Source organism: Anoxybacillus sp. J5B_2022 (genome assembly GCF_026847645.1).
Lineage (GTDB): Bacteria > Bacillota > Bacilli > Bacillales > Anoxybacillaceae > Anoxybacteroides.
The window spans coordinates 1-115,343 of record NZ_JAPSMC010000002.1; the positions used below are offsets into that span (position 1 = coordinate 1).

Annotated in this window: 103 protein-coding genes and 2 pseudogenes (1 of these 105 running past the window's edge); 90 read left to right on the top strand and 15 right to left on the bottom strand. The window is 43.7% G+C overall.

What is annotated here, in order from left to right:
- The 35 genes and pseudogenes from M4I42_RS00730 to M4I42_RS00900 form a co-directional block, all read left to right on the top strand.
- On the top strand, positions 1-223 hold a 223-nt coding region (locus M4I42_RS00730), incomplete at its 5' end, for a DUF3243 domain-containing protein (RefSeq protein ID WP_268850360.1).
- A gap of 134 nt (positions 224-357) precedes the next feature.
- Positions 358-1,149: a DUF3388 domain-containing protein gene (locus tag M4I42_RS00735; protein WP_268850361.1), complete on the top strand. Its 792-nt coding sequence runs from the start codon at positions 358-360 to the stop codon at positions 1,147-1,149.
- A 23-nt stretch (positions 1,150-1,172) separates the two neighbouring features.
- Positions 1,173-2,039, top strand: coding sequence for a helix-turn-helix domain-containing protein (locus M4I42_RS00740; RefSeq protein WP_268850362.1), 867 nt, complete (start codon positions 1,173-1,175; stop codon positions 2,037-2,039).
- A 17-nt stretch (positions 2,040-2,056) separates the two neighbouring features.
- Positions 2,057-2,671, top strand: a complete 615-nt coding sequence (pgsA, locus tag M4I42_RS00745) for a CDP-diacylglycerol--glycerol-3-phosphate 3-phosphatidyltransferase (protein WP_268850363.1) — start codon at positions 2,057-2,059, stop codon at positions 2,669-2,671.
- Between the two features lie 21 nt (positions 2,672-2,692).
- Positions 2,693-3,937, top strand: a complete 1,245-nt coding sequence (locus M4I42_RS00750) for a competence/damage-inducible protein A (protein WP_268850452.1) — start codon at positions 2,693-2,695, stop codon at positions 3,935-3,937.
- Positions 3,938-4,069: 132 nt separating this feature from the next.
- Positions 4,070-5,119 carry a recombinase RecA gene (gene recA / locus M4I42_RS00755; RefSeq protein ID WP_268850364.1) on the top strand — a complete coding sequence of 350 codons (1,050 nt, stop codon included), beginning with the start codon at positions 4,070-4,072 and terminating at the stop codon, positions 5,117-5,119.
- Between the two features lie 324 nt (positions 5,120-5,443).
- On the top strand, positions 5,444-7,003 hold the full coding sequence (gene rny / locus M4I42_RS00760) for a ribonuclease Y (protein ID WP_268850365.1): 1,560 nt from the start codon (positions 5,444-5,446) through the stop codon (positions 7,001-7,003).
- A gap of 84 nt (positions 7,004-7,087) precedes the next feature.
- Entirely contained in the window at positions 7,088-7,882 is a 795-nt protein-coding gene (locus M4I42_RS00765; protein ID WP_268850366.1) for a TIGR00282 family metallophosphoesterase, read from the top strand.
- A gap of 114 nt (positions 7,883-7,996) precedes the next feature.
- Positions 7,997-8,257, top strand: a complete 261-nt coding sequence (gene spoVS, locus M4I42_RS00770; protein WP_027408762.1) for a stage V sporulation protein SpoVS — start codon at positions 7,997-7,999, stop codon at positions 8,255-8,257.
- A gap of 74 nt (positions 8,258-8,331) precedes the next feature.
- Positions 8,332-9,249: a dipeptidase gene (locus M4I42_RS00775; protein WP_268850367.1), complete on the top strand. Its 918-nt coding sequence runs from the start codon at positions 8,332-8,334 to the stop codon at positions 9,247-9,249.
- 198 nt (positions 9,250-9,447) lie between these two features.
- A complete protein-coding gene (locus M4I42_RS00780) occupies positions 9,448-11,184 on the top strand; it encodes a 2-oxoacid:acceptor oxidoreductase subunit alpha (RefSeq protein ID WP_268850368.1) in 1,737 nt (578 codons plus the stop codon).
- Positions 11,185-11,186: 2 nt separating this feature from the next.
- Positions 11,187-12,053, top strand: a complete 867-nt coding sequence (locus M4I42_RS00785) for a 2-oxoacid:ferredoxin oxidoreductase subunit beta (protein ID WP_268850369.1) — start codon at positions 11,187-11,189, stop codon at positions 12,051-12,053.
- Between the two features lie 172 nt (positions 12,054-12,225).
- The gene (miaB, locus tag M4I42_RS00790) at positions 12,226-13,797 is read left to right on the top strand and encodes a tRNA (N6-isopentenyl adenosine(37)-C2)-methylthiotransferase MiaB (RefSeq protein ID WP_268850370.1); all 1,572 of its coding nucleotides are present in this window, start codon (positions 12,226-12,228) and stop codon (positions 13,795-13,797) included.
- A gap of 1 nt (position 13,798) precedes the next feature.
- Positions 13,799-14,233, top strand: a complete 435-nt coding sequence (locus M4I42_RS00795; RefSeq protein ID WP_268850371.1) for a RicAFT regulatory complex protein RicA family protein — start codon at positions 13,799-13,801, stop codon at positions 14,231-14,233.
- A gap of 334 nt (positions 14,234-14,567) precedes the next feature.
- A complete protein-coding gene (locus M4I42_RS00800; protein ID WP_268850372.1) occupies positions 14,568-15,110 on the top strand; it encodes an outer spore coat protein CotE in 543 nt (180 codons plus the stop codon).
- A gap of 90 nt (positions 15,111-15,200) precedes the next feature.
- Positions 15,201-17,786 (top strand): DNA mismatch repair protein MutS, encoded by a 2,586-nt coding sequence (gene mutS, locus M4I42_RS00805; RefSeq protein ID WP_268850373.1) that lies wholly within the window; start codon positions 15,201-15,203, stop codon positions 17,784-17,786.
- A gap of 12 nt (positions 17,787-17,798) precedes the next feature.
- Positions 17,799-19,631 (top strand): DNA mismatch repair endonuclease MutL, encoded by a 1,833-nt coding sequence (gene mutL / locus M4I42_RS00810; protein ID WP_268850374.1) that lies wholly within the window; start codon positions 17,799-17,801, stop codon positions 19,629-19,631.
- 181 nt (positions 19,632-19,812) lie between these two features.
- Complete coding sequence (locus M4I42_RS00815; protein WP_268850375.1) at positions 19,813-21,144, top strand: MDR family MFS transporter; 1,332 nt, start codon at positions 19,813-19,815, stop codon at positions 21,142-21,144.
- 99 nt (positions 21,145-21,243) lie between these two features.
- A pseudogene (locus tag M4I42_RS00820) lies at positions 21,244-22,949 on the top strand (methyl-accepting chemotaxis protein).
- Positions 22,950-23,067: 118 nt separating this feature from the next.
- A complete protein-coding gene (gene miaA, locus M4I42_RS00825; RefSeq protein WP_268850376.1) occupies positions 23,068-24,015 on the top strand; it encodes a tRNA (adenosine(37)-N6)-dimethylallyltransferase MiaA in 948 nt (315 codons plus the stop codon).
- Positions 24,016-24,047: 32 nt separating this feature from the next.
- Positions 24,048-24,272: an RNA chaperone Hfq gene (hfq, locus tag M4I42_RS00830; protein WP_183251478.1), complete on the top strand. Its 225-nt coding sequence runs from the start codon at positions 24,048-24,050 to the stop codon at positions 24,270-24,272.
- A gap of 454 nt (positions 24,273-24,726) precedes the next feature.
- Positions 24,727-25,659: a stage V sporulation protein K gene (spoVK, locus tag M4I42_RS00835; protein WP_268850377.1), complete on the top strand. Its 933-nt coding sequence runs from the start codon at positions 24,727-24,729 to the stop codon at positions 25,657-25,659.
- Between the two features lie 137 nt (positions 25,660-25,796).
- The gene (locus M4I42_RS00840; protein WP_268850378.1) at positions 25,797-27,356 is read left to right on the top strand and encodes a fatty acid--CoA ligase; all 1,560 of its coding nucleotides are present in this window, start codon (positions 25,797-25,799) and stop codon (positions 27,354-27,356) included.
- Positions 27,357-27,368: 12 nt separating this feature from the next.
- On the top strand, positions 27,369-28,517 hold the full coding sequence (locus M4I42_RS00845; RefSeq protein ID WP_268850379.1) for an acyl-CoA dehydrogenase family protein: 1,149 nt from the start codon (positions 27,369-27,371) through the stop codon (positions 28,515-28,517).
- A 15-nt stretch (positions 28,518-28,532) separates the two neighbouring features.
- On the top strand, positions 28,533-29,636 hold the full coding sequence (locus M4I42_RS00850) for a CaiB/BaiF CoA transferase family protein (protein ID WP_268850380.1): 1,104 nt from the start codon (positions 28,533-28,535) through the stop codon (positions 29,634-29,636).
- Positions 29,599-31,206 carry a long-chain fatty acid--CoA ligase gene (locus tag M4I42_RS00855; protein WP_268850381.1) on the top strand — a complete coding sequence of 536 codons (1,608 nt, stop codon included), beginning with the start codon at positions 29,599-29,601 and terminating at the stop codon, positions 31,204-31,206. Before M4I42_RS00850 ends, M4I42_RS00855 begins: the two co-directional genes overlap by 38 nt.
- Positions 31,207-31,218: 12 nt before the next feature.
- Positions 31,219-32,067 carry a 3-hydroxyacyl-CoA dehydrogenase family protein gene (locus M4I42_RS00860; RefSeq protein WP_268850382.1) on the top strand — a complete coding sequence of 283 codons (849 nt, stop codon included), beginning with the start codon at positions 31,219-31,221 and terminating at the stop codon, positions 32,065-32,067.
- 14 nt (positions 32,068-32,081) lie between these two features.
- Complete coding sequence (locus M4I42_RS00865) at positions 32,082-33,254, top strand: thiolase family protein (protein ID WP_268850383.1); 1,173 nt, start codon at positions 32,082-32,084, stop codon at positions 33,252-33,254.
- Between the two features lie 162 nt (positions 33,255-33,416).
- The gene (locus M4I42_RS00870) at positions 33,417-34,001 is read left to right on the top strand and encodes a TetR/AcrR family transcriptional regulator (RefSeq protein ID WP_268850384.1); all 585 of its coding nucleotides are present in this window, start codon (positions 33,417-33,419) and stop codon (positions 33,999-34,001) included.
- 67 nt (positions 34,002-34,068) lie between these two features.
- Complete coding sequence (gene ribB / locus M4I42_RS00875; protein ID WP_328284572.1) at positions 34,069-34,716, top strand: 3,4-dihydroxy-2-butanone-4-phosphate synthase; 648 nt, start codon at positions 34,069-34,071, stop codon at positions 34,714-34,716.
- 30 nt (positions 34,717-34,746) lie between these two features.
- Complete coding sequence (locus M4I42_RS00880) at positions 34,747-36,015, top strand: 1-acyl-sn-glycerol-3-phosphate acyltransferase (protein ID WP_268850385.1); 1,269 nt, start codon at positions 34,747-34,749, stop codon at positions 36,013-36,015.
- Positions 35,988-38,240 carry an MMPL family transporter gene (locus tag M4I42_RS00885; RefSeq protein ID WP_268850386.1) on the top strand — a complete coding sequence of 751 codons (2,253 nt, stop codon included), beginning with the start codon at positions 35,988-35,990 and terminating at the stop codon, positions 38,238-38,240. The genes M4I42_RS00880 and M4I42_RS00885 overlap by 28 nt, the downstream gene beginning before the upstream one ends.
- Positions 38,237-38,854 (top strand): hypothetical protein, encoded by a 618-nt coding sequence (locus M4I42_RS00890; RefSeq protein WP_268850387.1) that lies wholly within the window; start codon positions 38,237-38,239, stop codon positions 38,852-38,854. Before M4I42_RS00885 ends, M4I42_RS00890 begins: the two co-directional genes overlap by 4 nt.
- Positions 38,854-39,597, top strand: coding sequence for a 3-oxoacyl-ACP reductase family protein (locus tag M4I42_RS00895; RefSeq protein ID WP_268850388.1), 744 nt, complete (start codon positions 38,854-38,856; stop codon positions 39,595-39,597). Before M4I42_RS00890 ends, M4I42_RS00895 begins: the two co-directional genes overlap by 1 nt.
- Positions 39,598-39,611: 14 nt before the next feature.
- A complete protein-coding gene (locus tag M4I42_RS00900; RefSeq protein ID WP_268850389.1) occupies positions 39,612-40,196 on the top strand; it encodes a class I SAM-dependent methyltransferase in 585 nt (194 codons plus the stop codon).
- Positions 40,197-40,262: 66 nt separating this feature from the next.
- Here the strand turns inward: M4I42_RS00900 and M4I42_RS00905 are convergent, their stop codons facing one another.
- Positions 40,263-40,871: a trimeric intracellular cation channel family protein gene (locus tag M4I42_RS00905; protein WP_268850390.1), complete on the bottom strand. Its 609-nt coding sequence runs from the start codon at positions 40,869-40,871 to the stop codon at positions 40,263-40,265.
- A gap of 149 nt (positions 40,872-41,020) precedes the next feature.
- Here M4I42_RS00905 and hflX point away from each other — a divergent pair, with 149 nt between their 5' ends.
- The 4 genes from hflX (at position 41,021) to glnA (ending at position 45,421) form a co-directional block, all read left to right on the top strand.
- Entirely contained in the window at positions 41,021-42,271 is a 1,251-nt protein-coding gene (gene hflX / locus M4I42_RS00910) for a GTPase HflX (RefSeq protein ID WP_268850391.1), read from the top strand.
- Positions 42,272-42,284: 13 nt separating this feature from the next.
- Complete coding sequence (locus M4I42_RS00915; RefSeq protein WP_268850392.1) at positions 42,285-43,553, top strand: methionine gamma-lyase family protein; 1,269 nt, start codon at positions 42,285-42,287, stop codon at positions 43,551-43,553.
- A 78-nt stretch (positions 43,554-43,631) separates the two neighbouring features.
- Positions 43,632-44,033, top strand: coding sequence for a MerR family transcriptional regulator (locus M4I42_RS00920; protein WP_066324064.1), 402 nt, complete (start codon positions 43,632-43,634; stop codon positions 44,031-44,033).
- 53 nt (positions 44,034-44,086) lie between these two features.
- Positions 44,087-45,421 (top strand): type I glutamate--ammonia ligase, encoded by a 1,335-nt coding sequence (gene glnA / locus M4I42_RS00925; RefSeq protein ID WP_268850393.1) that lies wholly within the window; start codon positions 44,087-44,089, stop codon positions 45,419-45,421.
- Between the two features lie 233 nt (positions 45,422-45,654).
- On the opposite strand, the gene lexA is transcribed toward glnA, so the two are convergent.
- Entirely contained in the window at positions 45,655-46,278 is a 624-nt protein-coding gene (lexA, locus tag M4I42_RS00930; RefSeq protein WP_268850394.1) for a transcriptional repressor LexA, read from the bottom strand.
- Between the two features lie 154 nt (positions 46,279-46,432).
- Here lexA and yneA point away from each other — a divergent pair, with 154 nt between their 5' ends.
- The 8 genes and pseudogenes from yneA to M4I42_RS00970 all read left to right on the top strand — a co-directional run bounded on the left by yneA (position 46,433) and on the right by M4I42_RS00970 (position 54,639).
- Complete coding sequence (gene yneA, locus M4I42_RS00935) at positions 46,433-46,732, top strand: cell division suppressor protein YneA (RefSeq protein ID WP_268850395.1); 300 nt, start codon at positions 46,433-46,435, stop codon at positions 46,730-46,732.
- Between the two features lie 16 nt (positions 46,733-46,748).
- On the top strand, positions 46,749-47,393 hold the full coding sequence (locus M4I42_RS00940; RefSeq protein ID WP_268850396.1) for a YneB family resolvase-like protein: 645 nt from the start codon (positions 46,749-46,751) through the stop codon (positions 47,391-47,393).
- A 66-nt stretch (positions 47,394-47,459) separates the two neighbouring features.
- Entirely contained in the window at positions 47,460-47,690 is a 231-nt protein-coding gene (locus M4I42_RS00945; RefSeq protein ID WP_268850453.1) for a DUF896 domain-containing protein, read from the top strand.
- Positions 47,691-47,814: 124 nt separating this feature from the next.
- Positions 47,815-49,821 carry a transketolase gene (gene tkt, locus M4I42_RS00950; RefSeq protein ID WP_268850397.1) on the top strand — a complete coding sequence of 669 codons (2,007 nt, stop codon included), beginning with the start codon at positions 47,815-47,817 and terminating at the stop codon, positions 49,819-49,821.
- Positions 49,822-50,248: 427 nt separating this feature from the next.
- On the top strand, positions 50,249-50,689 hold the full coding sequence (sirA, locus tag M4I42_RS00955; RefSeq protein WP_268850398.1) for a sporulation inhibitor of replication protein SirA: 441 nt from the start codon (positions 50,249-50,251) through the stop codon (positions 50,687-50,689).
- A gap of 86 nt (positions 50,690-50,775) precedes the next feature.
- A complete protein-coding gene (locus M4I42_RS00960; RefSeq protein WP_268850399.1) occupies positions 50,776-50,988 on the top strand; it encodes a YneF family protein in 213 nt (70 codons plus the stop codon).
- A 120-nt stretch (positions 50,989-51,108) separates the two neighbouring features.
- Positions 51,109-52,875: an ABC transporter transmembrane domain-containing protein gene (locus tag M4I42_RS00965; protein ID WP_268850400.1), complete on the top strand. Its 1,767-nt coding sequence runs from the start codon at positions 51,109-51,111 to the stop codon at positions 52,873-52,875.
- Positions 52,860-54,639: pseudogene (locus tag M4I42_RS00970) on the top strand (ABC transporter ATP-binding protein). Before M4I42_RS00965 ends, M4I42_RS00970 begins: the two are co-directional and overlap by 16 nt.
- 84 nt (positions 54,640-54,723) lie before the next feature.
- Here M4I42_RS00970 and M4I42_RS00975 read toward each other — a convergent pair.
- The gene (locus M4I42_RS00975) at positions 54,724-54,903 is read right to left on the bottom strand and encodes an aspartyl-phosphate phosphatase Spo0E family protein (RefSeq protein ID WP_268850401.1); all 180 of its coding nucleotides are present in this window, start codon (positions 54,901-54,903) and stop codon (positions 54,724-54,726) included.
- A 196-nt stretch (positions 54,904-55,099) separates the two neighbouring features.
- Between M4I42_RS00975 and M4I42_RS00980 the strand changes: the two genes are divergently transcribed.
- From M4I42_RS00980 to M4I42_RS00990, 3 genes are all read left to right on the top strand, one after another.
- Entirely contained in the window at positions 55,100-55,807 is a 708-nt protein-coding gene (locus M4I42_RS00980; RefSeq protein WP_268850402.1) for a cytochrome c biogenesis CcdA family protein, read from the top strand.
- 128 nt (positions 55,808-55,935) lie between these two features.
- Entirely contained in the window at positions 55,936-56,295 is a 360-nt protein-coding gene (locus tag M4I42_RS00985) for a response regulator (protein WP_328284573.1), read from the top strand.
- Between the two features lie 64 nt (positions 56,296-56,359).
- The gene (locus tag M4I42_RS00990; protein WP_268850403.1) at positions 56,360-56,842 is read left to right on the top strand and encodes a CcdC family protein; all 483 of its coding nucleotides are present in this window, start codon (positions 56,360-56,362) and stop codon (positions 56,840-56,842) included.
- 32 nt (positions 56,843-56,874) lie between these two features.
- Here M4I42_RS00990 and M4I42_RS00995 read toward each other — a convergent pair whose 3' ends face one another.
- Positions 56,875-57,303 (bottom strand): DUF2621 domain-containing protein, encoded by a 429-nt coding sequence (locus tag M4I42_RS00995; RefSeq protein ID WP_268850404.1) that lies wholly within the window; start codon positions 57,301-57,303, stop codon positions 56,875-56,877.
- A 256-nt stretch (positions 57,304-57,559) separates the two neighbouring features.
- Between M4I42_RS00995 and M4I42_RS01000 the strand changes: the two genes are divergently transcribed.
- From M4I42_RS01000 to M4I42_RS01010, 3 genes are all read left to right on the top strand, one after another.
- A complete protein-coding gene (locus M4I42_RS01000; RefSeq protein WP_268850405.1) occupies positions 57,560-58,207 on the top strand; it encodes a cell wall hydrolase in 648 nt (215 codons plus the stop codon).
- A gap of 155 nt (positions 58,208-58,362) precedes the next feature.
- The gene (tnpA, locus tag M4I42_RS01005; protein WP_268850406.1) at positions 58,363-58,764 is read left to right on the top strand and encodes an IS200/IS605 family transposase; all 402 of its coding nucleotides are present in this window, start codon (positions 58,363-58,365) and stop codon (positions 58,762-58,764) included.
- A gap of 16 nt (positions 58,765-58,780) precedes the next feature.
- Positions 58,781-60,238 (top strand): transposase, encoded by a 1,458-nt coding sequence (locus tag M4I42_RS01010; protein WP_268850407.1) that lies wholly within the window; start codon positions 58,781-58,783, stop codon positions 60,236-60,238.
- Between the two features lie 156 nt (positions 60,239-60,394).
- Here the strand turns inward: M4I42_RS01010 and M4I42_RS01015 are convergent, their stop codons facing one another.
- Complete coding sequence (locus M4I42_RS01015; protein ID WP_268850408.1) at positions 60,395-60,535, bottom strand: small acid-soluble spore protein P; 141 nt, start codon at positions 60,533-60,535, stop codon at positions 60,395-60,397.
- A 114-nt stretch (positions 60,536-60,649) separates the two neighbouring features.
- Here M4I42_RS01015 and M4I42_RS01020 point away from each other — a divergent pair, with 114 nt between their 5' ends.
- Positions 60,650-60,910, top strand: coding sequence for a hypothetical protein (locus M4I42_RS01020; RefSeq protein ID WP_268850409.1), 261 nt, complete (start codon positions 60,650-60,652; stop codon positions 60,908-60,910).
- A gap of 71 nt (positions 60,911-60,981) precedes the next feature.
- Here the strand turns inward: M4I42_RS01020 and sspO are convergent, their stop codons facing one another.
- Entirely contained in the window at positions 60,982-61,131 is a 150-nt protein-coding gene (gene sspO, locus M4I42_RS01025) for a small acid-soluble spore protein O (RefSeq protein ID WP_017434996.1), read from the bottom strand.
- A 202-nt stretch (positions 61,132-61,333) separates the two neighbouring features.
- On the opposite strand from sspO, the gene acnA reads away from it, so the two are divergent.
- Complete coding sequence (gene acnA / locus M4I42_RS01030; RefSeq protein ID WP_268850410.1) at positions 61,334-64,045, top strand: aconitate hydratase AcnA; 2,712 nt, start codon at positions 61,334-61,336, stop codon at positions 64,043-64,045.
- Between the two features lie 53 nt (positions 64,046-64,098).
- Here acnA and sspL read toward each other — a convergent pair whose 3' ends face one another.
- A complete protein-coding gene (sspL, locus tag M4I42_RS01035; protein ID WP_183184458.1) occupies positions 64,099-64,233 on the bottom strand; it encodes a small, acid-soluble spore protein L in 135 nt (44 codons plus the stop codon).
- Between the two features lie 71 nt (positions 64,234-64,304).
- Between sspL and M4I42_RS01040 the strand changes: the two genes are divergently transcribed.
- Both M4I42_RS01040 and M4I42_RS01045 read left to right on the top strand, forming a co-directional pair.
- Entirely contained in the window at positions 64,305-64,796 is a 492-nt protein-coding gene (locus M4I42_RS01040; protein WP_268850411.1) for a divergent PAP2 family protein, read from the top strand.
- A 30-nt stretch (positions 64,797-64,826) separates the two neighbouring features.
- Positions 64,827-65,102 carry a DUF6123 family protein gene (locus M4I42_RS01045; RefSeq protein WP_268850412.1) on the top strand — a complete coding sequence of 92 codons (276 nt, stop codon included), beginning with the start codon at positions 64,827-64,829 and terminating at the stop codon, positions 65,100-65,102.
- Between the two features lie 28 nt (positions 65,103-65,130).
- Here M4I42_RS01045 and M4I42_RS01050 read toward each other — a convergent pair whose 3' ends face one another.
- A complete protein-coding gene (locus M4I42_RS01050; RefSeq protein ID WP_268850413.1) occupies positions 65,131-66,054 on the bottom strand; it encodes a DMT family transporter in 924 nt (307 codons plus the stop codon).
- Positions 66,055-66,254: 200 nt separating this feature from the next.
- Between M4I42_RS01050 and M4I42_RS01055 the strand changes: the two genes are divergently transcribed.
- On the top strand, positions 66,255-66,935 hold the full coding sequence (locus M4I42_RS01055) for a ribonuclease H family protein (RefSeq protein ID WP_268850414.1): 681 nt from the start codon (positions 66,255-66,257) through the stop codon (positions 66,933-66,935).
- Entirely contained in the window at positions 66,928-67,140 is a 213-nt protein-coding gene (locus M4I42_RS01060) for a zinc-finger domain-containing protein (RefSeq protein ID WP_268850415.1), read from the top strand. The genes M4I42_RS01055 and M4I42_RS01060 overlap by 8 nt, the downstream gene beginning before the upstream one ends.
- A 42-nt stretch (positions 67,141-67,182) precedes the next feature.
- Here M4I42_RS01060 and M4I42_RS01065 read toward each other — a convergent pair whose 3' ends face one another.
- Both M4I42_RS01065 and cspD read right to left on the bottom strand, forming a co-directional pair.
- Positions 67,183-67,443, bottom strand: coding sequence for a DUF2564 family protein (locus M4I42_RS01065; protein WP_268850416.1), 261 nt, complete (start codon positions 67,441-67,443; stop codon positions 67,183-67,185).
- A 248-nt stretch (positions 67,444-67,691) separates the two neighbouring features.
- Positions 67,692-67,892 carry a cold-shock protein CspD gene (gene cspD, locus M4I42_RS01070; protein WP_027408825.1) on the bottom strand — a complete coding sequence of 67 codons (201 nt, stop codon included), beginning with the start codon at positions 67,890-67,892 and terminating at the stop codon, positions 67,692-67,694.
- Positions 67,893-68,214: 322 nt separating this feature from the next.
- Between cspD and M4I42_RS01075 the strand changes: the two genes are divergently transcribed.
- The 4 genes from M4I42_RS01075 to glpK all read left to right on the top strand — a co-directional run bounded on the left by M4I42_RS01075 (position 68,215) and on the right by glpK (position 71,558).
- Positions 68,215-68,466, top strand: a complete 252-nt coding sequence (locus tag M4I42_RS01075; RefSeq protein ID WP_268850417.1) for a hypothetical protein — start codon at positions 68,215-68,217, stop codon at positions 68,464-68,466.
- Positions 68,467-68,656: 190 nt separating this feature from the next.
- Complete coding sequence (locus tag M4I42_RS01080; RefSeq protein WP_268850455.1) at positions 68,657-69,067, top strand: sporulation protein; 411 nt, start codon at positions 68,657-68,659, stop codon at positions 69,065-69,067.
- 159 nt (positions 69,068-69,226) lie between these two features.
- Positions 69,227-70,048: an MIP/aquaporin family protein gene (locus M4I42_RS01085; RefSeq protein WP_268850418.1), complete on the top strand. Its 822-nt coding sequence runs from the start codon at positions 69,227-69,229 to the stop codon at positions 70,046-70,048.
- A 19-nt stretch (positions 70,049-70,067) separates the two neighbouring features.
- Entirely contained in the window at positions 70,068-71,558 is a 1,491-nt protein-coding gene (gene glpK / locus M4I42_RS01090; protein WP_268850419.1) for a glycerol kinase GlpK, read from the top strand.
- A 31-nt stretch (positions 71,559-71,589) separates the two neighbouring features.
- On the opposite strand, the gene M4I42_RS01095 is transcribed toward glpK, so the two are convergent.
- Complete coding sequence (locus M4I42_RS01095) at positions 71,590-74,100, bottom strand: sensor domain-containing protein (RefSeq protein ID WP_268850420.1); 2,511 nt, start codon at positions 74,098-74,100, stop codon at positions 71,590-71,592.
- Between the two features lie 382 nt (positions 74,101-74,482).
- Here M4I42_RS01095 and M4I42_RS01100 point away from each other — a divergent pair, with 382 nt between their 5' ends.
- The 16 genes from M4I42_RS01100 (at position 74,483) to M4I42_RS01175 (ending at position 94,692) form a co-directional block, all read left to right on the top strand.
- Positions 74,483-75,469: a sugar-binding protein gene (locus tag M4I42_RS01100; protein WP_268850421.1), complete on the top strand. Its 987-nt coding sequence runs from the start codon at positions 74,483-74,485 to the stop codon at positions 75,467-75,469.
- Positions 75,466-76,902, top strand: a complete 1,437-nt coding sequence (locus M4I42_RS01105; RefSeq protein WP_268850422.1) for a sensor histidine kinase — start codon at positions 75,466-75,468, stop codon at positions 76,900-76,902. The genes M4I42_RS01100 and M4I42_RS01105 overlap by 4 nt, the downstream gene beginning before the upstream one ends.
- A complete protein-coding gene (locus M4I42_RS01110; RefSeq protein WP_268850423.1) occupies positions 76,895-78,136 on the top strand; it encodes a response regulator in 1,242 nt (413 codons plus the stop codon). Before M4I42_RS01105 ends, M4I42_RS01110 begins: the two co-directional genes overlap by 8 nt.
- A 174-nt stretch (positions 78,137-78,310) precedes the next feature.
- Positions 78,311-79,393 carry a D-xylose ABC transporter substrate-binding protein gene (xylF, locus tag M4I42_RS01115; protein ID WP_268850424.1) on the top strand — a complete coding sequence of 361 codons (1,083 nt, stop codon included), beginning with the start codon at positions 78,311-78,313 and terminating at the stop codon, positions 79,391-79,393.
- A gap of 66 nt (positions 79,394-79,459) precedes the next feature.
- Positions 79,460-80,968 carry a xylose ABC transporter ATP-binding protein gene (locus tag M4I42_RS01120; protein ID WP_268850425.1) on the top strand — a complete coding sequence of 503 codons (1,509 nt, stop codon included), beginning with the start codon at positions 79,460-79,462 and terminating at the stop codon, positions 80,966-80,968.
- Positions 80,969-80,970: 2 nt separating this feature from the next.
- Entirely contained in the window at positions 80,971-82,137 is a 1,167-nt protein-coding gene (locus M4I42_RS01125) for a sugar ABC transporter permease (RefSeq protein ID WP_268850426.1), read from the top strand.
- Positions 82,138-82,299: 162 nt separating this feature from the next.
- The gene (locus tag M4I42_RS01130) at positions 82,300-84,405 is read left to right on the top strand and encodes a methyl-accepting chemotaxis protein (protein WP_268850427.1); all 2,106 of its coding nucleotides are present in this window, start codon (positions 82,300-82,302) and stop codon (positions 84,403-84,405) included.
- A gap of 193 nt (positions 84,406-84,598) precedes the next feature.
- Entirely contained in the window at positions 84,599-85,603 is a 1,005-nt protein-coding gene (locus M4I42_RS01135; RefSeq protein WP_268850428.1) for an ABC transporter ATP-binding protein, read from the top strand.
- The gene (locus M4I42_RS01140) at positions 85,600-86,526 is read left to right on the top strand and encodes an ABC transporter ATP-binding protein (protein WP_268850429.1); all 927 of its coding nucleotides are present in this window, start codon (positions 85,600-85,602) and stop codon (positions 86,524-86,526) included. Before M4I42_RS01135 ends, M4I42_RS01140 begins: the two co-directional genes overlap by 4 nt.
- Before the next feature lie 17 nt (positions 86,527-86,543).
- A complete protein-coding gene (gene opp4B / locus M4I42_RS01145; protein WP_268850430.1) occupies positions 86,544-87,512 on the top strand; it encodes an oligopeptide ABC transporter permease in 969 nt (322 codons plus the stop codon).
- Positions 87,513-87,528: 16 nt separating this feature from the next.
- A complete protein-coding gene (locus M4I42_RS01150; RefSeq protein WP_268850431.1) occupies positions 87,529-88,398 on the top strand; it encodes an ABC transporter permease in 870 nt (289 codons plus the stop codon).
- Positions 88,399-88,413: 15 nt separating this feature from the next.
- Positions 88,414-90,192 (top strand): oligopeptide ABC transporter substrate-binding protein, encoded by a 1,779-nt coding sequence (opp4A, locus tag M4I42_RS01155; RefSeq protein ID WP_442864058.1) that lies wholly within the window; start codon positions 88,414-88,416, stop codon positions 90,190-90,192.
- 91 nt (positions 90,193-90,283) lie between these two features.
- Positions 90,284-90,772 (top strand): PaaI family thioesterase, encoded by a 489-nt coding sequence (locus M4I42_RS01160; protein WP_268850433.1) that lies wholly within the window; start codon positions 90,284-90,286, stop codon positions 90,770-90,772.
- 97 nt (positions 90,773-90,869) lie between these two features.
- Positions 90,870-92,129 (top strand): PucR family transcriptional regulator, encoded by a 1,260-nt coding sequence (locus M4I42_RS01165; protein WP_268850434.1) that lies wholly within the window; start codon positions 90,870-90,872, stop codon positions 92,127-92,129.
- Between the two features lie 89 nt (positions 92,130-92,218).
- The gene (gene pruA / locus M4I42_RS01170) at positions 92,219-93,766 is read left to right on the top strand and encodes an L-glutamate gamma-semialdehyde dehydrogenase (RefSeq protein WP_268850435.1); all 1,548 of its coding nucleotides are present in this window, start codon (positions 92,219-92,221) and stop codon (positions 93,764-93,766) included.
- Positions 93,767-93,777: 11 nt separating this feature from the next.
- On the top strand, positions 93,778-94,692 hold the full coding sequence (locus M4I42_RS01175) for a proline dehydrogenase (RefSeq protein ID WP_268850436.1): 915 nt from the start codon (positions 93,778-93,780) through the stop codon (positions 94,690-94,692).
- A 265-nt stretch (positions 94,693-94,957) separates the two neighbouring features.
- On the opposite strand, the gene M4I42_RS01180 is transcribed toward M4I42_RS01175, so the two are convergent.
- A complete protein-coding gene (locus tag M4I42_RS01180) occupies positions 94,958-96,310 on the bottom strand; it encodes a M23 family metallopeptidase (protein WP_268850437.1) in 1,353 nt (450 codons plus the stop codon).
- Positions 96,311-96,752: 442 nt separating this feature from the next.
- Positions 96,753-97,148 (bottom strand): large conductance mechanosensitive channel protein MscL, encoded by a 396-nt coding sequence (gene mscL / locus M4I42_RS01185; RefSeq protein ID WP_268850438.1) that lies wholly within the window; start codon positions 97,146-97,148, stop codon positions 96,753-96,755.
- 266 nt (positions 97,149-97,414) lie between these two features.
- On the opposite strand from mscL, the gene hyi reads away from it, so the two are divergent.
- Complete coding sequence (gene hyi / locus M4I42_RS01190) at positions 97,415-98,209, top strand: hydroxypyruvate isomerase (RefSeq protein ID WP_268850456.1); 795 nt, start codon at positions 97,415-97,417, stop codon at positions 98,207-98,209.
- A 21-nt stretch (positions 98,210-98,230) separates the two neighbouring features.
- Positions 98,231-99,124, top strand: a complete 894-nt coding sequence (locus tag M4I42_RS01195; protein WP_268850439.1) for an NAD(P)-dependent oxidoreductase — start codon at positions 98,231-98,233, stop codon at positions 99,122-99,124.
- A gap of 328 nt (positions 99,125-99,452) precedes the next feature.
- On the opposite strand, the gene M4I42_RS01200 is transcribed toward M4I42_RS01195, so the two are convergent.
- A complete protein-coding gene (locus tag M4I42_RS01200) occupies positions 99,453-99,866 on the bottom strand; it encodes a zinc-ribbon domain-containing protein (protein ID WP_268850440.1) in 414 nt (137 codons plus the stop codon).
- A 205-nt stretch (positions 99,867-100,071) separates the two neighbouring features.
- Here M4I42_RS01200 and M4I42_RS01205 point away from each other — a divergent pair, with 205 nt between their 5' ends.
- The 8 genes from M4I42_RS01205 to M4I42_RS01240 all read left to right on the top strand — a co-directional run bounded on the left by M4I42_RS01205 (position 100,072) and on the right by M4I42_RS01240 (position 113,311).
- Positions 100,072-100,734: a DUF975 family protein gene (locus M4I42_RS01205; RefSeq protein WP_268850441.1), complete on the top strand. Its 663-nt coding sequence runs from the start codon at positions 100,072-100,074 to the stop codon at positions 100,732-100,734.
- 349 nt (positions 100,735-101,083) lie between these two features.
- Complete coding sequence (locus M4I42_RS01210; protein ID WP_268850442.1) at positions 101,084-102,589, top strand: malate:quinone oxidoreductase; 1,506 nt, start codon at positions 101,084-101,086, stop codon at positions 102,587-102,589.
- Positions 102,590-102,664: 75 nt separating this feature from the next.
- On the top strand, positions 102,665-102,844 hold the full coding sequence (locus tag M4I42_RS01215; protein WP_183184489.1) for a hypothetical protein: 180 nt from the start codon (positions 102,665-102,667) through the stop codon (positions 102,842-102,844).
- A 444-nt stretch (positions 102,845-103,288) separates the two neighbouring features.
- Positions 103,289-104,143, top strand: coding sequence for an Rpn family recombination-promoting nuclease/putative transposase (locus tag M4I42_RS01220; RefSeq protein ID WP_268850443.1), 855 nt, complete (start codon positions 103,289-103,291; stop codon positions 104,141-104,143).
- 369 nt (positions 104,144-104,512) lie between these two features.
- Positions 104,513-107,746, top strand: a complete 3,234-nt coding sequence (locus M4I42_RS01225) for a helicase-related protein (protein ID WP_268850444.1) — start codon at positions 104,513-104,515, stop codon at positions 107,744-107,746.
- A gap of 5 nt (positions 107,747-107,751) precedes the next feature.
- The gene (locus M4I42_RS01230; RefSeq protein WP_268850445.1) at positions 107,752-108,513 is read left to right on the top strand and encodes a DUF4391 domain-containing protein; all 762 of its coding nucleotides are present in this window, start codon (positions 107,752-107,754) and stop codon (positions 108,511-108,513) included.
- A 13-nt stretch (positions 108,514-108,526) separates the two neighbouring features.
- Positions 108,527-110,353, top strand: coding sequence for a site-specific DNA-methyltransferase (locus M4I42_RS01235; protein ID WP_268850446.1), 1,827 nt, complete (start codon positions 108,527-108,529; stop codon positions 110,351-110,353).
- Between the two features lie 3 nt (positions 110,354-110,356).
- Entirely contained in the window at positions 110,357-113,311 is a 2,955-nt protein-coding gene (locus M4I42_RS01240) for a type III restriction-modification system endonuclease (RefSeq protein ID WP_268850447.1), read from the top strand.
- Positions 113,312-113,560: 249 nt separating this feature from the next.
- Here M4I42_RS01240 and M4I42_RS01245 read toward each other — a convergent pair whose 3' ends face one another.
- Complete coding sequence (locus M4I42_RS01245; RefSeq protein ID WP_268850448.1) at positions 113,561-114,676, bottom strand: IS4 family transposase; 1,116 nt, start codon at positions 114,674-114,676, stop codon at positions 113,561-113,563.
- Between the two features lie 303 nt (positions 114,677-114,979).
- Between M4I42_RS01245 and msrB the strand changes: the two genes are divergently transcribed.
- Positions 114,980-115,343, top strand: the beginning of a protein-coding gene (msrB, locus tag M4I42_RS01250; RefSeq protein WP_066250282.1) for a peptide-methionine (R)-S-oxide reductase MsrB. The gene runs 608 nt beyond the window's last position; 364 of the gene's 972 nt are visible here — the first part of the coding sequence; the start codon lies at positions 114,980-114,982; its stop codon lies off the right edge, out of view.

Here is a 115,343-nt window from a genome sequence, read left to right on the forward strand (position 1 = left end):
ATGGAAAGATTTTTTAGGCGATCGTCTTCAGCAGGCGAAACAGCAAGGGTTGAACCAAGAAGTGATTTCCGATGTTGCTTACCAAATCGGTGATTATTTAGCGAAACAAGTTGATCCGAAAACTCCTGAAGAACGCTTGCTTTCCGACTTATGGAGCGTGGCTGATGAACGAGAACAACACGCCATTGCCAATATGATGGTGAAATTAGTCCAACAAAAATAAGAGAGGAATGTTCCTCTCTTTTTTCATTGCCAATAAACGTTCATTCCCTTTTCTGTTGCGTTCCCTATTGATATTATAGTAGTATGAACTTATCATATGATACGTGTCTCCTTAAGTGTAAGGGAGGGAGTAGGATGGGGAAGCAAGAGTGGTATTTAGAATATGAAATCCACATTAATCGCCCAGGATTGTTAGGCGATATTTCGTCGCTTTTAGGGATGCTGTCGATTAACATCGTGACCATCAACGGCGTTCATGACTCCCGCCGAGGTATGCTGTTGCGTTGCGACAATAACGAACAAATTGAGCGGCTTGCATCGATTTTGCGAACAATGGATAATATAACCATTACGAAGCTAAGACAACCGAAGCTGCTGGACCGCTTAGCCGTACGGCACGGTCGTTATATTCAGCGCGATGCCGACGACAAGAAGACGTTTCGTTTTGTCCGTGATGAACTTGGTCTTTTAGTCGATTTTATGGCAGAGATTTTCAAGCAGGAAGGTCATAAGCTCATCGGTATTCGCGGTATGCCTCGCGTCGGAAAAACAGAGTCGATTGTGGCCGCCAGTGTTTGTGCGAATAAACGGTGGCTATTCGTTTCTTCGACGCTCATTAAGCAAACGGTTCGCAGCCAACTCATTGAAGATGAATATAGCGAAAATAACATTTTTATTATCGACGGAATTGTATCGACACGCCGCGCCAATGAAAGGCATTGGCAACTCATTCGCGAGCTGATGCGCCTAGAAGCAACAAAGGTGGTAGAGCATCCGGATATTTTCGTGCGCCATACGGAATATACGCTTGATGATTTTGACTATATTATCGAGTTGCGCAATGACCCATCGGAAGAAATTACATACGATGTCGTTGATCAACAATCGTTGTTTTCGCACGACGGATTTTCGGAGTTTGATTTTTAACAAAAAGGTGGAAGGTGTTATCGTTGACAGAGCTAGGGAAACGATTAAAAGAGGCGAGAGAAGCGAAAAAGATGAGTTTGGACGAACTGCAACAGATCACCAAAATTCAGAAACGCTATTTAATCGGCATCGAAGAAGGCAACTATCCAATTATGCCGGGTAATTTTTATGTGCGAGCGTTTATTAAGCAATACGCCGAAGCGGTTGGGCTAGATGCGGAGGAAATTTTCCACGAATACGAGCATGAGATTCCACGAGCGCAGCATGAAGAGTTGCCGGAACAGCTTTCCCGCGTCAAAAGTCGAAAGCAAATTTCGACGAAATACGACAAATGGCTCGCTTTACTACCAAAGGTGCTTATGGCGGCCATTGTTATCGGAGCGGCCGTCATGGTTTGGGTGTTTTTACAAAATCGTAGTTCGAACGAACAGTCACAATCACAGCCGACCAACCGAGCGACGGAAGTAGAGCAGTCGAAAAATTCTCCGCTTGAGAAGGCGACAGAAAAGCAAAAACAAAAGAAAGAAAAGGAAAAACAGCAAGAAGAAAGCAAGACGAACGAATCGGCTGCTACTACTTTCACGGTGAAAGAAACGAAAGGAAATACGGCGACAATTGAAGTCATTGCTAGCCAATTCCAACTGGAGCTTACATCAAAAGGAGCTTCATGGGTCGAAGTATTTAACGGAAAAGGTCATTCGTTTTTTAAAGGCACGTTAAAAAATGGACAAACACAGTCGTTTGATTTAACATCGGAAACGGAAGTGTTTGTGAAAATCGGACGGACATTGGATGTTGAAATGAAAGTGAACGGTCAGCCGTTTACGTACCCGATCGATCCGAGTAAAGTAGTGTACCAAAAACTGAAGTTTATCGTGAAAAAGTCGTAAGTCATCTATTTATTTAGATGACTTTTACATGTTTGACAGCGGAGGTATTAAGAGTGAATTTACCAAATAAAATTACAGTAGCGCGTATTATGCTCATTCCTCTTTTTTTAATTGTGATGGTTATCCCGTTTGATTGGGGGACGGTAAAAATGGGAACGGAGTCGATCCCTGTCTCCCATCTTGCCGGTGCGGCCATTTTTATTATTGCGTCCGCAACCGACTGGATTGACGGATATTATGCACGGAAATATCAGTTAGTGACGAATTTAGGAAAGTTTTTAGATCCGCTCGCCGATAAATTGCTCGTATCGGCGGCGTTGATTGTGCTTGTTGATTTGCACTACGCCCCGGCGTGGATGGTCATTGTCATTATTAGCCGTGAGTTTGCGGTGACAGGGCTTCGCCTTGTGTTAGCAGGAGAAGGAGAAGTAGTAGCTGCAAACATGCTCGGCAAAATTAAAACGTGGACGCAAATTGTCGCGATTTCCGCGCTGTTGCTTCACAACTGGCCGTTTGCCTTCCTCTCTTTCCCGTTTGCTGATTTAGCGCTATGGGTAGCGGTCATTTTTACGATTTGGTCTGGATGGGATTATTTTGCGAAGAACAAACACGCCTTTTTGCATTCAAAATAAACGGGGAAGGGGATGGATGGCGTGAATGCGGAATTGATCGCGGTCGGCTCAGAATTGTTGCTTGGACAAATCGCGAATACAAACGCGCAATTTTTATCGCAACAATTAGCAGAATTAGGGATTAACGTCTATTTCCATACGGTTGTTGGCGACAACGTACAGCGTTTAGAACAGGCGGTGAAAATCGCGCAAACCCGGGCGGATTTGATTATTTTTACCGGCGGGCTCGGACCAACGAAAGATGACGTGACGAAAGAAACAATTGCGCGTTTATTACAGCGAGAACTTGTGTTAGATGAAGAGGCACTTCGCTCGATTGAAGCGTACTACGCTCGCACTAAGCGGACGATGACGGAAAACAATAAAAAACAAGCGCTCGTGTTAAACGGCTCGGTCGTATTGAAAAACGAATACGGAATGGCTCCGGGGATGGCTTTGACGGTTGATGGTATGACGTATATGCTTTTGCCGGGGCCGCCAAAAGAAATGAAGCCGATGTTTATCCGATATGGCCGTCCGTTTTTACTCGGAAAGCTGCACCAGCATGAACGCATCGAATCGAGGGTGCTGCGCTTTTTTGGCATCGGGGAATCGCAGTTGGAAACGGAAATAGAAGACTTAATCGAGAACCAGTCTAATCCGACGATTGCGCCGCTAGCCGGTGATGGGGAAGTAACGTTGCGCCTCACAGCGAAACACGCTTCCGTCACGGAGGCAAAAAAGCTGTTGGATGAAACGGAGCGAGCGATTGCCGGACGCGTCGGTCAATATTTATATGGGTATAATGAGGATACGCTATTTATGAAAGTGATGGAACAGCTGCAAAAACAAGGAAAAACGATTGCCGCTGCAGAAAGTTTAACAGGCGGTCGTTTCACTGCTGAATTGACGGCAATCCCAGGTGCGTCGCAAACGGTGAAAGGCGGCGTTGTTTGCTATACGAACGAAGTAAAAGAACGGGTGTTGTCTATTCCATCTGCTTTGCTCGAAACGGACGGTGCGGTCAGCGAACAATGCGCAAAACTTCTTGCGGAACATGTACGCACATTATGCCAAGCGGATATCGGCATTAGTTTCACGGGGGTAGCAGGACCGGATCCGCTCGAAGGGAAACGAGCTGGAACGGTGTATATTGGCGTGGCGCTCGCTGGACAGGAAACGGAAGTGCACGCACTGACGCTTGCCGGCGACCGAGAAACGATTCGCACACGCACCATCAAATATGGCTGTTTTGCGGTGTTAAAACAATTGGCAGCTGCCTTATAGGCAGCTGTTTTTTCTTTTCTATTTTTCCAGTAAAAACAAATAAAATATCGAATGGATGTTCGATATTTTTCTTGGCAAAGCTATGAAAAAGCGATATAGTATTAGATAGTAACCGATAAGGAGGAATGAGAAATGAATCAAGATCGCCAAGCGGCCTTAGAACAGGCGCTGAAGCAAATTGAGAAACAGTTTGGTAAAGGCTCTATTATGAAATTGGGGGAGCAGACAGACCGGCAAATTTCGACGGTATCGAGCGGCTCGCTTGCGCTTGATATCGCCTTAGGCGTGGGAGGATATCCGCGCGGACGAATCGTTGAAATTTACGGGCCAGAATCTTCTGGTAAAACGACCGTTGCTCTTCATGCCATCGCAGAAGTGCAAAAACAAGGCGGTCAAGCAGCATTCATCGACGCAGAGCATGCCCTTGATCCAATTTATGCCAAAAACTTAGGCGTCAATATTGACGAGTTGCTACTTTCCCAGCCGGACACGGGTGAGCAGGCGCTCGAGATTGCAGAAGCGCTTGTAAGAAGCGGCGCGGTGGATATTATTGTCATTGACTCGGTGGCGGCGCTTGTTCCGAAAGCGGAAATCGAAGGGGATATGGGCGACTCCCATGTCGGTTTGCAGGCGCGTTTAATGTCGCAAGCGTTGCGCAAACTATCCGGCGCGATCAACAAATCAAAAACAATCGCTATCTTTATAAATCAAATAAGGGAAAAAGTGGGGGTTATGTTTGGGAACCCCGAGACGACACCTGGGGGAAGAGCGCTCAAATTTTACGCCTCTGTTCGTTTAGAAGTGCGCCGTGCCGAGCAAATTAAGCAAGGAAATGATATGGTTGGGAACAAAACGAAAATTAAAGTCGTGAAAAACAAAGTCGCTCCTCCATTTAAAACCGCCGATGTCGATATTATGTATGGTGAAGGAATTTCGCGCGAAGGTGAAATTATTGATATGGGTTCTGAACTCGACATCATCCAAAAGAGCGGCTCATGGTATTCATATAAAGATGAGCGTCTTGGCCAAGGGCGCGAAAATGCGAAACAGTTTTTAAAAGAAAACCCGCAAATCGCCGAGGAAATTGCGAAAGAAATTCGCGATCATTATGGTGTAGACGCAGCACGTGCAGCAAGCGCAGCAAACGACCAACAAGACGAACTCGACTTTTTCGAAGAATAAAGAAAAGGAGAACAGACCGCAAAAAACGTGGTCTGTTCTTATTTTTTCAACATTCTGCCATATTGTAATGCTTATTATCTTGACAATAAATGTTACCACCTTTAAAATGAACATGTATATTTTACAAAAAGTGAAGGTCCGGGCTTCATTGTTAAGATGAAGCAGGTTGAATCGGGCGTACGGAGCGGGAGCGCTTGTTGTTTTTGATGAACGTCTTGACGCCATCAGCAAAAACAAAAGCCTTTGCGCTGTATGTGGAAATGGTAACGATTGCCGACATTCATGGAGCAACAAACAAGTTTATAGCAAGAGGAGGTGAAAAGGATGGGTGTAAATATAGTCATCTCCGCTTTGCTTAGTCTAGTCGTCGGTGCAGTTGTTGGCTTTTTTGTTCGTAAATCGATTGCAGAAGCGAAAATTGGCGGCGCTCAAACGGCGGCGAACCAAATTCTTGAAGAAGCGAAACGTGAAGCAGACGCACTAAAAAAAGAAGCGCTTCTTGAGGCGAAAGATGAGATTCATAAACTTCGTACAGAAGCAGAGCGCGATATCCGCGACCGTCGTAGTGAATTACAAAAACAGGAAAATCGGTTATTGCAAAAAGAAGAGAATCTCGACCGAAAAGACGAAGCGTTGAATAAACGCGAGGCGCTTTTAGAGAAAAAGGAAGAAACTCTTAACAAAAGACAACAGCATATTGAAGAGATGGAAAGCAAAGTGGAAGAGCTCGTTCAAAAAGAACAAGCGGAACTAGAGCGCATTTCTAGTCTAACGCGCGAAGAGGCACGCCAAATTATTTTGGAACGTGTGGAAAAAGAGCTTTCGCATGAAATTGCTGTCATGATTAAAGAAGCGGAAACACGTGCGAAAGAAGAGGCAGATAAAAAGGCGAAAGAAATTTTATCGTTGGCGATCCAACGGTGTGCGGCTGACCATGTGGCGGAAACGACCGTATCGGTTGTCAACTTGCCGAACGATGAAATGAAAGGCCGCATCATTGGCCGTGAAGGTCGAAACATTCGGACGCTAGAAACATTAACGGGCATCGACTTAATTATCGATGATACACCGGAAGCGGTTATTTTATCCGGCTTTGATCCAATTCGCCGCGAAACAGCTAGACTTGCTTTAGATAAACTTGTTCAAGATGGACGCATTCATCCGGCACGAATCGAAGAGATGGTGGAAAAAGCAAGACGGGAAGTAGATGAGCACATTCGCGAAGTCGGAGAGCAGACGACGTTTGAAGTAGGTGTGCATGGGCTACATCCGGATTTAATTAAAATTTTAGGGCGTTTGAAATTCCGGACAAGCTACGGGCAGAACGTGCTGAAACACTCGATGGAAGTCGCTTTCCTTGCCGGACTAATGGCCGCAGAACTCGGCGAAGATGAAATGCTCGCAAGACGGGCAGGTCTTCTTCATGACATCGGCAAAGCGATCGACCATGAGGTGGAAGGTAGCCACGTAGAAATCGGAGTGGAGCTAGCAACGAAATATAGAGAACATCCGGTTGTCATCAACAGCATCGCTTCCCATCATGGCGATACAGAGCCAACATCGATTATTGCTGTGCTTGTTGCGGCAGCAGATGCTTTGTCAGCTGCAAGACCTGGAGCAAGAAGCGAAACGTTGGAAAACTATATTCGCCGTCTCGAAAAGCTTGAAGAAATTGCCGAATCGTATGAAGGAGTCGAAAAATCATACGCGATTCAAGCAGGCCGTGAAGTGCGCATCATCGTAAAACCGGATGCGATTGACGATCTCGAAGCGCACCGATTAGCGCGCGACATTCGCAAACGAATCGAAGAAGAACTCGATTACCCAGGGCATATAAAAATTACCGTGATTCGCGAAACACGAGCGGTGGAATATGCAAAATAAAGTGGCAGCATTGCCACTTTATTTTTTTTAGATTTTGTGCCAAACTTGAACTAGCGAAACTTTATGGTTAGAAAGGGTTATTCAATGAAATTGCTATTTATCGGAGATGTCGTCGGAGCTCCAGGACGAAAGATGGTTGAGCAATATCTCCCAAAATTAAAAGCGAAACATAAGCCGCACGTCATCATTATTAATGGGGAAAATGCTGCAGGCGGAAAAGGGATTACGGGAAAAATATACCGTAGCTTTCTTGAGCAAGGAGCGCATGTTGTCACTTTAGGAAATCATGCGTGGGACAACCGCGACATTTTTGAGTTTATCGATGAAGCGAAAGCGTTAGTTCGTCCAGCGAACTTCCCAATAGGAACGCCGGGAAAAGGAATGGTGTATGTGGCGACTGAGCAAGGAGAAGTGGCAGTGATTAATTTACAAGGGCGGACGTTTTTACCGTCGATTGATTGTCCGTTCCGCAAAGCAGATGAACTGATCGCAGAAGCGGTACAACGCACGCCGGTTATTTTTGTTGATTTTCACGCGGAAGCGACAAGTGAAAAACAAGCGATGGGCTGGTATTTAGATGGGCGTGTTTCCGCTGTGATCGGGACGCATACGCACGTCCAAACTGCGGACGCCCGCATTTTACCGAAAGGAACGGCCTATATGACAGATGTCGGCATGACAGGTCCGTACGATGGCATTTTAGGCGTCGATCGAGAAGCAGTATTGCGAAAATTTTTAACATCGCTTCCCGTCCGATTTGAAGTGACAGAAGGAAGAAGCCAATTAAGCGCCGTTTTCATTGAAATAGATGCAAAAACAGGAAAAGCCAAAAAAATGGAGCGAATTTTGATTAACGATGACCATCCTTATTTCGAATAGTTCGCTTTTTAAGAATTTTTGAAAAATATTTTTTCGCCTAGCAGGAATACTTGGCAAAACAGTGAATATAGTAACATTGAACTCATCATTGCAGAAATTAAGGAGGAACCAGGAATGGAAATATTAAAAGTTTCAGCAAAATCGAACCCGAACTCTGTAGCTGGTGCACTTGCTGGAGTGTTGCGCGAACGTGGAGCTGCCGAAATCCAAGCGATTGGCGCAGGTGCATTAAACCAAGCCGTTAAGGCCGTAGCGATCGCACGAGGATTTGTGGCACCGAGCGGAGTAGACCTTATTTGTATTCCTGCATTTACAGATATCATTATCGATGGCGAAGAGCGGACAGCCATTAAATTGATTGTCGAGCCTCGCTGATTCATTCACCGATAGCATAACCTGTTTGTCTTTTCAAACAGGTTATTTTATTTTAATAGATAGAGGTGTTCAGCATGATTTTTGACGCACATTGTGATGCATTGATGAAACTATGGAAAAATCGTTCTCTTTCGTTTGCAGATAGTCAAGAGCTTCACGTGACGTTCCAGTCATTAGCAAAAACAAAAAGCAAAGTACAATGTTTTGCTATTTATATCCCGGAATATATCCCGGAAGAAGCGCGCTTTACGGTAGCGCTAGAAATGGTTGATTTGTTTTTTGAGCACATCATCGGCCGTTTTCCAACGATCAAATTCGTCCAGACGAAAGCAGACATCGATGCGTTAGCGGACGATGAAATCGGAGCGATGTTAACGCTAGAAGGATGTGAAGCGATCGGAACGAACCTCGTTAAATTGAAAACGTTGCTAAGGCTTGGTGTCATGTCAGTAGGATTAACATGGAATTGGGCAAATGCTGTTGCCGACGGAGCGTGGGAAGATCGCGGCGCCGGCTTAACTCGTTTTGGAAAACAAGTCATTGCCCAATTAAACGAGGCAAAGCGTTGGACGGACGTTTCTCATTTATCAGAAAAAGCGTTTTGGGATGCGGTCGAAATCGCGGAATTTCCGATCGCTTCCCACTCGAACGCCTACGCTTTGTGCCCGCATCCGCGCAATTTACGCGACGAGCAAATTCGCGCGTTAATTCAGAAAAACGGCATGATTGGCATTACGTTCGTTCCGTATTTTTTGACGACGAAACAAGCATCGATTTCTGATGTGCTCCGCCATTTAGACCATGTTTGTTCGCTTGGAGGCGAACAACACGTCGGCTTCGGCTCTGATTTTGATGGCATCGATGAAACGACGATCGGATTAGAAAACAGCCGTGGCTATGAACAGCTCATGAACGAGCTGCAAAAGCGGTACACGGCGACAGCGGTTGAACGCTTTCTCTTCCGCAATTTTTATGAGCATTTACCACAATAAATGAAAATGATCATTTTTTACGAAAGGGTTGCATTTTTTTTCCGATAGGTCTAGAATGGAATCGTTTAGTATATTCCCATATGCTAAAATTTTTGCACAAATCACAGGTTGAAATTCTAGTGATTTTGTCGGAAAAGTGTTACACTTATAATCGTAAACTATATGCGATAATCGATGGAATTTAAAGGGGTGTAAGAAATGATTAGTCAACTTTCATGGAAAGTTGGAGGACAACAAGGGGAAGGTATCGAAAGTACCGGAGAAATATTCTCCATTGCTTTGAACCGCTTAGGTTACTATTTGTATGGATACCGCCATTTCTCTTCCCGTATTAAAGGCGGCCATACGAACAACAAAATTCGCGTCAGCACAACGCAAGTTCGGTCGGTTGCGGACGATCTTGATATATTAGTAGCTTTCGACCAAGAGACGATTGACTTCAACTTTCACGAGCTTCGCGACGGTGGGATCGTCCTTGCGGATGCGAAGTTTAATCCGACGATTCCGGAAGGTTCAAATATTACTTTGTATGCGGTTCCATTTACGGATATTGCAACAAATTTAGGAACGTCGCTCATGAAAAACATGGTAGCTGTCGGTGCTTCTAGTGCGGTGCTTGACATTGACATTGACGTCTATCAAGAAGTAGTGGAGGAAATTTTCGGTCGCAAAGGGCAACAAGTTGTGGAGAAAAACATGGAAGCGCTTCGAGCAGGCGCTCAATTTATGAAAGAACAGCTTGGCGATAATATCCAAATGATGAAGCTGGAAAAAGCGGACGGGAAGAAGCGCATGTTCATGATCGGAAACGATGCGATCGCGCTTGGCGCGCTTGCTGGCGGCGCTCGTTTCATGGCTGCGTACCCGATTACTCCAGCATCCGAAATTATGGAATATTTAATTAAAAAACTTCCATCATTAGGCGGTGCCGTCATTCAAACAGAAGACGAAATCGCAGCTTGTACGATGGCGATCGGTGCGAACTATGCAGGGGTGCGCACATTAACTGCGTCCGCTGGACCAGGGCTTTCACTCATGATGGAAGCAATCGGTCTTGCCGGCATGACGGAAACGCCGGTTGTCATTGTTGATACGCAACGCGGTGGCCCAAGTACAGGATTACCGACAAAGCAAGAACAGTCCGACTTAATGGCGATGATTTACGGCACGCACGGCGAAATCCCGAAAATTGTGATCGCGCCAAGCACAGTGCAAGAAGCGTTTTATGATACAGTCGAAGCGTTTAACTTAGCGGAAGAATATCAATGTCCGGTCATCGTTTTATCGGACTTGCAGCTTTCGCTCGGAAAGCAAACGGTCGAACCGCTTGAATACGACAAAATCGAGATTCGCCGCGGCAAATTAGTGACTGGCGAACTTCCAGAGCTCCCAGGTAAAGAGAACTTCAAACGTTACGAAGTGACAGAAGACGGCATTTCGCCGCGTGTGCTTCCAGGAACGCCAAACGGCATTCACCACGTAACAGGGGTCGAACATGCGGAAACAGGAAAACCGTCCGAAGTCGCAGCAAACCGCATCGCGCAAATGGACAAACGTTTACGGAAATTGAAACATTTGAAATTTAATACGCCGGTTCATAAACAAGTCAAACACGAAGAAGCAGACGTATTGCTCGTCGGTTTTAATTCGACGCGTGGGGCGATCGAAGAAGCGATGGAACGCCTTGAGCTAGATGGTTTCAAAGTGAACCATGCGCACGTTCGTCTCGTTCATCCGTTCCCGACGGACGAAGTATTACCGCTTGTACAAGCGGCGAAAAAAGTCATCGTCGTGGAGCATAACGCAACAGGCCAATTAGCTAGCTTGTTAAAAATGAATGTCGGACACGCAGACAAAATTGTAAGCGTCTTAAAATACGACGGCAACCCGTTCTTGCCGAACGAAGTTTATACAAAATGCAAGGAGTTGTTATAATCATGGCGACGTTTAAGGAGTTTCGTAATGACGTGAAACCGAACTGGTGTCCAGGTTGCGGTGACTTCTCGGTACAAGCAGCGATTCAGCGGGCCGCGGCAAATGTCGGTTTAGAGCCACATCAGCTAGCGGTCATTTCCGGTATCGGCTGTTCCGGACGAATTTCTGGCTACATTCATTCTTACGGCTTCCACGGCATTCACGGCCGGGCATTGCCAATTGCACAAGGGGTAAAAATGGCGAACCGCGACTTAACAGTGATTGCCGCAGGCGGTGACGGCGACGGATTTGCGATTGGGATGGGCCATACAATCCATGCGATCCGCCGCAACATTGACATTACGTATATCGTCATGGATAACCAAATTTACGGATTAACGAAAGGTCAAACATCACCGCGAAGCGATGTCGGCTTTAAAACAAAAAGCACACCGCAAGGGTCAGTAGAACCAGCTCTTTCCATCATGGAAATGGCGCTCAGCGCAGGCGCAACCTTTGTGGCGCAAAGCTTCTCAAGCGATTTAAAAGAATTGACTCAGCTCATTGAAGAAGGTATTAAACATAAAGGCTTTTCTTTAATTAACGTATTCAGCCCTTGCGTCACGTACAACAAAGTGAACACATATGACTGGTTCAAAGAACACTTAGTCAGCTTGAGCACGATCGAAGGCTATGATCCATCCAATCGTGACATGGCGATGCAAACATTGATGAAACATAAAGGGCTTGTGACAGGGCTTATTTACCAAAACAAAGAACAAAAATCGTATCAAGATCTTATCCATGGCTACAGCGAAACACCGCTTGCCCATGCAGATTTGCAATTAAGCAAAGAAAAATTCGATCAGCTTGTTGCCGAATTTATGTAATGGAAAAACTTACTCCTAGACGGGCATTGCCCGTCTAGGAGTTTTTTGTTATCATAAACTGTTCGGGGATAACCTTGAATAACAATTTTATGAACGCTATTGTTTCACGTGCTCACAAATTATATACTATGATAGTGTGCAATGCGTTTGAAAAGATAGAAAGGAGATTGTTATGAACGAAAAACAACGACTAGAACAAACAGGACACATTCAAACAACGGATCATCCAACGGACAAAAAATCCGCCTTGGATGTATTAAAGCAAAAGACGAGTAAAGATTATGAGAAATACTTTTCGACCGTGTTTATTCCGCCGAGCTTAAAAGACGCGAAAAAACGCGGAAAAGAAGAAGTCAAGTATCATAAAGACTTTACGATTCCGGAAGAGTTTCGCGGCATGGGGAACGGACGCAAGTTTTACATCCGCACGTACGGTTGCCAAATGAACGAACATGACACAGAAGTCATGGCCGGCATCTTTATGGCGCTTGGATACGAACCGACGGATCGACCGGAACAGGCGAACGTCATTTTGTTGAACACATGTGCCATCCGTGAAAATGCGGAAAATAAAGTATTTGGTGAAATCGGGCATTTAAAGCCGCTCAAACAAAACAACCCAGACTTGCTTCTCGGTGTGTGCGGCTGTATGTCGCAAGAAGAATCGGTTGTCAATAAAATTTTGAAGCAATACCAATACGTCGATATGATTTTTGGCACACACAACATTCATCGTTTGCCGTATATTTTAAAAGAAGCGTATATGTCGAAAGAAATGGTCGTCGAAGTATGGTCAAAAGAAGGCGACGTCATCGAAAACCTTCCAAAAGTGCGCAAAGGCAACATTAAAGCATGGGTCAATATTATGTACGGCTGCGACAAGTTTTGTACGTACTGCATCGTGCCGTATACGCGCGGAAAAGAACGGAGCCGCCGTCCGGAAGACATCATTCAAGAAGTGCGTCATTTAGCAGCGCAAGGCTATAAAGAAATTACGCTCCTTGGCCAAAACGTGAACGCTTACGGAAAAGATTTTACCGACATGAAATACGGCCTGGGCGATTTAATGGACGAACTTCGCAAAATTGACGTGGCGCGCATCCGCTTTACGACAAGCCATCCGCGCGATTTCGATGACCGTTTAATTGAAGTGCTTGCGAAAGGCGGCAACTTAGTCGAACATATTCATCTACCGGTTCAATCCGGAAGCACTGAAGTATTAAAAATGATGGCGCGCAAATATACGCGTGAACAATATTTAGAGCTTGTCCGCAAAATTAAGGCGGCGATTCCGGATGTTTCGTTAACAACGGACATTATCGTCGGCTTCCCGAACGAAACGGAAGAACAATTTGAAGAAACGTTGTCGCTTTACCGCGAAGTCGAATTTGATTCGGCGTATACGTTTATTTATTCGCCACGCGAAGGAACGCCGGCAGCGAAAATGGAAGATAACGTACCGATGGAAGTGAAAAAAGAACGATTGCAGCGGTTAAATGCGCTCGTCAATGAAATTTCTGCGAAAAAATTGAAGGAATATGAAGGCAAGATTGTCGAAGTATTAGTAGAAGGCGAAAGCAAAAACAATCCGGATGTCCTTGCCGGCTATACGCGCAAAAATAAGCTTGTCAACTTCACCGGTCCGAAATCGGCGATCGGCAAGCTCGTGAAAGTGCGCATTACAGAAGCGAAAACATGGACATTAAACGGAGAAATGGTAGAAGAAGCGGTCGAGGTGAACTAAAATGGCAAAGTACACAAGAGATGAAATTTTAGCACAGGCGAAAGAATTGGCGAAAATGATCGCCGAAACGGAAGAAGTCGATTTTTTCAAACGCGCGGAAGAAAAGATCAACCAAAACGAAAAAGTGCGTGCCATGATTCAACAAATTAAATCGCTACAAAAGCAAGCGGTCAACTTGCAACATTACGGTAAACATGAAGCGTTGAAAAAAGTAGAAGCGGAAATTGATGCGATTTACGAACAGCTTTCGCAAATTCCGATCGTCGATGAATTTCAACAATCGCAAACGGAAGTGAACGATCTTTTGCAATTAGTCGCTTCGACGATTTCAAAAACCGTCACCGATGAAATTATTACGTCGACTGGCGGCGATTTGTTGCGCGGCGAAACGGGTGCGCAAATCAAAAACGACCACGGGTGCGGTTGTCATCATTAATGAAAGACGCCTTCTTAAGGGCGTCTTTTCATTTGCCAGCCGGGGCTGGACAGTTGCCTCCGCTTTTCTTTGTCTAGCTGCGAACTAACATCCTCCTCCGCTTTTGCTTTCTCCGTCGACGTGCGAGGCACGTCTCGTCGAAAGCTTTCGCTTCCGTCGGATGTTTCCTTGGCTTTCGTCAAGGACCGTTCTCCGCTTTTCGAAAAAATAGGCACATATTCGGGCAAACCCGCATACAATGAACTATACGGATTTATTTATAAAATTTATGTGCACATTAGGCGCAGTGATGCATAGGATGAAATGAAGATCCATTGGAGGAGGGTTTGCTCGCATGTCTGAATACAGAGAGATTATTACAAAAGCAGTGGTGGCCAAAGGGCGCAAATTCGTGCAATCAACACATACCATTACCGCGCCGAATCGTCCGTCAAGCATTTTAGGCTGCTGGATTATTAACCATCGCTATGATGCGAAAAAGCGCGGTCGTACGATCGAAATTCACGGGCATTATGACGTGAACGTCTGGTATTCGTATCATAACAATACGAAGACCGAAGTGGTCAGCGAAACGGTTTCGTATACGGCGGTCGTGCGGTTAAAATATCGCGATGACGAAAATGTTGTTAGCGATGATCATGACATTTTCGTTCGCGTCATCCAGCAACCAAATTGTTTAGAGTGTACGATCGCGTCAAGCGGTAATAAAATTGTTGTACAAGTCGAAAAAGAGTTTGCGGCCGAAGTCATTGGCGAAACGAAAGTATGGGTAGCCATTCATCCAGACGGCCGCGATGAAGAAGACGATTTTGACTACGATGTGGACGAAGAGCTAGAAAATTTAACTCCGGACTTGCTTCTCGGAGACGATGATTAACTAGGAAGCTTCTTTCCTAGTTTTTTCTTTTGTTGCTTGCTATAATAAAAAGGCGAAAGTGAAAAGCAAGGGAAGAGTTGGAGGAGAAAAATGGCTACGTATACGCCAATGATTCAACAATATTTAGACATTAAGGCACAATATCCAGATGCCTTTTTATTTTTTCGCCTCGGCGATTTTTATGAGATGTTTTTTGATGATGCGGTAAAAGCAGCGCACGAACTAGAAATTACGTTGACAAGCCGCGATGGTGGTACCGACGAGCGCATCCCGATGTGTGGCGTTCCGTATCATTCTGCGCAAGGATATATTGAACAGTTGATTCAAAAAGGATATAAAGTCGCGATTTGCGAACAAGTCGAAGATCCGAAAACGGCCAAAGGGGTCGTACGCCGCGAAGTCGTTCAGCTCATCACGCCAGGAACGGTGATGGAAGGGAAGCAGTTGTCGGAAAAAGAAAATAACTATTTAGCAACGGTGACAGCGTTTGCCGACGGTACATACGGATTTGCCTATGCTGACTTATCCACTGGAGAAAGCCGGCTGACGTTGCTTGCTTCATTCGAAGAGGTGTTGAATGAGCTATATGCGATCGGGGCGCGCGAAGTCGTCGTTGCTTCCAATTTTTCTGATGAGATGTGCGAAAAATTAAAAGAACGGTATGATGTAACGATTTCGTATGAAGATGACGTCGCACTGACAGGCTTCCCACACGAAGTCGTTCGTTCATTAAGCGAAGAAAAATGGCAAGTGACATTTGCTCGTTTATTCAACTATTTAGTCAAAACGCAAAAGCGGAGCCTCGACCATTTGCAGCCGGTGCAAGTGTACGAAATCGCTCAATATATGAAAATGGACGTTTATTCGAAACGAAATCTTGAATTGACAGAAACGATTCGTACAAAAGGACGAAAAGGTTCGCTTTTATGGCTGCTTGATGAAACGATGACGGCGATGGGTGGCCGTTTATTAAAGCAATGGATCGACCGGCCGTTGCTACACCGTGAGAAAATCGAGCGGCGTTTGAATATGGTGGAAACGTTGCTAGAGTATTATTTTGAGCGGCAAGAATTGCGTGATTTGCTTCGCGATGTGTATGATTTAGAGCGGCTAGCCGGCCGCGTGGCGTTTGGCAATGTCAACGCCCGCGATTTAATCCAGTTGAAAAAATCGCTCAAACAAGTGCCGGACATTCAAACGCTTGTTGAAAAACTTGACAACGACGATGCGAAAGAGCTTGCTCGCAGCATTGACGCTTGCAGCGAATTAGTCGACCTTTTAGAAAAAGCGATTCAAGACAATCCGCCGCTTTCTGTGAAAGAAGGAGGGATCATTAAAGACGGCTATCATGAAATGCTCGATCGCTTTCGTGATGCAAGCCGCAACGGAAAAACATGGATTGCCCAGCTTGAAAGCAAAGAACGGGAATTGACGGGAATTAAATCGTTGAAAATCGGCTATAACCGCGTATTTGGTTACTATATTGAAGTGACGAAAGCGAACCTTCATTTATTGCCGGAAGGGCGCTACGAACGAAAACAGACGCTTGCCAATGCGGAGCGGTTTATTACGCAAGAACTAAAAGAAAAAGAAGCGCTTATTTTAGAAGCAGAAGAAAAAAGCATGGAATTAGAGTATCAGCTTTTTGTTTCCATTCGCGAACAAGTCAAACAGTTTATCCCTCGCTTGCAAAAATTAGCGAAAATCATTAGCCAGCTTGATGTGCTGCAATGTTTTGCGACAGTGAGTGAAGAAAACCGCTATACAAAGCCGCGTTTTTCTAATACTCGCGAATTAGTGGTGAAAAACGGACGCCATCCGGTCGTCGAAAAAGTGCTCGGAGCACAAATATATGTGCCAAACGACTGTTTCATGAACGAAGAACGAGAAATATTGCTCATTACTGGACCGAATATGTCCGGGAAAAGCACGTATATGCGCCAAATTGCGCTAACCGCTATTTTAGCGCAAATCGGCTGTTTCGTTCCGGCCGACGAAGCAGTATTGCCGATTTTTGATCAAGTGTTTACCCGCATCGGCGCAGCGGATGATTTAGTGTCCGGCCAAAGCACGTTTATGGTGGAAATGTTAGAAGCGCGCAACGCGATCGTTCATGCGACATCTCGCAGTCTTATTTTATTTGATGAAATCGGGCGCGGCACGTCCACGTACGACGGCATGGCGTTAGCACAAGCGATGATTGAATACATTCATGATAAAATCGGCGCAAAAACGCTATTCAGCACGCATTACCACGAACTGACCGTGCTCGAGCAGTCGCTTTGGAAATTGAAAAATGTTCATGTGAGCGCTGTGGAAGAAAACGGGAAAGTTGTCTTTCTACATAAAATCGAGGACGGACCAGCGGACGAAAGCTACGGCATTCACGTCGCAGAATTAGCAGAGTTGCCGCCAGAATTAATCGAACGGGCGAAGAAAATTTTAGCGGAATTGGAGCAACAACCGGTACGAGCATATAAGCCGGCTGAACGTGAGCTCACCCAAGAGCCGTTTGAGCAGTTAAGCATGTTTATTGAAGAACCGAAGCCGAAAGAACCATCGATTTCAAAAAAAGAGAAGCGAGCGCTTCAAGCGCTTCAGTCGCTCAACTTACTAGAAATGACACCGCTGCAGGCACTAAATCAATTATACGAAATTCAAAAGCTACTGAAGTAAGGAGGCGGGGCTGTGGGGAAAATTCGTAAACTCGATGATCATCTATCGAATAAAATTGCGGCGGGAGAAGTCGTCGAGCGTCCTGCCTCGGTTGTAAAGGAGCTTGTCGAAAATGCAATTGACGCCAACAGTACGGTCATTGAATTGGAACTCGAAGAAGCAGGCCTTGCGAAAATCCGCATCATCGATAATGGCGATGGAATGGAAGAGGAAGATTGTCTTTTAGCGTTTGAGCGCCATGCGACAAGCAAAATTAAAGATGAACATGATTTATTCCGGATTCGCACGCTCGGATTTCGTGGCGAGGCGCTGCCGAGCATCGCCTCCGTAGCTGAAGTGGAAATGAAAACGAGCACAGGCAACGGACCAGGAACGCTCGTGTTGTTAAAAGGTGGTCAACTCGTAAAGCACGAGCGGACAAGCAGTCGGAAAGGAACCGAAATTACCGTCGCTAATCTTTTTTTCAATACGCCGGCGCGCTTGAAATATATGAAAACCGTTCATACGGAACTTGGTCACGTCACCGATGTCGTCAACCGGTTGGCGCTAGCCCATCCTCATATTTCGTTCCGTTTGCGCCATCACGGCAAAGCGCTTCTTTATACGAACGGAAACGGCGATGTGCGGCACGTATTGTCCGCTATTTATGGGGTCGAGGTGGCGAAAAAAATGATCCCAATTCAAGCGGAGTCGCTTGATTTTATTGTAAAAGGCTACATTTCGTTGCCTGAGGTGACGCGCGCTTCGCGAAATTATATGTCGACGATCGTCAACGGCCGCTACGTGCGGAATATGCCGTTAATGAAAGCGATCGAATCAGGGTATCATACCCTTTTGCCGATCGGCCGCTATCCGATCGTGCTGCTTTCGGTCGAGATGGATCCGATTTTAGTGGATGTTAACGTTCACCCGGCAAAACTAGAAGTGCGTTTCAGTAAAGAAGCGGAATTGAACGAATTGGTTGAAACCGCGATTCGTCAGGCGTTCCAATCAAGAACGCTCATTCCAGAAATGACGGTCAAGCGGCCGGAAAAGCCGAAAACAGAGCAACGAGTGTTTTCGTTTGAGCATGTTGCCAAAGAACCGGCGGCAGCCCCGGTTGTGCGACAGGTGGCGATCGCGGAAAAGGAAAAGCCATTGAATCCATCATTTTTGAAGGAAGAAATCGATGTCCGAACAGAGGAATCGTTGGACAATGAAGACGTGCAACAGGAACCGATTTTTAAGATAGAAAGCGAAGAAGCGGACGATCGCCAAAAAGAACGAATTCCGCCGCTTTATCCGATTGGGCAAATGCACGGCACCTATATTTTGGCGCAAAACGAGAACGGATTGTATATTATTGACCAACATGCGGCTCAAGAGCGGATTAAATATGAATATTTCCGCGAAAAACTCGGTGAAGTGACGAATGAAGTGCAACAATTGCTCGTGCCGCTTACGTTCGAATACGCTGCAAACGAATACGTGCTCATTGAGTCCCATCTTGAGGAATTAGCCAAATGCGGTGTATTTCTCGAGCCGTTTGGCAATAACACGTTTATTGTTCGTGCGCATCCTTCATGGTTTCCAAAAGGAGAGGAGGCCATGATTATTGAAGAAATGATCCAGCAAGTATTAGAAATGAAAAAGATCGATCTCAAGCAACTGCGTGAAAAAGCGGCGATTATCATGAGCTGCAAGCAGTCGATTAAAGCAAACCATCATTTGCGCCATGACGAAATGTTCACCTTGCTCGAATCGCTCCGAAAAGCGGCGGATCCATTCACATGCCCGCACGGCCGGCCGATTATCATTCATTTTTCGACGTACGAGCTTGAGAAAATGTTTAAGAGAGTGATGTAAGTGAAAAAGCTCGATATGGATTGCGTCGTAAATGGCATAAAACGAGGAGAGGTTACAGTCCTTTCTTTCTATGCAAGGAAAGGGCTTTTGATTTATGAATGAAAGCATTTCTTTTTAGAAAAACAAATCAATCATGTAAAATAAAGTATTCAAGCAATAGAGAAAAAGAGGGGGCTATGCAATGAACAGCCGAATGTCGGTAATGGTGAGCATCGTTCTGGCGATGCTTATTGCCTCAATGGACACAACGATTATGAATACGACAATGCCGATTATTGCTAAAGAACTAGGAGGTTTTTCGCTTTATGCGTGGTCGTTTGCTTCTTATATGATTACAACAACCGTTCTGTCGCCAATTGCGGGAAGACTGTCGGATCTTTTTGGGCGAAAGAAAGTATTTAGTTTCGGAATTGGACTTTTTCTCATTGGTTCGCTGTTGTGCGGAATGTCGCAAAATATGGTTCAGCTCGTTATTTTCCGTGCTGTCCAAGGGATTGGCGCAGGATTTATGATGCCGTTTCCTGCTATTATTGCGGGGGATTTGTTTCCGGTTGAAAAACGCGGGAAAATCCAAGCCTTTTTTACCGCAATGTGGGGAATTGCTGCAGTCCTTGCACCGCTGTTAGGATCATTGTTCGTCGAATATTTGTCATGGCGCTGGATTTTTTATGTCAATATTCCAATTTGTCTTCTTTCTTTATTAACACTGATGCCATATAAGGAAGTATACGAGCCGAAAAGAGCAGTTGTTGACTACATAGGAGCGATTTTGTTTGCGCTGGCGATCAGCCTGCTTTTGCTTGTGACAGTGGTGGAAAGTCATCAATCCGTATATGCGGTAATCGGAGCCTTGCTTTTAGTTGTGTTTTACATATATGAAAAAAAGCAAACTTCACCGCTCGTTCCGTTATCATTAGTGCAGCACCCGACGTTAAAATGGATGAATTTAAATGGGTTTATCAGCTCTATGGCTTTATTTGGAACAGCAAGCTACATTCCTCTTTTTTTACAACAGATCGCCCATGAATCGGTGCTAATGAGCGGCATTGTGCTTCTTGGAATGTCAATGGGCTGGATGATCATGGCCGTGCCGGCAGGAAAATGGATTTTGCGATACGGATACCGTCAATTGTTAATCATCGGCAACGTTCTTCTTGTTCTATGCGGCGTACTGCTTGCGTTTTTAAATGAACAGAGCGGCTTTTTTTACGTATTTTTGGCGATGTTCATTCAAGGGTTATCATTCGGCCTTACTTCGACAGTCGGAATCATTGGTTCACAACAGCTAGCTGATGCGCATGAAAAAGGAATTGCGACGTCGTTTTTCATGTTTTGTCGTAATATTGGTACAGCGATCGGGGTCACGATCATGGGAGCATTTTTAACGAAAGCGGCTAGTTTGATGACCGGAATTCACCAATTGTTTTTATTCGGTTTTATTGGCAGCATCGTGGCGCTATTGACTTCCTTTTTTATTCGAGAGAGCAAGATGATGAAGGAAAAAAGAATTTAATCGAACGTTATAAATACTGTACTCGTTTAATCCGATAAAAAAAGAGAAGAGAGAAATGGTGATGATTGTTTGCATGCTGCTTGATAAAATATGAATTGAATGGAGGCGCTTTTTGTGAAGATGACAGTGCGTAAAAAATTATTTGCCGGCTTTTCAGCTGTGTTAGTCATTTTAGCAGCCGTTGTCGTCATCGCTTATTATGAAATGACATCTGTTAACAATCATATGCAATTAATGAACAATAAAGTCCAATCATTAATTGCGGTAAAAGAATTACAAGTGATCGTTCGGCGTGAACAAGGTAGTATGCGCGGGTATTTGCTCATTGGCGATGATACGTCATTAACGAACTTTAATCAAGCGCACGATGATTACAAAAAATTGAGCAGCGAATTAGCGCAAAAACTTGATCATCCAGAAGCAAAGTCGTTTCTTCAGCAGTTAGATAAACTAGAGCAGCAATTTTATCAATTCGGACAAGAAGCTTTTCAATTAAAACAGCAAAATAAGGTGAATGAGTATACGCAATTAGTGGCAACGAAAGGAAGAGAGATTACCAAGCAGTTTGAAACAACGGTTGAACAACTAGCGAAGATAGAACAAACAGAGGTAAATCAAACGAATAATGCGACATCAGCAAGTGTTGATGCAGCAAAAATATGGATGCTTACATTCGGTCTTATTGCTTTGTTTGTCGGAGTGATCGTGGCCTATTATATTAGCCGAATCATTTCCCGTCCTGTTGTCGCTGTTTCAGAAGCAGCGAAACGCATTGCAGCAGGCGATCTTACAGGCGAAGCCATTGCAGTGAAAAACAGCGATGAAATTGGTGAACTAGCAACCGCTTTTAATCAAATGTCTCAACATTTGCGTGAAGTCATTCAGCAAGTGGCGACAAACGCTGAACAAGTGGCCGCTTCATCCGAAGAGTTGACAGCAAGCGCAGAACAAACAAGCAAAGCGACGGAGCAAATTACCGTTACATGCAAGATGTCGCTTTAGGGATGGAAAAGCAGGTAGAAAGCGTAGAGGAAACATCCCGGACAGTTGAACAAATGTCCGCTGGGGTACAGCATATTGCTGAACGTTCACAAAACGCAGCAATCATCGCAGGAGGAGCCTCCGAAAGAGCGTTGCAAGGCAGCCAAACGATTCAAACTGCTGTGGAACAAATGAACTCGATCAATCAAACCGTAACAGGATTAGCGAACGTCGTCAAAGGATTAGGTGAACGTTCGAAGCAAATTGGACAAATTATTGAAGTGATTACGGGAATTGCGGAACAAACGAATTTGCTAGCATTAAATGCAGCGATTGAAGCAGCAAGAGCAGGAGAAAATGGGCGGGGATTTGCCGTTGTAGCGGACGAAGTGCGAAAGCTAGCCGAACAATCCGCGCAATCTGCACAGCAAATTTCAATGCTTATTACTGCCATTCAACAAGAAACGAATGAAGCTGTTCAATCAATGGAGATCGCAACAAAAGAAGCATCAAACGGAATTGTTGTGATTCATACAGCGGGCGAATCGTTTGTCGAAATTAAAAACGCGATTGAAGAAGTGGCGGTACAAATTCAAGAAGTTTCCGCCTCTGTCCAACAAATATCTACAGGTGCTGAACAAATTGTACAATCGATGCAATTGGTTAGTAAAATTGCCGAATCAGCAGCTTCAGGAACGCAAGAAGTTTCGGCAGCAACGGAAGAGCAGCTGGCGTCGATGCAAGAAATTTCTGCTTCCGCGGTCGCTTTATCTAAAATGGCTGAAGAATTGCAACAACTCATTCAAAAATTTAAAATATCGTAGTCGGATGGCAAGAAAAAAGAGATCGAGAACTCTTTTTTCTTGCCGAAAATCGTGATAAAATTCCCTTTACTTGGATATAATAAATCAATGTGACACGATGCAGAAAGTAGTGATTCCCATGGGAGAGAAACTTGTCGTTTTAATCGGACCGACCGCTGTGGGGAAAACGAAAATGAGCATTGAACTCGCGAAACGGCTCAATGCAGAAATTATTAGCGGCGATTCGATGCAAGTTTATAAAGGAATGGATATCGGCACAGCAAAGATTACGCGTGAAGAAATGGAAGGGATTCCGCATCATTTAATTGACATGAAAGCTCCAGACGAATCATTTTCCGTCGCTGAATTTCAACAGCTCGTCCGTCCTTTAATTCGAGAGATTACAAGGCGTGGCAAACTGCCGATGATCGTTGGTGGGACTGGACTTTATATTCAATCGGTGATTTACGACTATCGTTTTTCCGATGCGCCTTCCGATGAAACGTACCGTCAGCATTTGTACCGCATCGCGGAAGAAAAAGGAGAAATGACCCTTTATGAAACACTAAAAGACGTTGATCCGGAAAGCGCTGGACGCATCCATCCCCGCAATATACGGCGCGTCATTCGAGCGCTCGAAATTTACCATTGCACAGGAAAAACGATGACCGAATGGCAACAAACACAGACGCCCGAACTCCTATATGATGTAGCGATTATCGGACTGACAATGGAGCGAGAACAACTATACCGTCGCATTAATGAGCGGGTTGATCAAATGATGGCTGCCGGATTGCTTGAAGAAGTAAAATCGTTATACGACCGCGGCATTCGCGACTGCCAGTCCATTCAAGCGATCGGTTATAAAGAAATTTACGCTTATTTAGACGGACAACTTTCGTTAGAAGAGGCGATTGAACAGCTCAAACAAAATTCGAGGCGTTATGCGAAGCGGCAGCTGACATGGTTTCGCAATAAAATGCCTGTTCGCTGGTTCGATATGACTGATCTCTCTAAATTTTCCGAGAAACGGGATGAAATTTTACAATACATAGAAGGAAAGCTTCAACTAAAGACGAATATATAAAAATAGGTAGAGAGAAAAGAGGAGGCTAATTCATGAAAACATCCATCAACATTCAAGATCAATTTTTAAACCAATTGCGCAAAGACGGCACGCAAGTAACGGTATTTTTACTTAACGGATTTCAGCTTCGGGGTTTGGTGAAAGGCTTTGACAATTTTACCGTACTTTTAGAAGTTCAAGGAAAACAGCAGCTCATTTATAAGCATGCGATTTCTACGTTTGCACCGGAAAAAAACGTTCAGCTTGAAATTCAATAAACACATAAGGTCGTCCGCTCCACGCTAGAGCGGGCGATTTTGTTTTCGTAAACGGTAAAAAAGGTGAATACAATATTAAAGAAACAGGCGTGTTGATTAACCAATAAAAACCAGTTGACATCGCTCTATTCCTAGCTTTTCTGCCGTTGTCGGCAAACGGTTCGTTTGCCGACTGGGCATGCGCACGCATGCCCTCCTCGAACAATGAACGCTTTGCGGGCAAATTACATTTGCCCGCCGGCGTTCTTGTTCGAGGAAAAGGCAGAAAAGCTTATGGTCAGCCATATGATTCTATGTTTTTTAGTAAAATAATGGATAATCAACACTAGTGTTAAAGAAACGTTCTTAAAAAAGCGCGCGATGTTGGGAAACACCGATAGGCATTTGTCACAAAGATGGATGAACAGACGTATACTGAAAAAAGTAAAGCACCATAAAAGCGAGGTGACAATCGTTGTCAGAAGTAACGATGAACAAAGCAAAAGGACAAATTAACATTGTCTTAAACTCGAAAAATATGAACCATTTAGTAAAAGAGGAGCGTAGCGAAGGAATTGATTACGAACAGCATGCTATATTAAAAGATATTCAAAAAGAACTCGATCAGCTCATTGGGCTCGAAAACGTCAAAAAAATTGTGAAAGAAATTTATGCATGGCTATATATTAATAAAATGAGAAAAGAAAACGGATTAAAATCGAATAAGCAAGCCCTTCATATGATTTTTAAAGGAAATCCAGGAACAGGAAAAACAACGGTAGCCCGCTTATTAGGAAAACTATTTTTTGAAATGAACGTATTATCCAAAGGGCATTTTATCGAAGCGGAACGGGCGGATTTAGTCGGCGAGTACATCGGCCATACGGCCAACAAAACGCGCGACTTGATTAAAAAAGCGCGCGGCGGCATTTTATTTATTGATGAAGCCTATTCATTAGCGCGTGGCGGCGAGAAAGATTTTGGGAAAGAGGCGATTGATACGTTAGTAAAAGGAATGGAAGATCATTGTGAAGATTTAGTCGTCATTTTAGCGGGTTATCCGGCGGAAATGGACTATTTTCTTTCACTAAATCCAGGATTGCCATCCCGCTTTCCATTAATCATCGAATTTCCTGATTATACAGTTGATGAATTAGTGAAAATCGCCAAACAAATGTTGCGGGAGCGTGAATACGAGTTTACATTTGAGGCCGAGCGCAAATTATACAACCATATTGAAGAATTGCTTGAAACAAAAAAAGAGAAAAAATTTAGCAACGGCCGCTATATCCGCAACTTAATTGAAAAAGCGATTCGCAAGCAGGCAGTCCGTCTGCTTTATGAAGGACGTTATGATAAAAAAGAATTGACGCTCATCCGCGACCGCGATTTAATCATCCGACTGTAAAGGAAGGTGTTCCCTTCCTTATTTTTTCTTTTAATTGAAGAAGGGTTTTTTCGAAACGATGTAGAATGTAGTGAAAAAGAACAGAATATACATTATTTTTAGAATTATTTGAATAAAATATTAAAGGAGGGCTTGCTTTGTACATGACGATTGGCGAAGTGTTTGCACAAACGGTAAGAAAATTTCCGAAAAAAGAAGCGCTTGTCGATATCCGGACAGGGCTTCGGTACACGTACGAGCAATGGGAGCAAGAAGTGAACGCTCTTGCAAGCGTTTTCTTGAAAGCGGGAGTAAGAAAAGGAGATCGTGTTTCCACCGTGCTATTTAATACAGCTGAATTGGCCACGGCCTTTTTTGCTTGCGCGAAAATCGGTGCGGTATTCAACCCGATTAATTTTCGCTTGAAATCGCAAGAAATCGCTTACATTTTAACGGATGCATCCCCGAAAATTGTTCTATTTGAAAAAGCGGTTGAACCGCAAATCGCGCCTATTCATCACAAATTTCCTCACATTTCATTTTGGTATATTGATGCAGATCCGCCAGCTTATGCAGCTCATTACCACGAACGAATCCAAGCAGCTTCAGCCGAACTTCCACACATTGATGTATCAGAAAATGATTTGTATGCGATTATGTACACAAGCGGGACAACCGGACGGCCAAAAGGAGTGATGCATCGCCATCGCGATATGATCGAGCAAAGCTTGATTTGCAACTCCGTCATGCGCATTCGTGATACGGAACGAGGGCTTGTCACTGCGCCAATGTTTCATTGCGCCGAATTGCATTGTTGCTTCCTTCCGCGCGTTCACGCCGGCGCAACAAATGTTATTGTTCATCATTTCGACCCGAAACAAGTATTGAAAGTCATTGAGCAAGAGCGAATTACCGTATTATTCGCCGCGCCGACGATGTGGAATATGCTCTTGCAAGAGAAAATTTCTGATTACGATTTATCGTCGCTTCGTATCGGCCTGTACGGGGCGGCTCCGATGGCGCCTGTTCTTGTCAAAGAATGTAAAGAGCGATTAGGGATCGATTTAATCCAAGCGTACGGCATGACGGAAATGGGACCGGCCGTAACGTTTTTATTGGAAGATGAACAATTAACAAAAGCCGGATCGGCTGGCCGCGCTTGCCTAAACCATGAAATTCGCATCGTCCAACCTCGTGAAGACGGCCCGTCCGACCCGGATGACATCTTGCCACCGGGGCAAGTCGGCGAAATTATCGTCAAAGGTCCGTGCATGATGGTCGGCTACTACAATCGTGAAGAAGCGACAGAAAAAGCGTTATACAAAGGCTGGTATCATTCCGGCGACTTAGGGTACATGGATGAGGACGGCTATTTATATGTGGCCGACCGCGTCGATGACATGATTATTAGCGGCGGCGAAAACGTGTACCCGCGTGAAGTGGAAGATGTGTTATATGAACATAAAGGAGTGCTTGATGTGGCTGTTCTTGGAGAGCCAGATGAAATGTGGGGCGAAAAAGTTGTGGCATTTGTTGTCAAAAAAGATCCGAACGTCACCGCCGAAGAACTTGATCAGTTTTGCAAAAACAGCGACCGGCTTGCTCCGTATAAACGGCCGCGCGCGTATTACTTTGTCGACGCTTTGCCGCGGAATGCAAGCGGAAAAATCCAAAAATTTCTGCTTCGCGAACAAATGAAAAAAGCGACGCAATCGTAAGAGGGTGACAAGATGGCAGCAACTTATTTACGCGAAGAGCATCACATGTTCCGTGATGCGTTCCGTAAATTTTTACAAAAAGAAGCATACCCGTTTTACGCAGAATGGGAAAAGAAAGGAATGATTCCGCGTGAATTTTGGCGGAAAATGGGGGAGAACGGGTTCCTTTGCCCGTGGGTCGAGGAAGTATACGGTGGGTTTGGCGCGGATTTTGGCTATTCGGTCGTGATGAATGAAGAACTGGAAAAAGTGGGGTCAAGCCTTGTCGGCATCGGCTTGCATAATGACATCGTCGTCCCGTACATCGCGTCGTACGGAACAGAAGAACAAAAGAAAAAATGGCTGCCGAAATGCGTGTCAGGGGAAATTGTGACGGCCATTGCGATGACAGAGCCGGGTGCCGGTTCGGATCTAGCCGGCATTTCGACAACAGCAGTAAAAAACGGAGACCATTATATTGTCAACGGGCAAAAAACGTTCATTACAAACGGCATTCATGCCGATTTAGTCATCGTCGTCTGCAAAACGAACTCGCAGGCAAATCCGCCGCATAAAGGCATTAGCCTGCTTGTCGTCGAGCGCACAACGCCGGGGTTTACACGCGGTCGGAAGCTAGAAAAAGTCGGATTGCATGCCCAAGATACAGCGGAGTTATTTTTTAGCGACGCGAAAGTTCCGGTGGAAAACTTGCTTGGGGAAGAAGGAAAAGGGTTTTACTATTTAATGGAAAAATTGCAGCAAGAGCGGCTTATTGTCGCGATTGCCGCGCAAACGGCTGCAGAAGTGATGTTTGATCTCACGAAAAAATATGTAAAAAGCCGGTCGGCATTTGGAAAAACAATTAGCCAATTTCAAACCGTCCAATTCCGGCTTGCAGAGATGGCTACGGAAATCGCATTAGGCCGAACGTTTCTCGATGATGTTATTCAACAACATATGGACGGGAAGGATGTCGTGACAAACGTATCGATGGCGAAATGGTGGATTACAGAAATGGCCAAACGTATAGCGGCAGAGGGAATGCAACTTCATGGCGGCTATGGCTATATGGAAGAATACGAGATTGCAAGACGCTACCGCGACATCCCAGTTAGCGCGATTTATGCCGGAACGAATGAGATTATGAAAACGATCATTGCAAAAAGCCTCGATCTCATATAGAAAGGGGATGACCGTTTGTTAGAAGGAGTAAAAGTCATCGATTTTTCCCATTATCTCCCTGGTCCATTTGCCAGCCTCCGCTTAGCCGATTTAGGCGCGGAAGTAATCAAAATCGAGCCGAAAACAGGGGATATGATGAGGAAGCTTGCCGACGATTGCATTTTTGAAGCGAACAACAAAAATAAGCGAAGCATTGCTTTAGATTTAAAAAACGCGCAAGACTTCCAAGCGGTTCAGCAGCTCATCTGCCAAGCGGACGTCGTGATCGAAAGCTTCCGTCCGGGGGTGATGAAGCGGCTCGGGTTAAGCTACGAAGATGTGTATGCCCTCAACCCGTCGATCGTTTACTGTTCGATCAGCGGCTACGGTCAGCATAGCCGGTATGCATCGTTAGGAAGCCACGATTTAAATTATATGGCGATAACAGGTGTGCTGGCGCAACTAAAAGATCAAAGCGGCCGCCCCGTTCATCCGGCGATTACGCTTGCTGATTTAATCGGTAGCATCCATGCCGTTGAACAAATTGTCGCTGCGCTATACGCTCGCGAGCGAACGGGGAAAGGGCGCTACATTGACCTTGCGCTTGTTGACGGCTTGCTTTCGATAATGACGAACCATTTTGTGCTCGAGCATCATACCGGACAAAAAAACGGTATTTCTGTATTAGCTGGCACGATTGTTTCGTATCATCTGTACGAAACGAAAGACGGGCGGTACGTGTCGCTTGCGGCGCTTGAACCGCACTTTTGGAGAAATTTTTGTCTCGCAGCCGGCAAGCCGGAGTGGCTCGATGGGCATATGTCTGCTGCTCGCGAAGACAACCCTGTATTTCAAGAGCTTACCCATTGGTTTCGCTCGAAAACGCTGCAACAGTGGATTGAATTTAGTGAACGAGTCGATTGTTGCTTAGCGCCGGTGTTAGAAACGGATGAGGCGAAAACGTGGTTTGCGAGCGATATGTACCGAAAAATGATTCATATCGACAACGAACGAATCGAAGTAGCAACTCGCTACGACGAACATTTTTTTACAAAACGTACACGAGCACCAAAGCTAAACGAACATGGAGGAGTGAGTGCAAATGATGAACGTTCCATTAAATATTGCGACAATGCTTGAACGTGCTGAAATGTTTTTTCCGAAAAAACAAGTCATTTCGCGGATGAAACATGGCCTTGTTCGCCATACGTATAAAGAAATTGGCGAGCGCACACGAAAGCTAGCTAGCGCGTTACGAAAACTTGGCGTAAATACGGGCGACCGTGTCGGCACGTTCGCTTGGAACCATCATCGTCATTTAGAAGCGTATTTTGCCATTCCGGGAATCGGGGCGGTGTTGCATACGATCAACATTCGCCTGTCACCGCAACATATCGCTTACATTATTAACCACGCAAACGATCGAGTGCTACTTATTGATGACGATTTATTACCGCTCATTGAACGGGTGAAAGACGAGATAAACGTCGAAACGTTTATCATCATGACGGATGAACCGACGCTTCCAGAGACGACGCTTTCGCCGGTTTACCATTATGAGGAATTACTACAACAAGCGGAGCCGATTTCGTTTGTCAAAGACATCGACGAACATAGCCCAGCTGGCATGTGCTATACGTCAGCGACGACAGGAAATCCGAAGGGTGTTTTATATTCCCATCGAGGAATTGTACTCCACAGCATGGCGCTAGGGCTTGCCGATAGCGCCGCATTGTCGGAATCGGATGTCGCGTTGCCAGTCGTGCCAATGTTTCATGCGAATGCGTGGGGCTTGCCGTTTGCCGCCGTTTGGTTTGGGACGACGTTAGTGATGCCGGGCGCAGCGTTTACGCCGAAAATATTGGCAGAGCTGATGGAACAAGAAAAAGTGACGCTTGCGGCTGGTGTGCCGACCGTTTGGCTCGGCTTGTTGAACGAATTGGAGAAAGGATCGTACGATTTAAGCAGTGTGACGCGCATTTTATGCGGCGGTTCAGCAGCGCCAAAAGGAATGATTCGCGACTTTGAAGAGAAATACGGCATCCCGTTTGTACACGCTTACGGCATGACGGAAACGAGCCCGCTTGTCGTCCTTTCGCGCCTAAAAAGCTATCAACAACATGTATCAAATGAAGAAAAATTAGAAATTCGCGCGAAACAAGGCTTTCTTGTACCGGGCGTGGAAATGAAAGTGATCGGTAAAGACGGCGAAGTGGCGTGGAACGGGACGGAGATGGGAGAGCTATGTTTGCGCGGCCCGTGGATTGCGGACGAATATTATAACGACGAACGAAGCAAAGAGGCGTTCCGCGACGGCTGGTTATATACAGGCGATGTCGTAACGGTTGATGAAGAAGGGTTTATTAAAATCGTCGACCGTACAAAAGACGTCATTAAAAGCGGCGGGGAGTGGATTTCGTCTGTCGATTTAGAAAATGCGCTTATGGCGCATGAAGCGGTATTTGAAGCGGCCGTTGTTGCCGTACCGCATCCACAGTGGCAGGAGCGACCGATTGCTTGCGTGGTCGTCAAAGAAGGAAAAACGGTCACGAAAGACGAGCTATACGATTTTTTACGGCCGCAGTTTGCAAAATGGTGGCTTCCGGATGATATTGTGTTTATGAACGAAATTCCGAAAACAAGTGTCGGAAAATTTTTAAAAATGAAATTGCGTGAACAATTGCGTGATTATTTTGCGAATGTTCAATAAGGGGGGAGTTCAATGGTGCAAACAATTGCTGTCATCGGTGCTGGCTTAATGGGAAGCGGCATCGCCCAGTCGCTAGCGATGGGCGGTAAAACCGTTTATTTATACGACATTTCTGAAGCGGCGTTAGAAAAAGGAGTGAATTCGATTCAAAAAAGCCTTGCCCGTTTTGTCAAAGCAGGCAAATTATCGGAACAAGAAGCAACGAATGTCCTTTCCCGCATACAAACCGAAACAAATTTACAAGAAACGGTGAAAGATGCCGATATTGTCATTGAAGCAGTTCCAGAACATTTACCATTGAAAAAACAAGTGTTTGAACAGCTCGATCACTATACGAAACAAGAGACGATTTTGGCAACGAATACGTCGGAATTAAGCGTGACGGCCATTGCTGCAGCGACAAAGCGCCCAAGCCAAGTCGTCGGCATGCATTGGTTTAATCCTGCGCCGGTGATGAAATTGATTGAAATCGTCAAAGGGGTCGCCACATCCGAAAAAACAATTGAAGTGATTCAACAACTGTCTGAAGAAATCGGCAAGGAAACGGTCGTTGTCAAAGATATGCAAGGGTTTGTGACAACAAGGGCGCTCGCGGCGCATATGATTGAATGTATTCGCATGTACGAAGAAGGAGTCGCTTCCGCCGAGCATATCGACAAAGCGATTCGCCTTGGGCTCAATTATCCGATGGGGCCATTAGAGCTTGCCGATTTAGTCGGGTTAGATACGATGCTTTTTGTCAGTGAAAATATGACGGAAGCATATGGCGACCGGTTCCGTCCGCCACAGACGCTCCGGAAGCTTGTCGAGGCGGGACATCTCGGCCGAAAAACAGGCAAAGGATTTTACACATATCAATGAAAGAAGGGGAAGACATGCGAGAAGTGGTGATTGTCGAAGCCGTACGCACCCCTGTCGGCAAGCGAAACGGGGTGTTTCGCGACAAACATCCGGTTCATTTAGCGGCAGTTGTGCTTGATGAAGTTGTCGAGCGAACTGGGATAGAAAAACAGTTGATCGAAGATATTGTGATGGGTTGCGTGACGCCGATTGGCGAGCAAGGATATAACATCGGGCGTTTAGCGGCGTTAGAGGCAGGATTTCCGGTTGAAGTGCCGGCGGTGCAAATTAACCGTATGTGCGGCTCCGGCCAGCAAGCCATCCATTTCGCCGCCCAAGAAATTAAATCAGGCGATATGGAGATTACGATTGCCGCCGGTGTTGAAAGCATGACGAAAGTGCCGATTTTAAGCGACGGAAATGAGCGGACGATTCCGCCATCGCTGCACGAAAAGTACGAATTTGTGCACCAAGGCATTTCTGCGGAATTAATTGCCGAAAAATACGGATTGACCCGCGAGCAATTGGATGAATATGCGTATGAAAGCCATCAGCGTGCGCTTCGGGCGCAAGAAGAGGGCCGCTTCAACCAAGAAATCGTGCCGGTTCAAGGGCTTGACCAAGATGGAAATGAAATCATCGTGACAGCCGATGAAGGGCCGCGCCAAGATACATCGCTTGAAGCGTTGGCGGCGTTGAAGCCGGTCTTTAAACAAAACGGGAAAATTACTGCCGGCAATGCGAGCCAAATGAGCGACGGCGCAGCGGCGGTACTACTGATGGAACGCGAAACGGCACTTCGCCTCGGTTTGAAGCCAAAAGCAAAAATCGTCGCCCAAACGGTCGTCGGCTCGGACCCGACATATATGCTTGACGGCGTCATTCCGGCGACAAAAAAAGTGTTGCAAAAAGCGAACCTCACCATTGACGATATCGACCTTGTCGAAATTAACGAGGCGTTCGCCCCAGTCGTATTGGCATGGCAAAAAGAAATTGGCGCACCGCTCTCGAAAGTGAACGTCAACGGCGGTGCGATCGCCTTAGGTCACCCGCTCGGGGCAACCGGCGTCAAACTCATGACATCGCTCGTTCATGAACTCGAACGACGTCAAGGGCGCTACGGCTTATTAACGATTTGCATCGGTCACGGCATGGCAACCGCGACGGTGGTGGAGAGATGGGAAGGGATAGAAAAAAAGGAGGTCTAGAGCCTCCCTCTTTTTCTGGGAAAATAACGAATTAATGAGTGGGTGTTTTCATACTTGGTTGGTGAGTAAAAATCGCTCATGAGTGTTTTGCATAAAAAACTTGATTATATTGGAGGATTAATTGTATAATATGGGTGACTAGTCACCCGGGGAGGGGGAATAATGGAAGCAACCAAGCCCAAAAAAACAGAAATCATTGAAGTTGCTGCTAGAGAGTTTGCAGAGAAAGGATATGATGGTGCAAATATCAATGAAATTGCAATAATGGCTGGTATTGGGAAGGGTACAATCTATCTCTATTTCAAAACAAAAAAAGAGCTTTATCTTGAAACCATTAGAACAATTGTTGATCGATTTAACAAAACGTCAGACAACATTATTTCTATGGATTTAAACTCATTTGAAAAACTTAAGCTTACTATTGAAACGTTTTTTCAGCTAGAACGAGAAAGTATATCCTTCTTAAAGCTGTGGTCGAGGCATCAGTTTCAGAATAATCCTGTATTTCCTGAAGAGGTATCGGAAATCTTTAAAGACTTGCGACAGCCATTGTGTGAAATTATTGAAGAAGGAGTTGAGAAAGGAGAGATTTCAACCCCTTATCCAACTGTCATAGGTTACTTTATTCTATCGATGATTGTTATGTTGATGCCAACCCTTCAACGTCCAAATAGTTTACCTTTAGTTAGAGAAGAAGAGCGTATACCTTTTATTTTAGATATTGTTCGAAAATTATTGCAAAAATAGAGGGGTTACCTCTCTATTTTTGCAATAAAGGGTGACTGGTCACCCATTATAATCAAGGGGGAATAATATGAAGTTCGACACTGTAGAAGTTGCTTTAGAGGCTCTAGCACAAGGGAAAATGATTATTGTTTCCGATGATGAGAACAGAGAAAATGAAGGTGATTTAGTTGCGATTGCAGAACTTATAACACCCGAAACAATTAATTTTATGATTACTTATGGAAAAGGGCTTGTTTGTATGCCAATTACCACAGAACTTGCTCGTAAACTAGATCTTCGCCCAATGATAGAAACTAATGGAGAATATTTAAAAACTGCATTTACTGTTTCAATTGACGCTCATCCAAAATTTGGTGTCACCACCGGTATCTCTGCATGGGACCGTGCGAAAACTATTAAGATAGCTTTGCGAGAAAATGCTGTACCAGAAGATCTTGTTCGCCCGGGGCATATTTTCCCTTTGATTGCGCGAGAAGGAGGAGTATTTGCAAGAATGGGGCATACTGAGGCTGCTACTGATCTTGCGCGGTTAGCAGGTTTCAAGTCAGCGGGTGTAATCGTTGAGATTATTAATCCAGATGGTACAATGGCAAGGCAACCAGATTTATTTGAATTTAAAAAGAGGTTTAATATCCCATATATAACAATTGCTGATTTAATTGAATACCGTTTGAAGTTTGACAAACAAGGCATGGAAATGACTTCAAAGAGATAAAAAATTATATCCAGAAAAGAGGGTATTATTATGATCGGCGTAATTTCTAGGGCAGTTATTACAGCCATCACACGTCGATTTTTCCTTGGAAAGATACATGGGATTGAACACTTGCCAGATAAAGGACCTTATATAATTGTAGCAAATCATGCAAGTTTCATGGATCATTTTATTATTGCAACTGTGCTTAGATATTACCGGAAAGAAAGGGTTTACTATCTAACAAAAAAAGAATCTTTCGAAACTTTTCTTTCACGAATCTGGCATCTTTCAGTCGGATGTATTCCCTTGAACCGAAATGCAGCGGATACAACTGCCTTTCGTACAGTACTTCGTTATCTGGCAGATGGTAAAATTATTTGTATTTATCCAGAAGGTACGAGAAGTTTTACTGGAAGAATGTTGCCAGGTAAACCAGGAGCTGTTAAATTAGCAATGCTTGCTAAGGTTCCAATTGTACCTATTGGAATGGAAAGGACCTTCGATATCCTTCCGAAAAATCGAATGATTCCTCGGCGGATAAGAGCCATCGTCCGAATTGGAGAACCAATTTACCCGGGGAAGGGACGAGGGAAAAAAGAGATTGAGGTAGCTACGCTTCATGTTATGAGAGAAATTGCAAAACTGAGCAATGAAACTGGAACAGATTACGAAAAGCTTTCGAATGAGAATGGAATTAAGCCTCCCAATGCACTTGAGATGTTAGATGTTGCTACAGAATGGAATGAAATTGGAATACGGCAAGGCTTAACCTACCCAATTCCTCCAAAGTTATTATTTTATCGTGCAAAGTATATTGCGGAGGAAGTGCTAAAGACAAATCCTGAACTTCCACGGGCGCATTTTGAATTAGGAAGGGCCCTTGGTCGTTTGGCTCTTCTAAGTAATCCGGTTAAAAAGATTTTTTTGGCTTTTAAGTCAAAAAGAAGATTTGAAATGGCAATTCGTTTAGATCCCAAATTTGCACATGCTCACTATGCTCTAGGTATGTGGTATCTTTCCATTCCAAAGATGTTTGGTGGGGATCCGAAAAAGGCTTTGGCCCAATATCAGCTAGCAGTGCAATTGAATCCAGAGGAAATCTTTTTATATATGGGACTTGGACAATGTCAATTAAAACTTAACTTGATTGAAGATGCAAGAAAAACTTTCCTGCGTGTTCTTGAATTGCCTTCAATTCGTCCTGAGGATGACAGGAGAAAGCTAGAAGCTATGGTACAGTTATTAAGAATTGAGCCTTACACAAAATTTGAAAGAGGGTTGATATATTCATGTTTTACTGGCTTGCAAAATGGGTGACTAGTCACCCAAAGAAAATTATATTCTTTTGGATTCTTTGTTTATTGTCATCTATTAGCTTTGCACTCAAATTACCGAACGTGTTGACCGCTGGAGGGTTTAATGATCCAAAGAGTGAATCAATGAAGGCTCAAAAAATTCTCGAGGAAAATTTTAGTAACCAGTATCCACAGCAATTACTCATTGTAATTAAGAGCAGTCGGTACACTGTCGATGATCCCAATTACGAAACGGCTGTAAAACGGATTGTGAGTGTGGTACGTCAGAACTCAAAGATAGAAAATATTGAAAGCTATTACGATCATAAAAATGATGCTTTTATAGGGAAAGATAAGCACAATACATTCCTAGTCCTTGGACTAAATATGAGTGAAGATGAAGCCGCTAACTTTGTTCCAGCATTAAGTAGACAACTAAAAGAGAAAGTAACTGGGTTAGATGACTACCAATGGTGGGTTACTGGCGGACCAGCGTTAAGTTATGCACTGAACGATGCAACGAAAAAAGATTTGTCTTTTGCTGAAATGATTGCATTTCCTGTAATGATTGTTATCTTATTACTGGTTTTCCGAACAGTAGCTTCTACTGTACTTCCGCTGTTGATGTCCGCGTTTGCACTAGTGATTACGATGGCAATTGCGTATTTCTTTGCGAAAGATTATACGATGAATATACTTCTTCAAAATGCAGTGAGTATGATCGGATTAGGAGTAATTGTGGATTATGCATTGTTTATCATTAGCCGTTATCGTCAGGAGTTAGAACATTACAGTACTGTTGAAGCGGTGCAGCGAGCTATCGTTTCAGCTGGACGATCTGTTTTCTTCTCTGGAGCTACTGTTGCTATATCGCTTTCCTCTTTGTTTTTGCCAAACATCATGATTTTTAACTCCATTGCACTTGGCGGTGTAATCGTAGTCACAATAGCAGTACTGGTGGCGATTACACTTTTACCAGCTCTTCTAACTCTTATGGGACCACGTATTAATTGGGGAAGAATACCATTATTTAAAGAACGTAAGCCTTCTAAATATTGGGGGAAAATTGCTGTACTCTTAATGAAACGCCCTGTTATTTTTTTAATTCCAGGTTTAATATTACTAAGTTTCATGGCCTATCCATCTTACAAGTTAAATATGCAGGTTCCTGTTGCTTCTGCTTCAATTCTTCCAGAACAAGATGCTGCTCGAAAAGGATTTGAAGTGTTAGCGGGGGACTTCGGTCAAGGAAATGTGTTTCCGATTCAAGTGGTCTTGAAGGCCAAGCATGGTACAGTACTATCAGATGATAATTTAAAGGCAATTGATAGGATTACGAACGATATTCAAAATTTCAATAATGTAGATAAAGTTGTTTCGTTAACAAACTGGAATATTGAATGGAAATTATCTAATTATCAACAGGCTTATAAAGCTTATGACAAACTTCCGGATTTCGTTAAAGACCAATTAAATAAACTGACTAATCATGATCGGGGGCATACAACTACGATATTGTTGGTATCACCGAAAACAGATGCTGACAGTAAAGCATCGCGCGAATTAGTTAGAAAAATACGGAATCTCTTAAAAGAAAATTCGACAAAAAATTTTGAATCTTATGTCGGAGGTCAATCAGCAATTGGAGTAGATTTTGATCAACGAATTTTCAATAATTTACCTATGATTATCGTTACGGTTTTTGTAATTTCTTTCGTGGTTTTGATAGTGTCTTTCCGATCAATTCTCCTTCCAGTAAAAGCGTTGGTATTAAACTCTCTCGTTACACTGGCTAGTATGGGAATGTTAGTAGCTGTTTTCCAACAGGGCAACTTCCGAGGAGCAATTAATTCTATTACTCCTGTTGTATTGTTTGCCGTTTTATTTGGTCTGTCTATGGATTATGAAGTTCTCATTATTAACCGAATTCGGGAGCTGAAAGACGAAGGGATTCCTACTATAGAAAGTATTGTAAAAGGTATTTCCGAAACCGCTGGTCTTGTTAATGGAGCAGCTGCCATTATGATTGCAGTGTTCGGTGCATTTGCTATGGTGAAAGTTGAAGTTGTTAAAGAACTGGGATTTGGTTTGGCAGTAGCTATTCTTTTAGATGCGACTGTGATTCGTTCTGTTCTAGTTCCTGCCATAATGAGAGTACTTGGCGAAGCGAATTGGTGGTTACCGTTCCGCTTTGCCGTCCCGATTAATAACCGAAAAAATGTAGAAACTGAGGAGGGATTATCTTGATCTACGCAATTGGATTTCCTAATTTTCAAGGTATAACATCAATTGAGACTGACTTACCCGTTTTAAATAAGGGTGATGTAGTTGTAATTAATGTGCGGAACCGGTTCTTATTTAAGACCGGTTCTACCCCAACATCATATAGTTTAAAAGCAATTCTTCCAACTCCATCTCAAAAGGAAGCGATTCGACAATTTTTATGGAATGGCGGAACTATTATCACACCATTAGTTGAACCTTACAAACTTGTTACGACAACGGTGTTGAAAGAAGAAATGTCTTGTTCTATTAGAGATAGCTTTGTTCATGTAATAGATGAAACCGCTGGGCTTATAGATTTAGGTATTATGCCGTACGATTGGATAGTTCCAGAGTTAGACATTTTACCGTCTGATGCTTATAGCAGGCTCCAGAAAGTGATGTGTTATTGGAAAAATAATCCATCACAACAATTAACAGTGTTATCTCGAGACTCAATCGAAATGATTTGTTACGATGTTGGAGGAGGAGGGCACCTTGTTTTTACACCATTGTTAAATAAGCTAACCGACTTATCTACTCTACCGAATTTGCTTAGACTTATAGAAAAGTACGTATTTAAAAAGGAGACAGTGTAATGTTGCTAAGAGATAAAGTGGCTGTTGTTACAGGAGCTTCAAGAGGAATTGGTAGAGAAATTGCCATTACCTTCGCTAGGGAGGGGGCATTGGTAGTATTAAATTTTGCGCATAATTTAGAAGGAACCGAAAGCATAGTTCAAGAAATTAGGGAAAATGGCGGGCAAGCTGAGATGTTCCAAGCAGATGTTTCAAAAGAAACAGAGGCGGAAGCATTAATAAATTTTACTTGTGATAGATTCGGGCGAATCGATATATTAGTTAATAATGCGGGTGTCACAAAAGATGGGCTGTTAATTAATATGTCTATTGATGACTGGAACTATGTTATTTCAAATAATCTGTGCGGTACGTTTCTTTGTTGCAAGTTTGCGCTTCGAAAAATGGTTAGGCAGCGATACGGTAAGATTATTAATATGTCATCTATTAGTGGATTACTAGGAAACGCAGGTCAAAGTAACTATGCAGCTTCTAAAGCAGGAATTATTGGATTGACTAAATCAATTGCCCAAGAATATAGTGCAAAAGGGATTACAGCTAATGTTATATCTCCAGGTGTGGTTGATACTGAAATGTCGCGACGTGTTCCGACTGAAGTAAAGCAAATGAAGGTGGATACAACACTTCTAAAACGTCCAGGAACAACTTCTGAAATAGCTGGAGTAGCCCTTTTTTTAGCTTCATCACTTAGTGATTTTGTAAATGGTGCTGTTATTAGAGCAGATGGAGGAATTAGATTTTAGGGAGGAAATACTCTATGTTTGAACAGTGGGTCAATTCTTACGACAACTATCTTCTACACAAGGTTGTGTTTTATAGAGCTTATTCCACAGTATTTAATCACACTCACTTGAATCCGTCTGTTACGATTTTAGATGTAGGTTGTGGCACAGGGGAAGCTGTTAGATTTTTAAGGAAAAAAGGTTTCAATGGGAAGTTTGTAGGCATAGATCCTTCCCCAGAGATGATTCGATTGGCAAGATTGAAAGAAGGGGAGCGAAGAAAATCGAGCTTTTTAATAGCAGAAGCGGAAGCACTTCCTTTTGCTAGAAGTTCCTTTGATTGTGTCATAAGTAATTTTTCTATTCATCACTGGTGGAATCCAGCAGAGGCTATTCGTGAAATACGTCGAGTCTTAAAGCCAGAGGGGGTGTTCATTATTGTAGATATTCGAGGGAATAGTTTAATAGGTAAAATCGCTCGTAATTTCGAGCGATTAATGGGAAGTGGTTTTGATTATTTTGAATGCCATCAAGTAGAACAACTACTCACAGAGGGGGGGTTTAAAAATATACGTTATTTAAATACGAACACATGTTTTCTATCGTTAGTAGCAAGCTAATCAGATGGAAAGGAAAAGAGCATTTGTAACTGACATAAAAACTAAAGCAGCGCCTACTGGACTGCTTTAGTTTTCCGCTTTCAATGATTTATTCGGCAATTTCCAGTTGTACGTATACGATAAAATGCGCAATGCCGCAACGATGACAAACAATACATATAATCCAACGGGGGAGTCGGCGATGCCGGTTCCGACGGCGACACCGGCTAAAATCGCCCAAGCGGCGTAAATTTCTGCGCGAAGGACAAGCGGTTTTCTTCCCGCTAACACGTCGCGAATAATGCCGCCACCGCTTCCTGTTAAAACGGCTGCCACAATTACCGCACTTAGCGGGTGGTTCATGTTGACGGCGTATAACGCCCCTTGAATCGCAAACGCAGAAAGACCGAGCGCATCAAAAAAATTGCCCCATCGTTGCCAATGCGGCAACATTTTTTGCGGAAACAAATAAACGAGCGTCATTGCTAATAGTGCCACATAAAATAGCACCTCTTGTCCCCATAGCGCCGAAACAGGGACACCAATCAATAAATTGCGCACCGCTCCCCCGCCAAACGCAGTAACAATCCCTAAAATATAAACGCCTAAAATATCGTATTCTTCTTCCATCGCCACAATCGCGCCACTAATCGCAAACGCAATCGTACCGATGATGCTTAACACTTCCCATGTCATATCGCAAGTCCCTTCTTCCTTTGTCATACGGTAACCATTTTAGGGGGAACAGACGGGAAAATCAATTATTTTTGAAAGATAGCGATTGGAAGCGAGATTTGGTATGATGAAGGAAGACGTATTTCGCGAAAACGAAAGAAGGTGCGAATTTGGAAGGAAGAGAAAAAGTCATCACGGTCGGCTGCCAATTGCCGCATGTCGACGATGAACGGTTTTCCTATTCGATGGAAGAACTTGCTTCGCTTGTTCATACGGCAAACGGCGAAGTCATCATCATTTTGACACAAAAACGAGAGACGATCCATCCAGCTACTTACATCGGCAAAGGGAAAGTGGAAGAGCTTGTTCGTCTTGTCGAACAGTTTGAACCAGATGTTGTCATTTTTAATGATGAATTGTCGCCAAGCCAAAACCGCAACTTAACGAAGCTGTTAAATGTACGCGTCATTGACCGGACGCAGCTTATTTTAGACATTTTTGCAAGCCGGGCGCGCTCAAAGGAAGGAAAATTGCAAGTCGAACTTGCCCAACTGCAGTACATCTTGCCGCGTTTAAGCGGACAAGGTGTCGAGCTTTCTCGTCTTGGCGGTGGAATCGGAACGAGAGGGCCGGGGGAAACGAAGCTAGAAACAGACCGCCGCCATATTCGCCGCCGCATTGATGAAATTAAAGCGCAGCTAAAAGCAGTTGTCGAACATCGTGAACGGTATCGCGAGCGGCGGAAGAAAAACGCCGTGTTTCAAATCGCGCTAGTCGGCTACACAAACGCGGGCAAATCGACGCTTTTTAACCGACTCACGAACGCGGATGCGTTTGAAGAAAATTTATTGTTTGCTACATTAGATCCGCTCACAAGAAAGCTTGTGCTGCCAAGCGGTTATACGGCGCTTTTGACGGATACGGTCGGTTTCATTCAAGATTTGCCGACGACGCTCGTTGCGGCGTTTCGCTCAACGTTAGAAGAAGTGAAAGAAGCGGATTTTATTTTACATATTGTCGATTCGTCGAATCCCGATTATATTCAACATGAACAAACCGTTTATCGCTTGTTAGAAGAATTAGAGGCGACGACCATTCCGATCGCGACCGTTTACAATAAACGCGACATCGTCCTTCCAAGCTTTGTTCCAAGCCCGAAAACGGATTATATGCTAGTGAGCGCGTTTAACGAACAAGACGTACAAAAACTGCGCCAATTTATTGAAACTAGGATCACAGAAGCGATGGAGCGTTACGATGTGGCGATTCCAGCGTCTGAAGGAAAATTGCTCGCGCAGCTAAAAGCAGAAACGATTGTACGGCAAATGTATTTCAATGAACAAAGCGGCATGTATGAATGTAGCGGCTATCTATTGCCGGAACATCCACTTTTAGTACAACTAAGAACATACAAAAAATAGAAAGGGTTGTTTTATGTTTCAGCATTTAAAATACGGAGAAACCATTTCTGCGCTCGTCAAAGAAATCGAAGCACAAATTGCTCCGATTCACCGAGCGATTGACGCGCGCATTGATTACAATCAATATCGCGTATTACAAAGCTTTCGCCGCCATCAAGTGAGCGATGCCCACTTTATCCCGTCGACCGGGTACGGATATGATGACATCGGCCGGGATACGTTAGAAAAAGTATATGCGGACGTATTCGGCGGTGAAGCAGCGCTCGTTCGCCCGCAAATTATTTCCGGCACGCACGCGATTACAATTGCTTTATTTGGCATTTTGCGGCCGGGAGATGAACTTTTATATATTACCGGAAAACCGTACGACACACTGGAAGAAATTGTTGGAATTCGCGGCAGCGGCATCGGTTCATTGCGAGAATTTCAGATCGGCTACAACAGCGTCCCGTTAACAAGCGAAGGAAAAATTGATTTTGCGGCGGTGGAACAGGCGATCAACGAACGAACGAAAATGATTGGCATTCAACGCTCCAAAGGCTACGATCCTCGGCCATCGTTTACGATTGCCGAAATAAAAGAAATGATTGATTTTGTGAAAGCGATCAAACCGGACGTCGTCGTCTTTGTCGATAACTGTTACGGCGAATTTGTCGAAGAACAAGAGCCGTGTCATGTTGGTGCCGATGTCATCGCCGGTTCGCTCATTAAAAATCCTGGAGGAGGATTAGCGAAAACAGGAGGATATCTCGTTGGCAAACGCGAATATATAAATATGTGCGCCTATCGGCTAACATCGCCGGGAATCGGCGCGGAAGCGGGAGCCTCGCTTTATAGCCTGCACGAAATGTATCAAGGCTTTTTCCTAGCGCCTCACGTCGTCGGCCAAGCGTTGAAAGGGGCGGTATTTACAGCGGCGATGCTCGAGCGCATCGGCATGAATACGTACCCGACATGGAACGCTGCACGCACAGATTTAATTCAATCCGTGCAATTTGACGACCCGGAGCAAATGATTGCATTTTGCCAGGCGATTCAATTCGCTTCGCCGGTCAACTCGCATTTTACACCGTATCCGAACTATATGCCGGGCTATGAAGATGATGTCATTATGGCCGCGGGAACGTTTGTGCAAGGGGCGAGCATCGAGCTGACGGCCGACGGGCCGATTCGCCCGCCGTATGTCGCGTACGTGCAAGGGGGATTGACGTATTCACACGTGAAAATTGCCGTTTGCACCGCCATTGACCAGTTGATCGAAAAACAATTGATTTCTTTGTGAGAAATTATAACATTTTATTGACATATTATCTCACAGATAATAAAATAAAAGTACTTGAATGATAAGGAGGAATTTGACATGAGTAGCAACATTCGCCGTTCAATGCCGTTGTTTCCGATTGGCATTGTCATGCAGTTAACTGAGTTGTCTGCTCGTCAAATCCGCTACTATGAAGAACACGGCCTCGTGTCTCCTGCACGAACAGAAGGAAATCGTCGCCTCTTTTCGTTTAACGATGTTGATCGCCTTCTAGAAATTAAAGATTTAATTGATCAAGGGGTAAACTTGGCCGGAATCAAACAAATTTTCGCATCTCGTCAAGCATTCCAACAAGAACCGACGGAGAAAGTCGAAAAAGTCGTCAAACAACAACTATCGGACGAAGAGCTGCGGAAATTGTTGCGAGCGGAGTTGATACAAGCGGGTCGTTTCAATCGCGCATCGCTTCGTCAAGGTGACATTGCACGCTTTTTCCATTAATACGTGGGTTATGTTTTTCACATAAAATTTTTTAACAAATTGGAGGGTTTTTAATGACGAAGTATACAAGAGAAGACATTGTCCGCATTGTGAAGGAAGAGAACGTCAAGTATATCCGCCTGCAATTTACGGATATTCTTGGCACGATTAAAAACGTGGAAATTCCAATTAGCCAGCTCGAAAAAGCGTTAGACAACAAAATTATGTTTGACGGCTCTTCCATCGAAGGATTTGTCCGCATTGAAGAATCAGATATGTATTTATATCCGGACCTAGACACCTTCGTCATTTTCCCATGGACAGCGGAAAAAGGAAAAGTTGCCCGCTTTATTTGCGACATTTACAATCCGGACGGTACGCCGTTTGAAGGCTGCCCGCGCTACAACTTAAAGCGGATGTTAAAAGAAATGGAAGCGCTCGGCTTCACTGCATTTAACCTTGGACCAGAGCCAGAGTTTTTCTTATTTAAGCTTGATGAAAACGGCAATCCGACGCTTGAGTTAAACGACAACGGCGGCTATTTCGACTTAGCACCGACGGATTTAGGGGAAAACTGCCGCCGCGACATCGTACTAGAACTAGAAGAAATGGGCTTTGAAATCGAAGCGTCTCACCACGAAGTGGCACCAGGTCAACATGAAATCGACTTTAAATATGCAAACGCTGTGAAAGCGTGTGACGACATTCAAACATTTAAACTTGTCGTCAAAACAGTCGCGCGCAAACACGGCTTGCATGCGACATTTATGCCAAAACCGTTATTCGGCGTCAATGGTTCCGGTATGCATTGCAACTTGTCGCTCTTTAGAAACAACGAAAATGCGTTTTTTGATCCAAATGGTGATTTGCAATTGAGCGACGTCGCTCGCCAGTTTATTGCCGGCGTGTTGAAACATGCGCCAAACTTTACGGCGGTAACGAACCCGACGGTCAACTCGTATAAGCGCCTTGTTCCTGGGTATGAAGCGCCTTGTTATGTCGCGTGGTCGGCGCGCAACCGCAGCCCGCTTATCCGCATCCCAGCATCGCGCGGCATGAGCACACGGATTGAAGTGCGCAGCGTTGACCCGGCAGCGAACCCATATTTAGCAATGGCTGTATTGCTTGCGGCCGGATTGGACGGAATTAAAAACAAATTAACACCTCCGGCTCCGGTTGATCGCAACATTTACGTCATGACAAAAGAAGAGCGCTTAGAAGAAGGCATCGTTGACTTGCCGTCTACATTGGCAGAAGCGCTCGAAAACTTAAAATCGGACGAAGTCATCGTCAACGCATTAGGGAAACATTTATTCGAACATTTCGTTGAAGCAAAAGAAATCGAATGGGATATGTTCCGCACCGCTGTTCATCAATGGGAACGCGATCAATATATGTCGTTATATTAAACAAAAAGGCTATCTCGCTAGCGAGATAGCCTTTTTTATCAATATCTCCTAAGGGGTGCTGCTGTCTAGCTTCAAGCACCATCGGCTCGAGTCGCTTCGCCCCGCGCTGCGGCGGCGACACATTGATTGGCTTCACTGAACTTACCTACGCAGAACCAAGCCATGCTTGGTTCGAGCTCTCCTCGACGGGGCTTGTGCGATCTTCGCCGATAGGCGGGCGCTTTCCGCTTTTCTTAATGAATCATGCGGTAAACACCGATTACTTTTCCGAGGATCGTCACCTCTTGCACAATAATGGGCTCCATATGTGGATTTTCCGGTTGCAAGCGGAAATGGCCTTGTTCTTTAAAAAAGCGTTTGACTGTTGCTTCGTTTTCTTCTGTCATTGCAACCACAATGTCTCCGTTATTGGCAAACTGCTGCTGGCGCACGATGACGTAATCCCCGTCCAATATGCCTGCTTCAATCATGCTATCGCCCATGACTTCAAGCATAAATACTTGTTCGCCGGACGGGACAAATCGTTCCGGAAGCGGAAAATAGTCTTCGACGTTTTCGATGGCTGTAATCGGCTGCCCGGCGGTCACTTTCCCGATGATCGGAACGTTGACGACGTGGCTTGGTTGAGCGAAAGAAACAAACTCCGGATCTAAAATTTCAATTGCGCGTGGCTTCGTCGGATCGCGGCGAATGTATCCTTTGCTTTCTAGTCGCGCTAAATGTCCGTGCACCGTGGAACTAGAGGCAAGTCCGACTGCTTCGCCAATTTCGCGGACGGATGGAGGATATCCTTTCGACTTCACTTCCGCTTTGATGAACTCTAAAATTTGCTGTTGGCGTTTGGAAAGTTTGGACATAGTACACACCTCTTACGCATCGTTTTTCTCATTATAGCATGGGAAATAGCGAAATACAAACATAAGTTCGAAAAATAGGTTGACACAAACAAACGTTCTGTCTATAATAAAAAACAAAAAAACGAACAAATATTCTGGTGAAGGGGGATGCTGGATGAAACTTGTTCATTATCTTGTATTTTCTTGTTTATCGTTTTTATTATTAGCGGGATTTGTCTATGCGAGTGATCCGGTCCAAAAAGAAAAATATGTCGAAATTACAGTGACACCTGGCGATACGCTTTGGGAGCTGGCTGATAAATATCGTTCTTCCCATCATCTTTCCACGAACGAATTCATTGATTGGGTGATGGACGTTAATCATTTGCCGAACGAAAAAATCGTCGCAGGTGAAAAGCTAGTTATCCCTGTGTTAAAATCAGAGGCGGACGACATGTTCGCCGTTAGCAAATAACGATGGGGATGGTTTCATGAACGCAATCATTTATTGCCGGGTCAGCACGGCGAAAGAAGAGCAAGAAACGTCGCTTGAACGACAGCGCGAAGAACTTGAGCGACTTGCTGCACAATACGGGTTTCACATCGTCAAAACGATTATGGAGCAGGCGAGCGGCTACGAAATCGAGCGTGAAGGCGTGCTAGAACTGTTAGATACGCTGAAGGAAGAAAAGATCGATGCCGTTTTAATTCAAGATGAAACACGGCTCGGACGAGGAAATGCAAGAATTGCCTTGCTTCATTGCATTCAAAAAGAAGGAGCAAGGCTATATACAGTCAGCCATAACGGGGAAATGCAGCTGTCGGAGGCGGATTCGATGGTGCTAAACATTTTAAGCATCGTTGAAGAATACCAGCGAAAAATACATAACTTAAAAATTAAACGCGGTATGCAAAAAGCGGTCGAACGTGGCTACCGACCGGAACGAAATTTGAAAAACGTCGGCGAGCATGCCGGAAGGGAACGGTTGGAACTGCCGGTGGAAGAAATTGTTCGGCTCCGCCATAACGGACTGACGTTTGCGGAAATTGCCGCTACACTCCGTGGCTTCGGGTACGATGTATCGAAGGCAACCGTCCATCGCCGCTATCAAGAATACGTCCGCCAAGGCGAGTAAGTTGCCAATTTCCTGCTTCTCTAGTAAGATGAAGGCGTAAAACTTGAGAAGAAATTAGGTGGAATGATGTTATCAGCACAAAAAATTGCCCGCATCAATGAATTGGCGAAAAAAGCAAAAACGACTGGGTTAACGGAGGAAGAGCGAGTCGAGCAGGCGGAACTGCGTGCCGAATATCTTCGCGCCTTTCGGCAGGCGATGACCGACACGCTTCACTCTGTAACCGTAATCGACCCAAACGGAAACGACGTGACGCCAAAAAAACTAAAAGACAGCAAAAAAAATCGGCTGCATTAATAATTGTGACAAAAGAAAGCATTCTAACAAACGGATGCTTTCTTTTTTTGAAAGAAAAGTTGTACTTTTTTCCTCACTTTCTATATGATAGAGATGATAGAACGAAACGAAAGGATGGATACACATGTCACAAACGATTGACCAATTGGCGATCACGACAATCCGAACGTTGTCGATTGATGCCATTGAAAAAGCGAACTCCGGCCATCCAGGAATGCCGATGGGCGCAGCACCGATGGCATATACGCTTTGGACGAGATTTATGAACCATAATCCGAGCAATCCAACATGGTTTAACCGTGACCGCTTTGTTTTATCGGCAGGGCATGGCTCGATGCTTTTATACAGCTTGCTTCATTTGAGCGGCTATGACGTGTCGATGGAAGACATTAAGCAATTCCGCCAATGGGGAAGCAAAACGCCTGGACACCCAGAATACGGCCATACGCCAGGAGTAGAAGCGACGACTGGTCCGCTTGGCCAAGGAATCGCGATGGCGGTCGGAATGGCGATGGCGGAGCGTCATTTAGCTGCTACATACAACAAAGACAATTTTGAAATTATTAACCACTACACATATGCGATTTGCGGCGATGGCGACTTAATGGAAGGGGTCGCTTCCGAAGCAGCTTCATTAGCAGGACATTTAAAACTTGGCCGTTTAATCGTACTGTACGATTCGAACGATATTTCTCTTGATGGCGAGTTAAATCTTTCGTTCTCCGAAAATGTCGGCCAACGTTTCCAAGCATACGGCTGGCAATACTTACGTGTGGAAGATGGAAATGATTTAGAAGAAATCGCTCAAGCGATTGCTGAAGCGCAAAAAGAATTAGATCGTCCGACGTTAATTGAAGTGAAAACGACGATCGGCTACGGATCGCCTAATAAAGCAGGCACTTCCGACGTTCACGGGGCGCCGCTCGGTGCAGAGGAATTAAAATTAACGAAAGAAGCGTACAAATGGACGTTTGCAGAAGATTTTTACGTGCCGGAAGAAGTATATGCCCACTTCCGTCAAGCCGTGCAAGAAGCAGGCGCGAAAAAAGAAGCGGAATGGAATGAATTGTTTGCGGCTTATAAACAAGCATATCCGGAGCTCGCGAATCAGTTAGAGCTTGCGATCGAAGGAAAGCTCCCGGAAGGATGGGGAGCAAACATACCAGTTTATCCAGAAGGGAAAAGCTTAGCGACGCGCGCTTCTTCAGGGGAAGTGCTCAATGCGATTGCGAAAGCTGTTCCATACTTCATTGGCGGCTCTGCCGACCTTGCCGGTTCCAATAAAACGCTCATTAAAGGTGCAGGCAATTTTATGCCGGAAAGCTACGAAGGGCGCAACATTTGGTTTGGCGTGCGCGAGTTTGCGATGGGCGCAGCGATGAATGGTATGGCGCTTCATGGCGGTGTCAAAGTATTCGGCGGTACGTTCTTTGTCTTCTCGGACTATTTGCGTCCAGCCATCCGCTTAGCGGCATTAATGGGCTTACCGGTAACGTATGTATTGACGCATGACAGCATCGCTGTCGGCGAAGACGGTCCGACGCATGAGCCGATCGAACAATTGCCATCGTTGCGCGCGATGCCGAACTTATCGGTGATTCGTCCGGCCGACGGCAATGAAACCGCAGCGGCGTGGCGCTTGGCAGTAGAATCAACGGATCGTCCGACAGCGCTTGTGTTGACAAGACAAAACTTACCGACGCTTGCGACAACGGCAGAACGTGCTTATGAAGGCGTGAAAAAAGGAGCGTATGTTGTGTCAGAAGCGGCAAACGGCAACCCGGAAGCATTGTTGCTTGCATCTGGATCAGAAGTGAGCCTTGCAGTGGAGGCGCAAAAAACGTTAGCTGTTGAAGGCATTCACGTTTCCGTCATCAGCATGCCATCGTGGGATCGGTTCGAACAGCAGCCGCAAGACTACAAAGAACAAGTGTTGCCGCCGCACGTGAAAAAACGTTTGGCGATCGAAATGGCTGCTTCGCTCGGTTGGGAGCGCTATACAGGCGATGAAGGCGACATTTTAGCAATCGACCGATTTGGCGCGTCAGCACCAGGCGAAAAAATTATGGAAGAATACGGATTTACGGTTGACAACGTTGTCCAACGCGTCAAAGCGTTGCTGAATAAATAAGCGAAAAGCTGCCCTAAAATGGGGCGGCTTTTTTCATCGTTTGGCTTCGAGGGCTAACCAGTCGCCTCCGCTTTTCTTTGTCTAGCTGCGAACTAACATCCTCCTCCGCTTTGCTTTCGCCGTCGACGTGCACGGCACGTCTCGTCGAAAGCTTACGCTTCCGTCGGATGTTTCCTTGGCTTGAGCCAAGGACCGTTCTCCGCTTTTCGTGTCTAGCTTCGGCTCCTAGCTCTCTTGTGCCAAGCAACCTTCCTCCGTCGAAGCAAAAAGCGCTTCTCGTCGGAAGAACGCTTGGCTTCGAGAGCTGGACAGTCGCCTCCGCTTTTCTTTTGTTCGACAAAACTAGAGAAAAATTTTTTCACCAATAGACATATTTTTCCCGTTTCTTTTTCTATAATGAAGAAAAAAGAAGAATGGGGGACGAACGGTGGCGCGTTACTGGATTTATTTATTTTGTGATGAAGTAGCTTATAGCTACTATCATCGTCCAGAGAAAATTGTGGAATTGTTGCGGGAATATCAGTATCAAACAGCTCCGCTAAAAAGCATTTATCACCAACAAATCGAATTTATTACGGAACGCATTTCCTTTTCACGGCTCGAGTTAGGGCTCAACGAACATTTTTCAGGAAAAGTTGAAAAAAATTTAGAACGGAATATGTTCGTACTGAAAGATGAACAGATGAAGGAAGAAGCGCTTATTATTGTCCAGAAACGACGGCTGTTGCTTGTAAGCGAGCATGCAGCGCTAACTGAGCGGATTTTTCAAGCGTTTTCGCACATCTCACCGTTCTTTTTGGCAGTCGATATCCATTTTCATCATCATCAATGGCTCCTTCCGGTGGCGAATGAAAGAAAATTTGCGTAAATAAAAGATTTTTACGGGGAAATATTGTATAATAGCGCATTGTTTAGTACACTGTTAGGTAGACAACATGAAGGAGGAAAAATAGTATGTGGACAACGATTCTCGTTGGCGTTCTAGCGCTTGCCGCTGGAGTGGCGCTAGGATTTTTCATTGCCCGTAAAACGATGATGAACTATTTAAAGAAAAACCCACCAATTAACGAACAAATGATTCGCATGATGATGATGCAAATGGGAATGACACCATCCCAAAAGAAAATCAATCAAATGATGAAAGCGATGAACAATCAGCTGAAATAAAAACGATGGACAGGCACTCTGCGGAGTGTCTTTTTGTTTTTTCTTTCAAAAAATGTATATTTTTGCTATAATAATGTAACGTGTTACCTATATTGGAATTTAGACAGAAGGGGAGAGAGAATGAAGGTTTTTCTCGATTTGTTTTGGTTTTTTCGCCAAGAGAAAAAAGCGTACATTACGGGGGTATGTTTATTAATTATCGTCGCTTTATTGGAGTTAGTCCCGCCTAAAATTATTGGTCTTATGGTCGATCATATAAAAAATGGGAACGTTACAGCGAGTATTCTCGGAAAATGGCTGTTCGTGTTGCTCATTGTCGCTATTTTATTGTATATGTTGCGCTATTTTTGGCGCATTTGCATTTTCGGTGCATCGGCAAAACTTTCCCGCCAACTTCGCAACGAACTATATGCCCATTTTACGAAAATGTCCCCTTCGTTTTATCAACGGAAGCGGATTGGCGATTTAATGGCGCACGCTACGAACGATTTGCAGGCCATTCAACAGACGGCAGGGACGGGAGTGTTGACGCTTGTTGACTCGCTTTCGCTAGGTGGATTTGTACTAGTGACGATGGCAGTTACGATCAGTTGGAAGCTGACGCTAATCAGCCTACTTCCGATGCCGGTGATGGCGATCGCGACGAGCCGCTACGGAACGTTGCTTCACGAACGATTTTTAAAAGCGCAAGAAGCGTTTTCTTCGTTAAATGATAAAGTGCAAGAAAGCGTGAGCGGCATAAAAGTCATCAGGGCGTTTGGTTATGAAAAAGAAGATGTTGAATCATTCCGACAAAAATCGGAGGAAGTAGTAAAAGAAAATATAGCGGTGGCAAAAATCGATGCCCTCTTTGATCCGACGATTTCGCTCGTTGTCGGCGTGTCATTTTTTTTAGCGATCGTCTTTGGCGCGCAAATGGTGTTGAACGGGGAATTAACGATCGGTGAACTCGTTTCCTTTACAACTTATTTAGGCTTGCTCATTTGGCCAATGCTCGCGTTTGGCTGGTTGTTTAATATTGTCGAACGGGGGCGCGCTTCGTATGATCGTGTGCGTCAGTTGTTGGAGGAAAAGGAAGAAGTGAAGGAAGCAAAACAAGCGATTACTGTTCCACCGAGCGGCGACATTACATACGCGATACAACGTTTTGCGTATCCGAATGACGCTTCTTTTGCTCTTCAACATATTCATTTTACGTTAAAGCGTGGAGAAACGCTTGGAATTGTCGGGAAGACAGGGGCGGGGAAAACGACATTGTTGAAGCTTTTGATTCGTGAGTATGATCAGTATGACGGGCGCATTATATTTGGTGCGCATGAAATTAGCGAATATGCGCTTCGGGCGTTACGGGCCGCCATTGGTTACGTGCCGCAAGATCATTTTTTATTTTCCGCTACCGTCAAAGAAAATATTGCGTTCGCCTCTCCAGAAGCAACGGACGAAGAAGTGATCGAAGCGGCGAAGCTCGCGCATATTCATGACGATATCATTCAATTTGCCAACGGCTATGATACAGTAGTCGGTGAACGAGGCGTATCGCTTTCTGGAGGACAGAAACAGCGCATTTCGATCGCCCGCGCCCTTTTACTTGACCCGGAAGTACTCCTATTAGATGATTCTCTTTCTGCCGTGGATGCCAAAACGGAAGAGCGCATTTTAACGGTGTTAAAAGAGAAACGAAAAGGGAAAACGACGATCATTACGTCCCATCGGTTAAGTGCCATTCAGCATGCTGATCTTATCCTTGTATTAGACAGCGGCCGAATCATTCAGATGGGTACACATGAAAGGTTAATGAAGGAACGCGGCTGGTATCGTGATATGTATGAACGTCAACAGCTTGAATCGTTGGTGGAACAAGGGGGAGAAGCATGGAGAAATCATTAACACCAAAAGAGCAACGCCAAGTGTTATGGCGGTTGCTTTCATACATGAAAACGGAACGGAAAACGGCTATCGTTGCCTTTTTTCTATTGATCACGGCGACAACTTTTGAACTGGCTGGTCCATATTTAGTCAAAATCTTTATTGACGACTACTTAGTTCCACGGCGTCTTGCCGTTCGTCCGCTTGTCCTGTTAGCCGTTATTTATTTCGGGACAGTGGTGATCAAAACGATTGTCACGTATTTTCAGCTTGTCAAGTTTCAAGAAATTGCTTTGCGTGTGATTCAAACGTTACGCATGGATGTATTTACGAAAATGCACGCGCTTGGCATGCGCTATTTTGACCAAACGCCAGGAGGAAGTATCGTATCGCGCGTCACAAATGACACGGAAGCGATTAATAGAGATGTTTGTGGAAGTGCTAGCGAGCTTTGTGCAAAATGGGGTATTTGTGTGCGGGATTTTTGTGGCGATGTTTTTATTGGACGCGAAGCTTGCGCTTTATTGCCTTTTCCTGCTTCCGGTTATTTGGTGGCTCATCAAAACGTACCGTCACTATAGCTCGATTTTTTATAAAGACATGCGTGAGCGGTTGAGCGAACTAAACGCCAAATTAAACGAATCGTTGCAAGGGATGGCAATTATTCAAGTCTTTCGGCAAGAAGAGCGTATGCGGAAAGAATTTGCGAAAATTAACGACCTTCATTACCGTGCAGGCTTGAAAAATATTAAGCTTGACGGGTTGTTGCTGCGGCCGGCGATCGATGTTGTTTACATTGTGGCGATTATGGTTGTGCTCAGCTTCTTTGGAGTATCCGCAATGGAAAGCCCGGTGGAAATCGGGGTGCTTTATGCCTTTGTCAATTATTTAGAGCGCTTTTTTGAGCCGATTAACCAAATGATGATGCGCCTTTCATTTTACCAGCAAGCAATTATTTCTGGTTCGCGCCTGTTTGCGTTTCTTGATCTTACAGAATTGGCGCCGAAAGCGACAACGTCTTCTGCGGCAATTTCAGCAGGAAAAATAGAGTTTCGCAACGTGAGTTTTTCATACGACGGCAAACAAGACGTGTTGCGGAACATTTCGTTTATTGTTCAGCCAGGAGAAACGGTCGCGCTTGTCGGGCATACAGGGAGCGGAAAAAGTTCGATCGCCAATTTGCTCATGCGGTTTTATGAATTTGACCGCGGCGAGATTCTCATCGACGGTGTGTCGATTCGCGAGTATTCGAACGAAGAATTGCGGAAAAACATCGGCCTTGTGTTGCAAGACCCATTTTTGTTTTACGGAACGATTCGCGACAATATACGCATGTACAACAAGCAGCTGACGGACGAACAGCTAATGGAAGCAGCACGTTGCGTGCAAGCGCATGAGTTCATTGAAAAATTGCCGCAACAATATGAGCATCAAGTAGTCGAACGTGGAGCAGCATTTTCGAGCGGCCAGCGCCAACTAATCGCATTTGCGCGCACGCTCGCTATTCAGCCGAAAGTGCTTGTGCTAGATGAAGCGACAGCCCATATTGATACAGAAACAGAAGAAGCCATTCAACAGGCGCTGAACAACATGAGGAAAGGGAGGACAACGATTGCGATCGCCCATCGCCTGTCCACCATTCAAGATGCCGATCAAATACTTGTACTCCATCGAGGGGAGATTGTTGAGCGAGGGACCCATCAACAACTATTAGCGCAGAGAGGGCTTTATTATAGCATGTACATGTTGCAAAACGGGCAAATCGATGTCGAAAATTGCGTGTAAACGATATTTTTCCTAGAAAAATAACGGATCCATGAGCAGTCATTTTCATGCTCGGGTGGCGAGCAAAACTTGCTCATGGATGTTTTATTGGGGAGAGAGGCGTTTCGTCTTTTTGTACATATATTCATTATATTGGTTAAGCAGCGAGTCGAGCTCTTGGCTAAGTTGAATCGTTACCGCTGCGTTCAGCCCGCTTTTGGCGACCATTTCCATTAATTCTATTCGTTTTTTTTCAATGAGCCGGAGTATTTCTTGTTTTGACACGGAAGAACAAGTCCTTTCTTTGTAGAGATCAGCATAGATTGCGAAGCAACGATGTATTTATGCAGGTATTATATACTATTTTGGCAATTAATTCAAAAGGGAAAATTTATTTTTTTACATTTACGAAGCAGAAAATAACAAGAAAATATATTTTTTTGCTAAAATAAGAAGAAAACAGAGTCAGGGGTTGGATCGAATGACAGATATAAATGTTTTTTTAGCGTTTGGAGCAGGATTTTTATCGTTTATTTCACCATGCTGTTTGCCGCTTTATCCCGCGTTTTTATCGTATATTACCGGGGTATCGGTCGGCGAGTTGCAATCGGAGCAGGCGATGCTACAAAAGCGCAGCTTATTACATACGCTGTTTTTCTTGCTTGGTTTTTCGCTTATTTTTATTTCGATCGGCTTCGGTACATCGCTGATCGGTGAATGGTTTAAACAATATCAAGATTTTATTCGACAAATTGGTGCGATTTTAATCATTTTTTTCGGTTTTGTTATTGTCGGTGTATTTAAACCTAGCTTTTTAATGAAAGATCATCGGATTTCGTTTCGCAGCCGCCCGTCGGGGTATATTGGTTCAGTGTTGATCGGAATGGCGTTTGCCGCAGGGTGGACACCGTGTACAGGCCCGATTTTAGTGTCGGTCATTGCGCTGGCTGCAACGAATCCAGGCTCAGGAATGTTGTATATGGCTGCATACTCTCTAGGGTTTGCGGTCCCGTTTTTCCTGTTGTCATTTTTCTTGGGCAAAATGCAATGGATTCGTCGTCATCATGTCAAAATAACGAAAATCGGCGGATATGTGATGATCGTGATGGGGATTGTTCTTTTCTTTGATTGGATGACAAAAATCATCGTCTATACAACAAGTATTTTTGGTGGATTTACCGGGTTTTGATGTCAAAAACGATCATTTATTGTCACTATATTTAAGTTGAAATTTTATATTAAATTCGTTACATTGTTGCATAGGACTGTTAACCCGTTATGCGCATACGATGTTTTTTAGCTAATAGGGGGATGATTATGGCGAAAGTATTGATTGTCGACGATGCAAAATTTATGAGAATGACATTGTCGAACATTTTAAAAAAGGCAAACTATGAAGTTGTTGGAGAAGGGGAAAACGGAAAGGAAGCTGTTGAGTTATATCGAACATTGCAGCCAGATATTGTGACGTTAGATATTACGATGCCGGTGATGAACGGAATTGAAGCGGTAAAAGCGATTAAACAAATGGATCCGCAAGCAAAAATTATTATGTGCTCTGCGATGGGACAGCAAAAAATGGTCGTGGAAGCGATCGAAGCGGGAGCAGTTGATTTTATCGTCAAACCGTTTGAAGAAAGTCGTGTCATCGAAGCGCTTTCTCGTGCGTTAATGTAGAGAAAGTATGCGCAATTTGGTTATAATTAGGATCTCGAAATTTAGCAGCAAAGGATGATTACCCTTGGCAATTGCAAGTTCAGTAGTAGCGGTGATGATGGCATTTCTTATTTTGTTCGTGCGGATGAAAGCGGCGAAAAAGCCAACGAATGCAAAAAAAATTATTTTACCACCTATTTTTATGAGCACTGGCTCGCTTATGTTTTTAAATCCACTGTTTCGTGTGACGCGAGGAGAGCTTATCGAAGCGATCGTGCTCGGAGCCTTTTTCTCGATTTTTCTCATTAAAACATCGAAGTTTGAAATTCGCGACAACCATATTTATTTAAAGCGATCTAAAGCGTTTGTGTGGATTTTAGTAGGATTAATTGTCATTCGGCTGGCGCTAAAATCGTATTTAGGCAGAACGATTGACTACCATCAGCTAAGCGGAATGTTTTATTTATTGGCGTTTGCGATGATCGTTCCTTGGCGGGTGGCGATGTATGTTTCCTACAAACGCCTCGAAAGACAGTTGAAATATGACCCGACGATTCGGTTGACATAACAAAAAGATGGGGAGAGCCCCATCTTTTTGTTTTAGTCAAATAAATGTTTGTATGGAGTAAGATCAATTTGTTGTTCTTTCAATGCTTTGACTAAAAATTTATGGTCACGTTTCGGGGTCGCAATAATGTAGCCGCGAATGACCAAATCTTTCGTAATGCTTGTCGCTTGTTCGTTCAAAGCAAGTTCACCAATTTTGCCGGCGATTTTTTGGCGAGCGACATCGCGGAACAATTCTGGCACCGGCTTGACTAACTCTTCAAGTAGCGCCTTTTCTTCCGCCCCCCATAAATGCCGCGTCTGCTCAATGTAGTATTCCTGCCAGTCGAGCTCCGATTTTCCGTCTGCTTTCGGCAACCGCTTCAGAAATTTTCGGAACATAAAAAAGCCGCCGATCGACATGGTGACAAGCAAAAAGACGACCCAAAATAAAATAAACCAAAGAAACCAACCTGTTAACATCTTTCCACCTCAACGAGTCCATTCTATCACCCATTATCGCGAAATCCGCGGTTTTTGGCAAGAATTACGGTTTTTTTGACGACTGTTAAGAAACTGTAATATAACTGTAAAGAAAAGCGATAAAGCCTTATATATCAATGGATAGCGGGAGATCGTTTTCTTTGAAAGGGAATGTAAACCAGTGATTCACTTCTATAAACATGCTAATCTAGTGAATGCGAACGGGAAGCCAAAAAGCAACTATGAGGAGGAAACAATGATTAAAAAATTTTTTACAACACTCACAGTAGTTTGCTGTATGGTCGTAACGTTTACCACATATACGGGCAACGCAGCAACCTCGTATACATATTACAAGGTGCAGCAAGGCGACTCTTTTTATAAAATTGCCCAAAAATATAAAACGACAATCACTACTTTAAAAACGTTAAATAAACGCACGAGCGACCGGCTAGTCGTCGGTGAAACGTTAAAAGTACCTGTAACGGCGAAAACAACAACAGGAAAGACAAATTCAAAAGTAAGCATTACTGCCGAAGAACGGAAGCTTTTAGCGCAAATTGTTCAAGCGGAAACGGGGTTTAGCGAACCGTTCGCAGGAAAAGTAGAAGTTGCGCTTGTTATATTAAACCGTGTGAAAAACCCTGCCTTTCCGAATACGATCAAAGGTGTTATTTACCAGAAAACGAAAGCAGGCTATGCTTTTGTTCCTGTACGAACAGGGAAACTAGCAAGCATTCAACCAACGAAACAAGACTATGCAGCGGTCGATCGAGCGCTAGCGCTCTTTCCGACAGACCAACGTCACTCGCTATATTTTTACAATCCAGCAGTGACGAAAGACAGGTGGATGCTATCAAGACCCGTGACGATTCGCATCGGGCACCATGTGTTTACGAGATAAAAAGAGGATGGCGACATCCTCTTTTTTACGGAAGATAGCGAGAAAGCCCCTGCCTTTAGGCATGGGGGTGAATCGCTTTTTTTTTTGAATTATTTTATTAGATATGTTTCATTTATATAATATTTATGGTATATTTTATATAGAGGTGATTGCTTTTGGGAAATAAGAAATATACCCATAAAAAAGGAATTGTGTATCTCAATCAATACCATGTTGTATTCTGTCCAAAATATCGTAGAAAAGTGTTGATTGGAGATATTGAGCGAGATTTAAAAGAAATTTTCTATCAAGTTGCCAAAGAACATGATGTAGAAATAAAAGCATTAGAAGTTATGCCAGACCATGTACATTTATTTATTTCTTTTGACCCTAGGCAACATTTGCATAAAATTATTCAAGCGTTTAAAGGAACAAGCAGTCGAATATTAAGAGAAAAATATCCTTCATTGAAGAGCCGATTGCCGTCGTTATGGACGAGAAGTTATTTTTGTTGCACCGTTGGTGATATTTCCGAAGACGCCGTAAAGCAATATATTGAAAATCAAAAAAACGTGTAAAAGGAGGTGTATCGCATTGGCAAAATCAAAAACAAAAAGCTACGTACTGACATTGAAACTAAAAACAGAGATATGGCAAGAACATATACTTGAAAAGCGATTCGAAATCGCAAGAAAGCTGTATAACGCTTGTTTGCGTGAGTGTCTCAAACGATATAAAAAATTACAGCACAATAAAGAATACCAGCAAGTCATTCAACAATCAGCATCAAAAGAAAAAAACGAAAGATTAAATGAACTGTATCGTTCTTATGGTGTTACTGAATACGCCATGCACGATTTTATCAAGCCAATGCGATCCCCTTTTAAAAAACACATCGATTCCCATACAGCGCAAAAAATTGCGACACGCGCGTGGTTGGCTTTTGAAAAAGTAGTACTCGGAAACGCCAAGCAAGTATACTTTAAAAAACAAAACGACATGGATTCTGTAGAAAGCAAAACAAACGAAACAGGGATTCGCTTCAAGGACAATCAGCTTTTATGGAACGGATTGTCTATTCCTGTTATTGTTCGTGAAAATGATATATATGCCCATATCGCTTTGCAAGACCGAATAAAGTATTGCCGTATTGTCCGCAAACGAATCCGAGGGAAAATAAAATATTGCATTCAGCTTATTCTCGAAGGTACCCCCCCTAAAAAATTTAATAAAGAAACAGGAGAAATCAAACATCCGCTAGGTCAAGGTGATGTTGGCATTGACATTGGTACACAAACGATTGCTGTCTGTTCAGCAAGTGATGTAAAACTACTTGTTCTTGCGCCAAGCGTAGAAAACATCGAAAAGCGGAAACGAGTGCTTCTTCGTAAACTAGACCGCCAAAGACGAGCCAACAACCCTCATAAATATAATAAAGATGGCACCATCAAAAAGGATAATAAAGAAAAATGGATATGGAGCAAGAACTATATAAAAACACGCAATGAATTAGCCGAGCTACAACGAAAGATGGCAGATAAAAGAAAACAAGACCATCATCAGCTGGCAAATTGGATGATTACTCTCGGTGATTGCTTTAAAGTAGAAAAAATGAATTTTAAAGCACTTCAAAAAAGAGCAAAAGAAACAAAAGTCGATGCCAACGGAAAATACAAAAAGAAAAAGCGGTTTGGAAAAAGCATCGCAAATCGCGCGCCAAGTTTGTTTTTGACCATATTAAATCAAAAACTACAATATGAAGATTTGCAGCTTAATTATATTGATACATTCAGCGTAAAAGCAAGTCAATACGACCATCAAAACAACGAGTACAACAAGAAAACACTTTCGCAACGATGGCATGAAACAAATGGATGTAAAATACAACGTGATTTATATAGCGCATTTTTAATTATGAGCGTAAAAGATAACCTAAAAGAAATAGATAGGCAAAAATGTGTAGACAGATGGGATTGCTTTATCCATCTACACCATAAAGAAATGGAACGACTTCGTCTTCAACCATGTGTTGTAAGTAGTATGGGTGTGTAAACCATATCAAGCGTCTTGAGTCGGGCGCACAGGGCGTAAAGCACCATCAAGGTGTTTGCCCATGAAAGTCTTGCGGAACAAGGGCGAGTTCTGCACGCAGGTGTACGAGAAACCCTTTTGTACGCAAGAACCCCGCGACCTTAGTCGTCGGGAGATTCAGATGTCATGGCTTGAGTTATGTTTTTGCCGTGTATGGTTATGGTTTTTCACTTTTTTCGATCCATCTAGCGGCTCTGGTTGGCCGCTTTCTTTCGGCGCGTTTTTGCGCATATCTTTGCTTGTGTTTTTATTTGTCATCCTATCCGCCTCCTTCTGTTGTTAGAATGGCAACATCCTTTTTTCTTTATTCATCGTATAAATTTTTTGCAATTTGAAACGATAAGAAATACGATGCAGAAGGAGGGAAAAAGTATGCCATATCATCAAAATAAGCAAGACGCGTTCCAAGCGGCGGAAAAAGGGACGATGGAAGCGAAAGAGTGGTACGATCATTTAGTGCGGGACCAAGCCGATTATGGAAGCCAGTTGAAACATTTAAAGCAAGAAGTAAACGAAGCGTTTGAACAAATTAACAACGCGATGGAAGTTGCTTCCGAAACGCAACGCATTCGGCTTGAGCAATTTCGCCAAGATTTACAAGGAATTGTAAATGAAGTAAATGAGTTGCAGTGAAAGGGAATGTCATCTGACATTCCCTTTTCACACGGTTGGTTAAGACAGTCCCGGAGGACGAAACGGTCGCATTATTGATTCTTTTTTCTTTTTTTGTTGTTTTGCCGTTGTGCCTCTGTCAACGGTTCGTTCGAAAATTCTTCGTTATAGCCGGCCCCCATTCCTTGTGCGCTCGCAGCGTTCATCCCTGGAATGACATGGTTTGCTTTTCGTTTTCCCATCCTTTTCACCTCCGATAGTAGTTTGCGGCAGCAAGGAAAATTTATTCTTTTGCGTAAGAAACGAGGGAATAATTATTTACAATTCATAGTGGCTTATAATAAGATAAAAGCGTACCAGTTTTACGGGTTTTGGGAGAATTCGTACTATTTTTTCGACGAATGAGCGAAAAAGTAGTATAGTATGAACTGAGGGGGTATACATATGGTAAAGCAAGATGTATTCAACGCCCGCGCTTCATTTGAAGTAAACGGTAAAAAATACAATTACTACCGTTTGCAAGCGCTTGAAGAAGCGGGAATCGGCAACGTTTCTCGTCTGCCTTATTCCATTAAAGTATTGTTGGAATCAGTCCTTCGCCAAGTGGACGGGCGCGTCATTACAAAAGAGCATGTCGAAAACTTGGCAAAATGGGGAACACCTGAGCTAAAAGATATCGACGTCCCATTTAAACCGTCCCGCGTCATTTTGCAAGACTTTACAGGAGTACCGGCTGTCGTGGATTTAGCTTCGATGCGCAAAGCGATGGCGGATATCGGCGGCGACCCGTACGAAATCAACCCAGAAATTCCGGTCGATCTTGTCATTGACCACTCGGTGCAAGTCGATAAAGCAGGAACAGACGATGCGCTTGAGTATAACATGAATTTGGAGTTTGAGCGCAACGCGGAACGTTATAAGTTTTTAAAATGGGCGCAAAAAGCGTTTAACAACTACCGCGTTGTTCCACCAGCAACAGGAATCGTTCACCAAGTGAACTTAGAATATTTAGCAAACGTTGTTCATGCAGTGGAAGGGGAAAACGGTGAATACGAAACGTTCCCAGATACGCTTGTCGGCACAGACTCCCATACAACGATGATTAACGGAATCGGCGTTCTTGGCTGGGGTGTCGGTGGTATTGAAGCAGAAGCAGGAATGCTTGGACAACCTTCTTACTTCCCAGTGCCAGAAGTGGTTGGCGTTCGTTTAACAGGTAAGTTGCCGAACGGAACGACAGCTACTGACCTTGCGTTAAAAGTCACGCAAGTGCTCCGTAAAAAAGGTGTCGTCGGCAAGTTCGTTGAATTTTTCGGACCAGGTGTTGCGACGTTGCCTTTAGCAGACCGTGCGACGGTGGCGAACATGGCGCCAGAGTACGGGGCAACATGCGGATTCTTCCCAGTTGACGCGGAAGCGCTTGACTATTTACGCTTAACTGGCCGCGATGAACATCATGTGCAAGTCGTTGAAGCGTACTGCAAAGCAAATGGTTTATTCTATACGCCGGACGCTGAGGAGCCAGTATTCACAGACGTCGTGGAAATCAACTTGTCTGATATTGAAGCGAACCTTTCAGGACCAAAACGTCCGCAAGATTTAATTCCGCTTTCGAAAATGAAAGAAGCGTTCCGTGAAGCGGTAAAAGCGCCGCAAGGAAACCAAGGCTTCGGCTTGACAGAAGCGGATCTTGATAAAGAAATGACCGTGACGTTAAACGGCGAAGAAGTGAAAATGAAAACAGGTGCAATCGCAATCGCCGCGATTACAAGCTGTACGAACACATCGAACCCATACGTGTTAATCGGTGCTGGCTTAGTGGCGAAAAAAGCGGTAGAAAAAGGATTGAAAGTTCCGAAATACGTGAAAACATCGCTCGCACCAGGATCAAAGGTCGTCACAGGATACTTAAAAGATTCGGGCTTGCTTCCGTACTTGGAACAAATCGGCTTTAACATCGTTGGCTACGGTTGTACGACGTGTATCGGCAACTCCGGTCCGCTTGCGCCTGAATTAGAAAAAGCGATTGCGGAAAACGATTTGCTTGTGACAAGCGTTCTTTCGGGTAACCGTAACTTTGAAGGACGGATTCATCCGCTTGTAAAAGGCAACTACTTAGCTTCACCACCGCTTGTCGTTGCATATGCATTGGCCGGCACGGTCGACATCGACTTGTTAAATGAGCCGATCGGCAAAGATAAAGACGGCAACGACGTATACTTTAATGACATTTGGCCGACGACGGAAGAAGTGAAAGAAGTCGTGAAACAAACGGTAACACCAGAGTTGTTCCGCAAAGAATATGAGCGTGTGTTCGATGACAACGCGCGCTGGAATGCGATCGAAACAACGGATGAGCCGCTTTATCAATGGGATGAGGATTCGACGTACATTCAAAATCCGCCGTTCTTTGAAGGGCTGTCTCCAGAAGTTCGCCAAGTACAACCGCTTACAGGCTTGCGCGTTGTCGGTAAATTTGGCGACTCTGTCACAACGGACCATATTTCACCGGCTGGATCGATCGGCAAAAATACGCCGGCAGGCCAATACCTCATTTCGAAAGGCGTCGATCCGAAAGATTTCAACTCTTACGGTTCTCGCCGCGGTAACCACGAAGTGATGATGCGTGGTACGTTTGCGAATATCCGCATTCGCAACCAAATTGCGCCAGGTACAGAAGGCGGATATACAACCTACTGGCCAACAGGCGAAGTGATGTCGATTTACGATGCATGCATGAAATATAAACAAGACGGTACAGGCCTTGTCGTCATCGCTGGAAAAGATTATGGAATGGGAAGCTCCCGCGACTGGGCGGCAAAAGGTACGTTCTTGTTAGGAATCAAAACGGTCATCGCAGAAAGTTTTGAACGCATCCATCGTTCGAACCTCGTTTTAATGGGCGTGTTGCCGCTTCAATTTAAAGAAGGGGAAAATGCCGAAACGTTAGGATTGACTGGAAAAGAAACGTTTGAAATTCATATTGATGAGAACGTCAAACCGCGCGATTATGTGAAAGTGACGGCAACAGACGAGGCTGGAAACAAAAAAGAATTTGAAGTGCTCGTCCGTTTTGATAGCGAAGTCGAAATTGACTACTACCGTCACGGCGGTATTTTACAAATGGTATTGCGCGAAAAATTGCATCAGAAATAATGGAAAAGGGTGTCCTGTTTTAGGACGCCCTTTTTGTGATGAAAAGAAATAAGCTATTTTTTATTGCTTCGCTTCGCTGCGTTTTCTAGTTCACTTTTTGGATCAGGTGTCCAGCCGTCTTGTCCGAACCCTTGTGGATTAACGCCTGGCGCTTTCGTTCCACGGTTTTTTCCACCATTTTTCGCCACGATCCTCACCCCCTTACGGATATCGTTGCCTATTGGTGAAAAAATATGTTTAAGAAAGGGGAGGGAAGACAATGAACCGTGCGTTAAAAACGGCATTATGGACGATCGCATTCGCGCAATTTTTAAAAATCCCGCTTAAAAAATGGGAAACAGGAAAGTGGTGTTGGGCACATTTTTTTGAGACAGGCGGGATGCCAAGTTCCCACTCAGCAGGCGTTTCTTCGCTAGCGACGTTTATTGCGTTAAAACGTGGTATGCGAACCGTTGATTTTGCGTTAGCAGCTCTCTTTGGGTTGATCGTCATGTATGACGCTCAAGGGGTGCGTAGACAAGCAGGGGAGTTGGCGATCCGCCTTAACGAATTGGCAGAAGAGGTGATGCGTCTTGAGCATAATCCGAAGCAAGCGTGGTACGAAAAGAAAAAAGAACGCATTCGTGAACGGCTTGGCCATCAGCCTATCGAAGTAATCGGGGGCGCGCTGCTTGGGATGCTGACTGGCTTTCTCTCGTACGCATTTGCTAGAAAAAAATCTAGTCAGCTCGGAAAAAATGCGATAAGATGAAAGCGAATACGTGATGTCGGGAGAGGGATCATGAGGAAGCAAACAGTGGCCCAATATTTTGACTTTCTCGAAAGCAAAGGCTTTCGTCTGGAAGAAGACGCATTTCGCTTTGTGCGGTTTGGCCAACAATATGCACAGGCGAGCGATGAGTTAACGATCATGGCGCTCGAATGGACGTTGAAAGTTCAACGGCAATTTGACGGGAGTTTTTTTCTTTCGTTGCTGGAGGAGTGGCAAAAACAACAGATTGCAACGCGCCAAGAAGCGCATTTGTTTATGAAAGAAAAAGGATTGATCAGCGAATAAAACATCCTCGAGGTCACTCGAGGATGTTTTATGGGGTCAGCTGGTTATTTTCCCGCTTCCCTAGCCATAAGGAAACAGGAAGCTCCGAGATGACCATCCCTAATAAAATGCCGCTACAGCCGATAAGGCCAGATGTAGAAAGCCGTTCACCTGCCCAAATATAAGCTGTTGCAGCGGCAAACACTGGTTCCATGGCAAAAATAAGTGCGACGCGGGCAGGAGTCGTATATTTTTGGAAATTTGTTTGGATTAAAAAAGCAGCGACGGTTGCGAGCAGTGATGTAATGATGAGCGCCGTCCATACTTGTGGTTGCTGTAAAATCGTACGATCCCACATGTTTGTGCCATCTTCAAACAGAAACGCAAAAATAGAGCACATGATAGCAACGGTGAAAATTTGAATGACGGTTAATAAAAGTGTCGGATAGTGCACCGCATATTTTCCTGTGATAACAATATGGAACGCAAACGAAATGGCACAGAAAAAAACAAACCAATCGCCGCGATTGACCGACCATTCTCCGCCGTTCATCGTCAAAAAATATAAACCGGCCGTAGCCATCATCGCCCCAAGCACGGCGTTGGCGGTCGGTTTTTGCTTGAGAAAAAGAAACGCAAAAAACGGCACTAAAACGACGCTAAGACCGGTAATAAAGCCTGCTTTTGCTGAAGTGGTATACAGCAGCCCGATCGTTTGTAACGCATAGCCGCTAAAAAGCCAAACTCCCATCCATCCGCCTGCGAATAGCACCGACCGATTTAGCGATCGGAGCAAGGGGCGATGAAAGAGGCATAACCAAGCGAGCAGAAAAACTCCTGCAAGCCAAAAGCGAACCGCGTTAAACGAAAGCGGTGCTAGAAATGAAATCGCGTTTTGGACGACGACAAATGTCGCTCCCCATATGAACGCAACCGCAAGAAGACTAGCATCGGCAACCCATTGTTTTCTCACTTTTCATCTCCCTTTCTATCCATTCCTTTAATATACATTAATTACAAAATATAGACATAGGTATAGGTGAAACTATTGCTACTTTACCATTATTTTCGGGAAATTTCCATCCTTTTTTCCAAAAACGGGGGAATAGTTATGTTCGGCAAAGGTTTGTTGTATAATAAAAAGAAGAATGGATAGTGGAAGGATGACGAAAAGTGGACGTGATCATTCAGTGGACGTACATAACGCCGAAAAAACAGGAGGTCATATTAACTTCTGACCTTCTCCCAGTGGAAAAGGCGCTGTTATTAGCGGAAGACTTTGAAAAAACAGGTCGTGTGAAAGAATTGACGTTTATTGACCGGCGCAATACCGAGTGGACGAAAAAAGAATTAGCAAAGCTGTTGCAAGAAATTGAAACAGAGCCGCATGACATTATCGCTTATTTTGACGGAGGGTTTGACAACGAAACGCTTGAGGCTGGAGTCGGAGCGGTCGTGTATTACCAACAAAATCATCAGCCGTATCGTTTGCGCGTCAACCGCCGGCTTGGGCAGCTGACGTCCAACAATGAGGCAGAATATGCTGCTTTTTGGTTTGTTGTACAAACGTTGGAGGAACTCGGGGTACATCATTTACCGGTTGTCTTTCGCGGCGATTCACACGTGGTGCTCAACCAATTATCAGGAGTGTGGCCGTGTTTTGAAAAAGAGCATAACGCATGGCTTGACCGCATCGAGGAGAAGCTAAAAGAGCTTGGGATTCAGCCGATTTATGAGCCGATTTCTCGGAAGCAAAACAAAGAGGCGGATCAACTTGCTCGGCAAGCGTTGGAAGGGAAAATGATCGCTAGCACGATTGAGCTTGCAAGGAAAGGGATCGACAAAGATGAGTAAAGAAGAGAAGCTTTTGAAACGAAAAGAAATATTAGAGAAGTTAAACGATATCCACCATTTGTACTGTGAAGGGTGTTTTGTTAAAAGTACGTTTCGCAAAGAAGTAGGAAAAACGTATGCGCAATCGTTTTGTATTACGAAGTGTACGGTAGGGGAAAAGATCAAACGATACGGAGAAATGTTGTTGACGGTTTCCACACGTTAAAAAGGCTGTCCATCAAGGTCAGCCTTTTGTCTTTCCATCCATTTACTGTAATGCTTCGTTGAGTTGATGTTCGGCACGTTGTAATTGTTGTTCGCATTTAGCGATGAATGAGTCATCGATGCCGGTTTGTTCGTTTCGAACGCGTGTTAGTTGTTCATAGGCGTTGACGACTGCTTGCTTCGCTCCTTCAAGCATGTCGCGATCGAGACTCATTGTAGCGGATCCGACCATTTTTTGGGCCGTTTCCACAAACATTTCAAGCTGTTTTAAATCATTGTAGCCAGAGTGAAGTTCACGTTCCATCTAAACACACCTCCTAGCGGATAGTGTTTGTTGAGAGAGTGAAAATATGTATGGCATAAAAAAAGACTGGCACGATGCCAGTCCTTCTGTCGCTTTCGTCTTACCTATATGTTGTCTAGCTTCAGGCGCTATCGGCTTGAATCGCTCCGCCCCGCTTTGCAGTGGCTAAGCCACCCCAGCGGGGCTTGTGCGATCTTCGCCGATAGGCGAGCGCCTTGCGCTTTTCTTATATGTCAACGAGCGCTTGATTACAATTTTACGACGTTCGCAGCTTGAGGTCCACGGTTTCCTTGAACGATTTCAAAAGAAACTTCTTGACCTTCTTCTAATGTTTTGTAGCCTTCACCTTGGATTGCTGTGAAGTGAACGAATACGTCCGCTCCGCCTTCTACTTCGATGAACCCATAGCCTTTTTCGTTGTTAAACCATTTTACTTTACCGTTTTGCATAATACTTAATTCCTCCTAATACCTTTAGCACCTTACGGCTAACTTAAAAATTTTTATCAAATAACGGAATATACTCCACAGCGGTCTAAGGTGAATTCCCCGTGCTGCGTCGGTCGAGATATATTCTGTTAAATGATGTCTCTACTATACACTAATGAAACGGCATCGTCAAGGAAAAGAGGATGAATTTCAGAAAAAATTTTCAAATTTTTTGGCATTGTTTTGAACGGCAGGGAAATGGCGTATTGTTGTCGAATGGTTTAATGAAGGATGTATGAATCGCTATGGAATAGCATACATTGGTAATACGAGGAGGGGTTATATGTACCGCGGAATGATTAATGGGCAAGAAGTGATTATCCATTTAGGAAAAAAAGTAAAGGCGCAATATGCGGATGATCATAAACTGTACCATGCCGTGCTTTCTTATGGGGAAACGGCGTTTAAAAAAGGACAACGGACGTTTGGAATTTATCATGATCATATCGGATTAATTGTGGCGGAAGTAGAAAACCATGATATCCCAGTGATTCGGGTCGATTATGTGATCGAAAATGAAAATGTATATGAATAACCGTTGACAAATGCGGGAAGATGGAATAAATTAAAAGTAAGCCATGTTGAAAACGCTATCATTTTCAATGGACCTTTGCCAAAAAAGGCATAGGTCTTTTCTCTTTTTCTTCCGAGTCGATGAAACATATTCACCGCTCGATACGTATGATAAATATATAGTGTGAGACCAGGACAAGAGGTGAATGGAAGTGTTGTTACGAAAAATGATGTCGAGATTAGGCGTTGGTTCGGCGTATGTCGACTTGCGTTTAAATAAACATATGTTAAATCCAGGAGATGTGATTGAAGGGCAACTATATATTCGTGGGGGAACGGTCGAGCAAAAAATTAAGAAGCTCGATGTGGATTTTGTTTGCAAAACGATGCGTGCTGGAAAGGAAGAAGATACGGTCATTGCGACGATTCCGATTGCAGGGGAGTTTGTTATCGAAGAAGAGGAAACGAAGATGCTTCCGTTTCGTTACCGTCTTCCGGACGAGATCGTGCCATCGCAGCAGGGCGTTTCATATCGTTTCATTACCCGTTTGCACATTGAAGATGCGGTCGACACACTCGATTTTGACTATATTCAAATTGTGCCAAAGGAGAAAAAATTTTAAAAAATATATTGACAACGCTTACAAAACGAATTATCCTTATAATCAAGTTAATAAATGTGGCGGAGATTCGGAGACCCACACATGTTCCTCTGTAATGGAGGAGATGTGTGGGTCTTTGTCTTTTTTGCCACACAAAACATAACAAAGGGGGAATGAGAAATGACACCATTTGTTGCTGAAATTATCGGCACAGCATTGCTTATCATTTTTGGAGGTGGGGTTTGCGCGGGAGTGAGTTTAAAAAAATCGTTCGCGCAAAACTCTGGCTGGATCGTCATTACGATGGGATGGGGAATGGCGGTCGCGATCGCTGTTTATGCGGTTGGAAAGTTCAGTGGTGCCCATTTAAACCCAGCTGTTACGCTTGCACTTGCGTTTAACGGCGATTTTCCATGGGCGGATGTACCAAAGTATATTGTAGCCCAATTTCTTGGAGCGATCATTGGAGCAACCGTAGTATTTCTTCACTACTTACCGCACTGGAAAGAAACAGAAGATCCTGCAGTGAAGCTCGGTGTGTTTTCCACAGGGCCGGCTGTCCCTAATACGTTTGCCAATTTGTTAAGCGAAATCATCGGTACTTTTATTCTTGTTGTAGGAATTTTAGCAATTGGCGCGAATAAGTTTACCGATGGACTCAACCCATTTATTGTCGGATTTCTCATTGTTGGTATCGGTTTGTCGCTTGGGGGAACAACTGGTTACGCCATCAACCCGGCTCGTGACTTAGGTCCGCGTATTGCTCATTTCTTGTTGCCGATTCCGGGCAAAGGATCGTCCAATTGGTCGTATGCATGGATTCCGGTTGTCGGTCCGGTGCTTGGCGGCTCATTCGGTGGATTATTTTACAAAGCGGTTTTTTTAGGCGAAATGACTTCAATGTTTTGGTATGTATTCATTGCACTTGTTGTTGTGTTAGCAATTGCCTTTATCCAACAAGGAAAGGCTGCTTATAAATCATCTAAAAAAGCGTTCATGTAAACAAAGGGGGAGATTGTTCATGGAACAATACATTCTTGCATTAGACCAAGGAACGACGAGTTCGCGGGCGATTTTGTTCAATCGAAAAGGGGAGATTGTGCATATTGCGCAAAAAGAGTTTACGCAACATTTTCCAAAGCCAGGCTGGGTGGAGCATGATGCGAATGAAATTTGGGGTTCGATTTTAGCGGTCATTGCAAGCGTACTATCAGAAGCAGCGGTGAAACCAGAGCAAATTGCTGCTATCGGCATTACGAACCAACGGGAAACGACGGTCGTTTGGGACAAACATACTGGCTTGCCGATATATCACGCGATCGTTTGGCAATCGCGGCAAACAGCTGGAATTTGCGAACAATTAAAACAACAAGGGTACGACGAACTATTCCGCGCCAAAACAGGCTTATTAATTGACGCTTACTTCTCGGGGACGAAAGTGAAATGGCTGTTAGACAACGTCGAAGGCGCACGCGAAAAGGCGGAGAAAGGAGATTTATTGTTCGGAACGATCGATACGTGGCTCATTTGGAAACTATCTGGTGGAAAAGCCCATGTCACCGACTATTCCAACGCTTCAAGAACGCTCTTATTCAACATTCATGAATTAAAATGGGACGATGAAATTCTTGCTATTTTAGGCATTCCAAAATCGATGCTTCCAGAAGTGCGGCCTTCTTCTGAAGTATACGCCAAAACCGTTCCGTACCATTTCTTCGGTCAAGAAGTGCCGATTGCCGGAGCGGCAGGGGACCAGCAGGCGGCGCTATTCGGGCAGGCTTGCTTTGAAGAAGGAATGGCAAAAAATACGTACGGTACGGGTTGCTTTATGTTAATGAACACAGGCGAAAAAGCAGTGCAATCACAACACGGCTTATTGACAACGATTGCGTGGGGCATTGACGGAAAAGTCGAATATGCGTTAGAAGGCAGCATTTTCGTCGCTGGCTCTGCCATTCAATGGCTGCGCGACGGCTTGCGTATGATTAAGCAGGCGCAAGATAGCGAAGCGTATGCAGAAAAAGTCGCTTCGACGGACGGTGTATACGTTGTTCCAGCTTTTGTCGGTTTAGGAACGCCGTATTGGGATAGCGATGTACGTGGTGCCGTGTTTGGTCTCACGCGTGGCACAACAAAAGAACACTTTATCCGCGCGACATTGGAATCGCTTGCTTACCAAACGAAAGATGTGCTCACCGCAATGGAAGCGGACTCCGGCATTTCGTTAAAAACGTTGCGTGTCGATGGCGGCGCGGTGAAAAACAATTTCCTTATGCAATTTCAAAGCGACATGTTAGGCGTGCCGGTCGAACGTCCAGTCATTAACGAAACAACTGCGCTTGGCGCTGCCTATTTAGCGGGGCTTGCCGTCGGGTACTGGAAAGACCGGTCAGAAATCGCTACACAATGGCAATTAGAGCGCGCATTTGAACCGCAAATGCCAAGCGCCCAACAAGCAGCTTTATACGAAGGTTGGAAAAAAGCCGTCAAAGCCGCCATGGCGTTCAAATAAGCAAAAAGAGGGGGTCGCCTAAGACCTCCCTTTATTTTAGATGACGAATTCCATGAAGTAATAACCGCGTCGCTTCTTCTGCACGAAGGGGCACGCTAAATAAATAGCCTTGCGCTTCTTGGCAACCTTTTTCCTCTAAATAACGGAGCTGCTCAGGATGCTCGACCCCTTCCGCAATCACATTCATCCCTAAATGATGTGCCAACGAAATAATCGTATTTGTAATCACACTTCCGTAATACGAATGCGGGCAATCAGCAATAAACGACTGATCGATTTTCACCGTATCGACCTCAAGCCGCTTTAAATAAGCAAGCGACGAATAGCCAGTCCCAAAATCATCAATCGCAAGCCTTACGCCCATTTCTTTCAACCGTGTTAAATTCGTTAAAATGACCGATTCGTTATAAATCATCATGCTTTCTGTAATCTCCAGTTCTAACGCATTTGGCGATAGTTGCTTCTCCATTAAAATCCATTCGATTCGTTTCGCAAAATGAGGGTCAAGCAATTCTTTAACAGAAATATTCACCGCCATTCGAACGGATGGAAGCCCCATTTCTCGCCACATTTTATGTTGCTCGCAAGCCTGGCGTAGCACCCATTCTCCCATTGAAACGATAAATCCCGTTTCCTCTGCTAGCGAAATAAACTGACCCGGTGGAACAGCGCCATGGACGGGATGATGCCAACGAATGAGTGTTTCCATCGCTTGCACTTTTTTTGTTTTTACATTGACAATCGGCTGATAAGCAACAGACAGCTCATTGTTTTGAATCGATTTATGCAAATCGCTCAACAGCATCAAGTTCGGCAATTTTTGTTCCAGCAGCCGAGGTTCGTATACGAAATAGTCATTTTTTCCTTTTCGTTTCACCTCATACATCGCCATGTCGGCGTATTGAACTAACGTGTCCACATCGTCGCTATGATGCGGATAAAACGCAATGCCGATACTGGAAGTGAGGAAGAGATCCAACTCGTCAATTCGAACTGGCTCTTGGAAGGCGCGTAAAATATTTTTTACTACATCGATCGCTTCATGTTGATAATTGAGATTCGGCAACACGACTGTAAACTCATCGCCGCTCATGCGGGCGACGGTTCCTTTTTGTGCGACTCTTTCCTTAATAAGTAAGGAAATCGTTTGCAGTACGCGGTCGCCAATATTGTGACCGAGCGAATCGTTCACATATTTAAATCGATCGATGTCCATATATAACAATGCCACCGTTTTTCTGTGTCGCTTTGCTTCTGAAATCGCTTTCTCCACCGTTTGATAAAATAACCGGCGATTGGCCAGTCCAGTCAATGGATCGTAATAAGCAAGCTGCTGAACCCTCTTGTCCCGTTCCACTCGCTCTGTGACATCTTTCGCGATAATGGACACCCCGATCACATGTTTATTCACCCAAATTGGCACAGGTGTCGCGTTAATATATAACATCGACCCGTTTTTATGGCGAAGGCGAAAATCGAGATGGCGGGAATACCCTTTGGCAGTATCGATCAGCACTTCCAACGTTTTTGGCAAATCATCAGGCACGACTAAATCGTGAAGAGTTATTTTTAGCAACTCATGGCGCGGATATCCTGTCATTTGCGCCGCTGCGCGGTTGACGGCGAAAAACGTCCCATCTAGATGAAGCGAAAACACGGCATCTTTGTTATATTCAAACAACGACTGATAATGCTGGCGGCTTTCTTGCAGGTCGCTTTTTGTTTGCGCTTGTTCAATCGCTAGTCCGGCAAGCGCGGAAAACGTATAAATCACTTCGAGATCTTCTTCTTGTGGTACACACACTTCTCGTCGATAAATCCCGAACGTTCCTAGTACTCTTTTATTAGTTGCTGAAAAGATCGGGAGCGACCAACATGAACGAAGTCCGTGCTTTAATGCTGCTTCCTTATAATGTCGCCAAAGTGGGTCTGTTTCAATGTCGGAAACGATGACTAGCTCTTGGCGATGTGCTGCTGTGCCGCATGAACCGACATCTGGTCCTACGCTGCAACCGTTAATCGCCTCCACATATTCTTGCGGCAAACTCGGCGCTGCCCCGTGGTAAAGCCGCTTCGTTTCATCGTTTAATAACAAAATCGAACAAAGGATGCGGGGGCGAATAGCTTCTACTGTACGGGCGATTTCGGCTAAAATATAGGAGAGCGGCATTTCTTTTGCCACCAACTCTAAAATTTTCTTTTGCCCCGAAAGCAACTCTTTCGCCTTTTTTTCCGCGGAAATATTATGGCAAGAAACGAGAAAAATCGTGTTGCCGTCTTCGGTTGCCATCCGATACATATTCTCTTGCACATACACTATGTCACCGTTTTTCTTCACTTTTTTAAACTCTAAACTATGCATTTCCCCTAGTTGGCAATGAAGGAGTTCGCTCAGTTGTTTTGTTACTTTGGCTTTATCATCGGGATGAACAATCACCAATGCAGATTGGCCGATAAGCTCGTCCCGTCGGTACCCTAAATAGCGGGCGGCAAATTCGTTTACATCTAATATATACCCATGTATGTCTAAAATAAATTGCATCGCAGGCATCCAAAAATAAAATGGGACATACGGCGATAGATGCATGAGTAAGCAACTCCAATCTATGAAAATATAGCCATTATTGACTATTACTATATTATCATGTGTCGTGGGGATTTTGTCGATTTTTTGTCGAAAAAATCATATTTTTGTAGTTTTTTGTCGAAAAAAGATAGACGGTATGTCATGTGTGGTTAAATTCTATTATACAACAAAAAATCAATGCATACTTTGTTATTTTTTGTTAAAGCAAAAAATGTTGATTTAGAATGATCAAACCGTTCGCTAGTTTACGGTATAAGGCTGCCCATTACCGTGGGTAGTCTTACTTTTTGCTTGTAACCGTTTCCAAAAAGAATTATAGTAACATTAGGTGAAGCATATGACGAATAAACGTTGGACGATTAGCTTAATTCTTTTATTTTTTCTATTTCTTTATGTTTTGTTTCATTTTGTCATTGCAACGCAAAAAATTGAGCGAACCGTTGAGCAATTGCAACAAACAGCCCAGCCGACCAAGTCACTGCCGCATTTTGTTTTAATCTCGCAAGAATTTGACAACCCGTATTGGCGCAAAGTCGAACAGGGGGCAAAAGAAGCGGCGAAACAATACGATGTTAATGTGGAATACATCGGGCCGTTAAGGACAAACATGGATGAACAAATGAAATTACTAGAAAAAGCGATTGCTTCCCGCGTTGACGGTATTATCGTGCAAAGTTTAAATGATGCGCGGTTTACGCCGCTTATCGACAAAGCGATCGCTCGGAACATTCCGGTCATTACGATCGATACAGACGCGCCGAAAAGCCGTCGTCTTGCGTATGTCGGCACGAACAATTTTGAAGCGGGACAGCTGCTCGGAAAAACTGTTGCTTCGCGCGTTTCCGGTAACAATAAAATCGGGGTCATTATTGGCAGCGACACATCGGCCAATCAGCAGCTCCGCTTGCAAGGATTTCAATCGATTATCGCCCAGCATCCGGGGCTTTCGATCGTTGCCGTTTCCGCTTCGAACATTTCCCGTATTCAAGCATCGATTCAAGCGGAAAAAATGTTGCGTATGTATCCCGACATTTCGGTCATGGTCGGTACAAGCGCCTTAGATGCGATCGGCATTTTAATGGCGATGAAAAATTTAGACCGGGGCGATGTGCAAATTTTTGGCTTCGATGATGTGGAAGAAACGTTAGAAGCAATCAAGCAAGGGAAAATTGTTGCGACGGTCATTCAAAAACCTTATGATATGGGCTTTTCCGCTGTTAAATTAATGGTTGAGCATCTAGCAGGTAAACCGATTGCGAATGAATATTTTACGGCAACAGAAATTGTCGATGCGACAAACGTCGAGCAGGAGGGAACGAGATGAAAATCCGGACGAAATTGTTTATTTTTATCCCGCTGCTCGTGTTGCTGTTAAACGTCATTGCGTTTTTCATTTTTCAAAGCGGCAAAAAAGTGCAGGAAAGCTATGATGTCATGATGCAGCGCATTTTTTTATACAAACAACTGTCGATGGAAACGCAAGAAAATCTTCGGTTTTTGAGCAGCTATTTAATTCACCAAGATGAAGCGAGCGAACGGTTGTTAACAACACATCAAAAAGAACTAGAACGATTGCAAACAATCCTTGTTGCGCATCGTCTAGAAGGAAATGATGCATTGACGCTCGAAAACTATAAAAACATGATTCATGAATTTCTTGAATTGGAGCAATCGATCGTCCGTAAACTAAACAATCGCCAATTTGCCGACTACGCCGATTCGTATAACGAAATTGAGAAAATTTCTAGCTTTATTCGCGAAGATAGCCAAACGCTTGTCGATTTAGAGTTAAGCGCGTATCAACCGGTGTATAAGCAAATGCTTATCAATGTCGGACGCATGAATCAGCTCGGTGGAACGCTGTTTGTGTTAACGACGGTGCTAAGCATTGTGTTTGCCATTTGGCTGTCGCGCACCATCGTTATCCCAATTCGCCGGCTTGTCCACGCAGCGAAAAAAATTTCGGCGGGCGACTTAGAAACGCACATTCCACTTCCAGACAGAAATGATGAGATTGGGCTGCTCGGTCGAACGTTCCAGCAAATGATGGAAAACTTGCGCCAACTCATCGCCAAAAACATGGAAATGCTCGAAAAAGAAAAGTTGGTGAGCGAACTAGAATTAAAAGCGCTCCAAAGCCAAATTAACCCCCACTTTTTATTTAATACGTTAAACGTCATTTCGAAGCTTGCGTATATTGAAGGGGCGGAACGAACGAGCGAATTGACTATTTCAACGTCGAATTTACTGCGCTACAATTTGCGCAAACTCGATGAACCTGTGACGTTACGCGATGAAGTGGAACACGCCAAAGAATATTTCTCGATTCAAAAAACGCGTTTCCGCGACCGAGTTACGTTTCAACTTGATATTGATGAAACGTGCCTCGATCAAGTGATTCCATGTTTGACGCTGCAACCGCTTTTAGAAAATGCGTTCGTGCACGGAATTGAGGGGATGGAAGAAGGAGCAGTCATTCAACTGGCGATTCGTCCACGGAAAAACTATATTCGCATTACGATCGCGGATAACGGCGTCGGTATGGAGGAGGACATTCGCCGTGCTATTTTGCAATCATCGTCCTATCCATTTTCCAAAAAAGGGCATTCAACAGGGCTTGGCATGTCGAACGTCTTGCGGCGCTTGCAACTATTTTATGGAATGGAAAAACTCGTAAAAATTTATAGTGCGCCAAACAAAGGTACAACAATCGTCTTAACGTTGCCGAGAAGAAGAGGAGGGGATGAGAATGTATAAGCTGCTTATTGCCGATGATGAACCGCTCGAACGGGAAGGATTAGAACTGATGATTGAGCGAATGCTTCCCGAGCAGTTTCGCGTTTTTCATGCCGAAAATGGGCGTAGCGCCATCGAGCAAGTCGAGCAGCAGCGGCCGGACATCGTTTTTATGGATATTAAAATGCCAGGTATTCATGGACTAGAGGCAATTGCGGAAATCCGCAAAACATATCCGTCGATGAAAATCGTCATTTTAACAGCGTATGATTATTTTACGTATGCCAAAGAAGCGATTTCGTTAGGGGTTAACGAATATTTATTGAAGCCGGTGAAAAAAGAGCAAATTGTAGCGGTGCTCAACAAACTGACAGCTGAAATCGCTGCGGAAAAAAAGCTGCGCGAAACAGAACTCGAAACGCGGGAAAAGCTGGCGCAACTTTATGCGTTAAGCGAAACGACGTTTACATTGTTTTTAATGGAGCGAATCGATGATTTTGATGTGAAGCAAGCACCGATTCATTTTACGAAAGGCTTTGCTCTGGCACTTCAGCTAGAAACGCTACCGAAACAAAAGCAACTATTGGAGCAAATAAAGGACTACGCTAAAAGCGTCGGAGAGTGCGTATGCAGTCCACTCGTTGGTCACCATTTTGCTCTTTTTTTCCAAACACTAGATGACGTCGAAGAAAAAACGATTCCGTTTGCTCAACGGTTATTAAAACAACTAGAAAAATTAGCACAGACGCCGATAAAAATGGGGATTGGCACGATTCAAAACGACGTGGATGGGCTAAAACAATCGTATAAAGAAGCAGCAACGGCGCTTTACTATTTGCCGACATTTAGCCGCGTGCAACACATTCGCGACGTTCCGTTAACAGAAGACGCCCAACCAATGAATCCGCTTGCTATTGAGGCGAACCAGTCGATGATGGAGCAAGTCGAAGCGTTTTTACACGAAAACTACTACCGCGACCTTTCGTTAGAAGAGGTCGCAGAATCGGTTCATTTGACGCCCCATTACTTTAGTAAACTATTTAAAAAGCAAACAGGCCAAACGTTTATTGACTATGTAACAGCCTTGCGCATTGAAAAAGCGAAAGAACTGCTTCGCGACGAACGGCTAAATATAAAAGAAGTTTGCTATGACGTCGGCTATAAAGACCCGAACTACTTTAGCCGCGTCTTTAAAAAATGGACAACCCTCACTCCGAAAGAATACCGGCAACAATATAGCAATCAAGCTAACTAGCACTTTTTTGTTCCAGCACAAAAAAGTGCTAGTTATTTTTATTTTCTGAAAAGAAAGCGCTTTATTTGTGCGATAGTGTGACAAAGAAGTGAAGAAAACAAAAAGAAAGCGGTTTCTTTTTTCGTGATATGCTTAGCTTGTCAATACGAGAATTCATTGAAGGGGGAATATGTAGTGAAGTGGTGGAGAAGTGCAGCAAAAGGGGCGGCGACATTCGTGTTGGCGTCAGCATTAACCGCATGCGGTGTCGTTTCTTCAGGCAACGACACAGCCAGCAAGACAGAAAAGAAAAAAGATGACAAAATTGTGATCGGCTTTTCGATGGACACATTGAAGGAAGAACGTTGGCAACGTGACAAAGAAATGTTTGAAGCAAAAGCGAAAGAACTTGGCGCAGAAGTGAAAACGCTTGCGGCAAACGGGGACGATGCGGCGCAGCTAAACCAAGCAGAACAGCTTATCTCAGAAGGAGTTGATGTGCTTGTTGTTGTTCCACACAACGCCGAAGCAGCAGCTCCGATTGTCGATAAAGCACATAAAGAAGGAATCCCTGTTATTTCATACGACCGCTTAATTAAAAACGCAGATGTAGACTATTACGTTTCATTTGACAACGTACGCGTCGGCGAAATGCAAGCAAAAGCAATCGTCGAAAAAGCCCCGAAAGGCAACTACGTATACATTGGCGGAGCAGATACAGATAACAACGCTCACTTATTCCGCCAAGGAGCAATGAACGTCTTAAAACCATTAGCAGAAAAAGGCGATATTAAAATCGTTTACGACCAATTCTCGAAAGACTGGAAACCAGAAGAAGCGTTGAAAAACATGGAAAACGCGCTAACAGCAAATAACAACAACATTCAAGCAGTTGTTGCGGCGAACGACGGAACAGCAGGCGGTGTTATTCAAGCATTAGCAGCGCAAGGATTAGCTGGTAAAGTTCCTGTTTCCGGCCAAGACGCAGAACTTGCAGCTCTTCAACGCATTGTTGAAGGTACACAAACGATGACCGTTTACAAACCGATTAAAGCGATCGCGACAAAAGCAGCAGAAATGGCTGTAGCACTTGCGAAAGGCGAAAAAATTCAAACAAACCAAACGGTATCAAACGGCAAAATCGACGTTCCTTCTGTATTGCTTGATCCGATTGCTGTAACGAAAGACAACATTGTCGATACGGTCATTAAAGACGGCTATCAAAAATTAGAAGACGTATATAAAAACGTGCCAAAAGATCAATGGCCAAAACAATAAATAACGTGAGGGGCTGACGCATCGTCACCCCTCGTTTTCAAGATTGATACAACGGGAGTGAAACGAATGTATGCGTTAGAAATGATCGAAATCACGAAAGAATTTCCCGGTGTAAAAGCGCTCAACCGTGTCAGCTTCAAAGTAAAAAAAGGTGAGATTCACGCCCTTTGTGGGGAAAACGGTGCGGGTAAGTCGACGCTCATGAAAGTGTTGAGCGGACTTTATCCAGTCGGAACGTATTCCGGCGAAATTCGCATCGATGGCCAGCCAATGGAATTTCGCAACATTGTCGATGCGGAGAAAGCAGGAATCGCCATCATTCACCAAGAGCTTGCCCTCGTCAAGGAAATGACGGTTGGCGAAAACATTTTTCTTGGCCGCGAGCCAAAAAAATTCGGCGTCATCCAATGGGACGAATTGTATTATGAAGCAGCGAAATGGCTGGAAAAAGTCGGCTTAAACATTTCTCCGCAAACGAAAATTCACTCGTTAGGGATCGGACAGCAACAGCTCGTCGAAATTGCCAAGGCGCTCTCAAAAGAGGCGAAAATTTTAATTTTAGATGAGCCGACGGCGGCGTTAACCGAAAGTGAAGTCGAAATTTTAATGGGCATTTTAGAGCAGTTGCGCAAACAAGGAGTTGCTTGTATTTACATTTCACATAAAATGCCAGAAGTATTTCGTCTTGCCGATTCGATTACCGTTTTGCGCGACGGCAAATCAATTGCGACATTGTCGCGCGCGGAAACGAACGAGGACCAAGTCGTATCATTGATGGTCGGCCGTGAATTAACCGAGCGTTATCCATATGTCAAGCGGACACCGCAAGAAGTCGTGTTAGAGGTGAAAAACTATTCGGTTTGGCATAAAGATAAGCCGATGAAAGTCAATCAAAATATTCAGTTGACGGTTCGGAAAGGAGAAATTGTCGGCATTGCTGGGTTGATGGGCTCCGGCCGGACGGAGTTGGCGATGAGCTTATTTGGCGCCTATGAAGGGAAAGCGGAAGGCGAAGTGTGGATCGAAGGGAAACAAGTGCACATCCGTTCCGTGCAAGATGCGATTCGTGCTGGTATCGCGCTTGTCACGGAAGACCGGAAACGGCTTGGCTTAGTGCTTGGCATGGACGTCAAAAACAATACGACGCTTGCAAGTTTAGCAGCGATTAGCAAATGGAAAGTCATTAACCAAAATGAAGAGTTGAAGTGGAGTCAAAAATACGTTGATGAACTGAAAACGAAAACGGCTTCATTAGAAACGCCGGTCGGTACGTTATCCGGCGGTAATCAACAAAAAGTGGTGTTAGCAAAATGGCTCATGGCGAAGCCGAAAATTTTAATTTTAGACGAGCCGACGCGCGGGATTGACGTCGGTGCGAAATACGAAATTTACCATTTAATGAACAAGCTTGCCGAAGAAGGGGTCGCGATTATTATGATTTCTTCAGAACTTCCAGAAATATTAGGAATGAGCGACCGCATTTACGTCATGCGTGAAGGGCAGCTTGTGAAAGAATTGACACATGAAGAAGCGACACAAGAAAACATTATGATGGCGGCGACAGGAGGGAAATGACCATGGAAGCAAAAGCAGTCGTCCATGAACGTCAACGCAAACCGTTATTTGGGAAAATTGATATTCGCGCCTATACGATGATTGGCGCATTAGTGGCCATTTGGATTTTCTTCGGCTTTTTAAATGATACGTTTTTAAGTGCCCGTAACCTTTCGAACTTGTTTACGCAAATGTCGGTGACCGCGATTTTAGCGATCGGCATGGTGCTTGTCATCGTCGCAGGACATATTGACTTATCCGTCGGCTCAATCGTCGGATTCACAGGAGGCATTGCAGCTATTTTAAGCAACTGGATGGGGTTGCCGACAGGTCTTGTGATTATCGGTACGTTAGTAGCCGGCGCATTGATCGGAATGTTGCAAGGATGGCTTGTGGCGTACCGCGCCATTCCAGCATTTATCGTGACGCTCGGCGGAATGATGATTTTCCGCGGCGCTTTGATGGGAATTACAAAATCGACGACGATCCCGATTTCCGATCCAAATTTTATTGCGTTAGGAAGCGCTTATTTTACGAATAGCTTTGGGTTGATTTTGGCCGTTATAGCGATTGGGGCGCTTGTCGTAGCGACATGGAAAAAACGAAAATCGCGCCAGCAATACGGTTTTTCTGTTGCCCCTCTTTCGCTCGATTTATTGAAAGTAGTGGCGATTAGCGCATTAATCGTTCTATTCGTATTTACGATGAACAGTTATAAAGGGATTCCGTTCCCGATTATTTTCGTCATTGCGCTTGCGCTCATTTTCACGTTTATCGCAACAAAAACAACATTTGGTCGCCACGTATATGCAATCGGCGGCAACTCTGAAGCAGCCCGTTTGTCGGGGATTAACATTCAACGCCATACGATGATGTTGTTTGTCTTTACTGGATTGTTATCGGCGATTGCGGCGCTTGTTTTAACCGCTCGTCTTTCGTCAGCGACGATTTCGGCGGGGCAGATGTATGAGTTAGACGCCGTCGCTGCTTGCGTCATCGGAGGAACATCGTTAATGGGTGGCTCTGGTACGATCGTTGGGGCAATCATTGGCGCGATGGTCATGACCTCGCTTGATAACGGCATGTCGTTATTAGGAATGGAAACATTTTGGCAATATATTGTAAAAGGAAGCATTTTGATTTTAGCGGTATGGATGGATATCGCGAGCCGGAAAAAACAAACTCATTAATCGCATAGCCCTCGTTCATCAAGATCATCCCCCTTGATCGTTGATGGGCGGGGGCGTTATATTTTTACCGCAAAAATAGTATTTTTCATTTCGTTGCTTTTTTGATAAAATAAAAAGTAATCTCAATTTTCATGAAAATAGTGAATGGCAAGGAGGACGACAATGCAATTATTTCAGCCGGGGTCGCTATTATTAAATCGACTGAAATTTGGAAAGAAATTTATGCTCTTATTTATTATTTTCATTTTTTCGCTTGTGACGATCGGTTCGTTTTACATTCGCTCATTAAGTGAAAAATCGGCATTCGTGCAAAATGAAAAAACAGGTTTAATATATATGGAAGACTTTTTAGCCGGTTTGCAGGCGCTACAACAACACCGGGAAGCGACATTGCTTTACCTTTCCGGTGACACAGCAAGTGAGCAAAAAGCGAAAAAAGCAGAGCAACAATTAGATCGCTTAGTGAAGCATGTGCAAACAGTCCAACAACAATACAGCGACCCGTTTGTCATACAAAAACAGTGGAAAGATTTTTCGAATGCTTGGCAACAAATGAAAAGCGGTTGGAAAACGTATACAATGGACGAAACGGTGTCACGCCATAACGTTATTATTAACAACCTGATCGACATGATGGCGACGGTGGCTGACCGTTCGAATTTAACGTTGGATAACAATATTGATAATAACTATTTATCGCGCGTAATGGTCGAAAAAATTCCAGCACTAACGGAGTTAATTAGTTCTGCGCAGGCGCTCGGCGTGAAAATGGCATTTAGCACGCAAATTTATGAGATGGATCAGTCGAAAATGACGTATTTTTTAAATGCGATTGATAACTCGTTGAACGCATTGAACCGTTCGGCGGTGCTCATGTTTATGAACGACAAGCCACTGCAAAACAAATTTGAAGAATATAAAAGCACAGCGATGACCGAAGTTATTAGTATGTCTGGCATGATGAACAAAGAATTTTTAATGGTCGGACAAGTATCGATTAAGCCGACCGAGTTGTATGAGCGAACGAACCGCGCTCATGAAAAGTTATACAAGATGGAACAATTTATGATGAAATTACTCGAACAGCGAATCAATGACCGCTATGATTCGTTAAACACAAGCAAATGGTTGACGATTTCGATGATCGTGGTTGTTTCGGTGTTGATGGTCTATTTATTTGTGGCATTTTATTTTTCGGTCCGCCACCATATTACGCTCATCGAAGCGAACATGAAACAAGCAGCGACCGGTGATTTAACAGTGAAAATGAATATTCAAACGAACGACGAATTTGCCCAAATTGCGCAGTCGTTTAACGAACTCATTGAATCGTTCCGCTCGATTATTTCCGTTAACCAGCAAATGACGGAAGAAGTATCTGCAGCATCGGAAGAGCTGACGGCGATTACAGAGGAAACGATGCAAGCAACCGGGCAAGTGGCGACGACGATCGAAAGCGTAGCGATCGGCTCTGAGCAGCAGTTGAAATATGCGGAACAAAATACACAGTCGATCCACGAACTGCTTCATGATACACACTATATTGCGGAGCGGGCGAAGCAAGTGGCATCTTCCTCTGTCGCGATGACGAACGAAGCGCAAAGCGGCAGCACATCCGTCGAACAAATGATTCAGCAAATGGCGAATGTGAACGAACTCGTTTCGCAGTCGTCACACCTTATTCAAACGCTTCATGAGCGTTCGAACAATATCGGTCAAATGACGCAAATGATTACTGCGATTGCCGAACAGACGAATTTGTTGGCGCTAAATGCAGCAATTGAAGCGGCGAGAGCTGGCGAGCACGGACGCGGTTTTGCGGTCGTTGCGGATGAAGTGCGAAAACTCGCGGAGCAATCGTCGCAATCTGCGAAACAAATTCATAAGCTATTAAGCGAAATCCAACACGATACGTCCCACTCCATGACAGCGATGGAGCACGTCTTACAAGAAGCGGAAAAAGGGGTGGAAGTCGCAAACCATACAGGGGCGATTTTCGGGAAAATTTTGCAAGCAACACATGACGTCACCGAACAAATTAACGATGTGTCCGCAAGACTTTCCTTGATGGAAACATCGCTCCAGTCACTGTCTGCGACGATTCAAGAAACCGAGCACATTTCGAAAGAGTCGGGACAACAAACACAAATGGTTGCCGCCGCTTCCGAACAACTTTTGGCGTCGATGCAAGAAATTTCTTCTTCCGTACAATCGCTTAACGACAAAGCGCAAGACTTATTTGAAGCGGTGGAGAAGTTTAAACTGTAGAACGCATTCTCCCTTAGCATGGCTAAGGGAGAATTTTTTATGGCAAAATAACGAAATAGTTGGTTTTGATTTCAATTTATATATTTCTAGTGGAATAAAAGAGAAAAATGTTGAAAAAACAAAAAGATTGTAATAATATACTTATATAGAAATCAAAAAATACATAATTTTCAGTTTAATAGAAGGTGGTCGCTTGTTAAAACAGTCCGTATTACAAATTGAACATTTGCGAGTTTCTTTCCGAATTCATGAGGAATATTACGCGGCGGTCGATGATGTTTCGTTAACTGTTCACGAAAACGAAGTGCTTGCGATTGTCGGGGAGTCAGGCTGTGGGAAAAGCGCGCTCGCTCTTTCGATTATCGGCTTGCATCCGCCTGAACGAACGAAGCTAGAAGGAGCGGTCATGTTTAAAGGGAAAAACTTGTTAACGCAGTCGGTACAAGCGTTAAATGAAATTCGTGGAAAAGATATTGGCATGATTTTTCAAGACCCGCTGACGGCGTTAAATCCATTAATGACCGTTGGCAAGCAAATTGAGGAAAGCATGGACTATCATACGACGCTTTCTGCCTCTGAGAAACGGAAGCGGACGCTTGAATTGCTTCAACGTGTCGGCATTCCAAATCCCGCACAGACGTATGACCGTTATCCTCATGAGTTGTCAGGGGGGATGCGGCAGCGCATCGTCATTGCGATTGCGATTGCTTGTAATCCAGCGGTCATTATTGCCGACGAGCCGACGACCGCGTTAGATGTCACGATTCAAGCACAAATTATTCGTTTATTAAAAGACTTGCAGCAACAAATGAACACAGGAATTATTTTAATTACCCATGATTTAGGAGTGGTTGCGGAAATGGCCGACCGAGTCGCTGTCATGTATGCAGGCGAAATTGTCGAGCTTGCAGATGTATATACGCTATTTACCCGTCCGTTACATCCGTACACCCGTTCCTTATTGCAGTCTATCCCTTCCGCACAAACTTCAAAAGAAACGCTCCATGTCATTCAAGGGATTGTGCCACCGTTGACGAAACTTCCGAGAACGGGCTGCAGATTCCGCACAAGAATTGGCTGGATGGACGAGTCTACCCACGAATCACATCCTATATTGCGGGAAGTCGAGCCGAATCATTGGGTTCGCTGCACGTGCTACCAACATTTTTATTTTCCCGACGGGGGTGAAAGGGCATGACATTTCTCCAAGTCAATCACCTAAAAGTATATTATCCGGTGCGCGGCGGGTTTTTTCGTAAGGTCATTGGACATGTGAAAGCGGTCGATGATATTAGTTTTGCGCTGCAAAGAGGGGAAACGTACGGATTAGTCGGGGAATCGGGATGCGGGAAAACGACGACGGGGAGAACGATAATTGGCTTAGTGAAAGCGACAGCGGGAGAAATTTTGTTCGACGGAAAAGATTTGACGAAACTAAGCCGCCGTGAATTTGCGCAATACAGAAAAGACATTCAAATGATTTTTCAAGACCCATACTCTTCCCTTAATCCAAGAAAACGGGTATTAGATATTGTCGCCGAGCCGTTGCGCAATTTTGAAAGACTATCTCCGCAAGAAGAAAAACGAAAGGTGCAACATTTTATTGAAAAAGTAGGGCTGCATCCGGAGTCCATCTATAAATATCCGCATGAATTTTCCGGCGGTCAGCGCCAGCGGATCGGCATTGCCCGCGCCCTTACGCTCAATCCGAAACTGATTATCGCCGACGAACCTGTCTCAGCACTTGACGTATCGGTGCAGGCGCAAGTGTTAAATTTCATGAAAGACATTCAAAAAGAATTTCAGTTGACGTATTTGTTTATTAGCCATGATTTAGGAATCATTCGCCATATGTGCGACCGGATTGGCATTATGTACCGCGGGCAATTTGTCGAAGAAGGGACGAAGGAAGAAATATTTCAAAATCCGCAACATATTTATACAAAAAGACTGTTGTCGTCTATTCCGAACGCTGACCCGTTAAAACGGCAAGAGCAGCAAACATTGCGGCAACAAATCGAAAAAGAATATGAACAATCGTATTCTCGTTATTTTAATGCGGAAGGAAGAGCATATCCGCTAAAACGCATTTCCAACACCCATTCGGTTGCGATCCCGTAAGAGAGGAAGTCGAGAGGATGGTCAAATTTATATTGCGACGTATCGTCATGATGATTCCGCAGCTATTTATTTTAAGTGTGCTTATTTTCCTGCTGGCAAAAGCGATGCCTGGCGACGCTTTAACTGGTCAGCTAGCGAACAACCCAAAAATGGATGCGCAAACGCTAGCAGAAATGAGAGAAAAATTAGGGCTAAACGACCCGCTATATGTTCAATATGCTCGATGGATAAAAAACTTGCTCCACGGGGATTTAGGCATGTCCTACGTCCACCAACAGCCTGTGACCGATTTATTGGCAGGGAGAATGTGGAATACAGTGTTGCTTTCGTTGTGTATTTTAGTGCTGACATACGCGATTGCTGTCCCGTTAGGAGTGATTTCCGGCCGTTGGCAAGACTCATGGGCAGATAAGCTCATTGTTGGATATAGCTATGTTAGCTTTGCGACCCCGCTATTTATTTTCGCTCTCATTATGCTTTTTCTGTTCGGGTTTAAGCTCGGATGGTTTCCAACGGGCGGTAGCGTCGATATTCAACTAGAAGAAGGGACATTCGATTATTACATAAGCAAGTTTAATCATCTTTTATTGCCTTCTTTATCTGGTGCGTTGATTAGCACGGTAGGTATTATTCAATATTTGCGAAGCGAGATTATCGATACGAAAGTAAAAGATTTTGTTCGCACCGCACGGGCAAAAGGAGTGCCGGAAGCGAAAATTTATTCACGCCATATTTTGCGCAATTCATTTTTGCCGATTGCTGCATTTTTAGGGTATGAAATTACTGGACTAATTGGAGGCTCGGTTTTTTTAGAATCTATTTTTAGCTACCCAGGAATCGGACAGCTTTTTTTGCAATCGATTATGCAGCGAGATTATAGCGTCGTGACGGCACTTGTCATGATTTCCGGTCTCGCGACATTAGTCGGGACATTGTTGTCGGACATCATTTTAAGCGCTGTCGATCCGCGAATAAGAATCGAGTAGAGGAGGGGGGACAAGAATGAAAAAAACAGAACATTCGCCCTTTTCTGTTCTATGGCGGGAAGTAGTAAAAGATAAACTGGCGCTTAGTTCTCTTCTGCTTCTTTCGCTCATTCTCTTCATTGTATACGGGGCTTCCATTATGTTGGATCAAGAAGAAATCGTCAAAGTCGATCTTTTGTCCATCTACGCCCCGCCGTCTGCCGAGCATTGGCTAGGAACAGACTACGGTGGAAGGGATATTTTAGGGCAACTCATCATTGGAACGAAAAATTCGTTTACCATTGGGTTAGCGATTACGTTGCTAACAGGATTGATCGGGTTAACGGTCGGCTTAATTGCAGGCTATTTCGGTGGAGTAATCGATAACGTGATTATGCGCATCATTGATTTTATCCTCATTTTGCCGTTTTTAATGTTAGTCATTGTTTTCGTGGCAATCGTTCCGAAATATAACGTGTTTACATTTATTTTGATTATGAGCGCCTTTCTATGGACAGGAAAAGCGCGGCTCATTCGCGCAAAGACGTTAGCAGAACGGGAGCTGGACTATGTGAGCGCCTCCAAAACGCTCGGCACGCCCGATTGGAAAATTATCGTTCGGGAAATATTACCGAACTTAAGCTCGATTATTATTGTTAATTTAACGCTGAACCTTGCAGGCAACATCGGAATCGAGTCAGGGCTAAGCTATTTAGGATTTGGTCTCCCAGAAAGCACGCCAAGCTTAGGAACGTTAGTCAGCTATGCGACAAATCCCGATGTATTGCAAAACAAATGGTGGGTTTGGTTACCAGCATCGTTGCTTATTTTAGTAATGATGTTGTGTATAAATTTTATCGGCCAAGCGTTAAAACGTGCGGCTGATGCAAGACAACGATTAGGATAAAAGGGGGAGATGAAAGTGAAAAAAAGGTATTGGAAGTTGTTTAGCGTGCTCGCCGGACTGTCACTGGTATTGTCCGCATGCACCGACTCGACAAGCAGCAATCCAAAAAAACCGACAGAACAGACTGCACCAAAAGAAGACATCGGCAATTTCCCAATGACGGTCAAAAACGATGGGAAAATTGTCGACGGAGTCCTTACGTATGGGTTAGTGTCGGACACACCGTTTGAGGGGACGCTGAACTACGCGTTTTACACAGGGCAGCCAGATGCGGAAATTTTGCAGTTTTTTGATGAATCGCTATTCCGCACAAACGGAGATTACGAGATTACGAATGATGGAGCGGCAACGTACGAGCTTTCCGCGGACAAAAAGACGATGACGATTAAAATTAAAGACAACGTGAAGTGGCATGACGGGGAGCCGGTGAAGGCAGAAGATTTAGAGTATGCGTATTTAGTCATCGGCAATAAAGATTATACAGGGGTGCGGTATGGCGATGCGCTCATGCAAGATATTGTCGGCATGGATGCGTACCATAGCGGAAAAGCATCGACGATTTCAGGCATTAAAGTCATCGATGACAAAACGCTTACGATTACGTGGAACCATGCGAATCCATCGGTATTAACCGGAATTTGGGCATATCCGCTGCCAAAGCATTATTTAAAAGATATTCCAATTAAGCAGCTGGCTCAGTCCGATAAAATTCGCAAAAATCCGATTGGGTTCGGACCATTTAAAGTGAAGAAAATCGTCCCAGGCGAATCGGTGGAAATGGTGCGCAACGATGACTATTATGGCGGAAAACCGAACTTAAAAGGCGTCATTGTGAAAGTCGTCAGCCCGAAAGTCGTCCTTCAATCCTTGAAAAAAGGCGAAATTGATCTGGCGGAGTTCCCAACTGACCAATACGTTGGGGCAAAAGGAACGAAAAATATTCAATTCGTTGGCAAAATCGACTTAGCGTACAACTATATCGGCTTTAAGCTCGGGCATTGGGATGCGAAAAAGCAGGAGAACGTCATGGACAATCCAAAATTCCAAGACAAACGATTGCGCCAAGCGATGGCATACGCGATTGATAACAAGTCGGTTGGCGACAAACTATACCACGGGCTGCGTTTCCCTGCGACAACGCTCATTCCACCATCGTTCCCTGGCTACCATGATAAAGAGGCAAAAGGCTATTCGTATGACCCTGAAAAAGCGAAAAAGCTGTTGGATGAGGCAGGGTATAAAGATAAAGATGGCGATGGGCTTCGCGAAGATCCAAACGGAAAGAAATTTACGATTCATTTCCTTTCGATGAGCGGCTCGGATGTCGCCGAACCGTTAGCGAAGTTTTATATGCAATGCTGGAAAGATGTCGGACTAGACGTTCAATTAGTCGACGGGCGGTTAGCGGAGTTTAACTCGTTTTATGATATGGTCGAAAAAGACGACCCGAAAGTCGATGTATTCGCCGCTGCTTGGGCAACAGGAACGAACGTCGACCCATACGGACTATATGGACGAAACGTCATGTTCAACTATTCGCGCTGGGTGAACGAGAAAAACGATGAACTGCTCGAAAAAGGGCATTCGGAACAAGCGTTTGATAAAGAATACCGGAAAAAGATTTATAACGAATGGCAAGCGTTAATGAACGAGGAAGTTCCTGTCATTCCAACGTTGTATCGTTCAGCGCTTTATGCAGTAAACAACCGAGTGAAAAACTTTACGGTCGACCCAAGCTCGAAGTTGACGTGGAAAGACGTCGGGGTCACCGCAGAGAAGCCGGAAGTAGAATAATAAATAAGGAGCGGTTCGAGAAAAGAACCGCTCTCTTTCTTGTCTAGCACTTGACTGCTACGTTATACTATGGAAAAGGGGGAGATGATTCATGGAAGAAAAAATAATACACGCCGTGCAAGATGAGTATCCAGATGATTTTGCATGGTGCTACGGGTGCGGGCGTTTGAATGAGCACGGGCATCATTTTCGTACCGGCTGGCAAGGAGAACAAACGGTGACGATTTACACACCAAGCCCAGAACATACCGCCATTCCCGGCTTTGTGTACGGCGGGGTAATCGCCTCGCTCATTGACTGCCACGGAACAGGTTCTGCCGCGCTTGCCTTACATCGTAAAAACGGCTATGAACTAGGAAGTGGAGAAGCACCTCCACGTTTTGTGACCGCTTCGTTGAATGTAGAGTTTCTCAAGCCGACTCCACATGGGGTGCCGCTAAAGGCGATTGGAACGGTTGAAGAAATTCATCCGAAAAAGTGGAAAGTAAAGACGGAAGTATATGCGGGAGACACGGTTTGCGCCCGCGGTGAAGTGGTCGCCGTCGTCATGCCGAAGACGTTTTTACAACCAACTGAATGAAAGCGAATACATAAACGCCTGTTCGCACAACGGGCGTTTTTTCTTTTTGGGCGTCATGTATAATAAAGAAAAGGGGCTTGCAGAAGGGAGAATAAAAATGAAGGTGACAAACCTTGATTGGCCATCGGATGAAAGGAAGTTTTCTTCATTGCATGAACTCGTCGATTTTATCTCGGCAGCGATTCATTGTCCAGTGACGATTGAATCGCGCGATTTAGAGCTGATGGCGTATAGCGGAAATCATAATGAGCCAGATGTGGTGCGTATGAGCACGATTTTAAGCAAACGAGCCGCGGCGCACGTTGTTCATTATTTGCATGAAACGGGCTGGATTCATCGCATTGAGACGGCGGATGGTGTCGTCAAAATTCCGCCATTGCCAGAGATCGGACTTGGCTCACGCACGGTTGTTTGCCTAAAAAATGGGCCACATATATACGGTTATTTATGGGTACAAGAAACGAACGGAGAACTGAATGAGGAACAGAAGCGATTTTTGCTAAAGGCGGCGAAAGCAGCTGCCCGATGGTTAGAACAAAGCATGAATAGCTCCAAAAAGCGGCAAGAAGAAATCCGTCAGTGGTTGCTAAGCTTGCTTCAGCCGGACGACCGCAGCGAGCACGATGTGAAAATGGAGGCGGAATTAAAAGGAATTCGACTGCCGGCTGCTTTTACCGTCGCACTATTTCGTATTATGCAAGCAGCGAAAAAAGAAACGATTCGTCATTATGTTACGTTTCTGATGAAATCGTTCGGTGGTCCAACCTTTTTTATTGAACATCATGAACAATGGATCGTCGTGATCGGTACGATGGCTAGTGAACCGAGCATTGCCACTAAACAAGCGAAAACGCTTCTTGAAAAGCTAGAAAACGATTTTCATTGCGATTTACATCGCGATATCCTTGTCGGCGTCGGTGGTGAATACCGCGGCTTTCTAAAAATAAGGCAAAGCTATGCTGAAGCGGCCGAAGTTGTCAAAAGGAAGCAACAGTTTCGGGAACAGATCGCTCACTTTTACCAAGACTTAGGCATTTATCGTTGGTTGCCGTCCATTTACGAACAGTACAAGCGGCAAGGTTATCAAAACGAGCAGCTGAAGAAGCTACAAAGATATGATGAAGAAAATCAAACCGAATTGCTAGAAACATTAAAGCAATACATTAAAAACGACGGAAAAATTAAAGAAACGGCTGAATGCTTATATGTGCACCCGAATACACTGCATTATCGGTTAAAACGAATTCAAACGATTGCCCCGCTTAACCTAGACGATTTTGAACAGCGGATGATGCTATATATCGACCTTCTTTTTTACCAATATAAGGGTGATATTGTGCTCGACACACAAATATGAAGCACGATCATTATAGATAGTTGACAAAGAATTTTCACAAAATATTCATTATAATATTCATCAAACAGACATAGAAAGGGTCGATGAAAGTGGCTGTACCTTATCAACACGAACCGTTTACTGATTTTTCTGTCGAGCAAAACCGCCAGGCGTTTCAGGCGGCGTTGCAATATGTGCAATCGCAGCTCGGAAAAGAATATCCGCTCATCATCGGAAATGAGCGTGTAACAACCGAAGAAAAAATTGTTTCGATTAATCCTGCCAATAAAACAGAAGTGGTCGGCATCGTTTCAAAAGCGACGAAAGCGTTAGCAGACGAAGCGATGGCTGCCGCGCTTCGTGCGTTTGAAACGTGGAAAAAAGAAAAGCCAGAAGCGCGCGCCAACATTTTATTCCGCGCTGCGGCGATTTTACGAAGAAGAAAGCATGAGTTTTCGGCTTATTTAGTCAAAGAAGTGGGCAAGTCGTGGAAAGAAGCAGATGCCGATACGGCAGAAGCGATCGATTTTCTCGAATATTATGCGCGGCAAATGATTTCTCTGCAAAACGGTGTTCCGGTATTGAGCCGCAGCGGCGAGCATAATACGTTCCGCTATATTCCGTTAGGTGTGGGACTCATCATTTCTCCGTTTAACTTCCCGCTCGCGATTATGGCTGGAACGACGGTCGCCGCGATTGTCACTGGCAATACGGTCATTTTGCGTCCGTCGGATCGCGCGCCGATCGTGGCAGCGAAATTTGTCGAAGTGATGGAAGAAGCCGGCCTTCCTGCTGGCGTGTTGAACTATTTGCCAGGCGGAGAGGCAGAAGTCGGCGAATATTTAGTCGAGCATCCACAAACACGCTTTATTTCATTCACCGGTTCGCGCGCTGTCGGCTGCCGCATTTACGAACGGGCGGCGATCGTTCAGCCGGGGCAAAAATGGCTCAAGCGCGTCATCGCCGAAATGGGCGGCAAAGATGCGATTATCGTTGACAAAGAAGCGGATTTGGAATTAGCGGCACAATCGATTGTCGCCTCTGCATTCGGTTTTTCCGGCCAAAAATGTTCCGCATGCTCGCGGGCGATTGTGCTTGAAGACGTGTATGCCCAAGTGTTAAACCGTGTCGTGGAATTGACGAAACAATTAAAAATCGGTAATCCGGAAGAGCAAAGCACGTTTATGGGACCGGTCATCGACCAAGCGGCTTATAACAAAATTATGAGCTATATCGAAATCGGCAAACAAGAAGGGAAGCTGATGGCAGGAGGCGAAGGGGACGACTCGAAAGGCTTTTTCATTCAGCCGACGGTATTTGCCGATGTCGATCCAAGTGCGCGCATCATGCAAGAAGAAATTTTCGGTCCGGTCGTTGCGTTTACAAAAGCGAAAGATTTCGACCATGCGCTTGAAATTGCCAACAACACAGACTATGGCTTAACAGGCGCGGTCATTTCGAACAACCGCTTTAATCTTGAAAAAGCGCGGGAAGAGTTTCATGTCGGCAACCTTTACTTTAACCGTGGCTGCACGGGTGCGATTGTCGGCTATCAACCGTTTGGTGGTTTTAACATGTCGGGAACAGACTCGAAAGCAGGCGGCCCTGACTATTTACTTCTTCACATGCAAGCGAAAACGGTATGTGAGGCGTTTTAGGAGGGAGTCGCATGATCGAAGCGGTATCTAAAAATATTTTTCTATACGCTTCTAAAAGCAAAACGTTAAACAAAGCGGCGAAAAAATGGGGGCTTCGATTCGGGGCCTCCCAAGTCGTCGCCGGCGAAACGATTGAAAGCGCCATTGCCAAAGTAAAAGAATTGAATGATAAAGGGCTCGTTTGTACGCTTGACCATTTAGGCGAATTCGTATCCAATCACGAAGAGGCGATCGAAGCGACGCAATATAATGTGCGCACGCTCGAAGCGATCTACAAAGCGGGCGTCAACAGCAACCTTTCTGTAAAACTAACGCAGCTCGGGCTCGATATTGATTTCGATTTTTGCTTAGACAATATGCGGCAAATCGTCGAAACCGCGAAACGATATAACAACTTTGTTCGCATTGACATGGAAGATTCCGCGCATTGCCAAGCGACACTTGATCTTTTGCGTGAGCTTCGCAAAACGTACGATAATGTTGGGACAGTGATTCAAGCGTATTTGTACCGTTCCGAGCAAGATGTGAAAGAGTTAAAAGGCGTTTCGCTCCGGTTAGTGAAAGGGGCATATAAAGAGCCGCCGGAAGTCGCTTACCAAGACAAAGCGCAAATTGACGAAAATTACATGAACATCATCAAGGAGCATTTATTGAGCGGCAGCTATACCGCCATTGCGACGCACGATCATCACATCATTGAAAAAGTGAAACTATTTACGAAAGAACACGGCATTTCCCCGAACCAATTTGAGTTTCAAATGCTGTATGGGTTCCGTACGGACATGCAGCTTCAGCTCGCGCAAGAAGGGTATACGATGCGCATTTACGTTCCGTTTGGCAACGACTGGTTCGGCTATTTCATGCGCCGCCTCGCCGAACGGCCGCAAAACGTCGCCTTTGCGTTAAAAGGATTTTTTGGGAAGTGAACCGTTCATCGAAGTGAACGGAAAAACATAATGAGAGCGGTTCAGAACGGCTGACTACAACATTCATGTTGCAGTCAGCCGTTCTTTTTGGATAAGTTGCAACAAAGATTTTCATATCTTTCTCTCTGTATTCATGTGTGTAGGCTGATATTGAAACAAAACGGCAACTTATATAGATTGGTAGAACAAAAAAAGCGCTCCTTTCTTTAAATGGAGTTTCCCATCTAAAAAGGAGCACGTTCTGGCCAATGTTCGATGCGTTTGTTTAACGCGAATATTGTAAAAAATTCACTAATTTTCCGTTATTATATAATTCGATATGCAAGTGAGTTCCGGTAGATTCTCCTGTTGATCCCATTGTACCTATTTTCGATCCTTTAGCAACCGTTTGTCCGCGCTTCACCGTAATGGAGTTCATATGGGCGTAAACCGTTTTAAACCCATTACGGTGATTGATCACTACTTTATTTCCGTAATCGCCATCCCAGCCGGCAAAAGTGACGGTTCCGTTGTCCGCTGCTAAAATAGGTGAACGGCTTGATCCAGCGATATCTGTTCCTTTGTGGAATTCGCCCCAGCGATAGCCCATTCTACTTGAAATATACCCGCCTACTGTCGGCCAAGCGAAACGACCTGTCCCTCTAGAAGAAAGTACTTTTGTTCCTTTAATCACCATTTTCTTAACCGGTTCTTCAATGATCGTTTCGTTAATGACTTCTTTTTTTACGATCTGTCCATTTTTCTTCGTGAGTTGATAAAGAACTTCTTTTTTCCCGTTTTTTCCTTCTTGCGTTACTTTGATGTCTCCTTTATACATGCTCTCATTAGGAATCGTTTCAATCTCATATGGGATCTCTTCGATTTGCCGAGCTTGCTCCTTGACAATGACATCAACGAGCGGTTGATAGACAGTGACATTAAGTTTTTGCCCAATTTGCAGCAAACTGTCCACTTTAATGCCAGGATTAAGTAGTAACATTTGTTCTGTTGTTAAGTTATACTGTTTAGCAATCGTGCTTAATACTTCTCCTTCACGAACGGTATGTATTTGCTCCTCAAGCGTTCCTTTTGTCACGTAATTCACCGCATTTTCAACAGAAAGAATGTTTTCAGGTTCTACTTTTGCTTCTTTTATCAGAGGCTTCGTGGAAAGCGAAACATCTAGTACATTGGTCTGTTCTTTTGGCTGAAGAGATGGGACGTATTTTGATTTTAATTGCTCGATGACCTTATTGGCATCCGTTTTATTTTTCACTGCTACGGAATGCTCACCGAATATGATTGTAACCGCATTTGCCTTAATTTTCAGTCTTTTATGAATCCACTTAACAGCCGCATCATCTGTGACTAGACGAGATGTCTGCTCCGCCTCATATGTAATTTTAGGAGCTGAAAAGGTTAGCTGTGGATATTGTTTTTCGAGCTGTGAAATTTTCTGTTGAATCGCTTCTTCCACGATTTCTTTCTCGCTTACAGTACCAATCTCTTTGCCGTTTATTTTTACGTGATAAACGGTTTTTAGCGGCAAGTTGCTTTTATTCGCTTTCGCAAAGGAAAAGAAGGGAATTATCAAAAAAAATACAATCGAAATGGAAACGAAATGAATTTTCTTAAACATATAACCCGGACTCCTAATTTTTTTCTTGTCAGTCGAGATCAAACCCCTTTTTTATAGTAACACAAATTCGATAAGTTTCGACAAGATGTAATACAATTGTAATAAAGTTATTATTATTCTGTAACATTCACTTAGTGCCTGTGCGCGATTTGACTAAACTTCTTTTAAAACGCATTCCTCATGGTGAATTGCTTGAGTTTGCTATGCACCTCATCCAATCGAACAAAAAAAGTTTAAAAAAAAGCGTTTTATTTTTAGACAGTAAAGACTCTACATGAAGAACCGGCGCAAAAACATGATAAAAACTTGCCGAAGCGGTTCATATCCTTCCCGAGTTTCACATGTACGGCGGCGGTTCGGGCGAACAGGAAGAACGCGCCTAAGATATAGAATATGTTCTTTTGCAGCTTGAAGATTGATTATGGACTGCAATAAAGCAACTTTATTCTCTTTCAAATGATTGTTTTTTCAACAAATCACGAATTTCCGTAAGCAGTTCCTCTTGTTTTGTCAATGCTGGCGGAGTTTCTGTTTTTTCTTCTTGTTTTTTGCGCTGCTGCCATTTGTTTAGCATTTTTACAACGAGAAAAATGGAAAAAGCGACAATGAGAAAATCGACAACCGTTTGAATAAACATTCCGTATTTTACAACCGCCTCGCCAATTGTAAACGACAAGTTGCTGAAGTTAATCCCGCCAAGCAATAGCCCGACAAGCGGCATGACGATGTCATTGACAAGGGAAGAAACGATTTTATTAAAAGCCCCGCCGATAATGACCCCAATCGCTAAGTCAACAATATTTCCACGCATGGCAAACTGTTTGAATTCTTTGAGCATATACAATCACCCCATTTAGTTATAGCATAAAGGTTTGTAAAAATTCTAGCGAGAGGAATGGATTTGTCGAAAATAGCGGCGATATGGCCTGTATGCACTATGTATTTTCCGGTGCAAGTTGCCAAGAAGCTCTTGCATCTATAATGAAGAATGAACAGTGGAAGAAATTCTGCTGCAATCTGCGCCAACTTTTGCCGCAAGCAGGAAATTTTCGGCCGTTACTAGAAAATAAAATGTATATGGTGAGAAAAGCGGGGGATGAACTGATGGATCAGTTTGCGGTCAATGTGTCGACAATTTTTACAGAAGTGCCATTTATCGAGCGGTTTCAAAAGGCAAAAGAGTTCAGCTTTTCCCGCGTTGAATGCCAATTTCCGTATAGCGAACCGGCCGAACGAATTCGCGAAGAGCTGGAAAAATATCGCCTTTCGCTTGTGTTGATCAATTTGCCAGCGGGCAATTGGGAGAAAGGGGAACGCGGGTTGGCCATTTTTCCCGATCGGATCGGGCAGTTCAAACAGTCGGTAGACGAAGGAATTCGTTATGCGACAAACTTGAACGTTTCTTTGATTCACTGCATGGCTGGGATGCTTCCACCGGAGTTAGATCGGCAGCGCGCCAAAGAAGTGTATATCGACAACCTTCAATATGCGGCGGAAAAGTTGGCACAGCACGGTCTGACGCTCTTGATTGAACCGATTAATCCGTATGACATGCCGGGCTATTTTTTGACAGACATTCGCGAGGCCGCCGAAATCATCGAAGAGGTCGGCATGCCGAACGTGAAGCTGCAATACGATTTTTATCATATGCAACGAATGCAAGGGAACTTAATCGCGACGTTTCAAGCCTATTTTTCGCTAATCGGCCACGTGCAAATTGCCGATGTTCCAGGGCGGCATGAACCAGGGACGGGAGAAATTCATTACGAACGCATTTTTCAGTTTTTACAGTCATGCGGCTATACAGGGGCCGTCGGATTGGAATACATACCGAAGACAACGAGTGAAGCGAGCTTTGCGTGGTGTTCTGCACACGTATTGGAACGTGAAAACAAATAGGTCCAAGGGGAGTGAAGCGAAATGAAGATCGGATTTATTGGTGTTGGCGTCATGGGCGCAAGAATGGCCAAGCGGCTGCTTGCGGCTGGCTATGAAGTAGCGGTATATAATCGTTCTGTGGCGAAAACGGAGCCACTCATGCAATTAGGAGCGGTAAGGGAGGAAACGATTGCCAGACTAGCAAGCCGTTCCGACGTCATTTGTACGTGTTTATCGATGCCGGAAGATGTGATGGGTGTTTATTTGCGCGAAGACGGTGTCGTCAACCATGCGCGTCCGGGTTCAATTTGTCTTGATTTTACAACAGTAGGGCCCGATACAAGCAAGACGGTGTCAGCGAAAGCGAAAGAAAAAGGCATAAGCTATTTGGATGCTCCGGTTAGCGGCGGGCCTGAAGGAGCCGAGCAAGGAACGTTGACGATCATGGTCGGTGGCGAGCGCTCGGCATGGGAACGTGTGTTGCCTTTGCTTCGCGTTCTCGGGCAAACGGTCGAATATTTAGGCCCGAGCGGTTCGGGGAGCGTTGCGAAGCTATTGAACCAATACCTTGTTGCTGTTCATTCGGTGGCGGCTGCGGAAGCGATGGTCGCAGGTGTGGCGCTTGGCTTGGATGCCGAACAGCTTTATCGCTTGTTGAAAGTCAGTTACGGGGACAGCCGGATGCTAAGGCGGCATATGGAACAATATGTGCTAGACCGCCAGTTTGCGCCGGGTGGGGCGGTAAAATATGTGCATAAAGACGTCCGCTTGGCAAACGAACTGCTAGAAACTGCCGGCATGACGCAATATTTAGGACAAACGGCGGAACGAGCGTTCTCTGAGGCATTAGCACAAGGGCTGGCCGATTTGGACATGTCCGCGGTCATTCAGCCGCTTGAAGAAGTGTGCAAAGTGATCGTGAAAAGACAAAGTTAGCGGACGGATGGGGAGTCTTGTTCAAAAGTATTGCCGGTGACAATGTGTCCGCTTCTGTTTGTTTTTACAAATTGATGACGGTACGGCTGTTACAGTCGATGCGAAGATGGAGGCGAAAGATTTTTTACAGTTGTTAAAAAACAACCGGTATTACGATATCATTTTTTAGAAAAATGCGCTGGCGAACTTAGAAAACGCACTATTTCGGGCAAACGGCAGAACGAGTTTAGCCGAAAGAAGTGCGGATTTGCTCATTCAACCGCTTAAAGCTGTGTCGTCTGTGAGAAGGAGATAAGATAAAAAACAAGGCGCTGAAAGGAGGGGCGCCTCAAATACGTTTTCCGCATGTTGGACAAAAATTGAAATCGTTTTGTACTTGTTGGCCGCAATATGGACAATAATTTCTATTGTCATCGCGTGCTACAACGTCTTCTGTTGAAAAACGAGGTTGCTTTCTGCCAAACCGAGCGTTTAGCGGATCTGGCTCTTCGTCGCTATCAACAATGTCGATGACGGACATGCGATTTTTCCCTGTCGCATTTTTATAGTGGTAGATGGCTTGAAAAATACCGAGCCCGATAAAAATAAGTCCAAAGAAGGGAAAAAAGTTCGTGACAGGAAAAGGCGAATCGGCGGTGATAGAAAACGCCATCACCGTCCAAAAGATGCCGAACACAATCGCAACGATGCTCCCTGCTACTCCTTGAAACGAAGGTCCGCGCCCCGGTTTAATACTTTTCATTTCCTCACCCCCATATCCATATGTATGATTATATTAAAATATTTAGAAATTGTCATTCAGGAAGTGATACGATTGTTTTCCGCTATCCAGAGAATAAACGTTGTATTGTATCAAGGAAAAACACATGGAATTTTTCTGGAATATATGATAAAGTAGGAAAGGAACTCGTATATTATTGTATCGTACATTTAAAGGGGGAATGAGGATGACATTATCTATGCTGAGGCGGCAAGCGAGGCAGGCGCTAAAAGGAAAATGGAGCGCGGCGGTTTTATTTATGCTTGTGTACTTTTTCATCAATGCGATTTTCCCAACCATCATTGAAATTGTCGCAAGCGGTGGATGGAACGAATGGATTGAGCAAGAAAACCCGCCGATAGCGGCGAGCATCTTTAATTTATTGTACTCCTTTGCTCTCATTCCGTTAGGCATTGCGATGTATTGGGCGTTTTTAGACGTATATAGAGGGCAATCTCTTCACGTCTCACGCGTGTTTTCAGCTTACACGCCAGCAAAATTGCCGCTTAAGCTAATCGGCACGTCGATTTTATTTGGCATTTTCGTCTTTCTTTGGAGTCTTTTATTAATAATTCCTGGCATTATCAAGTCACTCGCATACTCGCAAACATTTTTTCTATTAAAAGATCATCCGGAATACAGTGCGCTCCAAGCCATTACCGAAAGCAAAAAACGGATGAAAGGGTACAAATGGAAACTATTTTTACTGTACTTAAGCTTTATCGGCTGGGGATTTTTAACCATTTTCACCCTAGGCATTGGACTATTATGGCTTATCCCTTACATTTACACTTCCTTAGCCGCGTTTTATGAGGAATTTATTCGCGCGCAAGAAGCGAGCGTAGAGTAACGAAAAGGCGAACAGATGTTGATGTCTGTTCGCTTTTTTCCTTGTTAAGCCATTTGAGCGAAATGCGACGTTTGCAATAACTCTTCGTGATCCAAATAGTGAATAAAAATCATGCTAGCAAAATATCAAACGATTTTGTAAAATCAATATAGACAGAATAGTGTCGATTTGTGTCATTGGGTAGCGGTTTAATACGCAACAAAAATAATATAAGCACATTTTTAAATTTATGAATAATAGTGACATACTATAATTTAATTGTGTTATAATTAATCCGAAAAGGGATGGCAGGTCGTAGTTTTTGCGCTGCAAGCAAGCTTGCGTGCTTTTGTAAATCAAGGGGGTTCATATGGTGAGCAAACAAACGAAAACAGATGTCATTTTAATTGGCGCCGGGATTATGAGTGCAACGTTAGGGACATTGCTGAAAGAATTAGCGCCGGGGTGGAACATTACCGTCTTTGAAAGACTAGGACAACCAGCAGACGAAAGTTCAAACGAATGGAATAATGCCGGAACAGGTCATGCCGCACTTTGTGAATTAAACTACACAGTCGAAAAACCGGACGGGTCGATTGATGTAAGCAAAGCGATTAAAATTAATGAGCAGTTTCACGAATCGTTACAGTTTTGGTCGTATCTTGTGCAAAAAAACCGCATTCGCAATCCGAAAGAATTTATTATGCCCCTTCCGCATATGAGCTTTGTGCAAGGGGAAGAAAATGTCGCGTTTTTAAAGAAACGGTTTGACGCATTAGCAAACAATCCGTTATTTCAAGGCATGGAATTTTCCGATGATCCACAAAAACTAAAAGAGTGGATTCCGCTTATGATGGAAGACCGCATCGTGACGGAACCGATCGCTGCGACAAAAATCGAATCAGGCACAGACGTCAACTTCGGTGCGTTAACGCGCATGTTGTTCGACTACTTAGCGAGTAAAGGTGTCGATATTCGATATCACCATCATGTGGACGACATGAAACGGACAAGTGATGGTTTATGGGAAGTCAAAGTGCGCCATTTAATGAGCGGGGAAGTCGAACATTATGCGGCGAAATTCGTCTTTATCGGCGCTGGCGGAGGAAGTTTGCATTTACTGCAAAAATCCGGCATTCCTGAAGGGAAAGGGATCGGCGGCTTCCCGGTGAGCGGACTATTTATGGTGTGTAATAATCCAGCAGTCGTCGAGCAACATCATGCGAAAGTGTACGGCAAAGCGAAAGTCGGCGCGCCGCCAATGTCCGTTCCGCATTTGGATACGCGGTTTATCGATAATCAAAAAATGTTGCTATTTGGACCGTTTGCCGGCTTTTCGCCAAAGTTTTTAAAGAACGGTTCGCTGTTTGACTTAATCACGTCCGTCAAGCCGCATAACCTTTTGACGATGCTTGCAGCTGGGGCGAAAAATATGCCGTTGACGAAATATTTAATCGAGCAAGTGATGTTATCAAAAGAACAGCGCATGGAAGAATTGCGAGAATTTATTCCGAACGCAAAAAGCGAAGATTGGGATTTAATCGTTGCCGGACAGCGCGTGCAAGTCATTAAAGATACGGAAACGGGCGGAAAAGGCACGCTTCAATTCGGTACAGAAGTCGTTGCGGCACACGATGGCTCCGTCGCCGCTTTACTTGGCGCGTCCCCAGGCGCTTCGACCGCTGTGCATGTCATGCTTGAAGTGATGGAAAAATGCTTCCCAGAACAAATGAAAGCATGGGAACCGAAAATAAAAGAAATGATTCCTTCCTACGGCGTGTCGCTCATGAAAACCGAAACGCTTTTACGCGACGTCGAAGCGCTCGCCGCGCGAACGCTTGGCTTAAAAGAAAGCGTGGCGCTAGAACTTGTTTAAAGGATGACGGCAGAAGCAAAACAGCTTCTGTCTTTTTTGTATTGTTGCTATAATGGAAGAAAAGGAAGTGAATGTATGATTTATCTCCATTTGGTCGTCTTACCTATTGTTTCAGGACTATGGTTTTTTAATGTTGTGTTGTTGTTGAAAAAACTGCACCAAGGTCGAGACATTCATAATGAAACCGTGTTAGGTACGATGTTGACGATGATTTTTGTTTTTTTCCTCATGTATGCATGGCTTGGGGTGTCATGAATGCTTGACAATACCGGCGTAATAGATAAAAATCACACAAAGCGTTCAGAGGAACAGGCAGCCATCGCCCTTGGTGGAGATGCGGGAGTGAAAGCCCGCCTGAAGCTTTGTGAATAGAGTGGATCCATAGCGGGAGGGGCTATGGATTTTTGTTTTACCACTATGCAATAGGCGAGCTCGTTACGTTACAAGGATGGTGTGTGTTGACATGTCGTGTTTTTGTTGTAAAATTGTGCGTAGAATAAACGCTGTCGTTCATATGGATGGCAGGTCAAGAAGGGAGCGGCATCGTGTCGCTCCTTTTGTATTTGCAACCGGGTCATAGTGCATAGAAGCAATCCCCCCAGAGAGTCAAGTGACTCTCTGTTTTTTCGTTTGTTCGGGCAGGATTTTCGATGATTTTGTCGAAAGAGTATTTGATACTTCAGAAAGTGAGGTGTGTTGATGGCTATTGATCATGATCGGTTGTTTAAAGAGTTGCTTACTACGTTTTTTGAAGAGTTTATTCTTCTCTTTTTCCCCCATGTACACGAGCACATTGATTTTCGTCATTTGTCTTTTTTGTCTGAAGAACTTTTTACTGATGTGACTGCTGGAGAAAAGTATCGAGTTGACCTTTTAATTCAGACGAAATTAAAAGGAGAAGCTGGCATCATTATTATCCATGTCGAGAACCAAAGCTACATGCAGTCATCGTTTCCAGAGCGCATGTTTATTTATTTTAGTCGCCTATTTGAAAAGTATCGCACGAATATTCTTCCAATCGCTATATTCAGCTACGATTTTATCCGCGATGAACCGTCTTCGTTTACGCTTCAATTTCCGTTTCTTCATGTGTTGCAGTTTCAGTTTTTGGCTGTCGAACTTCGTAAGCAAAACTGGCGCGATTACATTCGGAGTGAAAATCCGATTGCGACGGCACTATTAAGCAAAATGGGATATAATGAAAATGAACGAGTTGAGCTGAAAAAGCAGTTTTTCCGAATGCTTATTCGCCTGAACGTTGACGAAGCAAAGCAACGCTTACTTATTGGTTTTTTTGAAACATATGTAAAGTTAACTGAACAAGAAGAGAAACAATTCCAAAACGAGGTGAAGAAAATGGGTGGAAAAGAAGGTGAACAGGTGATGGAATTAATCATTTCGTATGAACAAAAAGGAAAAATAGAAGGGGCAAAAGAAAAAGAGCGAGAAATGATTCAGAAAATGGTGGAGAAAGGAATGAGTATCACGCAAATCGCCCATCTCCTCGACCGAAGCGAAGAAGAGGTGCGTAGGGTGGCGGAAATGAAGTCATAGCGCATTTAGCTATGGCTTTTTTTTATTGCTGATGAAAATGAATGATAATCAATCAAGGAAAGAGGTAGATGTATATTGTATTATGGAAAAAAGGTGTTAACCATTCCACAACGGTTTGATCATTTATTTGTAAACGATTCACAAATCCTGCAAGATGCATCAAAGAAGTATTTACGTGCTCAAGAGAAAGGAATGCCCCCTTCCTTGGTGATGATGGGGTTTTTGCTTTTTATTATAGTTGTAGAGTTTTTTCTTGTATTAACGCACGCTTCCGACTGATTTCGACAGTTTCTGTCATCTTTATTTTGATACAATAAAATCATGTCGAAATAGGTTTTGTAACTAACCAATAAGGAGTTCCGATGTGACATGTCCAAAGGAATGATTGATAATAAGCAACGTGGTTTAGTGGGGGATGTGCTCAAAAAGCATATGCAAAAAGGGAGCAAACTCTCTATTGCGGCAGCTCATTTTACGTTATATGCTTTTGTAGAATTAAAAAAGGAGCTTTCACAAATCGAAGAGTTTCGTTTCATTTTTACGGAACCAGCCTTTGTGAGAGGGGACTATTTAGCGAACGAAAAAATCGCAAAAAACGAAACATTGTTATACGGTGTGGAAGAAGAGCAAACATATAAAGCCGAGCTAAACCAAGCGTACATAGCAAAAGAATTTGCGAAATGGTTGAAGCAAAAAGCGAAAATAAAATCGGTTACTACGCGCAAAATTGAAGGCGGGCTATACCATGTCCAAAATAAAGACGGAACGCAAATTGGATTGGTCGGTGGCGCTCCTTTTTCGAGCCCAGGACTAGGCTACAGCAACTCGTCCAACATGTATATTAACACGATTACGGATGATGAAAAAGAGAATATGGAATTAATACGCCAGTTTGATGATATTTGGAAAAACGAGTATGCCTTGCAAGATGTAAAGGAGCAAATTTTGCGCCAATTAGAGGTATTGTACCAAGAGCACACACCCGAATTTATTTATTTTGTTACACTTTACAATCTTTTTAAAGATTTTCTGCAAGAAACGCGCGATTACAGCACGTTACAAACGAAAACGGGCTTTGAAAAGACAACGATTTGGAATAAACTTTATGACTTTCAGCGCGATGGTGTGGTTGGAGCGATTAATAAAATTGAAACATATGGAGGCTGCATTATTGCTGATAGCGTCGGATTAGGAAAAACATTTGAAGCATTGGCAATCATTAAATATTACGAATTACGAAATCATCGCGTTCTTGTGCTTGCACCAAAAAAACTACGCGAAAACTGGGAAATTTACCGTGCGAATGACAAACGAAATAGTTTGCTCGAAGACCGCTTCTCTTATGATTTGCTGAATCATACCGATCTGTCGCGCAAAAGCGGATATAGCGGAAACATTAATTTAGAATACGTCAACTGGGGAAATTACGATTTAGTCGTCATTGACGAGTCGCACAATTTTCGTAACAATGACCCGCGGAAAAGCCATATTACTCGCTATTCACGTTTAATGAACGATATTATTAAAGCAGGCGTGAAAACAAAAGTGTTGATGCTTTCCGCGACTCCTGTTAACAACAAACTGGACGATTTAAAAAACCAAATTGCTTTTATTACAGAAGGAAATGATAAAGCATTAGCGGAAACCGCCAATATTAAAAGCATTAACCAAACGATTCGCCGTGCACAATCGCAATTTAAAAAATGGAGTAACTTACCTGAAGAAGAACGAACGACAGAACGGCTATTGGATATGCTGAGCTGGGACTATTTTACATTGCTTGATTCACTAACGATTGCTCGCTCGCGCCGTCATATTGAAAAATATTATAATGTGAACGCGATCGGGAAATTCCCGCAACGGTTAAAGCCGATCAATATAAAAGAGACGATTGATGCAAATGATGAATTCCCATCGCTCTCTATCATTAATAACGACATTTTACGTTTGCGGTTTGCGCTTTATTCGCCGATGAAATACATTTTACCGCATAAGCAGGCGTTTTATCACGAAAAATACGACACGAAAGTCGCCAATGGGCGTGTGTTAAAACAAACAGACCGTGAAAACAATCTCGTCTACTTAATGAAAACGAACTTATTAAAGCGTCTAGAAAGCAGCATCTACTCTTTCTCACTAACATTAAAAAACATTATTGAACAAATTGATGCTCAGCTGTCTAAAATCGAGATCGAAGCTACTAACATTGGCGAGTTCGCTGAGATTGACATGGAAGACGATGAATTGGAAGAAGCATTTGTCGGGGCAAAAGTGAAAATTGCACTTCGCGATATTGATCGTATCCGCTGGAAGCAAGATTTATTATATGATCGGACCATTTTGCAAAAGTTGTTGAATTATGCTAGCCAAGTGACACCGGAACGCGATCAAAAAATGTTGACGCTCAAAAAGATGATTCAACAGAAAATCGCACACCCAATCAATGGACAAAATAAAAAGATACTCATTTTTACGGCGTTTGCTGATACTGCAAAATACTTATATGAACATTTGCATCGCTGGATTCGGCACGAATTCCATCTTCACTGTGCAGTAGTAACAGGGAAAGACCGGCCGAAAACGACGTTTCCGATGCAAAAAACGGACTTTAATAACGTTTTAATGCACTTCTCTCCTATGTCGAAAGAGAGAGGAAAACTGATGCCTAATATGACAGACGAAATTGACATTTTGATTGCGACAGACTGTATTTCGGAAGGGCAAAACTTGCAAGACTGTGATTATTTAATTAACTACGATATTCACTGGAATCCGGTGCGCATTATTCAACGGTTTGGCCGAATTGACCGAATCGGAAGCAAAAACGAGCACATTCAGCTCGTGAACTTCTGGCCGCCAATGGAACTTGACGAGTACATCAACCTTGTCGGTAGAGTAAAAGACCGCATGGCAATTCTCGATATTTCATCGACCGGGGAAGAAGATGTCCTTTCTAGCAACAGCAACGAAATGAAAGACCTTGAGTATCGGAGAAAACAACTGGAAAAACTACAAAGCGAAGTAATAGATTTAGAAGATATTTCTGGAAACATTTCGCTAACCGACTTTACGATGGATGATTTTCGCATGGACTTATTGAATTTTATGAAACAAAATAAAGAAATGATCGAAACAGCACCTTTTGGACTGTTCAGCATCACAGTAAACAAAAATGAAAAACTAAGAGACGACATTCATCCAGGGGTTATTTTTTGTTTAAAGCAAATCAATCATTTTACGACTACCCATGAACAAAACGCCCTTCACCCGTACTACTTAGTGTATGTGAAAGAAAATGGCGAAGTATTATACAACCACGTCCATGTGAAAAAAATTTTGGATTTATACCGATCATTATGCCACGGAAAAAACGAAGGAGAAAGCCAGTTATATGCGGCATTTTACGAGGAAACGAAAAACGGAAAAGAGATGGGCGTATATAAACAATTGCTTGAACAAGCGGTAGAAGAGATTGTCGGAAAAATCGATCAACATGCAACGTTGAACATTTTCAGCTTAGGAAATTTAGATCAACTGATGACAACAGCCAATACGAATTTACAAGATTTTGAAATCGTTTCTTATCTTATTATCAAAGGGTGAGAATGATGGCTGGAGTTGCGTTTTATCAAATGATTGGTTTAGATTCTCACGTTCGTCCGCTTCACAAAAAATTGGATAAAAAAACGTTTTACGATTTTGCGGATTTAAACAAAAAAGAAAAAGACTATATTACGAAATATGTGGAGCGGATCGAGGTAACGTATGTATTAACGCCAAGCAACATGAATATCCAGCCGTTCATTAATGAAGAGTACCATTACGAAGGGGTTATGTTTATTACCATTCGGCTAAGGGAAGAAGCAAAAGATACCCATGTTTCAACGATTAGTGAAGTGATTCAAGGCGCGCTTCCGAATCCGGTTGTCATCATGTTTACGAAAAAAGAAAACATCCAAGTCCATACGTGTATAAAGCGGCGAAACAAAGTTGACAGGTCGCAGGCGGTTTTAGAACAACAAGCTTACACTCCATGGTTTCAGCTTGACGAAAGAAACGAAACCGTTCAGCAGTTTATCAGGTCTGTACATATGAAAAACGTATCGTTCGCCCATTTTTTTCAGTTTTATCAAGACATTCATCTTGCCGTCCAAGCGTTTCAACATACAAACGTTGTCGGTACGTTTTATATCGTGACAAACGAACAATCGCAGCAACTGATCGCACAAATCAAGCAACTAGAAACAGAAATCGCTGCGTGGAAAGCGAATCTAAAAAAAGAAACGCAATTTAATCGCAAAGTAGAAATGAACATGAACATTCACAAACTAACCACACAAATCGAACAATTAAAACAACGATTAAAATGAAAGGGTAAAAACGATGGAAAAGCTAGACGGAAAATCAATGGATTTAGTGCAAACAAACATCGAAGCATTAAAGAAGCTATTCCCAGAAGTCGTGACGGAAGGAAAAATCGATTTTGAGAAACTAAAGCTTGTGCTTGGCGAAGAAATTGAAAAAAGAAACGAGCGATACGAATTTACATGGCACGGCAAGACACAAACCATGAAACTTGCGCAAACGCCGTCCACTGGAACGCTCAGACCAGACAAACAATCAAGCAAAAACTGGGACACGACGGAAAACCTTTATATTGAAGGGGACAACCTCGAAGTATTGAAGCTATTGCAAAAATCATACTTTGGCAAAATTAAAATGATCTACATCGACCCGCCATACAACACCGGAAAAGACTTTGTTTATAAAGACGACTTCCGCGATAACATTAAAAACTACAAAGAAATGACGCAGCAAACAACAAAAGCAAATACCGAAACAAACGGTCGGTATCATACAGACTGGTTAAATATGATGTACCCAAGGTTAAAACTGGCGAGGAATTTGTTAAGGGAGGATGGGGTTATTTTTATTAGTATTGATGATACAGAAGTAGGAAACCTAAGAAAAGTTTGTGATGAAATTTTTGGAGAACAAAATTTTTTAGGTGTATTAATATGGAAAAGCCGCCAAATAGTTGATAGTCGTAATAAAACAGGTCTATCAAATGATCATGAATATGTAGTTGTTTTTTGCAAAAATATCGAACAGTTTAGTTTGAAAGGTAAGTTGATTGATATATCTAAATATTCGAATCCGGACAATGACCCAAGAGGTCCTTGGATGAGCAATAGTATTCTTGGACTTGCTAATTCATCACAAAGACCTAATTTGCATTACCCTATTTTTGAACCGAAAACTGGTAGGAAATTTGAGCCACCGGAAGATAGTGGATGGAGATATTCAAAAGAAACTATGCAACAAAAAATCGATGAGGGGCGAATTATTTTTCCTATCAAAGATGATGGTAGACCTCGTGAGAAAAAGTATTTATCAGAACTTGGTAGCAGATTCACAGGTTTTTCATCCGTATTAACAGATGAGGTTGGTTTTACATTAAATGGTAGTAGAGAGGTTCGCGAAATATTTGGAGGAAAGTATTTTGATTTTCCTAAGCCAGTTTCACTGGTAAAGAGCATATTAGAGCAAAGTAGTGAAAAAAATTCGATAATTCTCGACTTCTTCTCCGGTTCCGCGACTACCGCCCATGCGGTGATGCAACTAAATGCCGAAGATGGTGGGAATCGTAAATTCATCATGGTCCAACTGCCAGAGCCAACTGACGAGAATTCGGAGGCGTATAAAGCCGGTTATAAAAACATTTGCGAAATCGGAAAAGAGCGCATTCGCCGCGCAGGGGAAAAGATTGTTCAGGAAACAGGAAAAACCGATTTGGATATAGGCTTTAAAGTGTTTACGCTTGATTCATCGAATATGAAAGCGTGGGATCCTGACTTTGAAAACTTAGAGCAAGACCTTTTTAACTATAAGGATAATATGAAAGAAGATCGGACAAGAGAAGACTTGTTATACGAGATTTTACTAAAAATCGGTCTGCCGCTGACGACGCCGATTGAAGAAATCGACTACAACGGCAAAACGATTTACAACGTCGGGTTCGGGGCGGTGCTACTATGTTTAGAAAATGACATTGATTTAGACGTTGTCCACGAAATGATGAAATATAAGTCCGAGCATTTATCGCCGAAAGTCATTTTTAAAGAATCGGGCTTTATGAACGACTCGGTGAAAATAAACGCCATTCAAACATTGAAAAAGAACGGAATCAATGATGTAAGGAGCGTGTAGGAAATGAAGCTAAAGTTTCATGGATGTTTAACCTACCAAAAACAAGCGATTGATTCCGTTGTCCAGATTTTTAAGGGACAAGAGCTGAGCCAGTCAAATTTTACTGTTTCGTATGGGCCAAATGCCGGAATGATTCAAACGGCGCTCGGGATAGGAAATCGCTTAGACCTTACGTCGGATGAAATCTTAAAAAACGTTCAAGACGTTCAACTGAAAAACGGCTTGCCGCGCAGCGAGAAGTTAGACGGTATGAATTTCACGATCGAAATGGAAACAGGAACAGGGAAAACGTATGTGTACTTGCGAACGATTTATGAATTAAATAAACATTACGGTTTTACAAAGTTTGTCATCGTTGTACCGTCGGTCGCCATTCGCGAAGGCGTTTATAAATCGCTACAAATAACAAGAGATCATTTTAATGAACTATATGACAACAAGCCGCTAGAATATTTCATTTACGATTCACAAAAATTGGACCGCGTCCGCAATTTTGCGACCGCTACGACGATTCAAGTGATGGTTATTAATATTGATGCTTTTCGCAAAAGCTTTGAAGATCCAGAAAAAGAAGACAAAGCAAACGTCATCCACCGTCCGAACGATCGCTTAAACGGGTATCGGCCGATTCAATTTATTCAAGAAACGAACCCGATTGTTATTATCGACGAACCGCAAAGCGTCGATACGACGCCAAAATCAAAAGAGGCGATTGCGTCACTCAACCCATTATGCACGTTGCGTTATTCGGCAACGCATGTCGATAAATACAATATGATTTACCGACTAGATGCGGTCGATGCTTACAACCAAAAACTTGTTAAGCGAATTGAAGTCATGTCCGTTCGCTCCGAACCATCGTTTAATGTACCTTATATCAAGCTAGTAGATGTGAAAGAACGAAAAGCAACGATTGAACTGGATGTCGAAACGCGTGGGAAAGTGAAGCGAACGACGAAAACAGTGAAATATGGCGATGACTTATATGACATTTCTGGAGAGCGCGACATATATCGCGGTTATATTGTTGAGCAAATTGACTGGACGCCGGGAAACGAGTCGATTGAAGTCAACGGTCATTATTTGCGAATCGGTGATGTGATTGGCGATATGGATGCCGATACGATTAAACGATACCAAATTCGCAAAACGATTGAGGAGCATTTAGATAAAGAATTGCGCTTACGCCATCGTGGCATTAAAGTGCTTAGTTTATTTTTCATTGATAAAGTAGCGAACTATCGTGACTACGATCAAGATGGCAACCCGATAAAAGGGAAATACGCCGTGATGTTTGAAGAAGAGTATCAGAAACTCATTCAAAAACCAAAATATCGCACGCTATTTAACGACATTGACACCGATATTCCTGTTGAAAAAGTGCATAATGGCTATTTTGCACAAGATAAAAAAGGGAGATTAAAAGATACGAAAGGGAATACGGAAGCGGATACGGATGTATATAATCTCATTATGAAAGATAAAGAACGGTTGTTAAGTTTGGAGGAGCCACTTCGCTTTATTTTCTCGCACTCCGCTCTGCGTGAAGGTTGGGACAACCCAAACGTATTTCAAATTTGTACATTAAAAGATTCAGCGGGAACGTACGTATCACGTCGCCAAGAAATCGGTCGCGGGCTGCGCTTAGCCGTGAATCAAAACGGTGAACGAGTGCAAGATGACAGTGTGAACATATTAACGGTGATGGCGAATGAGTCATATGAAGAGTTTGTCGCTTCTTTGCAAAAAGAAATGGAAGAAGAAACAGGCGTGACTTTTGGCAAGATCGAAAAACACATATTTGCCAAATTAACGTACATCGATCCAAATACAGAAGAACCGATGCAAATGGGCTACGATTTATCGGCTAAGTTGTACGAAGAGCTGAAGCAGCATGGATATATTGACGGTAAAGGAAAAGCAAAACCGGAGCTAAAAGAAGCGATAGATAATGATACATTAAAGATGAGCGATGAGTTTCAGCCTTGGAAGCAAGCGATTTTGCATGAAATAAACCACTACTTGCAGCACTTGCCGATTAAAGATGCGACGAAAAAGAAAAGAGTACAATTAAATAAGCAAGTGTTTTTTGGTGAAGAGTTTCGCCAGCTTTGGGAGCGAATTAAATATAAAACGGTCTACTCCGTTCAAATTGATAGCGATCAATTGATTCAAAAAAGTATAAAAAGCATTCAACACATGCCGCGTATTGAAAAAATTCGTATTATCAGCCGAAAAGATCAATTGGAGATTGATCGCGTGGAAGGAGTGCAGTTGGAAACCGTCAGTGAGCGAGTGGAAGATTATATTACCGCTCACCATACGTTGCCAGACATTATTACCGAACTGCAAAACCGTACGAATTTAACGCGAAAAACAATTGTTGAAATTTTAACCGGTTGTGACCGTCTTGATGACTTTAAAAACAACCCGCAAAAGTTTATCGAAGAAGTCACAAAAGTCATTCAGCGCGAAATGAAATTGCTTTTAAAAGACGGGGTAAAATATTACAAAATCGGCGATGATGCGTATTATGCCGTCGAGCTGTTTGAAAATGAAGAGCTGCTTGCGTACTTAAACAACAATGCGATTCGTAGTGAAAAATCGTTGTTCGATCATATCGTCTACGATTCGGATATCGAAGCGAGTTTTGCACAACGATTTGAAAAGGACGAACATGTCAAAGTATATGTCAAACTGCCAAATTGGTTTAAAATCGACACGCCAATCGGTGCATACAATCCCGACTGGGCGCTTGTAATCGACAAAGACGGCGAAGAAAAACTATACTTCGTCCTCGAAACAAAAGGAACCGACTGGGAAGGCGCACTCCGCCCAGAAGAAGCGGCAAAAATCGACTTTGCCCGCAAACACTTCCAAGCAATTCATACAAACGTCGAATTTATCGGACCAGAGAAAGATGTGAATGAATTTATGCTCCGAGCAATGAGTCGATAGGACAGATTGGACAGGAGTTGATAAAACTTCTGTCTTTTTTTATTTTTCCGACAAGGTTTGATAGAATTTTTTGTTGAATTTTGTTATATTAACCATGTAAAATCATTAGCATTGCATAAATATAGTTAGAATTTTCTGTTAATTATTTTTTGTGAATTTGTGCCAAAAAGACAAAACCTAAAGAAAGGTGGCACTGCCCATTTGGTAAATATATACAGTTAAACCAGAGCGACAACGACAAAAGGGAGATTATGGACTGGCTCGCCCATCAAATTTTCGCAACCAAACATAAGCTGGTTTCCACAGAGCTCTCTTTAACCAACGAGTAATTCGAAGTAGGGATTTCTTACTTTTCATCTCCAATTGAATGAGAACATGTAAGCAATACGTGATAAGGGCTAAGAAAATTTGATTTTGAATAGCTGTTTCACTCATTCCATAAAAGTGCTTAATTTCCACGTGTTGCTTGAGCCATTTGAAAAAGAGTTCAATAGCCCAGCGAGATCGGTAAATATCACTTATCTCTTCTGGTTTTAAATCAAATCGGTTGGTGATTAAACGAAGTAAGTTCCCTTTTGTGTCCATAACTTCTAGTAGACGATAGACATTTTCAGTACGATTTTGTGTGGTACCAATGTAGACCATTTTATCGGATAGAACGTGACAATCATCAGGAAGTGAAAATGTATAGACTTCACGAATGACTGCGTTTTTCTTCAGTCTTGAAACGAAGAAATAGCCATCATCTGTCATCCGATCAAAACGTTCATAGTCCACATAACCGCGGTCAAACACATACATGGCTTCTTTATCATCCACTAGGACTTCGAGTTGATTTCGGTCATGTTCTTTTGCTGTCGTAATCACTGCTTTTTCAGGATAGACGGTGTCTTTATCCATGAAAACGAGCCGTAAGTGTAGCTTTACACCAGCTTTTGTTTTACGGAATTTTGCCCATTTATAATTGGTCAAATTCAACGGGAGTGTACTTGAATCAATGATTTTCAGTGGCATATTCTTTCCGTTTTTATAATGGTACCGTTGAATTTTCCAAACAAGATCTAAGAACAAATTTGCAAGAATTAGTGGGTTGATCTGATTGTTTTTTCGGGATAGCTGAGAGGCACTTATCGATTCAAATCCGAGTGCTTTTTGAAGATCTTCGTCTACAAGTGCATCACTCATTTCCTCTAAGCTCTTAAATTCGAGCAGTTGGGCTACCAATAAAAGTTTAATATAGGCTTCTGTTGTCAGCTTTTTTATGTAATAGTCCTGTTTCAATTCTTTGACTTGTTCGCTAAGTTTTTGAATATTTATGGGTGAAACCCATTTACCAAATGATGAAATTAGTGTATTCTTGTCCATAACAGTTATCCTTTACGATTGGATTTGGACAGGAACCACCTGTACTTCCATTGTAAAGGATTTTTTTGTTTCGAAATCAATAAAAAATTGAACATTCTTAGTATTTTGAATCATCAGATTTAATTACTGCAATGCTAGTGAGAACGAATATACTAGTTTTTGCACTTCGCTATGCTTGAGTTGCAAATCAATTGTTTTTTCTTTTTAATCGTTTTATAATGTATTGTAGGAAGAACAAGTTGATCTTTACTTTTGCGATGAGAATGGGCAGGCAGGAAAATTAGCTAAAGGGAGGGAAAAATGATGAGCAATGAAAAATATGAATTGGCTACTTTTGCGGGTGGCTGCTTCTGGTGCATGGTCCAGCCTTTTGATGAGCTTCCGGGAATTATTAAGGTTGTTTCCGGATATACGGGAGGACATAAGGAAAATCCGACATATGAAGAAGTGTGCTCGCACACGACGGGTCATGTGGAAGCCGTGCAAATTACCTTTGATCCGAACGTGTTTCCATATAAAAAGCTTCTGGATATATTTTGGCAGCAAATTGATCCGACTGATCCGGGCGGACAATTTTATGACAGGGGAGAATCTTACAAAACGGCTATTTTTTATCATTCGGAGGAACAGCGCGAGCTCGCGGAACAATCGAAAGAGCTTTTAGAAA

Coding starts and splice junctions, on each gene's coding strand:
- M4I42_RS00780 (WP_268850368.1), top strand. CDS start 9,448: ATGATTAGTCAACTTTCATGGAAAGTTGGAGGACAACAAGGGGAAGGT.
- M4I42_RS00795 (WP_268850371.1), top strand. CDS start 13,799: ATGGCAAAGTACACAAGAGATGAAATTTTAGCACAGGCGAAAGAATTG.
- sspO (WP_017434996.1), bottom strand. CDS start 61,131: ATGGGAAAACGAAAAGCAAACCATGTCATTCCAGGGATGAACGCTGCG.
- M4I42_RS01120 (WP_268850425.1), top strand. CDS start 79,460: ATGTATGCGTTAGAAATGATCGAAATCACGAAAGAATTTCCCGGTGTA.
- M4I42_RS00995 (WP_268850404.1), bottom strand. CDS start 57,303: ATGTTAACAGGTTGGTTTCTTTGGTTTATTTTATTTTGGGTCGTCTTT.
- M4I42_RS01045 (WP_268850412.1), top strand. CDS start 64,827: ATGAGGAAGCAAACAGTGGCCCAATATTTTGACTTTCTCGAAAGCAAA.
- M4I42_RS00765 (WP_268850366.1), top strand. CDS start 7,088: ATGAAATTGCTATTTATCGGAGATGTCGTCGGAGCTCCAGGACGAAAG.
- M4I42_RS00735 (WP_268850361.1), top strand. CDS start 358: ATGGGGAAGCAAGAGTGGTATTTAGAATATGAAATCCACATTAATCGC.
- opp4B (WP_268850430.1), top strand. CDS start 86,544: ATGGTCAAATTTATATTGCGACGTATCGTCATGATGATTCCGCAGCTA.
- yneA (WP_268850395.1), top strand. CDS start 46,433: ATGAAACTTGTTCATTATCTTGTATTTTCTTGTTTATCGTTTTTATTA.
- M4I42_RS00945 (WP_268850453.1), top strand. CDS start 47,460: ATGTTATCAGCACAAAAAATTGCCCGCATCAATGAATTGGCGAAAAAA.
- M4I42_RS01125 (WP_268850426.1), top strand. CDS start 80,971: ATGGAAGCAAAAGCAGTCGTCCATGAACGTCAACGCAAACCGTTATTT.
- miaB (WP_268850370.1), top strand. CDS start 12,226: ATGAACGAAAAACAACGACTAGAACAAACAGGACACATTCAAACAACG.
- M4I42_RS01040 (WP_268850411.1), top strand. CDS start 64,305: ATGAACCGTGCGTTAAAAACGGCATTATGGACGATCGCATTCGCGCAA.
- M4I42_RS01000 (WP_268850405.1), top strand. CDS start 57,560: ATGATTAAAAAATTTTTTACAACACTCACAGTAGTTTGCTGTATGGTC.
- glpK (WP_268850419.1), top strand. CDS start 70,068: ATGGAACAATACATTCTTGCATTAGACCAAGGAACGACGAGTTCGCGG.
- lexA (WP_268850394.1), bottom strand. CDS start 46,278: ATGTCCAAACTTTCCAAACGCCAACAGCAAATTTTAGAGTTCATCAAA.
- M4I42_RS01060 (WP_268850415.1), top strand. CDS start 66,928: ATGAGTAAAGAAGAGAAGCTTTTGAAACGAAAAGAAATATTAGAGAAG.
- miaA (WP_268850376.1), top strand. CDS start 23,068: ATGGGAGAGAAACTTGTCGTTTTAATCGGACCGACCGCTGTGGGGAAA.
- M4I42_RS01020 (WP_268850409.1), top strand. CDS start 60,650: ATGCCATATCATCAAAATAAGCAAGACGCGTTCCAAGCGGCGGAAAAA.
- M4I42_RS00865 (WP_268850383.1), top strand. CDS start 32,082: ATGCGAGAAGTGGTGATTGTCGAAGCCGTACGCACCCCTGTCGGCAAG.
- M4I42_RS01150 (WP_268850431.1), top strand. CDS start 87,529: ATGAAAAAAACAGAACATTCGCCCTTTTCTGTTCTATGGCGGGAAGTA.
- M4I42_RS01225 (WP_268850444.1), top strand. CDS start 104,513: ATGTCCAAAGGAATGATTGATAATAAGCAACGTGGTTTAGTGGGGGAT.
- mscL (WP_268850438.1), bottom strand. CDS start 97,148: ATGCTCAAAGAATTCAAACAGTTTGCCATGCGTGGAAATATTGTTGAC.
- acnA (WP_268850410.1), top strand. CDS start 61,334: ATGGTAAAGCAAGATGTATTCAACGCCCGCGCTTCATTTGAAGTAAAC.
- hyi (WP_268850456.1), top strand. CDS start 97,415: ATGGATCAGTTTGCGGTCAATGTGTCGACAATTTTTACAGAAGTGCCA.
- M4I42_RS00965 (WP_268850400.1), top strand. CDS start 51,109: ATGAAGGTTTTTCTCGATTTGTTTTGGTTTTTTCGCCAAGAGAAAAAA.
- M4I42_RS00940 (WP_268850396.1), top strand. CDS start 46,749: ATGAACGCAATCATTTATTGCCGGGTCAGCACGGCGAAAGAAGAGCAA.
- M4I42_RS01200 (WP_268850440.1), bottom strand. CDS start 99,866: ATGAAAAGTATTAAACCGGGGCGCGGACCTTCGTTTCAAGGAGTAGCA.
- M4I42_RS00785 (WP_268850369.1), top strand. CDS start 11,187: ATGGCGACGTTTAAGGAGTTTCGTAATGACGTGAAACCGAACTGGTGT.
- M4I42_RS01130 (WP_268850427.1), top strand. CDS start 82,300: ATGCAATTATTTCAGCCGGGGTCGCTATTATTAAATCGACTGAAATTT.
- M4I42_RS00845 (WP_268850379.1), top strand. CDS start 27,369: ATGGCAGCAACTTATTTACGCGAAGAGCATCACATGTTCCGTGATGCG.
- M4I42_RS00985 (WP_328284573.1), top strand. CDS start 55,936: ATGGCGAAAGTATTGATTGTCGACGATGCAAAATTTATGAGAATGACA.
- spoVS (WP_027408762.1), top strand. CDS start 7,997: ATGGAAATATTAAAAGTTTCAGCAAAATCGAACCCGAACTCTGTAGCT.
- M4I42_RS00915 (WP_268850392.1), top strand. CDS start 42,285: ATGTTTCAGCATTTAAAATACGGAGAAACCATTTCTGCGCTCGTCAAA.
- M4I42_RS01175 (WP_268850436.1), top strand. CDS start 93,778: ATGATCGAAGCGGTATCTAAAAATATTTTTCTATACGCTTCTAAAAGC.
- M4I42_RS00920 (WP_066324064.1), top strand. CDS start 43,632: ATGAGTAGCAACATTCGCCGTTCAATGCCGTTGTTTCCGATTGGCATT.
- M4I42_RS00880 (WP_268850385.1), top strand. CDS start 34,747: ATGATCGGCGTAATTTCTAGGGCAGTTATTACAGCCATCACACGTCGA.
- M4I42_RS00775 (WP_268850367.1), top strand. CDS start 8,332: ATGATTTTTGACGCACATTGTGATGCATTGATGAAACTATGGAAAAAT.
- M4I42_RS01065 (WP_268850416.1), bottom strand. CDS start 67,443: ATGGAACGTGAACTTCACTCTGGCTACAATGATTTAAAACAGCTTGAA.
- cspD (WP_027408825.1), bottom strand. CDS start 67,892: ATGCAAAACGGTAAAGTAAAATGGTTTAACAACGAAAAAGGCTATGGG.
- rny (WP_268850365.1), top strand. CDS start 5,444: ATGGGTGTAAATATAGTCATCTCCGCTTTGCTTAGTCTAGTCGTCGGT.
- M4I42_RS01110 (WP_268850423.1), top strand. CDS start 76,895: ATGTATAAGCTGCTTATTGCCGATGATGAACCGCTCGAACGGGAAGGA.
- M4I42_RS01100 (WP_268850421.1), top strand. CDS start 74,483: ATGACGAATAAACGTTGGACGATTAGCTTAATTCTTTTATTTTTTCTA.
- M4I42_RS01230 (WP_268850445.1), top strand. CDS start 107,752: ATGGCTGGAGTTGCGTTTTATCAAATGATTGGTTTAGATTCTCACGTT.
- M4I42_RS00905 (WP_268850390.1), bottom strand. CDS start 40,871: ATGACATGGGAAGTGTTAAGCATCATCGGTACGATTGCGTTTGCGATT.
- M4I42_RS01105 (WP_268850422.1), top strand. CDS start 75,466: ATGAAAATCCGGACGAAATTGTTTATTTTTATCCCGCTGCTCGTGTTG.
- glnA (WP_268850393.1), top strand. CDS start 44,087: ATGACGAAGTATACAAGAGAAGACATTGTCCGCATTGTGAAGGAAGAG.
- M4I42_RS00870 (WP_268850384.1), top strand. CDS start 33,417: ATGGAAGCAACCAAGCCCAAAAAAACAGAAATCATTGAAGTTGCTGCT.
- M4I42_RS01095 (WP_268850420.1), bottom strand. CDS start 74,100: ATGCAATTTATTTTAGACATACATGGGTATATATTAGATGTAAACGAA.
- M4I42_RS01240 (WP_268850447.1), top strand. CDS start 110,357: ATGAAGCTAAAGTTTCATGGATGTTTAACCTACCAAAAACAAGCGATT.
- ribB (WP_328284572.1), top strand. CDS start 34,069: ATGAAGTTCGACACTGTAGAAGTTGCTTTAGAGGCTCTAGCACAAGGG.
- M4I42_RS01015 (WP_268850408.1), bottom strand. CDS start 60,535: ATGACAAATAAAAACACAAGCAAAGATATGCGCAAAAACGCGCCGAAA.
- M4I42_RS01140 (WP_268850429.1), top strand. CDS start 85,600: ATGACATTTCTCCAAGTCAATCACCTAAAAGTATATTATCCGGTGCGC.
- M4I42_RS00860 (WP_268850382.1), top strand. CDS start 31,219: ATGGTGCAAACAATTGCTGTCATCGGTGCTGGCTTAATGGGAAGCGGC.
- M4I42_RS00895 (WP_268850388.1), top strand. CDS start 38,854: ATGTTGCTAAGAGATAAAGTGGCTGTTGTTACAGGAGCTTCAAGAGGA.
- M4I42_RS00815 (WP_268850375.1), top strand. CDS start 19,813: ATGAACAGCCGAATGTCGGTAATGGTGAGCATCGTTCTGGCGATGCTT.
- recA (WP_268850364.1), top strand. CDS start 4,070: ATGAATCAAGATCGCCAAGCGGCCTTAGAACAGGCGCTGAAGCAAATT.
- mutS (WP_268850373.1), top strand. CDS start 15,201: ATGGCTACGTATACGCCAATGATTCAACAATATTTAGACATTAAGGCA.
- M4I42_RS01220 (WP_268850443.1), top strand. CDS start 103,289: ATGGCTATTGATCATGATCGGTTGTTTAAAGAGTTGCTTACTACGTTT.
- M4I42_RS01075 (WP_268850417.1), top strand. CDS start 68,215: ATGTACCGCGGAATGATTAATGGGCAAGAAGTGATTATCCATTTAGGA.
- M4I42_RS01165 (WP_268850434.1), top strand. CDS start 90,870: ATGAAGGTGACAAACCTTGATTGGCCATCGGATGAAAGGAAGTTTTCT.
- M4I42_RS01195 (WP_268850439.1), top strand. CDS start 98,231: ATGAAGATCGGATTTATTGGTGTTGGCGTCATGGGCGCAAGAATGGCC.
- M4I42_RS01180 (WP_268850437.1), bottom strand. CDS start 96,310: ATGTTTAAGAAAATTCATTTCGTTTCCATTTCGATTGTATTTTTTTTG.
- M4I42_RS00855 (WP_268850381.1), top strand. CDS start 29,599: ATGATGAACGTTCCATTAAATATTGCGACAATGCTTGAACGTGCTGAA.
- M4I42_RS00900 (WP_268850389.1), top strand. CDS start 39,612: ATGTTTGAACAGTGGGTCAATTCTTACGACAACTATCTTCTACACAAG.
- M4I42_RS01235 (WP_268850446.1), top strand. CDS start 108,527: ATGGAAAAGCTAGACGGAAAATCAATGGATTTAGTGCAAACAAACATC.
- M4I42_RS01160 (WP_268850433.1), top strand. CDS start 90,284: ATGGAAGAAAAAATAATACACGCCGTGCAAGATGAGTATCCAGATGAT.
- M4I42_RS01245 (WP_268850448.1), bottom strand. CDS start 114,676: ATGGACAAGAATACACTAATTTCATCATTTGGTAAATGGGTTTCACCC.
- M4I42_RS01085 (WP_268850418.1), top strand. CDS start 69,227: ATGACACCATTTGTTGCTGAAATTATCGGCACAGCATTGCTTATCATT.
- hfq (WP_183251478.1), top strand. CDS start 24,048: ATGAAAACATCCATCAACATTCAAGATCAATTTTTAAACCAATTGCGC.
- M4I42_RS01205 (WP_268850441.1), top strand. CDS start 100,072: ATGACATTATCTATGCTGAGGCGGCAAGCGAGGCAGGCGCTAAAAGGA.
- M4I42_RS01210 (WP_268850442.1), top strand. CDS start 101,084: ATGGTGAGCAAACAAACGAAAACAGATGTCATTTTAATTGGCGCCGGG.
- M4I42_RS00885 (WP_268850386.1), top strand. CDS start 35,988: ATGTTTTACTGGCTTGCAAAATGGGTGACTAGTCACCCAAAGAAAATT.
- pgsA (WP_268850363.1), top strand. CDS start 2,057: ATGACTTTTACATGTTTGACAGCGGAGGTATTAAGAGTGAATTTACCA.
- tkt (WP_268850397.1), top strand. CDS start 47,815: ATGTCACAAACGATTGACCAATTGGCGATCACGACAATCCGAACGTTG.
- M4I42_RS00980 (WP_268850402.1), top strand. CDS start 55,100: ATGACAGATATAAATGTTTTTTTAGCGTTTGGAGCAGGATTTTTATCG.
- M4I42_RS00800 (WP_268850372.1), top strand. CDS start 14,568: ATGTCTGAATACAGAGAGATTATTACAAAAGCAGTGGTGGCCAAAGGG.
- M4I42_RS01215 (WP_183184489.1), top strand. CDS start 102,665: ATGATTTATCTCCATTTGGTCGTCTTACCTATTGTTTCAGGACTATGG.
- M4I42_RS00960 (WP_268850399.1), top strand. CDS start 50,776: ATGTGGACAACGATTCTCGTTGGCGTTCTAGCGCTTGCCGCTGGAGTG.